The organism is Pseudomonas sp. Q12-87 (assembly GCF_001269755.1).
Classification (GTDB): Bacteria; Pseudomonadota; Gammaproteobacteria; order Pseudomonadales; family Pseudomonadaceae; genus Aquipseudomonas; species Aquipseudomonas fluorescens_S.
In genome coordinates this window covers 1-115,343 of the sequence record NZ_LHVI01000019.1, presented here as the reverse complement: position 1 = coordinate 115,343, position 115,343 = coordinate 1, and the positions used below count along the sequence as shown (strand labels likewise).

Here is a 115,343-nt window from a genome sequence, read left to right as displayed (position 1 = left end):
TCACGTCTTCCAAAGCCGCGCCACTGACCGCATTGATCGCTTCCTACTCCAGCCCGGAAGGTCTGTTCTGGGCCAAGTTGTCCGCCGTCTCGACCCTGGCCTGCGCACCGATCCTGATTTTTGGCTGGATCAGCCAGAAGCAACTGGTGCGCGGTTTGTCTTTCGGCGCCGTGAAATAACGCGCCCTACCTTTATCAGAAGTGGAGGCCCATCATCATGGCCAACCTGAAAATCAGAAATTTGCAAAAAGGTTTCGAAGGTTTCTCCATCATCAAAGGCATCGACCTTGAAGTGAATGACCGCGAGTTCGTGGTCTTCGTTGGTCCGTCGGGCTGCGGCAAGTCGACCCTGCTGCGGCTGATCGCCGGCCTCGAAGAAGTCAGCGACGGCACCATCGAGCTGGACGGGCGGGACATCACCGAAGTCAGCCCGGCCAAGCGCGACCTGGCGATGGTATTCCAGACCTATGCCTTGTACCCGCACATGAGCGTGCGCAAGAACATGTCCTTTGCCCTGGACCTGGCCGGCGTGCCCAAGGCCGAAGTCGAGAAAAAGGTCAACGAAGCAGCGCGCATCCTCGAACTGGGGCCGATGCTCGAGCGCAAGCCCAAGCAGCTGTCTGGGGGCCAGCGCCAACGGGTTGCGATTGGCCGGGCCATCGTGCGCAATCCTAAAATCTTCCTGTTCGACGAGCCCTTGTCCAACCTCGACGCCGCCCTGCGCGTACAGATGCGCCTGGAACTGGCGCGGCTGCACAAGGAACTGCAAGCGACCATGATCTACGTAACCCATGACCAGGTCGAAGCCATGACCCTGGCCGACAAGGTGGTGGTGCTCAATGGCGGACGCATCGAGCAGGTCGGCTCGCCACTGGAGCTGTATCACCAGCCGGCCAACCTGTTCGTCGCCGGCTTCCTCGGCACGCCGAAAATGGGCTTCCTCAAGGGCAAGGTCACGGCGCTCGACAGCCAGGGCTGTGAAGTCCTCCTGGACGCCGGCACCCGCATCAGCCTGCCGCGCAGCGGTGCCAACCTGAGCGTTGGCGGCGCAGTGACCCTGGGGATCCGTCCGGAGCACCTGAACCTGGCACAACCGGGCGATTGCACGCTGCAAGTGACTGCCGATGTCAGCGAACGCCTCGGCAGCGATACGTTCTGCCACGTCGTCACGGCGTCCGGCGAAGCCTTGACCATGCGCGTTCGCGGCGACCTGGCGAGCCGCTTCGGCGAGCAACTGAGCCTGCACCTGGACGCAGAACACTGCCATTTATTCGATGCCGATGGCGTGGCGGTCACCCGTGCGCTACGCGCCGCCGCCTGATTGCCGAGATATTTTCGATGAAACTCAACCGACAGAACCTGCACCGCATGACGCCGGGAATCGCCCTGCCCGCTTACCCTTTGGGCGACATCCGCCAGGGCATCGCCCACATTGGCGTCGGCGGTTTTCACCGCGCCCACCAGGCGTATTACACCGATGCGCTGATGAACACCGGTGAAGGCCTCGACTGGGCCATCTGTGGCGTCGGCCTGCGGGCCGAAGATCGTCGCGCCCGGGATGACCTTGCCGGCCAGGATTACCTCTATACGCTCTATGAACTGGGCGATACCGACGACACCGAAGTCCGTGTGATTGGCGCCATCAACGACATGCTGCTGGCCGAAGACGGGGCCCAGGCGCTGATCGACAAGCTGGCCGACCCACAGATCCGCATCGTCTCCCTGACGATCACCGAGGGCGGCTACTGCATCGACGACAGCAATGGTGAGTTCATGGCCCATCTGCCGCAGATCCAGCACGACCTGGCCCATCCCGACGAACCGAAAACCGTGTTCGGCTTCCTCTGCGCCGCCCTGGCCAAGCGCCGCGCCGCCGGTACGCGGGCCTTCACCTTGATGTCCTGCGATAACCTGCCCCACAACGGCGCCGTGACTCGCAAGGCGCTGTTGGCTTTCGCGGCCTTGCGCGATGCCGAGCTGGAACACTGGATCGCCCACAACGTCAGCTTCCCCAACGCCATGGTCGACCGCATCACGCCCATGACCAGCGTTGCCCATCGCTTGCAGCTGCATGACGATCACGGCATCGACGACGCCTGGCCGGTGGTCTGCGAACCGTTCGTGCAATGGGTCCTGGAGGACAAGTTCGTCAACGGCCGCCCGGCCTGGGAAAAGGTTGGCGTGCAGTTCACCCATGATGTCTCGCCCTATGAAGAGATGAAGATCAAGCTGCTCAACGGCAGCCACCTGGCGTTGACTTACCTGGGTTTCATCAAAGGCTATCGTTTCGTCCACGAAACCATGAACGACCCGTTGTTCGTGCGCTACATGCGCGCCTACATGGATCTGGACGTCACGCCGCAATTGGCGCCGGTGCCGGGCATCGACCTGACCGATTATAAGAACACCCTGGTGGAACGGTTTTCCAACCAGGCGATTGCCGACCAGCTGGAGCGGGTCTGCTCGGATGGCTCGTCGAAATTTCCGAAATTTACCGTGCCGACAATCAACCGTTTGATCGCCGACGGCGCCGAAACCCGCCGCGCCGCGCTGGTTGTAGCGGCCTGGGCCGTGTACCTCAAGGGCGTGGATGAGAATGGCGTGACCTATTCGATTCCGGACCCACGGGCGGCGTTCTGCCAGGCGCTGGTGGCTGACGACGCGCTGGTGACCCAGCGGATGCTGGAAGTGGAAGAAATTTTTGGCACGGCGATCCCCCGCTCGCCTGAGTTCGTGGCAGCATTCGAATGGTGCTGCAACAGCTTGCGCGAACATGGAGTGACGCGAACACTTGAGCGGGTGTTGGCCTAAGGCTTAGCGTCCGTGGTCGTGTACTTGCTGACCGAACAGCTATTTCCGTGGGATTGATCTGACGACCAAGGATTTTTATGGCAAACCAACAACTATTCCTGGGCATCGACTGCGGTACCCAAGGCACCAAGGCCCTGATCCTCGACGCGACCAGCGGCCAGGTCCTGGGCCTGGGTGCCGCCGCCCACGCCATGATCAGCGGCCCAAATGGCCGCCGCGAACAACATACCCATCAGTGGCTCGAAGCGTTCACCCAAGCTACCCATCAGGCCCTGGCTGCCGCCGGGGTCGATGGCCAGGCGATCCTTGGCATCGGCGTCTCCGGCCAGCAACATGGCCTGGTGCTGCTCGATGAGCAAGGCGAAGTCCTGCGCCCGGCCAAGCTGTGGTGCGACACCGAAACCACCCCGGAAAACGATCGACTGCTGGCGCACCTGGGCGGGGAAAGCGGCTCACTGGAGCGTCTTGGCGTGGTCATCGCCCCGGGATATACGGTGTCCAAACTCTTGTGGACCCGTGAACAGCATCCGGACGTGTTCGATCACATCGCCAGCATCCTGTTGCCCCATGACTTTCTCAATCATTGGCTCACCGGCCGCCATTGCACGGAGTACGGCGACGCCTCGGGTACCGGCTACTTCAATGTGCGGACCCGTCAATGGGACGAGCCGTTGCTGCAGCACATCGACCCCAGCGGCCGCCTGGTATCGGCATTGCCGGAACTCATCGACGCGCATCAACCGGTTGGACGGATCCTGCCGGCCATTGCCGCACACTTGGGCATCAACCCCAATGCCGTGGTGGCGAGCGGTGGCGGTGACAACATGATGGGCGCCATTGGCACAGGCAACATCCAGCCCGGCGTGATCACCATGAGCCTCGGTTCGTCCGGCACGGTCTACGCCTATGGCGCCGAACCTGTGGTCAGCCCACAACCGTCAGTGGCGACGTTCTGCTCTTCCAGCGGGGGCTGGCTGCCGCTGATCTGCACCATGAACCTGACCAACGCCACCGGGGCCATACGCGAGTTGTTGGACCTGGATATCGACGCCTTTAACGCCTTGGTGGCCCAGGCCCCGATCGGCGCGGACGGGGTGAGCATGTTGCCGTTCCTCAATGGCGAACGTGTTCCCGCCCTGCCCCATGCCACCGGCAGCCTGTTGGGCCTGACCAGCACCAACCTGACCCGGGCCAATCTGTGCCGCGCGGTGGTCGAAGGCACCACGTTCGGTTTGCGTTATGGCCTGGACCTTCTGCGGGCCAATGGACTGGAAGCCCAGAGCATTCGCTTGATCGGCGGTGGCTCCAAGAGCCCGGTGTGGCGGCAGATCGTCGCCGACACCATGGACACAACCGTCATCTGCACCGAACAGAGCGAAGCGGCGGCGCTGGGAGCGGCGATCCAGGCAGCATGGTGCCATGGCGGCTCGGCGGCTGGCCTGGCCGAACTGTGCGAACGCTGCGTCAAGCTTGACCCGGCCAGCGAAACCCGACCCGTCGCCGAACACGTGACGGCGTCCCAGCTGGCTTATGAACGTTATCGACAACATGTCGCAACCCTTTGAAGAGCGGGCAACTATGTATTTGGTGTGTGGCGAAGCGCTGTTTGATTTTTTCAGTGAAACCGAAGCGGATGGCCCCGCCTCCCGGGTGAACTACAAGGCCATCGCCGGCGGTTCACCCTTCAATGTGGCCGTGGGACTGCGACGCCTGGGTGTCGAGTCGGCACTGTTCGCCGGGTTGTCTACCGATTATCTGGGCCGACGCCTGCAACGGGTACTGCTCGATGAGGGCGTCAGTGGCCAATATCTGCTGGATTTCGACGCACCCACCACCCTGGCAATGGTCGCTGTGGGCGCCAATGGCTCGCCCCACTACAGTTTTCGCGGTGAAGGCTGCGCGGATCGACAGCTAAACGCCCAGCATCTTCCGGTGCTGGGCCCGGACGTGCGTGGCTTGCATTTCGGTTCGTTTTCCCTGGTGGTGCAGCCTATTGCCGATACGCTGCTGGCCCTGGCGCAGCGTGAAAGCGGTCGGCGCCTGATCAGCCTCGATCCGAACGTGCGGCTCAACCCGCAGCCAGACATCGAACTGTGGCGTTCAAGAATCGCAACGCTGGTGAAATATGCGGACCTGATCAAGGTCAGCGATGAAGATTTGAGCCTGCTCTATCCAGAGGCTGAGCCGGCAGCCGTCATCGACGGTTGGCTGCAGCACCGCTGCCAAGTGGTGTTCCTGACCCGAGGCGGCCAGGGCGCGACAGTGTTCAGTAGGCAACACGGCTCATGGTCTTTGCCGGCATGCCCGGTCGATATTGCCGATACCGTCGGTGCAGGCGACACCTTCCAGGCCGCGTTGATCACGTGGCTGACGGAACAACAACTGGATTCGATCGAAGGCTTGCAGACCCTGACCCGGGACCAGACCAGTGCAATGCTTGAATTCGCCATCCGCGCCGCCGCCTTGACCTGCGGTAAAACCGGGCCGGACTTGCCCTACCGGCGACAACTGGGCTGATGACGCCAATGTAAATTGGACGCCGGGTTCGGACATGACCGCACCCGGGCGTCTGGCTTGCGAATATAACGCTGGGATCAGCGACCGGTCATCCGGTGGTGCTGTTGGTAAAAGTGGTTGCCAGCGGCGGGGTTATGGTCGAGCTCGGTACGCAGCTCGGCGATCAAGTCGTTGATGGCCCGGCATCCGGTGAGTTTCCTGGCATCGATATCGGTCTTGATCAGAGCCACACGATCGGTTTCGTGATCGTCGTATATCTTGACTGTCATCGACAGGTCCGGTGATACGGTGCATTGCGAGCGCTTGGGCAGCAGGCTGCTTTCAATGATGTTTCGCATTTCGAGGGCAGATAAAAACATGGCAACTCTCTCCTGTTGAGGCGGCCAAATGATGTTCACGACGGCGGTATTTTCGTCCGTTTCTTCCCTGCGGACTGGGACTACGAATGCCGTGCCGTTCGTTCGTTCTTCTTGGCGTGTTCGATTAACGAGCCCATCAAGGCTCCTGAATCGTCCCGCAAAAAATATGCCTGTATTTACCCCGCCCCGGGTTGATGCAAATCAACCACTTAGCTTCGTCCTGCGCCGGACCGCTCGTGCAAAATGCAAGGAAACGGCGCTTTTTTCATGCAAAGTGCAACTGTTTCGTTCCTCTCGCATTGCAGCGTAGACGCGAACATCCGCCAGGCGTCGAACCATCCGTCGCCTGGTTCCAGAAAAGTATGATCGCAGGCAAATAGGTCACGTCGCGCCTACCGCGGCACGCTCCGCCACATGGCGCAAACTGTCGAAATTGATGTTCGCGCCGGAGTCGATGGCCACCAGGGTCTGGCCTCGCGCGCCGGTACTGTCCACGTACTGCTTGATACCCGCCACCGCAAGGGCTCCAGACGGTTCGGTGATGGAGCGGGAGTCGTCGTAGATGTCCTTGATCGCCGCACACAACTGATCATTGCTGACAGTGATCACCTCATCGACGCAGAAACGGCAGATGTCGAAGCCATGGGCGCCGATCTGCGCCACGGCCACACCATCGGCGAACGTGCCCACGCTCGGCAAGACCACCCGCTCCCCCGCTGCCAGTGCCGCTTGCAGACAGGCCGAGTGCTGCGACTCGACGCCGATGATGCGTATTTCCGGGCGCAGGTATTTGACGTAGGCGGCGATGCCGGCGATCAGCCCGCCGCCGCCCACCGGCACAAAGATCGCGTCCAGCCTGCCTGGATGCTGGCGCAGGATCTCCATCGCGACGGTGCCCTGCCCTGCAATCACGTCCGGGTCGTCAAACGGCGAAACGAATTCCCGCCCCGTCTGCTGGGCCAGCTCCAATGCATGGGCCAGCGCAACCGGAAAGCTCTCGCCGTGCAGCAAGGCCTCGGCACCCCGGTTACGCACACCCAGGACTTTCAACTGCGGGCTGGTCAGCGGCATGACGATGCTCGCCGAGATGCCCAATTCCCGTGCCGCCAGCGCCACGCCTTGGGCGTGGTTACCAGCCGACGCAGTGATGACACCACGGGCACGCTGGTCTGCGGTCAACTGCACGAGCTTGTTGTAAGCACCACGGATCTTGAAGGAAAAGGTCGGTTGCAGGTCTTCGCGCTTGAGCAGGATCTGGTTGCCCAGGGTTTCGGACAGCGCCGGAGCCCATTGCAGAGGCGTGCGCACGGCCAGTTCGTATACCGGCGCCGCCAGAATCTTCTTGACGTAATGCTCCAGCAGGGTTTGCTCGGTGTGGGTAACGGTCATGGCGGTCTCCTGGTGTGGACGGAGCCCAGGAGACAGATAGAAAAAACCCGCCTCGAGGGCGGGTTGGGTGCAGTCGTCAGCTAGCCCGCCAGATAAGGAATGGCGGTAATAATGCTTGGCTGGCTACGCAATACGGTCAAAGTCATGGCTGGACGTTAGCGGTGGGCTGGCGGCAAGTCAATGGCGAACGTTAAAAGCTTCCGACATCGGATTTGCTTTCAGGCCACGCGCACCATTTGTCGGCTTATTTGAGTCCGATTTTGTACAGTCCCCCATCGTCCTCGTCCGTCAGCACATACAGGTAACCGTCCGGACCCTGGCGGACGTCACGGATACGCTCGTCGAGTTCACCGAGCAGACGCTCTTCGTGGACGACCTTGTCACCTTGCAATTGCAGGCGGATCAGTTCCTTGGAAACCAGTGCGCCGATGAACACGTTATGTTGCCAGGCCTTGAAACGATCGTTGTCATAAAAAGCCATGCCGCTGAGCCCCGGCGATACTTGCCAGACGTGGTGTGGCCCCACGGTGCCATCGGCCGTCTTGCCTTGGGCTTCGGGGATAGGCGCACCGGAATAATTGATGCCGTGGGTCGCCAGCGGCCAGCCGTAGTTCTTGCCGCGCTCGACAATGTTCAGCTCATCGCCGCCCTTGGGCCCGTGTTCGTTTTCCCACAGTGTGCCGTTCCAGGGATTGAGGGCTGCGCCCTGGGGATTGCGGATCCCGTAGGACCAGATCTGCGGCCGGACGTTTTTTTGGCCGACGAAGGGGTTGTCGTCCGGTACCTTGCCGTCAGGATAGATCCGCACGATTTTGCCTTGCAGCTTGTCCAGGTCCTGGGCCGTGGGCCGGTCGTTGTTTTCCCCCAGGGTAATGAACAAGTAGCCGTCCCGATCAAAAACCAGACGCGATCCGAAATGGTTGCCGGTGGACAGCTTGGGCTGCTGGCGGAAGATCACATCGAAGCGCTCGATGCGTTTCAGGTCTTCGGATAACTGCCCGCGGCCTACAGCGGTGCCAGCCTTGCCGTCTTCACCGGCCTCGGCGTAAGACAAGTAGACGGTGCGGTCCTGCTTGAAGTCCGGCGACAGCACCACATCCAGCAGCCCGCCCTGGCCCTTGGCCCAGACCTTAGGCACGCCGCTCAATGGCGCGGATAATTTTCCGTCAGGCGCTACCAGGCGCAGATTGCCTGAGCGTTCGGTCACCAGGATGCCTTGCTGGCCTGGCAGGAAGGCGACGGACCAAGGGTGGGCCAAGCCCTTGGCCACGGTAGTCACCTCGAGAGTGCCCTCTTCGCTCTTCAACGTCTGGGTTGGCGCGGCAGAGGCCGGCGTGGCAAGGGACAGGACAGCGCTGGTGCACAGGGCGGCCAGGAGTGTTTTACGCAACATGCACATTTCCTTCTGTGAGGTGGAAAGAGACGACCCGCCTGCGGCACCTAGCGATTGCGGTCTTGAGTGTTGCCAGAGGGCGCAGGCGACCGGATCGTGGGCTGCGGCGAACCCGGCGGTTGGCCGGATCGGGGATAGCCGTTGCCAATTCCGCCGTTTTCCAGGGTCGGCGCACGCGGGGCAGGCACTGTCGGGTTTTGCCGGATCATCGGCACGTTGGGCTGGGTGCCCTGCATGCTGTTGGGATTGGCCCGCCGCGTCGGGCTGTTATAGGGATTGTTGTTGCCCGGCAGGTTCTGGGCCACGAGCATGGCGTCGTGGCCGGGCGTCGAGGCCTGGACAGCGCCAGCCAGTAGTAGCGTCATGATAACGAGCAGCAGCCTGTTCATTCGGGCACCTCCGGGATTCAGGCATATCGAAAGCACGCTACGCCGCAGGTTCGACGTTGTTAAGCAAAATGTCCGCGGGAAGATGTAACGAAGCGTCTCCGGACAACGCGGTAGACGGCATCCGACGGAAACTTTTCCTGAAGCGCGAAGGTCACCAGAGAGACAATCACCGGCAAGGAAAACACACACCATGGCACGGGCAATCTGGAAAGGCGCGATCAGTTTCGGACTGGTTCATATTCCTGTGGCGCTGGTGTCGGCCACCTCATCCCAGGGTGTCGATTTCGACTGGTTGGACAAGCGCAGCATGGACCCCGTGGGCTACAAGCGGGTCAACAAGGTCACCGGCAAGGAAATAACCAAGGACGATATCGTCAAGGGCGTCGAGTACCAGAAAGGCCAATACGTGCTGATCAGCGAAGAGGAAATTCGCTCGGCCCACCCCAAATCCACCCAGACCATCGATATCTTCGCGTTTGTCGACAGTGAGAAGATTCCCCTGCAAAACATCGACACGCCCTATTTCCTGGCCCCTGACAAGCGCGGCGGCAAGGTCTACGCGCTGCTGCGCGAAACCCTGATCAACACCAATAAAGTGGCCTTGTCCCACGTCGTGCTGCATACCCGCCAGCACCTGGCCGCCCTCATGCCCCTTGAAGACGCGCTGGTATTGGTGATGCTGCGCTGGCCCGCCGAAGTGCGCGGCCTGGATATCCTGGAGCTGGGCGATGAGGTCACGAACCCGACGCTGGTCAAGGGCGAACTGGAAATGGCCAAGCGCCTGGTGGAGGACATGAGCGCCGATTGGGAACCGGAGGAGTACCGGGACAGTTTCCAGGACAAGATCATGGCGCTGGTGGAGAAGAAGGCCAACGAAGGCCGGCTCGAAGCGGTGGAGAGCGACCCAGGCGAAGAACAGCGCAAGACCGCCGATGTCATCGACCTCACCGAGCTACTCAAGCGCAGCCTGGGCAGCAAGGGCAAGGCACCGGACAAAACCGCCGACAAGCCCAGCGCAAAATCTGCGAAAACCCGCAAATCCGCTCCTGCTAAGAAAGCCACCAAGGCCTCCCGGGGCTAAAACCCTGGCGTGCTATATACAAGGGAATCTGTCATGGCCAAGGCTAAGAGTGAATCTGCCCGTGTGTCCGACGCCGAGCCGGACAAAATCACAACCCGCGATCCTGGGCAACCGGATACGGCGTTCGTGCAAAGCCGACTCCCCGAACGCCTTGCTCCGCCACTGGCGACGCCGGTGGAAGAGCCGCCCAGCGGGGAATGGCGTTACGAAGTCCAATTCCACGGTTATCGGCTGCTGGCCCGAATCGAGGACGGTGAAGTCCGGTTATTCAACCGTCATTTCCAGGATTGGACTGATCGACTCCAACCGCAGGCCGACGCCCTCGCCGCGTTGAAGCTGGGGGACAGTTGGCTCGACGGCGAACTGGTCCTGCTCGACGACTCCGGCCATTCCAATTTCCCGGCCCTGCGCCAGGCCTTCGAAATCTGCCGAACCGTCGACATGGTGTACTTCTTGTTCGACGCCCCCTTCCTCAACGGGGCCGACCTGCGCCAGGCGCCAGTAGAGGAACGCCGCGCAGCGCTTAAAAAAACCCTCAAGGACAACGCCAGCAAACGCCTGCGATTTTCCGAGTCGTTTGCCGCCAGCCAGCACGACATCTTTGAGAGCGCCAATGCGCTTTCATTGGAAGGCGTGGTCGGCAAGCGCTTGGGCAGCCCCTACCTATCAGGGCGCAACGCTGATTGGGTCAAGCTCAAATGCCGGTTGCGCCAGGCCTTCGTCGTTGTTGGCTTCACCCGCCCCCAGGGCAAGCGCAACGGGTTCGGCGCGCTGCTGCTGGCAGTCAACGGACCGACCGGCCTGGCGTATGCCGGTCGCGTTGGCACGGGCTTTAGCCAGGTACAGATCAAACACCTTCACGAGCAGTTGTGCACACAGCAGCGCGATACCTCGCCACTGGCGGCGCCGCTCAATGGCGCCCAAGGCCGCGGCGTGCAATGGGTCGAGCCGAGCCTGACCTGTGAGGTCGAGTTCAGCGAATGGACCCGCGAAGGCCTGGTGCGCCAGGCCATTTTCGTGGGTCTGCCGACCGGCAAGGCGGCCGACAAAGTGATTCGCGAGCAGCCCATGCCGATCAAGGCCGCCGCGCCAACGCCCAAGCGTCGCAGCAAAGCCAACGCGGCCAAAGTCGACGGCGTGATGATCACCCACCCTGAGCGGGTGATCGACGGCGTCAGCGGTGTGCAAAAGGCCGAACTGGCCCAGTATTACCTGGACATCGCCCCTTGGATCCTGCCGCACCTCAAGCTGCGGCCAGTCGCGCTGCTGCGGGCGCCGGAGGGTGTTGGCGAAGAACAGTTCTTTCAAAAACACGCTGATCGGCTGGAGATTCCCCATATCAAGCAACTGGATCCCCAACTGGACCCGGGCCATGCCGCCCTGATGGAAATCGATGACGTCCACGCGCTGGTCAGCGCGGCGCAGATGGGCACGGTGGAACTGCATACCTGGACGGCGACCCATGACCGGATCGAAACGCCTGACCTGTTTGTCCTGGACCTGGACCCCGACCCATCGCTGCCCTGGAGAGCCATGATCGAAGCGACCCGCATGACCTTGTCGGTGCTCGACGAGCTGGGCTTGCAGGCGTTCCTGAAGACCAGCGGAGGCAAAGGCATGCACGTCATCGTGCCGTTGGCGCGAAGCGAAGGTTGGGAAGCCACCAAGGCATTTGCCAAGGCGATTTCCCAGTTCCTGACCCGGCAAGCGCCGCAACGGATCACCGCGACCATGGGGCCGAAGAATCGCGTCGGGAAGATATTCGTCGATTACCTGCGCAACTCACGAGGTGCCAGTACGGTCGCTGCCTATTCGGTACGGGCCCGCCCCGGCCTGCCGGTCTCGGTGCCGATTGCCCGGGCCGAACTGGACGACCTGCGCAACGCCCAGCAATGGGACATTCATACTGCGCTGGAACGGGCCAAGGGCCTCGGCGCCGATCCTTGGGAAGGCTACAGCCATCGCCAGCGGATCACTGCCAGGATGTGGGAGCAGCTGGAGGCACGCAAACCCGACGAGTGAACAAATGGGGCTTCAGATCCAGACGAATACCGCGAGCAGTCCGCCGAAGAACGCCCACTTCTGCAGGTAATACAGCTTGCGATTGCGTTTCTTCAGCGCTTTGCCTTGCAAGCGGATCGTGTAGAGCCTGGAAAACGCCCGGTTCAGCCCGCCGGTCTTGTCCCCGGCGTCGTTGGGCGCACCGGCGGCGGCCATCACGGTGCGGCTGAACCAGCGGTTGAACGCGGTGGCCCAGCGAAATCTCATCGGCCGCTCGACATCGCAGAACAAGATGATGCGGTTATGGGCCGTGGTGTTCTCGGCGTAGTGTATGAACGTTTCGTCGAACATCACCGCCTCGCCATTACGCCAGTGATAAGGCTCGCCATCGACATTGATGTAGCAACCTGCATCGTTGGGCGTTTCCAGCCCCAGGTGATAGCGATAGGACCCTGCGTACGGGTCACGGTGGCGGACCAGCTTCGAACCCGGTGGAAGCTCAGCGAACATCGCGGCCTTTATCGAGCCAATGCTCTGGACCAGTTCGGTGGTGCGCGGGCACAGCTTCATGGCCGAAGGATGGCTGTCGCCGTACCACTTCAGGTAGAAGCGCTTCCAACCGGTCTTGAAGAACGAGTTGAAGCCAAGGTCATCGTATTGATTGGAGCGCTTGATCTCACCGGCCTGCAATAAGCGCTGGCCTTCGGCGCGAATCTCTTGCCAGTGAGTTTGCAAAGGACTCAGGTCGGGAAAGTCCGCTGGGCTGAGGTACGGCTTGTTAGGTAATTTCGAACACAGGTAGAGCAGGCAATTGATCGGCGCGAGAAACGACGAGTGGTCGCTCAGCTGGCGTCCCAACGTGTGCCGCACATGCCCCCGCAGGTGCACGTAGCCGATGGAGAGAATGTAGATCGCGACGATGATCAGCTTCACGGAATCAGTCACACAACAAGGGATCAGGTAACCTTTCCGGCCGGCCGGCCGAGCGGCAAGGCGAAGGCATTAAGTGAGATGGCAATTTAGCCATATTTTGTAACAGATGGTTATCCTTCAATTGTGAAAAACTGTCTTGCCCGGGCAACACCCTATCGTTAATGCGGCCAGATCAGTACAATCGCCGCCAAACTTCACGCGCCCCCCTTGCCCGACAACGCGAACCCGGTTTCTACGCCGGCTTCGACGCACATCGACACGGGCAAGGCGTTCCGTATGCTGCTGTCCTCTTATGCCGGATGGACCCTTGCGCTTCGACCGCAACGCCTTTGCGCGGTCGGGACCTGCGCAAACAGGTACTGAACAGGTACTGCCGCACCCTTAGCTACTCTGAATGTTCCGCAGGATAAACCTTTGATCTCTACAGCTAACATCACGATGCAGTTCGGCGCCAAGCCGCTGTTCGAAAACGTCTCTGTCAAATTCGGCGCGGGTAACCGCTACGGCCTGATCGGTGCCAACGGTTGCGGCAAGTCGACCTTCATGAAAATCCTTGGCGGCGACCTGGAGCCATCGGGTGGCCAGGTGATGCTCGAGCCAAACGTGCGCCTGGGTAAACTGCGCCAGGATCAGTTCGCCTACGAAGAATTCACCGTGATCGACACCGTGATCATGGGCCATGAAGAGCTGTGGAAGGTCAAGGCCGAGCGCGATCGCATCTATTCGCTGCCGGAAATGACCGAAGAAGACGGCATGGCCGTGGCCGAGCTGGAAACCGAATTCGCCGAGATGGACGGCTACACTGCCGAGTCTCGTGCCGGTGAGCTGCTGTTGGGCCTGGGGATCGGCATCGAACAGCATTTCGGCCCGATGAGCGAAGTGTCGCCCGGCTGGAAACTGCGTGTACTGCTGGCACAGGCACTGTTCTCCGATCCTGAAGTGCTGCTGCTCGACGAACCGACCAACCACCTGGACATCAACACCATCCGCTGGCTGGAAAACGTGCTGACCCAGCGTTCGAGCCTGATGATCATCATCTCTCACGACCGCCACTTCCTGAACAGCGTCTGCACCCACATGGCCGACCTGGACTACGGCGAGCTGCGCCTGTTCCCGGGTAACTACGACGAGTACATGACCGTGGCGACCCAGTCCCGCGAGCAACTGCTGTCGGACAACGCCAAGAAGAAAGCGCAGATCTCGGAACTGCAATCGTTTGTCAGCCGTTTCTCGGCCAACGCCTCGAAAGCCAAGCAAGCCACCTCCCGTGCCAAGCAGATCGACAAGATCCAGCTGGCCGAGGTCAAGCCATCGAGCCGTGTCAGCCCGTTCATTCGTTTCGAGCAGACCAAGAAACTGCATCGCCAGGCGGTCATCGTCGAGCGCATGGCCAAGGGTTTTGACGGCAAGCCGTTGTTCAAGGACTTCAGCTTCACCGTCGAAGCCGGCGAGCGCGTGGCGATCATCGGCCCGAACGGCATCGGCAAGACCACTTTGCTGCGCACCCTGGTCAATGAACTGGAACCCGATGCCGGTACCGTGAAATGGACCGACGCCGCGGAACTGGGCTACTACGCCCAGGACCACGCCCACGATTTCGAGGACGACGTCAACCTGTTCGACTGGATGGGCCAATGGACCCAGGGCGGCGAGCAACTGGTACGTGGAACCTTGGGCCGCATGCTCTTCTCCAACGACGAGATCCTCAAGTCGGTGAAGGTCATTTCCGGTGGTGAACAGGGCCGCATGCTGTTCGGCAAGTTGATCCTGCAAAAGCCCAACGTGCTGGTAATGGACGAACCGACCAACCACTTGGACATGGAATCCATCGAAGCGCTGAACCTGGCGCTGGAAAATTACCCGGGCACGCTGATTTTCGTCAGCCATGACCGGGAGTTCGTATCGTCCCTGGCCACCCGCATCATCGAGCTGAGCGCCGACGGCGTCGTCGACTTCAGCGGCACCTATGACGACTACTTGCGTAGCCAGGGTGTGGTGTTCTAAGGGCAGCTGCCAGTTGCAAGCTTCAAGCGGCAAGTAAAAAGCCCTGTCCACTGTGACAGGGCTTTTTGTATTTCAAGGCGCATATCCCGTGATGCCGTTCATGCAAGAAGAATGAGGAAATCCGACAAACACGTGCGCCATGAACACGCTGGGCTTTAACAGCACAGTGAAGGGATGGCGATGCACGGGTTAGGCTTATAAAGCCATTCTAATATTATTCGCTCTCCATTCCTGGTCACTGTCCCCACTCTGCAGCACGCGCCTATAATTAGGGTCATTGTAATTAGGTGGTGCATCTCCAGGGTTCGGTGGCATGATTCCCGGTTTTCCTGTTGATTTAAAATAACTTGGCGGAGAAGGAGGGGGAGCAGGAGTAGCAGCGAATGAATCGCCAGGCCCTCTCGACGCTGAGGATGCAGAAGGCCGGGGAGCACCGGCACCAGGGTATCGATTGTTAGGCGGTCTCGGCGCTCTAGCGCGCGCAACGGGCATTCTATTCGTTGCTGGGGTCATCCTAAATGCCGCCACGCCTAAACCAATCGACGCCACCCCCGCTACCAAAGCAATGGCGCTGTACACAATGCGAGCCGTGTTGTCGTCGATGAGAGCTGCACCAACACTTGCGGAGGCAGCTATAACGCCTAAAAGCAAGGCGCCCAACGCCGCGTTAACAACGAAGTGCCCCGTAGGGTCTACCTCATCGAGCGGCCTCTGGCTGTATGCATACCCATTGAGCCCCCCCTTGCCGAACGGACTCCAGCTGTCCGGGCTATTGAATCGCATGAGCACCGGGCTATACACCCGGTAACCCTTTCCCAGCATATATCCTCCGGTCTGAGCCTCCCTCAGTTCACCATTGAAACCCAGTTCGGTATTGATAGGTTGTTCGGCGCTACGATAGCCATAAGGGCTGTAAGCAAGAGAATGGGTTGAGTCGGAGCTGACTTCATTCATTACACTGTTGGTGAAATTACCGGCCAGTAACAGCGTGTTGTCGCCCTGACGCTCTGCCAATAAATGGTCATCGCCGCGCATGAAGGTACTGCTCCGCTCCCCGTCCACAAGGTTGGCGATGTGATCGTCCTTGTAAAAATGTTGCTGGGAACCGCCACCGTCATCGTTATTGGATAACCGGTCCAGCGGATCATACTGGAAGTTACCCGCTTTACCCGATCCGGACTCACTCACACTGAGCAGCCGATTAAGCGCGTCATATTCCAGGACTCGGCCTTGCTCGTCTTGAACCAGGTTACCGTTGGCATCATAGGAAAGCACCAGCTCGTCTGGATGCCCCGCATCCCCTGAATTGGTGACTCGACTCAGCTGGGCAGGGTCTTGCGGGTTTTCATAATGATATTCGGCCATGTTGTTTTTTCCATCGACCGTCTCTGTGATAACGATGATCAGATTATCCATCGCATCGAAGATAAAGGTTTGCCCCGAGAGCCTGTTGCCATACGGATCAATTGGCGGTTGGCTGCCCGCACAGGTATACGTCTCCAGGCGTCCACGAAGATCATAGGCATAGGTTTCGTCACGCAGCGTCTGGGGGCCTTCGGTCAAGGTGCGTCGCACGAGACAGTCAAACTCGTCATATACCTGATCCAATACCTGGATAACACCATCAAGGTCGAACGTACGCTTTATTTCACGATGAAACTCATCGTATTCAAGGCTGATACCCAGGGTTCTCGCCGGTGCGCCGTCGACGATGTCCTGCGTGGTGATGGTAGCGACACGCCCCAAGGCGTCGTAAGTGAAGGCCGACGAAGTCGTCCCCAAGGATGTACGCTCCAATCGACCTTTAGGGTCATATTCATACTGCTGTATTTGATCGAGCACATCGGTATAGCTGAGCAAACGACTGCGAAAACTATACTCGTAGGCCATCGCGAAAGTTTGCCCATCCGCTTCAACGGTTTCGCTCTTGGTCTCGCCAAAACTGAAATAAGTACGTGCCAGTGTCCGCCCGCCCACGCTGGCCTTCGTCAATCGCGCGTTGGCCGGGTCATACTCGTAGTTACAGATGTCCCCACCTGAAAGTTGGCGACGCAGAGGTTCATCACTCAATTGTGGCATGTACTGGTATTCGACCGTTTGACCACTGGCGGGGGTCACGGTCTTAGGTCGGGTCTGCTGCGGATCGTATTCATAGCGTTGCAAACGCCCTCCGGTGACCGACTCGGTCATGCGGCCCAGCCCGTCGAACGTTTGCGTTCCCAGTTCCTGTCCATCCACGCTGATGCGTGTAGGCCAATCTTCAGCGCTGTGCTCGGCATATCCGCGCACAATCCTGGCACCTTGAGGCAAGATGGTTTGCGTCATACGGTCGAAAGCATCATAGCTGTACTCGGTAACGCGCAACGGAGTCCTGAGGCCCGACTCTTCCTTCACCGACCGTCCCAACCCGTCATAACTATACTTTTGCCGACTGATTACGCTTTCATCCAAGGCCAGACGCTCTGTCTGGACAGGCTTTTCAAACAGGTTGAGACGCGTTTCAGTGATCCCGCTGAAGTGGACCTTCGTCAAATCCTGCTCCCAGCTTCGTTCAATCGGGCCTGACCAGTTTCGATCGCCAATCGGGTTGACTTGCTTATAGCGCTCCACGCCGTCCGAGCCGATCTCGCAGAAGGGCTGATTCCAGTCGTCGAACAGAAACCGTGTCTTGAAGGGTTTCTCCTGCGCTCCCCACCAATCGTATTCGGTCTGTTCGATCAGGTTCCCGAAAACATCGTACTGGGCGGCGTAGGTTTGGCGCATTGCCGGTTGGCTGCTGTCGGCATCGTTGCGCGCTTCGTAAACCGCCCTGTTAAGCCCATCGAATGCCGTCACGGTCTTCACGCCCTTGACGTCGAACAACCATTGCTCGGCCCGTTGCCCAGTGCTGGCGGAGAGATAATATTCATAATTGCGCGTTGCCTTGTAGCGTGGGTCGTTCGGCGCCACGGTTTCACTGGTGACCCGATTCAGCACATCGTAAGTGCGGCGTATCTCTACGTCATTGTCGTCGCGCTCAAGCAGCGACTCGCCGTTGAGTAGCGAGCTTTCCAATGTAATGATTTTGTGCACCTGATCGAAGTCTGTCGTCAGCGTTTCCACTGTTTGCAGAACCGTCTCGTCGACCTGGGTGCCCATCGTCACCCCGTACGTGTAGTCGGTCATCGTTGCTTTTCCATTCAACGCAACCGACTGGTGCTTCAGGCGTCCATGCACCTCATGCGCCTGCGCGTCGTCCTTGTCGTGGTAATACTCATAGGTCGTGCTACGTAATTCCATGACGGCGCCGGGAGCCGTTTGCGTGAGTGTTTCACGTTCGAGCGCCAGCCACGACGAACGTCCGCTGCCGTCCAGCGATGGATACAGCACGTAGCGATAATCGGTCCGCAGGGTCGGCGCACCGGCCACATAGCCGGGAGCGGGCGTCTGGGTTTGACTTTTGAGATTGCGCACGAAGCCATCGGGGTCTTTCGGGCAGCCATCTTCCCCGTCCTTATCGTAGTAAAAACTGGTTTCGACAACACCTGTGGGATGGGTCTGGACCAACAGATTGCCGTAGCTGTCATAGGTGCTGCTGGACTTTTCGCTACGTAATTGGCTACCCAACCGCCAGCGCTGGGTGACTTCGTGAGGGAGTTGAAACCAGGCTGGCTGGCTATCGAACCCGCCGGGGATCTGACCATACACAGTCTCGACTTCCTGCTGTGCCGTGTTGCGCGTCGTGGTCTCCAGGGTGAGCAAGTGAAACTGGTTGAAGGTACGTTTGATACGCTGGACCTCCACCCCTCCATCCATCAGATGCTCGGTGCAACCGTAGGCGTAATGGCTGCCAGTGAACTGATAGAGGTTATCCAACCCTTCATCGTTCCAACTCAGCGCCAGATTGCGACCCAGGAAATTATTGGTCTCCAGGTAGGTCGAACCGTCGGTGAAACTGTAATGCGTTTCTACCATGGGCTGTCCGCTGCCAGGGAACACCCGGTGTTCTTTCACCCGGGGTATGGGCTGACGACCACTGCCGGTGGGAAACTCATGGCCCTGCGCGTCATAGACCACTTCTTCCCGCCCGCCCAATGGCGTTTCCACCGACACGATGCAGGTGTATTCGCCCACGGGCCTGTAATTCAGACGCCAGGCAACGTTCCGACCCGCTTCGCTCGGCAAAGTAATGACGTTGACGTACTTCTCGGTGCCGGAATCCAGCGTCATCGAATAGCGCGCCAACGGCGTGCCATTGGCGCCGGCAGTGGGGTGCAGGTCCAGGATGACGCTGCCCTCCTGACGCTCTACCTTCAGCAAATCGCCGCGCTCATCACTGATGCTCGCTAGCCGGAAATCATGGGCACCGAAGGGCAAGTGCCCCAGCGTCACCGCATGACCTTCCGGCGCGATCATCCGGACAGGCAAGGCAACCGCATCGTCTCCCCGGCCATGGACCCTGAGTTCTTCGACCAGACCGGACTTATGCACCAGCCGGTAGAGTTGATCGTCGTCTTTATCACGGTAAAAACGGAAGGTGTTGAGCTTTTTCTCCTTCATCAGAAGCTCGACCAGAACCCCTTCCTCCCGTTGCGCCGTAACCTTGTAACGCTCGCCGCTGTTCAAGGTCAGGATTTGCCGCTGAACCCGATATTGCGATTGCTGCAAGTTCCAGCCGGTGCCGTAACCGCTGTCATGACGGTTCATGGGATTGAAGCCCATGGCCAGGGACAGCAACGGACCGTTCAAGAAGTTGGGTTTGAATTCAGGGAAGTTGATGGAAAAAGTGTATTGATTGGTTCGGGGATCAACCCCGCCCGCTACGTAACTCATGAAATTGAAAGCGTTGGAATGTACCGCTGTGGAGTCGGTCATGATTGTCACCTCTGGAAAGAAAAAACTCAGAAAACCATGCGCCAATATTGAGAAACCTTGAACTTCACGACAGCTTGCTTTTAGATTTCACCGCCAAAAGTGAGCGCTAGGCAAGCATGATTAAGTTGCAGGCGTACCGGGCCATATATAAAGACAGGACAGCTTACCTTCGACAGGTTTATTATTTTTGTTTTTCCCCTCTACAAACATCAATCCCGGCTTGAGAAGTTGCCCTGGTATCGCCGATGCCACTGTACCCGGAAGTGAAATCAAGGATGTATTAGTGGGTTGAATATAGGTCTTCACCATATAGTACCAATCGCCGGTATAGCCCGCCCCTGTAACTCGACAGTCCCTTTCCGAACCGAAGGCAATCCTCACGGCAGACTCCACATTGTCGAGGGTAAAAAAGCTGTACACATCATTACTGCAACCATGATAGGCCAGATCATAGTCTTTATATGATGCGGGTATAGCCAGAACGCATGTTTTACCTGGATCCTCTATACTCCCTTTTTGATATAGCTTAATACTTCCCTGAGCCAAAACAACAGTCATCGCCTGAACGGCGACAATCAGCAAGCCGGCGCCTATTTTCGTAAAAATGTTCATTGTCAGTCACCTGCAAAGGTTCGACCAATCATGGACGAAGGGGAAAGATCATAAAGCCGTATTATCCAGATAATTACGATGATAATAGGTTCCCTTGGGCTTGAATGAAATTCTCTGTTTGTGAAGATTGCCGTTCTTGTCTCGCAAGGCAACCTTCAAATCTCGATCCAACTGCGGACGCGGATGGGCGCGAGGCAAAATGAACGGAATGTTATCGTTTCGACACAGTAAAACAGCAAAGGTGAAGGGTTCATACCGAGTGGATTTGGCAACATCCAGAAGTTGGGGATCTTTTACAACATCAGGCATTAAATCATCGAAAGCCACTTTGTTTTTTAAATCATTATTTCCAGTAACATCTTCAAAATAATAGCCCAGCCAACTAAACATAGTCTCCTCCAGCTTTTCGCTTTCCCAGCGAATGGAAGACACATTAATAAATTCCGGAACACCCGGTTCAAATTGATCAGGAAGTAGCCATTCGAGCATGATAAAGTCCTGCCCCCTGCACTTGAACGTCCACCAATCCTGGCTTTTAAGAATCAAATCGAAGTCAGCGTTATCATTGCCAGGTTCGCCTCCGCTGCCACCGGCTATGCGCACCCGAGTGAGATCATATACAAACTCTGCAGGCTTCACGGACCTGACGGTGATTCGTTTACCGATGCCCTCTTCCCCGTCTTTCGCTGTATCGATCCACTCACCACCGCCATCGGCGTTATCTTTCTGAAATCTGGCATGCAGCACCGCGGTGCTATTGACGGGCGCAACGGAATGAAGATAGAAATCCTGCTCGACCAGAGAATCATTTGCTCGCAGAGCGTCGGCATTCGGTACTTGGCCGGGGTTAGATGGAATGGCCAGGTCGAAGTAAGGACTCAAGATTTTATGCACTTGCAACTCTTGTGACGCCCCCGAATCGACTCCCAGATCCTCCACCGGTATAAAAGGCAGCTCATTGTAATTTTTGTAGAGCAGGCGCATGCTTGCCAACTCCGTCAAACTCAGTTTGTAGTACTTGAGCTCTTCGTCTATTGGATCCCACACGCCATTTGTCTGGGTGCTGACTTGAACATGAAGTTGCTGGTAACCATTGGTCAGCACATTACCTTGCGTTTCCAGCTCCGGCCCACCCACCACTTTGATCGTGAACAGGGCCAGGGGGACTTCCCAAGTCGGATCCGGGTCCTGCTGTTTTTCGCCAATCACGCTGTAGCCCCGGAAAAACACCACGCCGTTACGTACGACTTCGCACAACACCACGCTTGTCTGCTCCACCCCTTGCGGTGGGGCGGTGTAAAGCCCTTCGTCCACGCTGCCGACACCACTGACCACTCGCCACCGCCGCGGCACCTGCGGCATCAGAGAAACATCTTGGTTCATTTGCACCGTATTGCCGGCATTGAGACGCTCCACCACAGCCGGCTCGACGCTTAAAAACGACTGGGCATTATCCAGCACCAGGGTAGATTGCGTTGTTTTGACGTCAGCACCGAGCGTCTCGCACAGCACCTTCTGAATCGAGAAGCTCTTGAGCTCAGCCTCGGCGCTGGCCACGAACCGCCACTGCGTGTCGGCAACCCTGGTCAGGCTGCCTTGTAGCGGCGCAAGCAGGCTGCATCGGGCTTCCTGCCTCATCGCGGTTGCGTTCAATGTAACTTCGGCAGGCTCCTTCTTGAGCAAGTGGGTCACCAGTTTCGGCGCGATTTCCACCTCGCTGTAATCCACCCTGAGCAAAGTCGAGGCTGTGTAGGTTTTGCCGTTGTTTTCATAGGTAGCCGTCACCAGCACACGCAACGAGTGGTAGCCAATACGTTGCGACGACACCGCCCTATACAAGCCATTGTCTATGGTGCCGTGCCCGTCCTCGGAGTGACTTTGCATGCTGACGGCTTCCCACGTTTTGGCCGTCAGCGTCCTGCCTTCCCAATCGAGCAGCCGGAATTGCTGTCGCCCCCCGGCCTCGATGGCTGGGAACGCGGGCTCCAGGCGTATGCTGGTCTGTGCCGGGCTGATGCGACCAAACGACACCACGTCATGAGGTGTGTGTTGCGAGACTTCTTCGTAGAAATTCAGTCCGGGGAAGGATAGATGCGCCGGTAACTCCACGTTGTTATTGCTGGCATACCTCAGCATGTCCCGGGATAACACCCACAAGGCGGTGTATTTGCGATCACCACCAGGATTGGTGTCATCGGGCATCAAGTAAGGGAAATCGGCACCGAGTTCTTGCCCCGGGCCACTACCGGCCAGCAGTTCGATCAATGCGAGCACCACACCATCGCCTTCATTTGCCGCACCTCTGACCTTCGCCCCGGGTGCAGCTTGGGTCCGTAGGCGGAAACGCCTTGGGGCAAGCCCGTGATAGCCCTTGAGGCCGATTCGTCCCAGCTGAAACACCGTCTGGTCCGACGACAATTTGTCAAACTGCTCTTCAAAATAGACACCGAGGCGCTCTGCGTGCTCCCCGCCCAAGAGATCGCAGGTAAAGGTACTGGCCCCCTTCAAATCCATCGTGATACGGCCTTGCCGGTCGACTTCAGCCACCACCAAGAACAAGTTGACCTTCATCGTCAGGGTGAAACCCTGCTGTTCGGTGATGTAACCCGTGGACAATAGAACGTCCGAAGCGCCCACTCGAGACTGCCACGTCTTGATTTCCCCGCCCACGATATTCATCGTTACCGTAGCGCTGGAGTCCGCTAAGGTCGCACTCTCGAAAGACACCTTCGGCGCACCGAGAACGATTGATTTAACCTCGACAGACTGACTCTCAGACGCGTTAATGACAGTGCGACCATTCAAATAGGGTAAGAAAGTGAACTCTTCATAACGCGTTACATATTGCTGTTCCAGAAGATAATTAATGCGAAGGCGGTCGCATATGAATAATGCATCCCAACCCCGGGTAGTCAGTCTACCCTGCATAAGCGCAAGAACTTCATTCAACGTAGCCATGATAAATCCTCTTCCAATAAAAGGATGGATTACAAACTCAACGCTCGAATGACCGCACCTGAATCGGCTAACGGTAATGGCACGATGGTGTAACCTTCAAATAGACCAAGCACGGGTTCAACCCATTTTGCGCCAATGACGACGCAAGGTTGTGCTCTGGGTCCGCCTTCACGATACAACCCCGTATCGCTATCGATTTCTCCGGGACCGTCAAAGGGGAGGAACCACTCTGCCTCGATGGGAAAGTGGTTAATCGTGGCGCGTAACTGAAGTTCACCTTCGGCGGAAGATTCAAGATCGGGTTTTATAACCATTATCGTGTTTTTATGTTGTGCCACCACATAACTTGACCATGTATTGCCGCTGTCTTCATCGGTCACGTTGATTTCATCGAAAACAAAGGCGGCCTCACCCGTGATCTCGTCGGCGGCAATATAGTCGTATCCACCGGTGGCAGGATTGGGGACCAAATCTCCACTTTCGCCCGGTACCCGATTCTTTATTTCCCACGTCAATGGTCCGCCACCGATGGAGCCCGCCAAAAACGAAATGCGATCCTGCGGGTTGCACACTTGAATAACGGGATTGACCACAAGGCTTTCCCTGACAACCGTTACTACGACCACACTTCGCTCGTCACTGGCCTCATCATGGGCAATGACCAATACCTGAAGAGGGGCTGCGCCCAGTGTATGGGCCGGCGGTGCCCGGTACTCCCCTTCAGGCGTCATCCTTCCAGGATCCAAAGCACCCGGCGCCTCTACCGTGAAACTGACTCCGGGGGCGGTCGGTTCCACCTCGAACGAAACAATTTCCCCAGGCAATAACAGCGTTTTCGGCGCACGGATCGTGAACGAGGCGCTGGAGGAAAGAACCCGGCCAAAGTCGACATAATCCTGTGGGAGCGCCACGACTTCCGATTGCAACCGGTGGGCACCCGCCAGGTCTACATCCGCCAAAAAACCTTGGGTACCGGTGGCCGTCAGGCATTCGGCGTACTGCTCGATCAACGCGGTTTTAACCGCATGCCCGATAAACGCCACGATCCGGTCGCGCAGGATTTGCGGTGTGTTATCCGGCAGGCCGCTGATGTACGTCACGTCCGGCGTCTGCGTGCGTGGCACAAATAACTCGGCACCGACTTCGTACGGCGCGAACTCATCGACCATCATCCGGAACACCTGCTCAAGGCTGAAGGTGAACGTCACCGTAAAAGAGGTCCATCCCCCCGTGCTGCCCTGGAGTCGATAACGCAGTGGCACATCGGCCCTGGTTTGCCAATGCTGAACGGCCCGAGTCAGTTCAAATTCGGCCGTCAGTGGCTGAGCTCCTTGCACCAGCGAGATACCAAAAGAGTCACAGCCAAAGTCGTACAGATTGTCCTTATAATCGCGAGCTGTAATGGTCAACTCGCCCGAGGTGGCTTTCATGCCTATCACACGTCCATCGTCTTCCATCAGTTCGAAGTGATTGCTGCCAAACATGCTCAACAGTGCCCCACCGAACGCGGCCCGATTGATCAGCCTGGACGAGAACAGCGCGGTGCTGGCGTAGTCCTTATCGGCGTCATTGGCGATCAGGTATCGGTATTCGCTCGGTTTGTTGCCGGGCCTGCCCATCGCCATGGTTTGATAAAACAGCAACGCCCCTTCGCTCGCGATCTCGCCGCTCGATTGAGTGCCCACATCAATGGACTTGATACACAGGAAAGGATTTTCCTGATCCGGGAACCTGGCCAACGGAAATACGGAACGTTCATCGGCCAAGGCTTCAAATTGCGCCTTGAAAAACTCGCCGCCAGCGACCTGTTCCTCCAGCACCGGCGAACTCGTCAGCCTGAGTTCTTCCGCCAACATCAGGTCCAGCACGACCTGCGCATCGCGCCCGGCTGCTGGCTCTTGGAAAGTAACCGGTTGCTCGTCTGTGACCAACTTATAAGCACTAAGTGGACTAAAGAGAAAAACCGACCGGATAAGCTGTTGATCAATTTTTTTTTGCGTGATCACTTCTCGACCGCCGCTCACTTGCAGGGATGAACCCACAGCATTCGATACATACGACGTTGATGGAAAGGAAATCTCGGGATAACTCAATGAGCACCCGATCAAGTGATGGGTAAGCGGAGTATCCGGCACCTCGTAACTTCCGGTGAGGCCATTCAGGCTTATGCCCTGGCTCAATCGGAGTGCATGGTCCTTTTGTAGCGCCTGGTTCACCGAATGACCCGACAAGGCAAACAATGCATCCCACTCGCGCATCTGGCTGGTGCCCTGCATCCAGCCTAACAGTTCGGTTACCGAATAACTGGCCATCGCTACTTTCCTCATTTAATAAATGGGTTGCAAGCAAGTCGTTATACAGATCAATAAGCCAGGCCTGTCTCGCCCTCAATCGCGGCAACACTCAGCGGCACATCGGGAATATCGAGCAAGGGCAGCGCGAGCAGTAGATGACCTTCAAGAACACCTATAACCACCGAGTCCCAGGACGCTCTGATGAACACGAAAGCCTGCGGGGCCATTTCGTCAACCTTATAGACGCCTGGGGTTTCGCTGTGCCACGAGCCGGGGCCGTTGAATTCAATACTCCATTCAACGCGTTCGGTTATATCCCTGTTATTGGCTATGGCTCTTAAAGCGACTTCTGTCAATCCTTCCAAACTGCCAGGGACCTGAATGGTTATCGCGGGAGTTGTCTGTCTAACCACCATGTAAACCGACGCCGTATACCCTTTATAAGTCGCCACGAGTTCATCCATCACATAGGTTTTCTCTTCGACGACGTCTTTATTCGAGACATAGGTGTAAACGCCATTATTGGATTCGATAGAACCGCTCTCCCCCGGAACCGGATTGTTGATGACCACCGTAGGCGCAGGGCTGTCCTCATCGTCCTTCAGATAGCCAAGCTTTAACGGTACACGCTCGTCTTTATTGCACATCTGAATCAGTGGATTGATCGTCAAGCGCGAGCGGACTACCGTCACCAAGGCAGAACTGCTGAACTGGGTAACAGGGTCGGTTGCGGTGACCCGTACACGGGTGAAACGCCCCTGGACTTGGTGCACTGCCGGAGGTGTGTAGACCCCTGTGTCTTCATCGATCGTACCTACGCCAACAGCGAGACGCCGCAAGTGCTCAACAGCCCATTTCAGGCCGGGTCTTTCAGGAAAAACCTCAAAAGCATAGTGCGGCCCGCCGGCGGCAATACGGGGTTCCGGCGTGGTGATGGCAAACGTTGTTTGAGCGGGATTGATGCGACCGAACAGACCGACATCATAAGGGGACTGTAAATTGAGCATCTGGATGGTTTCGCCGTAGTTAAGCTCGAGATTTTCCGCAATAAATCCCGACACAACGCGGCCCGTAGGGAACTGCTCTTTGATTGCACCCGCGATCATTCCCGACGCATCCGTCGCCAACAAATTAAGTAAAATTTCAGCAATCTGTAGCATTAACAGCCCCATTAAAATAAACAGCCTGAGTAGTAAATCCACTATTGGATCTACCGGATCTGCCAGACTCAACTTACGCTTAACGGCATCGACAAACTTAAAAATATCAACACCGGACTCAGGATCTACACTACTTTCAACATCATACCTTATTCTTTTCAACGTGCCACCGGCGCCATCATCAATCAATTGGTAATACGCCGTGACGATTAAATGATAAGTCAAGTTCTTGCTCGGATATATATCTATGAGCTCTTGAAGCCCATTATAATTAGTTGCTACGACATTCATGCTAGCTCTAACAGTCCCGGCACATAGCCACCGGACGCTGATCTGTTGTCCATGCAGCTCAACCTTCAGACGTTCACGGGCCGCCAGAAGAAATTCAGGATGACTAACCTCAAGATCCGCCCATATTGGACCCAACAGGGTGGTCATCTCCAAACGATGATTAAATGTCCCACTAGGAATCTTAATCCCCCCCCTTTTAGCTGTCGCAACAATATCTCCGTTACCGTCATCAAAAACATAATCAAAATCATTGCTCTCAATCATCTCCCCCAGCGATCGAACCAACTCAGCAATAACTACTCGGCCTCGCCCTACCAATACAGTGGCAGAGTAATCTCTTCCGGTGTCATTCGGGATCAAGTAACGAAAACCACTGTTCGCACCAGGAAAGTCTCCCTCATGTCTACCCTCCATGCGCACGAAGGCAAGCATCGCTCCCTCGCCCTCCTGGCTACCCTGCTGCGTGCGCAAGCCGAAAGAACGCGGTTGCAGCATGGGGTTGGTGCCCCGCTTAATCGTGCCCAGGGTCCAGACACGCTGTGCATCATCCAATCGATTAAACAAGGCCTTGAAAACTCTGCCAGCCAGCTCTTGTTCTGTCTGGGTTTCGGCAAACGTCAAGCGAAAGTTATCGCTTTTGCTCAGGTCCAGGCGGATATTCCCATTGTCGGCAATTTCTCCCGACACCTCGGGCAATAACAGGTCCAGGAATAAGCTCGGCCCGTCCAGCGGGTCATAATCCAAGATGCGCGTGACATGCCACACCGTCACGTCTTTTTCGATGGAGACTTGACGCCCGGCCACAACGGCCATCCGCAGATTGGCCTTCGAATTATCAAGACCGGTATCCTCGAAATACAAACGAGGTACATCCATTACAAACTCTTGAATATATTCCCGAAAATTGCCACCGGTGCCACCTGTTGCAATGGTTCCGGTGATGGCCGGGATATAGCTGCCCAAATTGAACTTATCAATGTAGTTTTGAATCAGCAGCAGATTGGTTTTGTTGCGTTCCATGGCCACAATCGCATCCCATTTGCTCATGCGATCCTGATCCTTCATCCAGCTCAGAAGCTCTGCCAACGTATAGGTAGTTACCATTTCCATATCCTCAAATATCAAAATCAACGGTGAGCCGAGCCGTCTCACATATTCACGACTGAGCACTTCCTATCGAGATAAACTTCACAAAACCATCTGATCGCCAGAACAGCAAAAAGCGATTACCGAGCCGTGCTCTTCAACGACAATCAGTCTTTCCATAAAAAAAATCGTGCGTTCAGGGCGCCAGAAGAAACAGCCGTTCATCCACTTTCTTATAAGTGCTGCCCTGGTCGTAACTCAACTGGACCAAGATAGAAAGTTTTTCAGCCATTACCAGCGAATTTAAAAAGCCCTTATCAAGCGCTGGCAATATATATCCAACATTATATTCATCGTCGGTAAGGGGCTGCGTTTCGTCACGCATCGTATGAGTCACTACTTGGCCTGTCGCTGACGATACGCCGCTTGCCTGAATTTTTAGAAGTTGCCCTTCTGCCATGAAATGCCAGCTTTCCAACTTAAAGAGCATGACCGGGTCGGTGATCTCGCTCAACTTGATAGAACCACCGCTAAGTCTCGGCCTTTCCGCCTGGATCCGCGGCCAACCACTGTCGAAGTTTTTTATTTCCAGATCATAAAACGGTGAATTGTGAGGAACGGTTTCATCTGGCGGCAGAACCTCGTAATGAATCACAACATGTTTCCCCACATTCATCGGTACGGCTGTACGGGGAATGTTGAATCGCCTGTCGTTGCCAATCGTGGGTGTCGTCACCACCAGCGGATCGCCAAAGCCGTCCCAGATCATGCTGACCTTGTCATCGTTGCCAATCACGGAGTCCTGCGGGATATCGATGACGGCCCCGGTCAGCACATCAGCGGCATTCACCCACCCCTTGACCACGCCCGACCCGTCGTCATCGTAAAGAGAGGCCTTATCCACATTCGGTGCATACAGCTCAAGGGGGCGCCGAACCATCAGCGTCAACGGGCGCGAGCTGAACGAAACCCCTGCCCGCGCATAGTGATAAAGCAGCTCGACAACCTTGCCGTTGTTCTCCTGTAACCAGCGGTGTTCGAGGACCAGCGTGATGATCCCGCTCTCGACCGCCGACACATCCAGCAACGCGGTAGCGAGCAGGTTGGTGTCGCCTTGCGCATATACCGTCACCACGTCACCCGGCTGCCGGCTGTCATACAGTGGCACCTGCACGGGCAAGCCATCGGGGTGTCGTGCCGGGTCAATCGAGCCACTGTCGGCACCCACGACAATCAGTTCGGGCAAAAACGGTTCAAGGGTGTCCACTGCCGTAATGGTCTGTTCGGCGGAAGTTGATTCGGGCGTGAGCGGATCCTGTGGATCGGCGTACTGCACCTGATAACGCATAACCCCGTGACCACCGTTCTGGATCAATGTGAGTTGTGCCTTGGGCAAAGACCACTCCAGGGTTTTGCCCACGTCATCGGCGCTCAATGTCCGGCGTATCGTATGGGTCGTAGGGGTCCCTCCGGTAGCCCGATGGGCCACCCAGGTGAAAGTAAGCTCATCACCTTCGGCCATCGCCTGATAAGGCGCGGTGGAGATGAGCGCGGGGCCGGCGATGGCGCTTGGGTCCACGCACAATGCGTGAGATTCCTTCATCTGCGCCACAGGCAAGCTCAGAACACCGACGCGCTTGCCCACATAAAAAAACAGACGCCGGGACTCTTCCCCCAGCGGTCCGCCATCCGATTGCCGATAGGAGTAAAACACTTCGCCCTGATCCAGGCTGACGAGTTTGGCGTTCTCAATCACTATCGGCATTCTTGGATGACCATTCTCGTCATGTTCCAAACGGTCATCGACATCCTGGTAGTTGGTTTCATCGATCGCTTCGCCCAACGGGCTGCGCCCTCGCCAGTTGGGTTCGATCCCATGACCTATTGCAAGCCCTGGATACTGCACATAGGTCAACAAGTCGTCTGTTCCCAACACCTCCAGATCGATCACGTTATCGCGACCGAGTAGCGGAATGTGGGGAGCCGGCGGGGCATCTTTTGTATTCATGGATTTGACACCCTCGTTGAGTTTTCATGCAGCGATAAAGACGTTTTACCCCTGACCGATCGCGCCGACCACTATCAGAACTGTTAGGTTACCGGCGCTCTGCAGTCTGTTACCGTATCGACAACTCGCCGTAGCCCTCCCGTTAAAAAGCGCCGTTCATTTATGGCTATCGCGGCAATGTCATGACCGACGATTATGTCGACTACAACGCTATTGCATTGCACCAAGGCGTCGAGCCCATGGGTCGCTTCAATAAATGGGTTGCAAGCAAGTCGTTATACAGATCAATAAGCCAGGCCTGTCTCGCCATCAGTCTCGGCAACACTCAGCGGCACATCGGGAATATCGAGCAAGGGCATCGCGAGCAGTAGATGACCTTCAAGAACACCTATAACCACCGAGTCCCAGGACGCTCTGATGAACACAAAAGCCTGCGGGGCCATTTCGTCAACCTTATAGACGCCTGGGGTTTCGCTGTGCCATGAGCCGGGGCCGTTGAATTCAATACTCCATTCAACGTGTTCGGTAATATCAGTGGTATTGGCCATGGCTCTTAAAGCGACTTCTGTCAATCCTTCCAAACTGTCAGGGGCCTGAATGGTTATCGCGGGAGTTGTCTGTGTAACCACCATGTAAACCGACGCCGTATACCCTTTATAAGTCGCCACGAGTTCATCCATCACATAGGTTTTCTCTTCGACGACGTCTTTATTCGAGACATAGGTGTAAACGCCATTATTGGATTCGATAGAACCGCTCTCCCCCGGAACCGGATTGTTGATGACCACCGTAGGCGCAGGGCTGTCCTCATCGTCCTTCAGATAGCCAAGCTTTAACGGTACACGCTCGTCTTTATTGCACATCTGAATCAGTGGATTGATCGTCAAGCGCGAGCGGACTACCGTCACCAAGGCAGAACTGCTGAACTGGGTAACAGGGTCGGTTGCGGTGACCCGTACACGGGTGAAACGCCCCTCGATCTGACTCGCTGCCGGAGGTGTGTAGACCCCTGTATTTTCATCGATCGTACCTGCGCTGACAGCACGACGCTGCAGGTCTTCAACAGCCCATTTCAGGCCGGTTCTTTCAGGAAAAACCTCAAAAGCATAGTGCGGTGTGCCGGCGGTAATGCGGGGTTCCGGCGTAGTGATGGCGAACGTTGTTTGAGCGGGATTGATGCGACCGAACAGACCGACATCATAAGGGGACTGTAAATTGAGCATCTGAATGGTTTCGCCGTAGTTAAGCTCGAGATTTTCCGCAATAAATCCCGACACAACGCGGCCCGTAGGGAACTGATCTTTGATTGCCCCCTCCATCATCCCCGACGCATCCATCGCCAACAACCGAAGTAAAACTTCAGCAGCCTGCACCATCGCCAGCCCTAGCAAAAAAAACAGTATAAGCGTTATATTTATTGTTTGACCTTCCAAAATCAACTTACGCTTAACGGCATCGTCAAATTCGGAAAAATCATCGCCTGGCTCAGGGACTGCATCGCTTTCAATATCAAATTTTATTCTTTTTAACGCGCCGCCGGCGGCATCATCAATCAATTGATAGGTCGCCGTGACGGTTAAGCCGTAACGCAAAGTAGTGCCCGGATACAAATCTATGAGCGATTGAAGTGGATAATAATTACTTTCTAAAACATTAATTTTAGCGTCAATAGTCCCGCTACACGGCCACTCGACGCTAATCTCTTGCCCCCGCAGCGCAACCTTCAGACTTCCACTGGCTGCCAGAAAAAATTCAGGATGAACAACCTCAAGATCCGCCCATATTGGCCCCCCCACTACGGGATTCATATCCAAACGATGATTAAATATCCCACGAGGAACCGTAATACCCCCGCCTTTAGCTGTCGCAGTAACGTCTCCGCTATCATGATCAAAAACAAAATCAAAATCATCGCTATCAATCATTTCCCCCAGCGACCGTACCAACTCAGCAATAACTACTCGGCCTCGCCCTACCAATACAGTGGCAGAGTAATTCCTTCCGGCGTCATTCGGAATCAAGTAACGAAAACCGCTGTTAGAGCCAGGCGTGTCTCCCTCATGTCTACCCTCCATGCGCACAAAGGCAAGCATCGCTCCCTCGCCCTCCTGAGCACCCCGCTGCGTGCGCAAGGCGAAAGAGCGCGGTTGCATCATGGGGTTGGTGCCCCGCTTAATCGTGCCCAGGGTCCAGACACGCTGTTCATCATTCAATCGATTAAACAAGGCTTTGAGAACTCTGCCGGCCTGCTCTTGTTCTGTCTGGGTTTCGACAAACGTCAAGCGGAAGTTATCGCTTTTGCTCAGGTCCAGGCGGATATTCCCATTGTCGGCAATTTCTTCCGACACCTCGGGCAATAACAGGTCCAGGAATAAGCTCGGCCCGTCCAGCGGGTCATAATCCAAGATGCGCGTGGCATGCCACACCGTCACGTCTTTTTTGATGGAGACTTGACGACCGGCCACAACGGCCATCCGCAGATTGGCCTTCGAATTATCAAGACCGGTATCCTCGTAATGCAAACGAGGTACATCCATTACAAACTCTTGAATATATTCCCGAAAAATGCCCCCGGTACCACCTGTTGCAATGGCTCCGGTAATGTACGGGATATAGCTGCCGTAACTGAACTTATCAATGTAGTTTTGAATCAGCAGCAGATTGGTTTTGTTGCGTTCCATGGCCACAATCGCATCCCATTTGCTCATGCGATCCTGATCCTTCATCCAGCTCAGAAGCTCTGCCAACGTATAGGTAGTTGCCATTGCCATACCCTCAAATATCAAAATCAACGGTGAGCCGAGCCGTCTCGCAAACTCACGACTGAGCGCTTCCTATCGAGATAAACGTCACGAAACCATCTGATCGCCAAAACAGCAAAGAGCAATTCCCGAACCTGGCCTTTCAACGACAATCAGTCTTTCCATCAAAAAAATAGTGCTTTCAAGGCGCCGCAAGCGCTTACCTACATAAAAACAGACGCAGGGACTCTTCCCCCAACGGTTCGCCACCCTCGTTGAGTTTTCATGCAGCGATAAAGACGTTTTACCCCTGACCGATCGCGCCGAACACTATCAGAACTGTTAGGTTACTGGCGCTCTGCAGACTGTTACCGTATCGACAACTCGCCGTAGCCCTGCCGTTAAAAGGCGCCATTCATTATGGCTTTCGATGACTCATTGAGGTGTGCCCCCATGAGTGCCGATACTTCCGTTCCCTCCAACGCATTCAACTTCATGCAGTCGCTGCAAAGTGGCGTTGACCCACGTACCGGGCAATACCGGATATCCCTCGACTTACCCGAACTCAAGGGCAACGATTTGCGCGGCCCGGGCTTTTCGCTGGCATTGGCTTTCAGCGCTCTCAACACAACGGACAGCGGCTATGGCATCGGCTGGAATGTGCAGCTGTCCGAATACGATATGAACAAGCAGGTTTTATCCACGAGCACGGGCGAACGCCACACCGTGACCGCCAATGGCGTGGACGGGGAACTGCTGATGGAGACCAAAAAACTCGACAGTTTCCGATTCTTCGAATACACGCCATTTCAAGATAAGAAACAGTTCATGCTGGTGCACAAGACCGGCACCGTGGAAATTTTGCGAGAGCGCGGCATGGGTAGCGACCACGTCGCCGTTCCGATCGAAATCTATAGCCCCCTGGGCCACAGGCTGGTCCTTGCCTATACCTCATTCAACGGACACACGCTGCTGCAATCGGTCAACGACGACGCGGGGATCCCCTTGTTGAGCGTGCGGCGCGACGCCGGCAAACTGGATCTGGATCTCTACCCCAATGTCGATGAGGCGCTCCCTGCGCGGGCGCGTTATACGATGACTTTCGACTCGGGCGAGCTGAAATATGCCCGCACCATTGCCCTGCCTGCCGATGAATCCGGCCAACGGGGTTACTGGCGATTCGACTACGTGATCAAACATGGGCACACCGTGGTGACCAAGGTGGAAAACCCGTTGGGCGGTAGTGAACTGATCGTCTATGACAGCGAACACAGCTTCCCCGGTCCGTCGGGCCGCTACCTGCCACGTGTCAGCCGTCACGAGATTTATCCAGATGGCGCCCCTGACAACCCGGACAAGGTGCAAGTCGAATACACCTATCCGGATGATAAGAACTTCCTGGGCAACACCTTGCCGATCCAATGGGGCACCGACAACAAGGACCCGCTGATCTATCAGAGCGGTACTTACGACTACAGCACCGTGGAAACCCATTACCTGACAGGAAGACCTGTGCGCAGTGTCAAACGCACGTTCAACCGTTTCCACTCGCTCATACTCCAGACCACGACGCAAGGTGACAACATCCAGGAAACCGAAACCGTTTACCCTTTGCGCAACGGCTCGGTGCTGGATCAACCGAATACCTATCAACTGCCTACGCAGGTGATCAATCGCTGGCGGCTTAAAAGCAACCCGACACGTCAACGCGCAGAAACAGAGACCTACACCTACGACAGCTCCGGCAATGAACTGACTCACGTTGAGGCCAGTGGCATCACCACCACCAACGTCTACTACCGCGCCTCTGGCGAAGCGGACTTCCCCGACAACCCTTATGGGTTTGTCTGCAAAGTCAAGAGCAGCACGGTGACGCCCGCACCGGACCACGAGCCGGCCCCCACCTTGCGGACCCACTACCGCTACATCGAAATACCTCCACTGGCCAGGACCCCGCTCGCGAGGCCCGTCACGCTCGACGAGCAAGTTCTGGTTCAAGTGCATGATGCCGGCACCCCCCAGGAACGAGAGGAGGCGTTGCAGAGCACCACCTACCAATACTGGACTGACCTGAACGACCCTTTACGTCATGGTCAATTGTCGCGACAGGCTGTACGCCTCAATGGCGCCACCACCTACACTGATACTGATTACAAAAGACTCTCCGGCATCGACTTTCCCGAACCCGCCATCCAGCTCACCACGACCTTGAGTACCGATTTCGACGGTGCTAAGAAAGTCAATATCGAGCAAACTTCGGCACTGACCGGAAAGCTATTGTTGTTGCACTCGAGCGACATGGAAATCAGCTATGAGTACGACAAACTAGGACGACTGGTTCGTGAAGCCACGGCGCCCCGAAGTAGCGAATTCAAGGCTGTACGCACCTATCAGTATTACCCTTCTGCCGGCCTGGGGCACTTCAGTGGGCGAGATGCTGTCAACGCACGCGGAATCACCACCCGAACCCAAATTGACGGACTGGGACGCCAGATTTATGAAGAGCGCGATAATGTCAGCGAAACCAACCCCGCGCGCGTCGAACAAACCTGGAAGGCTCGTTACAACGGTTTGGGCGAGCTGATCGAAGAAACCCGTTACGATTATTTTGAAGGACGCTCCTTCGCCTACACCACCACCTATGAGTATGACGACTGGGGCGAACAGTCCTGTGTCACTGGCCCTGACGGTGTGCAGGCCCACACCGAATTCAACCCCATCGGCATCGCCGTCGGTCACCCATCTCCCTGGAACGGTCTGGTGGAAACCCGGTGGCGGCAAAGCCCTGGCCACTCTCCGATGATCAGTGGCAAAAGCGAGACCCGCATCAACTTGCTGGACAAACCGGCGCAGACAGCCAGCCTCGATGCACAGGGCCAGGTACTTGCCACCCGCACTTACCAGTACGATGGCCAGGGTAACTGCATACAAGAGGTCGACGAACTCAAACGCAAGACGCTTTACAGCTATGACCCTTGGTCCCGCATGGTCACCACCACCTTGCCGGACCAGTGTGTGGTATCACGCGAGTATGCCACCCACAGCCGCTCGGAACTGCCCACGGCGCTGTGGGTGAAACCCGCCTCCGGCAGTTCACCCGACCCCGTGTTGATCGGCACCCAGACCTTCGACGGCCTGGAACGCCTGACCGAAACCCAGACCGGCATGCGCAGCGAAACGCTCGGCTACATCGACGATCAGTTGCAACCCAACACGAGAACCACCGCCGCCGGCGCGGTGATCACCTATGAATATAAAAATCTGCAACTGACCGATCAGCCCACCGCCATTCATTCGCCCGATGCACAGAGCGCCTTTGACTACCACCCGGTCTCGGCTCGTCTGGTCAAGGCGCAGAACGAGCAAGGTTCGCGTCACTACGAATACGACATCACCAACCAGGTGCGCAGTGAGCAATGGGTCGATGAGCAGGGATTGTCCTGGGAAACCCAATACATCAGCACATCGGGCGGACAACTGCGCAAGCGCTTGGATATCAACCACCTCAACACCGTCGAAAACGTCTACGAATACGACAGCGCGGGACTCGTTACGCGCAGCGTTCAGGGTGGCCTGGAAGCGACATTTGAATACGATGCTCTCAGCCGCTTGAGCAAAACCACCAGCGTTGATACTGACGCCAACACCACACTCATCACCGAGTTGACGTATGACGATCAGGATCAGGAAATCCTGCGGACGATCACATTGCCGGGGCATTCGACACGGACCATCGAGCAGGTCTGGTATCCCGACGGGCAGCTCAAGTCACGTCATCTGCAAGTCGAGGAGGCAGGCCTACTGAACAGCCTGCTCCTGGAGGCGTTCGACTACGACGACCGTGGCCGCTTGGGCGTCCATACCTGCTCGGGCCGGGATTTGCCCAAGGATGAAGCCGGTCGCGCCATCGAGCAACAAATGTACATTTTCGATGACCTGGACAACATCACCCTACGAGTGAGCCAGTTTTCGGGAGGTGCCAGCGAGGTCAACGAATACTTCTACGCCGACGACGACCCCTGTCGCCTGGTCAGGATGACCCGCAGCCTCGATGGAGGCCCCACGGAGGAACAGACGTTCGACTACGACGATAATGGCAACATGCGTCACGATGAGCAGGGGCAATTGCTGCGCTACGACAGCCAGAGCCGCCTGCTGGAAGTCCGCTCCGTCAGCCAGCAGCCGGTCATGCAATACCAGTACGATGGGCATGATCGCCTGATCAGTTCCCAGGAGGGTACCCAGGCGAAATCCTTGCGCCTCTACCAAGGTGACGAACTGAGCTATACCATCCAGAGCGCCGCACAGACCCACTTCTTCACCGCCACAGACCAGGTCCTGGGCCAACACCAACCGGGTGATCCGTCGAAAAACCTGCTGTTGTTCACCGATGCCAATAGCAGTGTACTGGGCGAATGCCAAGGTGCCGCGTTACGCGCCGCCATCTATAGCGCCTACGGCGAGCGCAGCAGCGAAGAACCTTTATTGAGCGTTCGGGCCTTCAATGGCGAGGTGCGGGAAAGTAGCAGTGGCTGGTACCTGCTGGGCAACGGTTATCGCGCCTACAACCCGGTGCTGATGCGCTTTCACAGCCCGGACTCCTTCAGCCCTTTCGGTGCAGGTGGCGTCAACCCCTACTGCTATTGCCTGGGTAACCCGATTCGCTTCAAGGACCCGACGGGCCATGTGAGTTCGGTCTCGCGCATGAAACACCCGGATGAGGATCGGGTTCCGGGCGCGTACAAACGAAGTAAAAACTGGGTCGCTGTCGCTATTAGCGCCGCCGTGACTGTCGTTGCGGCTGTCTTTGCTGTCATTACCTGGATCCCCACAGGCGGTCTGAGTGGCCTGGCATTGGTTGCCGCCGTGATTGCTAACGTAGCATCAGTGACTGCCGTAGGTTTGGGGGTCATTACTACGGCGATCAAAGCGGCAACAGCCGATGATAATGAGGACGCTTTGCTGGTGGGCCAGATATTGGACTACGCGGGCCTGGGAATTGGCTTGGTTGGCGCGGTCGGTGGTTACGGTGTAGGACGCGCTATAGCATCACAGACAGCAAAACAGGGGCCTAAGTGGTTCAACGGGCTCGTCATGGCCGGGATCAGCAAAACCTCAAGGCACGGTGTGGGCCACTCGACCTTTAAAATACCCCAAGCGAGGCTGACTCCTAACCTGCCTTACTATCGCAGTTCAGCCGTGGTGAGTTCGGCAGTACAGAATGCAGCGCCCCCTGCCCCTCCTCCGATGCCACCAGCACTTTGGGTTGACGACGCGCAAAAAAATTTACTCGAGCAGATTCAAATGGGGAAACAACTCAGGAACACCGGCGGTCCTCAGAACAGGCTCGTTGCAACTGCGCAAGACCAGCTCGCCGTCGCACTGGCAGCAAGAAAAAGAGGAGCCACCGTTGCCGGCGCTGCTTACTGGGGAAATGTGCACGGTGAAAAAACATTCGAAACAATATTGGGGGCCAGCGGAATACCGAAACATCTGAAGGAAACAGCGTTGATCAATAAAAATGTCAGAAATGCGTGACTCCCCCTCACTCACCTGAACACCAACCTGACCGAGAACACCTCGGTCGCGGTTGGTGCCTCCCCCCCCGAAACATCCTGTTCCACCTCCCTGACACCCCACGCTCACAATGAGAACTCTCTCATATCCCGCCCCCCACGCCGTTTCTTAAACTTATCCAGAGAGACCTTATCGACACCGGCCAAATCGCAGTGCGCCCCGTCCGGTCTCACGCCTTGAATGCCGAGCACTGCGTCCACTGGATTCCCCCCATGAAAAAAACTTCCCTCGCCCTGTGCCTTGGCCTGGCAACCAACCTGGCAGGCACCGCGGCGCTTGCCAACACCGGTACCATCCACTTCCAAGGTGAAATCACCGCCAGTACCTGCCCCATCGAAGTCGTCAACCCAGGCGATGGCACCATCGGCAATACCGTTTACATGGGCAGTGTCGATGCCAGTCACTTCACCCAGGTCGGGGATGAACTGCTGGGCAAGGACTTTGTCCTGCGCGTCAAAGGCGGCTCAGGCTGTGTGATCGCCCCTGGCCAAACCGCCACTACGACCTTCAACGGTGCCGCCGACAGCAGCGGCGACTACTTTGCCGTTGCCCCGACACCGGGCCATGCGACGGGCGTGTCCATCGCGATCCGCGACAAGTCGGGCGCCGCCATCGCACCCGGCACAAGCTCCGTCGCGTACAACCTGGTCGCCGGCGGCGAAACCGACATGCTCTTCCATGCCCGTTATCGCTCGACCGCTGCCACGGTAACGCCGGGACCTGCCTCGGCGCACATCATGTTCCTTGTGAACATCATCTGATTTCCGCCCACGCACGCCATGAGTTGCCGGCTTGTACGCCGGGCTCCCCGTGGCGCAAGCGCACTGCACCTCAGGCGCTGCCCCGCGCCTGATCCACCGGTACTTTTCTATGTTCACGTTCATCAAACAGCCTGGGGCCGCGCGGTCAATTCTTGGCGCCTGCGCGGCACTGTCGATCTTGTTTTTCCAGAGTGCCCAGAGTCAGGCGGCGCTGAGCCTGAGCGGCACCCGCGTGGTGTTCGACAGTGATAAACGCAGTGTTTCGCTGATCATCGCCAACCCCAGCGAGAATATATTTGCCGTCCAAACCTGGGTAAACACCGCTGCCGACGACACCACCACCGCCGTCCCCTTCATGCCGTCACCCACGTTGTTCCGGCTCAACCCCGGCAAGGAGCAACAAGTGCAGATCAATGCACTCCCCAACACCTTGCCGACGGACCGTGAATCGCTGTTCTATTTCAACGTCCAGGAAATTCCTCAGGCCGATACCAGCCACACCAACGCCCTGAATATCGCCCTGCGCACACGGATCAAACTGTTCTATCGCCCCAGCCAAATCAAAGACAACCCGCAAGCCCGCCTCAAGGATCTGCAGTGGTCGATCGAGCAGGTCAACGGCTCGGTGCAGTTGGTGGTCTACAACCCAACCCCCTTCCATGTCTCATTCAGCCGGCTTGAAGTCAGCGACCAGCGCCAATCCGAAGAACTGAATAACCCGGCCATGTCGGCGCCGCTGCAACGCCAGACATTTGCCTTGGGCCGGATCAAACCGACAGCCGGCTTGCAGGTCACTTTCGCCACAGTCAATGACTACGGCGCTTTCAGCGCGCCTTTGACCGCCCCCGTGCAGCTCCCTTCAACACTGTGACGCCATGCGCTCTCGGACACTTTTAATGACTCGACTCTTGAAACGCTCGGGTATCGGCGGCGAAGCACGCCTGGCTCGCTGGGTCGCCCTGGGTGCCAGTACGGCACTGCTCGATATCACACCCGCGCTGGCCGATGCGACGGTTGAATTCCAATCCGGTTTCCTGCGCCAGCATCCGGAATACACTCACGATGCCGGGGCATTGGCACTCAGTGCGCTGGGCCAGCGTCAGGACCTTGGGCCGGGGCGCTATCGGGTCGAACTTCAAATCAACCGGCGCTCCTTTGGCCTGCGTGAGCTCGACTTCAGCCTCAGCCCCGAGGGCGACCTGCTGCCCTGCCTATCGTCCGATTTGCTTCAAGAGCTGGGCGTACGTCTCGACGACCTGGCCGACAACCAAGCGCTGAACACCGACTGCATCGACCTGGCCAGCGCAGTCCCCGGGGCCAATATCGAGTTCGAAGGCGCCAAGCTGTGGTTGTCACTCTCGGTTCCCCAGATCGCCATGCGCAGGAATCAGTCAGGTTATGCCGACCCCGAGCGCTGGGATCACGGAATCAACGCGGCCTTTATTAATTACCAGGTGTCGGCGCAGCAGAGCAATCATCAACAAGGCGGCTCCAGCCAGAGTGATGACCTGTACCTCAACAGTGGGCTGAATCTGGGCGCCTGGCGTTTGCGCAGCAACCAGACGTTACGCCGCAACGAACAGAACCAACGCGAGTGGAGCAGCGCCTATACCTATGCCCAGCGCGATCTTCCCGGCTTGCAAGCCAATCTGACCCTGGGTGAAACCTTTACCCGGGGCGATGTGTTCAGGAGCCTGCCCATCAAGGGCGCGATCATTGCCTCGGACCCAGACATGCTGCCCGATGCCCTTCAGGGGTATGCCCCTGTCATACGAGGCGTGGCCCAGACGCGGGCCAAGCTCGAGGTCCTGCAAAACGGTTACCCGATCTACTCCACCTATGTCAGCCCCGGCGCTTATGAAATCGATGATCTCACTACCGTGGGCGGCAGCGGTGAACTGGAAATTGTATTAACCGAAGCCGATGGCCAGGTTCATCGCTACACGCAGCCTTACGCCACACTCAGCAATCTTTTGCGCGAAGGTCTCTGGCGTTACAGCGCGACAGTGGGGCATTACAACGCCATCAGCGAGGGTGACCACCCTCTGCTCTGGCAAGGTACGCTGGCCTGGGGGCTCGGCTGGAGCACGACGTTATATGGCGGCGCGATGGGCAGCGACTTTTATCGGGCCGTCACACTGGGGGCCTCCCGGGACTTGGGTGCGCTGGGCGCCCTGGCCTTGGACCTGAGTCACTCCGATACGCAGGCAAGCCAGGACGTGCAAGGCAAGAGTTACTCGGTCAAATACGGCAAATCATTCCAAAGCGGGACCCAGCTGCGTTTCGCTGGCTATCGCTATTCCACCGAGGGTTACCGCGATTTCGACGAAGCGGTGCGCGACCGCGAGCACGACGTCCGTTTTTTCGGCAGCCGACGCAGCCGTCTCGAAGCGGCAATCAACCAGAAAATCGGGAAACACAGCTCCGTCAACCTGACGTTCTCGCACCAGGATTACTGGCAAACGAATAACACCCAACGCCAGTTCCAGTTCAACTTCAATACCCAACACAAAGGCGTGACCTATAACGTCTATGCCTTGCAATCGCTCAGAGACAGCGACAAACGCAACGTGGGCGAGCAGCGCCAAATGGGGTTGAGCGTATCATTGCCGCTGGACTTCATGCCTTCGAGCACTGCCACGTTCGACGTACAGAACAACGCTGGGCGCCACAGCCAGAGGGCCAGCCTGAGTGGTAACAGTCTTGAGAACCGGCTCAACTATCGAACCAGCATCAGCCACGACTCGCAACAGCGACAGTCAGCCGAGTTGGCTTTAGGTTTTCAAGGAGCCACTGGCAGCGTCGGCGCCGGGATCACTCAAAGCAGCCACTACCGCACGACCTCACTGAACGCCAGCGGCGCATTGCTGCTTCATGCCGATGGTATCGAAGCCGGCCCGTACCTGGGAGAAACGCTGGCGTTGGTTGAGGTACCGGATATCCCCGGTGTGGGAGTCAAGAACGCGACAGGCGTGAAAACCAATGCCCAAGGCTTCGCGCTGGTCCCTTACCTGCGGCCCTATCGAATGAACCAGGTGTCCCTGCAAACGGATGATTTGGGGCCTGAAATCGAGATCGACAATGGCACCGCGCAAGTCGTCCCACGCCGCGGGGCCGTGGTCAAGACCACCTTCACCGCGCGCACCATCAATCGCCTGTTGATCAGCGGGCAAACGGCTCACGGCCAGGCCCTGCCTTTCGGCGCTCAGGTCAGCGATGCCCAGGGCACTGTTCTGGGTACCGTGGGCCAGGCCGGCCAGGTATTGCTCTCTGTAGGGCCCGAGCCACAACAACTTAACGTGCACTGGGCACCGGGCGACGCCCCTCAATGCCGGCTGGACGTCAATCCGCAGACGATGGAGCAGGTGCAGGGCTATCGCATTCAGGCGCTGACATGCCATTGACACGCGCCATCCAGCCACTGGCAAACAGCCTATTGTCATGCCCGACCCCACAGGAAACACCATGAAACAATCGACACGACTGCTGCTGACATCTCTGGTGCTGGTCACCGGCAGCCCGACTTCATCCGCATTCGCCGCCCCCGATACGTGCTGGTGGGAGGCCGGAAGTGGCCCCCTGCATTTCCAGCCTCAATTGGGCACGCTTTATGTCCCTCGGGACGCTGCCGTAGGAAGTGTCATCGGCACCTTGAACAAACACACCTTCACCAGCGGCGGTGGTTCGCAACTGGACTGCAGCGTCGATACCCCCGGCACCATCCTCAACTTCCAGGCCCAGCCAACCGCCCCGCTGTTCGCCGGCCAGTTGCCGCCGGTTGACGGGTTCGATGTGAACGGCAAGGTATTCAACACCAATATTCCAGGCGTGGGCGCCTTGATCCGCCTGGATTTTCCCTTCGATGGCAGCGGCAACAACACCTTCATCCCCATCGGCGGACCGACCTATCGCCCGATCGTGCCCTTCGCTGGCTATCAGGACCAGATCACCACGTTCATACGCTTTACATTGCGCAACCTGCGGACCTACACCACCCTGATCAAAACCGGCCCCATTCCGACCGGTCCCAACCCACTGGATGGCCGCGAACTGTTCAGCGGGACCTTTACCGGCGTCGGCAAAGGGTTCGGCGTAGGCCCCGTGGGCACGGTGATTCAGGCTCATTGCGGCATCTCGGGCAACCCGGTAAGCGTCAATCCAGTGCCACTAGGGACCTGGGACACCTCCGAGTTCACAGGCCCCGGCTTCGGCACCACCCTTGCGCCTTTTACCATCACGCTCAGCGCCTGCGAAGCCGACCCGTCAGATGGCAATATCGCCGTCGCAACGATCAAGCTCGATGGTGTTCTGGGGTCCGTCCCCGTCGATGAAAACAACGGCGTTTTCAGCCTGACCGCAGACTCTGGAGCATCAGGCGTAGGTGTTCAGATCCTCAGGGGCGACGGCCTGACCCCTGTCGCACTGGGTATGGAAGTTCCCCTGGTGCCCATCACATCCGGCACGACGGTGCTGGACTTCAACGCACGCTTCTACCAGATAGCGCCTCACGTCACTCCCGGTGTGGCCAAAGGCGCGTTGACTTTCACCATGACCTACAAATGAGCGCGAGGCGCATCCCTGAAACGGTAATACCTCATGCTCAAGGGTCAGTTGGTTAATTGAGGATCTATGGTTGGAAAGTCGTGCCAGGTCTGCTTATTGTCAAAGCTGACCTTCGCGATGAAAGTGAGCTTTTCACCGATTTGAAATCTGCGAAGCTCCGTCTTGAGTATCTGTCCTGCTTGCATTTCACCCACCGAAGTCACAGGCTGAGCATCGAGAATCGTCACGGTGTGAGCGCCTCCCGCACTCAGCAATCCCCTCATCTCGACCCTGAGGAACTGTGACGTCGCCATGTACTTCCAGCTACCCAGCCTGAGAACAGCCGCCCCGCCCTCGGGAATGCTGGCCAAGCTCAACATCGTCGCATTAAAACTGGTGGACTGAAGGACCGGCAACCCGCCGCTCAGGCTGGAGATCGTCAGGCTGTGCGTCTGAGACTCAAGCGGTGTGGGAATATTGGGACCGGTCACCTCGAAGATTATCGGTATGTTTTTTCGCAGGTTGCGGGCGACATACTCCTTGGGAATGCGGTACTCCCGCCCTCCTGTGACGATGGGTGTGTCAGCGCGATAGAATCCGAAACTACCCTCTTCACCAAACAGTACGGCGGCGGTCTCCGTATCCGAGATGATCGCGTTTTGAGGGATGGCAACAATGACGCCATTATTGACGACAGCCGCAAGGTTTGGATCGAGCCGACTGGCCTGCGGGTTACCAGAGGCTTCCCTCACCCATGGATAGGACAGATCACGCGGTGTCGGTGCAGCCTTCACATCCAGCTCAACCCGCCCCGACAACTCACTGATGTTCCCCGCCCGGTCTTCGACACGATATCGCGCATACCCCACACGATCGCCAAAGTCGCGAAACGCCTTCCCCTCATACACGCCCTCAAGAGCGTTGGGTACCGGGTGCGGAACAGTCAATTCACCGACCTTTAGCTGATCTGGCTCTCCGGTTCCGTTTTTTTCGTTCAAATACAAGGTAATGATATCGCCGACCTTGGGGCCACCCCGCTGCTCATCATAACGGGGGATACCGACCTTCACTTGATCGTTGTTCTGCTCTAGATATTGGGCCGTTACCCCACCTGTCAGGATCGCTTCAGGAAACTGCGCAAGGTCGTCGGTCTGGTTGAGCAGCGGCTTGAGGGTATCGATGGTCAGGGTAAGATCAAAAGAGTCAGCCTCGGCCATGTTGTACAGGTGTAGAAAATAATGAAGTGAATGTTCACCATGGATGAGGAAATGGACCGGAACATAAAATACCCGATCCGCGTCGGGCACCTCGGCGGTCCAGGTCTTTGTTTCCAGATCATCGTCTCCCCAATACAGCGTGACCCACTCCGGCTCATGGGGCTTGGGATTGGAATTCAACCACTTGGGAATAGTGACGGGCAAGGGCACTTCCAGGGCGTTCTTATGCAGCAAATTGGTTTCGCCACCCTCGATATCAGGCAACGCCACGACCTCGGGCGGAGGGTAAATTGGAACCTGGTTTTTGCCGAACGTACTGGAATTTTTCGAATTTGACATCATGGAACCTCCCATCAACACATGAGTAACCACGCCTCCAAAGCCACTACTGTCCGCAGAGGCCCCATTAGATTCCAAAACCAAACCGTTGAGTACTAACAGAACTGCTCAGTTGACAGACTCCAAAAAAGAGTTCATGAAAAATGAAACAAGGACCGTTACGGTCCTTGCTCGTTTGACTAACCCTCATGCCGTCTCGTGAAAACAATCCACGGAGCTGACCTTTTAAACAAAGCTGATCAGAACTTGTATTCCACGCCGAAGTTTACTCCCCATGGCTGATCAATCTTTTTGCCTTGGCTGTAATCGACGTCGGCGTGCACTTGCACTTTATCCGCGACGTTCATGGCAACGCCACCTCCCAACTCCAGGCGAGAACCGGAAAGGTCATTGTTGAAGCTTGTGCTATTGACCTTGACCTGATTGTCTTTGGCGAACTCGTTGACCAGCGCTGCCTTGAGGTAAGGCTGAAGCATCTGCCCATTACCCAGGTCGATATCCCGACCGGCACTTGCACCCACTTTGCCCAGCAGGGAATAACTCCGGTTGCCATCGGCAGCCATGCCATTATCCAATTGGTAACGTTTGCCCTGAACCGCCAGCACCGAGACTTGCCCAAAAGGCTCGATGAAATAGCCTTCGTCCAACTTGATATGCCGACCAAACTCCAGCGTGGTGCCCAATCCATGGGTGTTGTACCGCCCCTTGGCCTGTGCCCCGTCACTGAGACTGACCTTGGACTCATTTTGGAAGCGGTTAAACTTGAGCACGCCGTCGAAGTAGTAACCGCTCTCGGCGTCCAGCCAAGTGGCATAAGAACCGACATAAAAGCTGTTGACCGTGCCCGAGGTCCCATGAATCAGGTCCAGGTCGGACCGGCTATAACCACCCATCAGGCCAAACACCCACTGTCCATCCCCAACTGACGGCACGGGGGTATCCACACCAAAAGCCAATCCCTGCTGGGTCTGCCTATAGGCCATTCCGGAGTCGGCAGAAACATCGAAGCGGTTGCCATACGCCCGCATCCAGCCGCCAGACTGCCCCTGGTTCATCCGCACTTCGCCCATGCGCGAACGCAACGTGCTCAGTTCGCCATACCAGACCGTACGCGAGGCATCGAACAGCGCCAGCACCGACGCCGTACCAGGACTGATGGTTTTGCTCGCACCATCGAGATACCAGTCATTGGCGCCATCCTTGAGCAAATCATAAGAATAAGTACCCAAGTCTACCCGGCCATTGATCAACGAGAACGCAGCATCGCCGCTGGCCGCGTGGACGACATGGATGCGCTGGTTGGTCAGCGTCGGGTCCGCACCGGTACTGGCCACGTCAAGCGTATGAGTACCGGTTGCTGTCCCCGTGATATTCAGAAAATCGGCTTGCCCGTTGGAAAAGTCCGCATGCATGATGAAATTGCCGTTACCGCTGAGATTCTCCACCGACAAGGTATAGAAACTGCCAGGCTGACCAAACTGAACCTCCCCCCCTGCCATCGACAGATTCTTTAGCTGACTGTCTTCGACCATGACCCATTTGCCCAAGCTATTGACCGCCAGGGTATCGACGTTCTCCAGGCGCCCGGTCAAGGTGGCGAAGTTGCTCAAGGCCACCTTCGCGACGCTGCCCGCTTCGGCCACCACATCACCGAGCAGAACGCTGTTATCGACATTCAGCCCCGCCATGCCACCGTTCGTAACTTGCAGCATCACACCATCGCTGCCCTTGAGGGTCGAGCCATTGCTCACGTCGATCACCGCTTCGCGATCAGGGAGTCCGGCAACACTGCTCACGATGATGGCCGCACCATTCAGGCCTTCGACATGGCTGGCATCCAGCGTTAGCTGGTTTTCCTTTACCGAAGAGATGTCATTACGCAAGACAACACCGTTCTGACCGCCCGTGATTCGGGTGTTGTTGCTGGCCTGGACCGTGCCACCGAAACTGACGATACCCGTGCCCGTGGCACCCGTTGCAGTCACCGTGGCGTTGCTCAGCGTCAGCTCACTTGCAGCACTGAGGGAGGCGCCGCGGGCGCCGCCGATGAGCGAGCTGTCCGTGACCGTGGCTTTGGCCCCCAACACATTGCCCGTCAAGGCCAGCGCTATACCGTTGCTGGTCACGGTGCTGTTGGCGGCAATGTTTGCAGTACTATCGACCAACTCCACGCCGTTACTGGATCCAGCTGTGACTGTCGTGCCATTTAGATTGACCGTGCCACCGATAGCCACCTGAATATCCTTGGTGGAGGCACCATTGGCGGTCAGGGTGGAGTTACCAAACAGCTGATAATTGTCGGGACGGCCCCCAGCGCCAATGGTCAGGTCTTCGTCCGTCAATGTACGGGCCTGAGTGAATTGACAGACCATGATAAACGGGGCAACGGAGGCCAGCGCAAGACACCGCGATATGGGGTTTAATGCAAACGTGCAATTGGAAAACATCATGCTCGATTCCCTGGAGAAGGAAAGTTAATTCCAAGTGTCATATCCAGGCTAGCAACTCGCCGGGCGACACTTAATACGGCCGGCGAGTCTATAGATTAGCCCTGTGGGCATATGTAGGACTTTTCTGATTCTTTACCGACAACTCCTTCTTTGGTCACGCAAAAGTAAACAGACCTAACTCCAGCGGCAAAGGGGTCGCACCTTCACCGCCGGATACGTGATGATAATCAGGTGACTGGGCACGAGCCGTTACCTAGGAACATGGTCACTCGCGCCTCGCTCTCCTCGGAAGTAATCGTCTCTCCACCATCTACAACATAGGAGTAGGTGATTCGCCCTCGCCCCTCACTTCCCCCCGGACCAAGTGGGTCATACGTGGGCAGAAGGTGCGTTGCGTAAGGTTGTACCAGCCAGATGAAGCCTGTCACCGGCCAGGTTGTGTCATCCAGGGTGACCGTTTCATCCTTCTCGGCCCCATCGATCGGATTATCTCCAGCGGTACCCGCCAGCGCGACCCAGTGCAGGGTCACCTCATCCCCGATGCCCAAGTTGTAAGGCGGGCCCGATAGATCAGGCACTTGCACACGAATGGCGTAGTCGGGACCATAGAGCGAATCGCAATTCAAGAACTGGCCCTGTTTATCGGGAAAGGTCGGCGCAGCGGGCTTGAAAATGACCGCGTTCACCTCGACCAACCTGTCGTCCGAACGTTGGCGGTTGGGAGAGTTGGGGGAATTGATCCAGTACCACACCGGCACTTCGTCGCCATTGCCGCCCCTGTCGATGTAGGACCACGGAATGATTTGCGTTTTTTCATAGCCCTCTTTATCAGTGGGCAAGACCGTATAATCGGCTTCGACGACATGCTCGCCGTTCCAGTAAATCTTTACGATTTCGTCCGCCTTCACATTCGGGTACAACTCAAATACAAAGTTGGCATCTTTATTATTGTGCGCTTGGGTCAAAACGTTAGGCGTTGTTGAATTCTCGCCAAAGACGTCACCCAATGGGATGTCACCATTGATCGGATCAGGCCAAGGATCGGTGGGCGTGGGCCCCGGTAGCCAAAAATTGGTCACGACCGTAATCCCTGTTTCGATGTCCGAGCCATAAGGCACCGTGCCTCGAAATACGCGATAACTTACTTGAATACTAATCGGCCCGGTCGCAGCGCCGTATTCGCTACGCAGCACGTCGGGGTCGATGCGGATGCTCTTGGTTGGGGCCAAACCCATGGTTTCCAAAGGAAGCACTGTCGTTCCCCAGGTCACCTCAATGAAATCGGTCCCCTTTCGCCCCGTATAGGTTTTGACGACCGCATCCACGCCATCCAGAGCATCTTGAAAATCGAGGAACCCCTTGAATGTCGCTTGCGGCACTTCGATTCTTTGAAGATCAGGGGGCGGCCAAGTGCCCAAGGCCACGCCCAAGTCGGTTACGTCAGACAGCGGAGTGCGATTCTGCGCTTTGTCGCGCAGTGCATACACCGCATAGCAGCCACCATCCCCCACCTCCCGAATGATGTTGACAGGTATCCGTAATGTCAGGTCATTCGGTACAAAATCTGTGACCGTAGGCGGGGTACCGGGCAAGGAGTCCGGCAACGGGAGTTTTCCGTACCACAGAAAATATTCATCGCTTGCCGCGCGGTCGTCATATTCGTCAAGGATCGCCGGAACCCCAAGAGGATTAGCCGCCAAAACAGCATCGGTGATGGGAGACGCAATGGTTAACGGTTTGGGCTCCTTATGGTTATAGGGGGGCGTGCTATCGAAAATACGAGTGGTAGGTAGTGACTTGTCTTTCTGGTGGTTGTAACTATCTAAATACGCTCTGAATGTATAAACGCCATCGATGGCAAAGTGCTTGCGCTCAAGGGTCAGTTCAAACGGAAAAGCGGTTTGCGGGTCGACCGGATAAGGAAAGCTTCTTTCAGCAACGTCTTCATAGTCATCTTCATCAGGCGTCGCACCCGAAGCGAACTGCAAATACATGATCGACTCATCATTCGGAAGTGGCGGCAAGTCAGAGAAACCCAAGAATTTGACTTGCAGATCCCTATCCAGATCTTCGCCATGGAGCGTACCGTCTGTGCTATCAACCACCCTGGCCAGGAGCTCAGGAGGATCCAAAGCCTTGGGCCCTGAATGCTGTTCACGTCGCTGCCCGAGGTAGTCAATACGCGCCTGCGCCGCACTGGTTTTCTTGTCCACGCTTGCCATATCCGATTCTCCTGATATTCAGACCGTCGTGATTGGAGCTACCGCCGTAAAGCTCGGCACACAATGCCCATGGACATCTCGAAGCGTTTCACATCGACCAATAGGGCCTGCGACTGATTGAACGCCCTCTTTCATATCTTGGATACTGTCAGAGTTGACAGGTCGTCCTTTTACAGAGCACAAGCAGCGACTGCCCGCCAGAAAAGCCGGGTGTTCAAACCAAGGGACTATTCGCCAAGCCCGGGCCGCATCCCGTGCCAGCACATTTAGTTAGCCTGCTTTCTTTTATCCTCACCTCGCGCCATGATGAGGCTCTCTTACCGCTGCCCGCGAACGAGCCCTATGCCCACGCCCTCACCTGCCTCCAGCTCCCTGTCGATCACCCTGCAGATCGTCTCCATTGTTTTCTATACCTTCATCGCGTTTCTCTGCATCGGGCTGCCGATTGCCGTACTACCCGGTTATGTCCACGAACAGCTGGGCTTCAGCGCGGTGGTGGCCGGGTTGACTATCGGTTCACAGTACCTGGCGACCCTGCTCAGCCGCCCCATGGCCGGGCGGCTGTCGGACAGCGTCGGCACCAAGCGGGCCATCGTCTACGGGCTGTCGGGGATTGTGCTCAGCGGCGTGCTGACGTTGCTCTCGACCATGCTGCAAAGCTTCCCGCTGCCCAGCCTGCTTATCCTGATTGCCGGCCGCTTGTTGCTCGGCGTGGCCCAGGGCCTGATTGGCGTGGGCACCATCAGTTGGTGCATGGGCCAGGTCGGTGTGGAGCACACGGCACGTTCGATTTCGTGGAATGGCATTGCCTCGTACGGCGCCATAGCCATCGGCGCTCCGCTGGGGGTAGTGATGGTCGGTGAGCTGGGCTTCGCCAGCCTGGGCATCGTCTTGTCGTTGCTGGCCGGGGGCGCGCTGTTGATGATTCGCAACAAACCCTCGGTGCCGGTGCTTCGTGGCGAGCGCCTGCCTTTCTGGGCGGTATTCGGGCGTATTGCGCCCTATGGGGCGAGCTTGAGCCTGGCCTCGATCGGCTACGGCACGCTCACCACTTTCATCACCCTGTTTTATGTCAGCCGCGGCTGGACCGGCGCGGCCTGGTGCCTGACGGTCTTCGGCGTCTGCTTCATCCTCGCGCGGTTATTGTTCATTTCCAGCATCGCCCGCTTCGGAGGGTTCAACTCGGCCATCGCCTGCATGAGCATCGAAACCCTGGGCCTGGCCTTGCTCTGGGTGGCACCCTCCACCGCCTTCGCGCTGGTTGGCGCGGGGCTGGCGGGCTTTGGGCTGTCGTTGGTGTACCCGGCGCTGGGTGTCGAGGCCATCAAGCAGGTGCCGAACACCAGCCGCGGCGCAGGCTTGAGCGCCTACGCGGTATTTTTTGACTTGGCCCTGGCGATTGCCGGACCCTTGATGGGCGCAGTGGCGTTGAACCTGGGCTATTCGTCGATTTTCTTCTGCGCGGCACTGCTCTCTGTCACCGGGCTGGGCCTGACTTTGTTGCTGCGACGCCGAGCCGAAAAAGCCGATTATTGATCAGCGGTTCGCAACCCCGCCCGGCTCGGTTTGCCCAGCGCCTGGCCAAAGAAGCGGCTGGCCTCGGTAATCATCGTGCGATGGATGTCCTTGCGGTCAACGCCATCGGCGTCAGTGCACAGCGCCGGCATTGCCGCGATCTGCTCTTCGGTGCAGGGTGCCAGGAACACAAAGTGCCCTGCCCCGGCCAATGTCTTGAAGTCCGGCGCGATGGGCAGCTTGCGGGCCAGCGCGGCGGCGTTCTTGTCGAAAGCCACCAGCTTGTCGCCATCGCCGCTGTAAAGCAGCACCGGCACATGGACGTCAGCCAGGGTATGACGACCAAACTTGAGGCTCAACGGAGCCATGAGCAACAACGCCCGAACCCTGGGATCGGCCACTGGTTGCAAGTCGTCCCGGTCTGCGATCACTTCGCCCTGGGTGCTGCAAGCGTCACGGTCATCCGGGCGCTCCTGGCAGTAGCGACGCAAGCGGTTGAGATCGGGGGTGGCGCCAGAGAGGATCAACGCCGTCTCGCCGCCTGCTGAATAACCGATCACGCCAACTTGCCCAGCGTTGACGAAAGGCGAGAGCATCGGGTCATTGAGCGTTGCGGTAATGGCTTCGGAAATCTGGATCGGCCGCCCATACAGGTTGCTGAGCGTACCGAGCCGGCTATGGTCCATGGCATTGTCGCCGGGATGAATCACCGCCACCACCACGAACCCCTTGCGTGCCAGCGAAGTGGCGAGGTCATGCAGGGCCAGCGGCGTGCCGGTGTTGCCATGGGACAACATGAGCAGCGGGAATCGGCCGATGGCGATCTGGGCCTCGGGCGCGGCGTCGATCTGGTAGCCACCCAACTGGCTGGACTGTTCCCTGGCGGTGGACGGATAAAAGGCAATGGCGTGCATCGGCTGCTGATCCAATGGATCAAGAAAGCTGAGTTCGTGAAAACCGGCGCTCCAATGAGGATGCGGGGCCGGCGCGGCCTGCACCGACCCCGGGCTGCCCAGCAGGCAAAGCAGTACCGCTGCACCAAGACGTATCATCGTTTTTTTCCACCCTTCGCCACCACACAGCATGCCTGGTAGCGCATAGCCTTGGCTTGCATAACCTGCGCCAGAAGCTCAACGCCAGACGCAAGAAAACCCTGCCCCCTGGCCATCCAATGTTGACCAGAATACAGGGTTTTACCAAGGCTGCCCGAAGGGGCGGGTGTTTTTACACAAGCCTTACGCGGCGGCGAACTGTTCGCTGATTTGAGCCTTGGCTTCGTTCAGGCCCTTGGCACGCATGTCGTCTCCCTTGGCCAGCCCTTCAGCACGGACGAACTCGATGTCGGTGATGCCGAGGAAACCGAACATCACTTTGAGGTATTCCTCATGGCCCACGCTGCTCGGCTGGCCGGCATGCAAGCCGCCTGCGGTGGAGACGATGACCAGTTTTTTGCCGACGCACAGGCCTTCGAAGCCAGCTTCGGTGTAGCGGAACGTCTGCCCTGCGACGGCGATGCGGTCGATCCACGCCTTGAGCTGGGTCGGAATACTGAAGTTGTACATCGGCGCCGCGATGACCACTGCGTCGGCGGCCTGGAATTCGGCCATCGTGGTAGCGCTAAGCTCAGCCTCGTGTTGCAGGGCGGCATCCCGCAATTCAGCGCTGGTGCCTGCGGCAATCAACGTCTGGGCAGAAAAATGGCTGATGGCATCGGCGGCCAGGTCACGGTAGGTCACCACGATGCCAGGCTCGGCGGCCTGCCAGGCCTGGACCAGTTCACGGCTCAATTGGCGGGAAGCGGAATTGTCGCCAAGGATGCTCGAATCGATATGCAACAGTTTCATGAGAGTGCTCTCCAGTGAGGATCGCGACCAGGCGATCAATTGGCAATCATCCTATCGATCAAACCAATAGCCGATAAGGCAGCATAAATGCGATAGTTCGTCCCACTGACAGGACAATCGAGCGCAACATGCAAGACCTCAACGATCTGTACTACTTCGCCAAAGTCGTCGAAGCCGGCGGCTTTGCGGCGGCCGGACGTGTATTGGGCGTCCCCAAGTCGCGGCTGTCCCGGCGTATCGCCGAGCTGGAGGAGCGGCTCGGCGCCCGCCTGCTGCAACGCACCACCCGCCAGCTGAAACTGACAGCAGTGGGCGAACGCTATCTGCGCCATTGCCAGGCCATGCTGCTGGAGGCCGAAATGGCCGATGAAGCGGTCGCGAGCATGTCCAGCGAGCCGCGCGGGCGACTGCGCGTTTCGAGCCCGGTAGGCTTGGCTCACCAGATCCTGCCGCACGTAATCGCGTCGTTCATGGCGAAGTTTCCCCAAGTCCAGCTGGAAATGACCTTGGTGAACCGCCGCGTTGACCTGATAAGCGAAGGCATCGATGTGGCACTGCGGGTCCGTGACCTCGGCGACGAAGACCCGCTGCTAATGACTCGGCGCTTGCGCCAGGCGCGGCTGATCCTGGTCGCCAGCCCGGCGTTCGTCCAAGGGCGACGGATAGACGTTCCGCAGGACCTCAAGCACTTGCCGGTGCTCGGCGCCTTGGATGCTGATCGCCTGGTGCACATGCGTTTGCGCAATGCCGATGGCGCCAGCGTCGATTTGGCCCTGGAAGCGCGCCTGGGCATCGATGATTTCATCGTGCGCCGCGCCTGCGCGCTCGCAGGCCTGGGGTTTACCTTGTTGCCGAGCATGTATTGCGAGGAGGAACTGCGCGACGGCACACTGGTTGAGCTATTGCCCGGGTGGTCGTTGCCAGACGGCTGGCTCCAGGCGGTCTATCCCCACCGACGCGGCATGCTGCCGGCGGTGCGTGCGTGGATCGACCATCTGGTGGAAGCTTTCGAAAAATGCGGAGAAAGATTGATATGAGCTTGAGCGAAGAGGATGTCGCACGATTCTGCCTGGGCTTGCCGGGCGCCAGGGAAGACTACAAATGGGGCGGCGTCAGGGTGTTCTCCATCGCGGGGAACAAGATGTTTGCCCTTCAGGGGTTGCGGGGCGACTCGTTGGCGTTCAAGGTCGACAAGGATCTGTTTCTTGGACACTGCGACCGGCCGGGCATCCATCCGGCACCGTACCTGGCACGGGCCCAGTGGGTAATCATGCAAGTCCCCTACCCGTTGGGCGCCGAAGAACTGCGTGGCTTGCTGCAACGCTCCCACCAATTGGTGGTCAGCAAATTGCCCAAGCGCACGCAGGTTGGCCTGCTGCTCCAGTGAGGTTCAGAACAACGCCAGCAGATGGCCGCCGAGGAACAGCTGGTCAATCCAGAACACCTGGTGCAGCAGGACGATGAACCAGAACACCATTTGAAACGACACCTTGCGGGTCTTGTGACGAAACACCTGCTGGGCCAGCAAGGCGCCAGGCCAACCGCCCGCCAGCTCCACGGCGTGCAGCACGTTCTCCGGGGTGCGCCAGGCGTCGGCGCGGGCCTTGCGTTTGTCATTCCAATACAACACGAACGCCACCACGCTGACGCTGCCATAGGCCACCAGTGGCACCCAGGACGCCTCCTTGAGCCCGAGAACCAAGGAGCCGAACAGCGGCAACGCACACAACAGCGCAAACACCGTCAGCTTGACCCGCAGGTTCTGCACCGCACCGCTGGCATTGCGCACAACGGGCTTGCGGATGGCCGGATCACTCATGGCTTGGCGGCGGTCCAGTCCACCCAACCGAACTGCCACGTGGCCAGGATCAGCAGGCCAAAGGCGATTCGATACCAGGCAAATACGGCATAGCTGTGGCTGGCGATGAAGCGCAGCAGGGCCTTGACCGCAATCATGGCGAAAATGAACGCGGTGACGAAGCCGATGGCGAACACCGGGAAGTCCGCCGGGACGAACAGTTCGCGGTATTTATAGCCCGAATAGACGGCCGCACCGACCATGGTCGGCATCGCCAGGAAGAACGAGAACTCGGTCGCGGTCTTGCGCGACAAGCCGAACAACAGCCCGCCGATGATGGTCGCGCCCGAACGGGAAGTGCCGGGGATCATCGCAATGCATTGGGCCAGGCCGACCTTCAAGGCGTCCTTCCAGGTGATCTGGTCGACGGTTTCGGCGTGCACTTGGTGCTGACGCTTCTCGGCCCAGAGCATTACAAAACCGCCTATCACCAGCGCTGCAGCCACGGTGATCGGGTTGAACAGGTAGTGATGAATCCAGTCGGCGAGCAGCACGCCCAATACCACGGCGGGCAGGAAGGCGATCAGCAGGTTGGCGGTGAACCGACGAGCGCTGGGCTGGGTTGGCAAGCCCAGCACCACGCCGAAGATCTTGCGTCGAAACTCCCAGACCACCGCGAGGATCGCGCCGAGCTGGATGATGATGTTGAACGCCATCGAACGCTCGCCGCCAAATTCGAGCAAGTCAGCGACAACAATCTGGTGCCCCGTGCTGGAAATCGGCAGGAACTCCGTCAAGCCTTCCACTACGCCAAGAATCAGTGCCGAAAAGGCAGTCCACAAATCCATTCATCCCCCAAAAAAGACCCTGCTGGTGCGGGTCTCATCAATATTCAAGTGTCATGCAGGTGCCCGCAGGCGTGCACGATAACGGCGATCATCGAAAAAAAACCAATGAAACATCCGGATCGGCTCAGGTTTTACGCTGCGGGGCCGAAATCCTAACAGACAAGCCCTGATAACGCTGCCGCGTTATGACCCAGGTCAATCACGCGTACCCGGCGGGCGCTAAAGTGCCGCCGTCGTTATGACAAGAATAAGAAACCGGAGTGACAGCGTATGAATAGCTTGCGCAGTGTGTCGATCAGCCGACGCTTGTGGCTCATCCTGGTCGTCGCCATCGTGATGTTGGTGACGCTGGGTGCACTGATGCTGAAACAGATCCATAGCGATCTTTACCAAGCCAAGGTGCAGAAAACCCAGCATGTGGTGCAGACCGCCAGTGGCGTGCTGAGCTATTACTACGGTTTGGAAACGGCGGGCACCCTGACCCGCGATGCCGCGCAGAAACAGGCGCTCAATGCCGTGCGGGGCCTGCGCTATAACCAGACTGATTATTTCTGGATCAACGACCTCACGCCGGTCATGGTCATGCACCCGACCAACCCGAAACTCGAAGGCCAGAACCTCTCGGCGATCCGCGACCCGAACGGCTTTGCGCTGTTCAACGAGATGGTCACCATCGCCAAGTCCAAGGGCGCCGGCATGGTGAACTACCTCTGGCCGAAACCAGGCGCCGAGGCACCGGTGGGCAAGACTTCCTACGTGCAATTGTTCGAACCGTGGGGCTGGGTCATCGGCTCGGGCGTTTATGTGGATGACGTTCAAGCCGAATTCCAGTCCCAAGTGGTCAAGGCCTCGTTGATCGGGCTGGTGATTACCCTGCTCATGGCCCTGCTGCTGACACTGATCGTGCGCAGCATCGTTCGCCCCTTGCAGGAAACGGTCAACGCCATGGCCAACATCGCCAGCGGCGAAAGCGACCTGACCCGTACCCTCGACACCCATGGCCAGGACGAAGTCACCCAGCTGGCCCGGCATTTCAACGCCTTTACCGCCAAGCTGCGGCAAGTGGTGAGCCAGTTGCAGGCCTCGGCCAGCGCCTTGGGGCAGTCTTCCAGCGAGCTGGGCAACGATGCCGCCCAGGCCCAGGAACGCAGCCAGCAACAATCGCAACAGATGGAATTGGTGGCCACCGCAATCAACGAGGTGACTTATGGCGTGCAGGATGTGGCCAAGAACGCCGAGCACGCCGCCAGCGAGATGCGCGACGCCGAGTCCCAGGCCCAGCAAGGCCAGGTCAACATCGACGGCAGCTTGCAGCAGATCGACCGACTGTCCCAGACCATCGATCAGGCGGTGGAAGTGATCCGCACCCTGGCGAGCGAAAGCACGCAGATTGGCAGCGTGCTGGAAGTGATTCGCTCCATTGCCGAGCAAACCAACCTGCTGGCCCTCAACGCCGCGATCGAAGCCGCCCGCGCCGGGGAACAAGGCCGGGGCTTCGCCGTGGTGGCCGATGAGGTGCGCCTGCTGGCCCAGCGCACGCAAAAGTCCACCGCCGAAATCCAGGCGATGATCGAACGCTTGCAGAATCATTCGGAAGCCGCGGTGAAAGTCATCAGCGACAGCAGCCGGGCCTCGCAACTGACCATCGAACAGGCCGGTCTGGCAGGTGCCAGCCTCAATGCAATCGGCCAGGCCCTGCGCAACCTCAACAGCCTGAACGCATCCATCGCCAGCGCCACCTTGCAACAGGCTCACGTGGTGGAAGACATCAACCAGAACGTCACCCAAGCGGCGGGCCTGTCCCACAGCACCGCCATCGCGGCCGAACAGTCCAGCCTGGCGAGCACACGCCTCAAGGCACTGAGCGAAGAGCTGAACGGGTTGCTCAAGCAGTTCCGGGTCTGACGGGCCAATGTTCACTTAAGACTGTTGTGATTCATTGTGGCGAGGGAGCTTGATCCCGCTTGAGTGCGAAGCGCTCACAAAAAAGGGGCCGCTACGCAGCCCAGCGGGAGCAAGCTCCCTCGCCACGGGGCACATTCAGCATTGAGGTTGGAGCTGCCCACGCCATAACGTTTACAATCCCCGCCCTCTCCGACTTCCCCAAGGAACCGCCATGTCCGGGCTTGAACTGTTTGCCGCAGCCCTCGGCGTGATCGCTGTCTGGCTGACCGTCAAGCAGAACCCCTGGTGCTGGCCGATCGGCCTGGTCATGGTGCTGCTGTACAGCTGGATTTTCTTCGAAGTGAAGCTGTACTCGGACATGCTGTTGCAGGTGATCTATGCCGTGTTGCAACTCTACGGCTGGTGGCAATGGACACGCGCAGGGCACGATCATCAGGGACGACAGGTTTCACGCCTGGGCGGGCCGTCGGTGTTGCTTGGCCTGGCCGTCGGGGCTGCAGGCAGCCTGCTGCTGGGCGCCGCCATGGCGCACTGGACCGATGCCGCGCAGCCCTGGCTCGACGCGGCCCTGACCGGTTTCAGCCTCGTGGCCCAGTGGTGGATGGCACAGAAGCGCGTGCAATGCTGGCCGCTGTGGATCGCCCTGGACCTGATCTTTGTCGGCCTGTTCGTCTACAAGGGCTTGTATCTGACCGCCGCGCTGTACGCCCTGTTTACCTTGCTGGCGGTGCAAGGCTGGCGGGAATGGCGCGCCGACCCGGCGCTGCGCACATGAAGGTAGTGGTGCTGACCGGCCCGGAGTCCAGCGGCAAGAGCTGGCTCGCGGCGCAATTGCAGGAGCACTTCGGCGGCTTGCGGGTCGATGAATACGTTCGTGACTTCATGGAGCGCAACCCGCGCGATACCTGCCTGGGCGACATCACCGAAATCGCCAGCGGCCAACTGGCCTGGGAGGACGCCGCTCGCGCTGCTCGGCCGTCGTTGCTGATCCTCGATACGCACCTGCTGAGTAATATCCTCTGGAGCCAGACCTTGTTCGGAGATTGCCCGAGCTGGCTCGAACCGGCCTTGCTGGCGCGCCATTATGACCTGCACTTGCTGCTGAGCCCCGAACAGGTCGAATGGACCGGTGACGGCCTGCGCTGCCAGCCCGAACTTGAGCAACGGCTGAAGTTTTTTCAGGCCATCGAGGGTTGGCTGGTTCATCACCGGCAGCCATTTCAAGTGGTCGGAGGGGATTGGGGTCGTCGGCAGGCCCAGGTGTTCGCGGCCGTGGCCCGGCTGCTCGAAACCTGACTGTCCCCGTGTCAGCTGTTTCATCGCTGAAACAACGCTGCCGAGTGAAACCCGGATCCAAAGCCCCTTCGCCAAAATGCCATCAAGATTGTCACGTTCCTGATACAGGTGCTTAAAAGCCTGGATCCAGAGCGCGGGGATGGCTTGCAGGCGACCGGCGACTCAATGCCCTGTTTCAACAATGAAACAGATTTTGCCCTACAGCCTGTCCATGAATTACAAGCCGCTGATTCCAAAGGCTTTCTAAAAACCGGCACGACATCTGCTCTCTCCCGATTCGCAACGCTGGACCAAAGCCCAGCCCGCAGAAGAAGGAATCGATGCCGTGGGGACTTTCCAGAAAAGTGTGTCCTGTTTGCTGATGGTTGGCTGCGCCGCCAGTGGGGTGCTCAGCCTGCCGGTACACGCCGAAGGCAATGGCGTCATTGTGCTCAACCGTGATGTGCAACCCATTCCCATCGGTCGCAACGGCGGCAAAGACCCCTACCCGACTACCGTCAATGCCAACCCTTCCGAACGAATCCATCAGGCGACCACCAGCACCGAACTGAGCGACGGCGAATTCGCCAGCGTTGCCAGCGGCTCGTCGATCCGCAACACCGTCACCCCGAACACCAGCGTCCAGGGCCTGAACGTCGTCACCAACCCCAACGGCATGCCCGGCATGGGCGCCGGGCATGGCGGCGGCAGCGGTGGCGCGATTTCCGGCACCATCAACCGCTCGTTGAGTTCAGGGCTGGCCCCATTGGGTCGGCTCGCCGGAGGGCAGTGACATGCAGCCAACCCTGTTGCTACTCGCCCTGCTCGGCCCCGCCGTTGCCTTCGCCGATCCAGGTGTGGCGGTGGTCAATAACGCCAATGTGCAGAATTCCGGCGGCCAATACACCGGTAACTTCAACGTCAACCAGGCGGCTGGCGACCAGACCCAGCAGACCAACACCCGGGCTATCGCCATTGGCACCCAGGCCCAGGCCGCCACCCAGGTGCAGCAGCGCCTCGACACCCCGGCCAATCCGGCCATGAACGCGACGGCCCGCATCGGCGGCAATTCATTTTCCAATGGCAACGGGGTCTTGGGCGTCAACCAGTCCGCCGGCGCCAACAATCAAATGGCCAATGTCATGCGGGTGGGCATCAGTGCCCAGCCGCAGAGCATTGACGACAGCGCCTTGTCGCAACAGAACGTGGCGCTGTTACCGAACTCAGGCGCAACTGGCGCCCCAACTGGCAGCCGCCAGGTCGTTACCAGCGACCAGGCTTTCACCGGCAGCCGAGGGGTCATCCAGGTGAACCAGAGTGCAGGGGTGGGGAACCGCATGGCTAACACCCTGAGCATCCGGGTCGCTGACTGACCCGGGCACCGCAAGCATAAGAAAGTACTGACACTTAACCAACGACACGCAAGGAGAAACACCATGAAACCTACAATGGCACTCAAACCATTGGTTTTCGCCCTCGCCGCGGTCATGGCAATGGCTGCACAGGCTGGCGGAAATGACAACGGTCACGGCAACGGTCACGGCCATGGCAACAATGGCCATCAGCAAGGACCGACCCTGGACCAACTGCTTTCAATCAGTGCCGGCGCTGGGGCCACGGTGCTGGATGAGCAGAACAGCGACGGCAACGTGGTGACCAACCAGGCCACCAAAAACACCGCAGAAGCAAAAGACTCGCTCAATAGCAGCAATGGCAACATGGGCGCCAACGTCGCAGGCGGCGACGGTAACCAGCAGGACAACGCCGCCGCCCTGGCCACCGCAGACGAAAGCTTCATCTTCGGCTCGGCTGTCGCGGCTTCCAGCGCTACGCAAGTCAATAACAACAACTACGTTAAAAACAACTCGACGCAAAACAACGCCTCGCTGACCAATGCGGGCAACAGCGGCTCCGGCAACATCGGCATCAACGTGACCGCCGGCAACTTCAACCAACAGAAAAACAACCTGGCCATCGCCGTCTCCGGGGGCCGTGTCGCACAAGCCTCTGCCGCAGCTGACCAGTCCTCCACCGGCCTTCAGGTCGACAACAAAGGCGTGCGGACCTACAAGACCGACACGCTCACCAGCACCTACAGCGCCTCCGGCACCTTCAAGGCCAAAGGCACCGGTACCGCCGAAGACGACAACCATGGCGGCTGGGACAACAAAGGCGGCGGCTACGGTGGTGGTCACGATGACGACAAGTTCAAGTTCTCCGCCGTGGGTACTTTCGAACTGGCCGGCAGCAACACTCAGCAGGTGCTGACCCGCGACGGTTGGAAAAACCCTGTGATCAACAACGCCACCATGAGCAATTCCATGAACGGCTTCTCCGGTAACGGCGGCGCCAACGTGTCGGCAGGCGTGGGTAACCAGCAGAGCAATTCGCTGTCCATCGCTGCCGGTTGCAAGGCTTGCATGTAGGCGCGCTGAAACGAAGCCCCGGAAACGGGTAAATGCTGTTCACTCAAGGCTTGGATGAATCTTGTGGCGAGGGAGCTTGCTCCCGCTGGGCTGCGAAGCAGACCCATTGTTCATGAGTGCTTCGCACTCAAGCGGGAGCAAGCTCCCTCGCCACGGATTCACCTCAACCGTTGACTAACGGACATTGCCTGCAAAAGGGGCTTTTTTCCCGGATGTCCATCAGGCGTTTCGATCATGCGTGCGACTGCCCTTTCCCTGCTGCTCTGCATGGCTTGCGTAGCTGAAGCCGCGCAGATGCCCGTCGCTGCCCTGCCAGGCGGCATGCTGGTCTACAAACCGGTGCAAAGCGTACGTGAGCGCAAGTTCAGCGACATCGTCGAGCAGAAAACCGATTTCAGTTGCGGCGCCGCCGCGCTGGCCACGGTGCTGCGCCAGGCCTATTGGCTGGACGTCGATGAAGAACACGTCATCAAGGGCATGCTGGTCAATGCCGATCAGCACCTGGTCCGCACCCAAGGGTTTTCCATGCTTGATATGAAGCGCTACGTGGAAACCATCGGCATGCGCGCCCGGGGCTACCGGATACCGCCCGAGAAGCTCGAAGCGGTGACGATTCCGGTCGTGGTCCTGATGGAGATACGCGGCTACAAACATTTTGTGGTGTTGCAGCGGGCCGACAAGCAGTGGGTCTACATCGGCGACCCGGTGCTGGGCCACAAGCGCTACACCCATGATGATTTCGTAAAAGGCTGGAATGGCATCGTCTTTGCCATCGTCGGCCCGGGTTATGACAAGACCAATGCGTTGCGCAGCCCGCCTCAACCGCTGACGGCACGCAACAAACTGGACGGGTTCAACCCGGTCAGGGATGCGGAACTGATGGATTTCGGCTTCATACAGAGCGACTTTTTTTAATCGCCGACTCACTGCCAACAATAAGTACAAAAAAGGAGCAGGACGCTCCGGGAGCAGTACATGAGAACTTCATACTGGCTGTCGCTCGCCTGCCTGGCGGCGACTGCCTCGGGCTATGCCCATGCCGGATTCAAACCTATCGAAGTCAAGGACCAGGAGCTTGCCGAGCTGCGCGGTCGTTATGTCATGCCCGGACGCGTCATCAGCTTCGGGATCGTCATGAGCAGCACCTGGCGCAACGCCAGCGGCGACTTGATCGGCGCCACCAGCGCCATGCAGATCCAGGCGGCTACCGTCAAACCCGAGTTCTACGTCTCGACCATCCAGCAGACCGGCAACGGCAGCGTTCCGGAACAGGGCAGCGGCAACATCACCGGCGGTGCAGGCCTGGGTTCGAGCCAAGGCGTAACCCAGAGCGTACGCGCGGCGGGAGACGGCAACAGTGCCTACAACAATGTGGCCATCAATGTGAAGGAAAGCAGCCAGGCCCCGGCGCTGACACCCTCCCAAGGCCAATTGCTGACCCAGGGCCAGACCATCACCGGCAGCAACGCCGCCGGCAGCGTCGCGGTCACCGCCACGGGCAACGGCGTGCAAATGGCCATCCAGGCCAGTCACAACCAGGGCAGCGCCCTCCAACAAGTCGCCCAGGGCGGCCTGCTGCAAAACACCCGCCTGCTGGGCAACAGCAACCTGGTCAGCAACATGACCCAACTCAACGTGGTGCTGAACAATAACGGCCCCAGCGCCGGCGCGCTGGACTGCAACCTTAATCAACTAAGAGGCCTCCGAAACCTCGGTTATTGAACTACGCTGATTTCCGATCATTGGGCAATCCAGGACGACATATTTCATGTATCGATCCGTATCGTTGCGCGCTGTGATGTGTCTAACCACGTTGTTCCCGGCGGCCGTGCTGCAAGCAGCACCGGACGCCGACATCGAGGCCCTGAAACAGGAACTCCTCGAGCTCAAGCAACGATACGAGGTCCAGCAGAAAGCCCTGGCGGTGCTCGAACAGCGAGTTCGCCAGGTCGAGGACCAGCCCGCCAGCCCGCCTCCCAAGCGCCTGGCCAAATCCCCGGCGGACATGAAAGGCAGCCAGACCGTGGCGGGTGCTGGCGCGGCAACGACCGGCGGCAGCGGCTATGGGCAGTCCCTAGCCGATGACTCGCAACCGGCCCAGAGCGTTTCCAACCTCTATGACGAGGCCAGCGGTTTCTTCGGCGGTGGCAAGTTCAGCTTCGAGACCGGCGTGACCTACTCACGCTACGACACGCGACAACTGATTCTCAACGGCTTCCTGGCCCTGGATTCGATTTTCCTGGGCAATATCAATCTTGACCGGATCAAGGCCGATACCTGGACCCTGGACCTCACCGGGCGATATAACTTTGACAATCGCTGGCAGTTCGACCTCAACGTGCCGGTGGTCTACCGCGAGTCCACGTATCAGTCCGGTGGTGCAAATAACGGCGCTGCGGGCGTCACCAGCGAAGAAACCGTCACCCGCGACCCCACCATCGGTGACGTCAACTTCGGCATCGCCTACAAGTTCATGGACGAATCGGTCAACACCCCGGACGCGGTGGTCACCCTGCGCGTCAAGGCGCCAACCGGCAAGGACCCGTTCGGCATCAAGCTGCGCCAATCCCAGGCCAACACCAACCTGTTCGTGCCTGAGGACCTGCCCACCGGCAACGGCGTCTGGTCGATCACGCCCGGGCTCTCACTGGTCAAGACCTTCGATCCGGCCGTGTTGTTCGGCACCCTTTCCTATACCCATAACCTGGAAGAATCGTTCGACGACATCAGTTCGACGGTCAACCAAAAAACCCCGGGCAAGGTGCGGATCGGCGACAGCTTCCAGATCGGCGGCGGGATTGCTTTCGCCTTGAACGAGAAGATGAGCATGTCGTTCTCGGTTTCCGACCTGATCCAAAAAAAGAGCAAGCTCAAACAGGACGGTGGGGATTGGGAATCGGTGGTTTCCAGCGACGCCAACGCCGGTTACTTCAACATCGGCATGACCGTCGCCGCCACCGACAACCTGACCATCGTGCCCAACCTGTCCATCGGCTTGACTGATGATGCGCCGGATTTCACCTTTAGCCTGAAGTTTCCGTATTACTTCTGATGGATCAAGGGATATGCGATGCATGTCTCTAGGACGCTGCAAATATTTGTGGGAGCGGGCTTGCTCGCGAAGGCGGTATGTCAGTCGTATTGATTAACCTGACCCCACGCTTTCGCGAGCAAGCCCGCTCCCACAGCTGAGTTTTGTATTGGCTGGTCTAGCGAATCTGATGTTTATGCAACAGCCGATAGAACGTCGGCCGGGACACGCCCAGCACCCTGGCCGCCACGCTCAGGTTGTCGCTGTGGCGGTTGAGCACGTCGCTCAATGCCTGGCGCTCGGCACGGGTCTTGTAGTCTTCGAGGGTACCCATCGGTGCGACAACGCCCTGGTGGCTGGCCAGGCCAAGGTCCCGGGCTTCGATCTGTCGCCCTTCAGCCAACACCAACCCGCGACGGACACGGTTGGCCAGTTCCCGCACATTGCCCGGCCAATCGTGCATCCCCATCGCCACCAGCGCATCCTCGCTGAAACTGCGGGGCCGACGACCGGTCTCCTGGCTATAGAAGTGGGAGAAGTGGCTGGCAAGCATCGCCAGGTCGCCGTGGCGCTCACGCAAAGGGGCCATGACCACCTGCAGCACGTTCAAGCGGTAGTACAAGTCTTCCCGAAAACGCTTGTTCTCGATGGCTGCTTCCAGGTCGACGTGGGTGGCCGCCAGTATTCGCACATCGACCGCAATCGGCTGGCTGCTTCCGACCCGCTCGATGTGTTTTTCTTGTAAGAAGCGCAGCAGGTTGGCTTGCAACTCCAACGGCAGGTCACCTATTTCGTCCAGGAACAGGGTGCCGCCGTTGGCCGCCTCGATCCGCCCAACCTTGCGCTGGTGAGCCCCGGTGAAGGCGCCCTTCTCATGGCCGAATAATTCGGACTGGATCAGATGCTCCGGGATGGCGCCACAGTTGATCGCAATGAACGGCTTGTTGCGCCGGTGCGACTGGTAATGCAGCGTACGCGCCACCAGTTCCTTGCCGGTGCCGCTCTCGCCGCGAATCAATACCGGCGATTCCGCAGGCGCTAGCTTGCTCAACAGTTTGCGCAGCTCGCGGATCGGCTTGCTGTCGCCCAGCAATTCATGTTCGGGCTGGTCGATATGAATCGAGCCTTGCCCCCTCAGGCGCGCCATGCCGAACGCCCGGCCCAGCGTCACCTGGACCCGAGACACGTCAAAAGGCAGCGTGTGAAAGTCAAAAAACCATTCACAGACGAAATCGCCTACGTTTTGCAGGCGAAGCACCTCCTGGCTGAGCACGGCGATCCATTCGGTTCCGCTGCGGCTGATCAACTCTTTGACGGCCTCCGGGCGCTCCAGATGAAAGGGCTGTAACCGCAGGAGGCCGACGTCGCAGGAGCGGTCGTTGGCATGTTCAAGGGAGCAACTGTCCACATCCCAACCGACAGTGCGCAGACCCGGCAATAGGCGATAACAATCGTCGCAAGGATCTACCACGAGCAGACGACGTGACGTACTGGCTTCGATCATGACTGATCCTTGGCGCCAAAATAAGGAAATATGATTAGAAACAGTCGTTTGGCAGACCTGCATCTAACAGTAGCAAGAAGTTGACACCCTCTTGTATCAATTGATTATTGGAACCGCGTCAAAGCGGTTATAAGCGGCACTTAATGAGACGGTGTTTATTGGAACTCTTTCATGACGCTTTCAAACAAAAGCCCGAGAGGCGGGTCTGAAAGAAAATCGAAATTTATTTAAAGAATGTGTGACCTGCCCCCCTGTTGGGGACATCAGTACAAGTAACCAGCCGCACGGTACGCCCAACCGACGGCACATCATTTGATTGGGCATATTTAAGAGATAACGCCATGAACGCCCCGCTCCGTATCAACGAAGCTCTTTTGATTGCCGACCGCGCATTTCGTCCTTTCCAATGCGTGGCCTGGGCTCCACAAGACGGCAACGGTGAACTCAGCCTGACCGTCATCGACCGCACCAATACGCATATTGGCCGCACTCAGATCCCTAGCAGCGCCTATACCGACCCGGCCCAACTGGCCAACTTGTTGAAACAGGCCCGCGCCGAACTGAGCCAGGAAGGCTACAAGTTGCAATCCTGGTCCATGCCTGAATAACGCATCGCTAACGCCTGCTATTGATTGCAGGCTTGGCAGTGGATCGCAAAGCCATTGTTATGGCACGAATCGTCCCTGATTCTGCATAGCATGACAGTTGTGCGTTTCCATATTCAGGGATTGAATGTTGCCCTCATGCAGTCGTCGCCCCACTGGGCCGGTCGACGCGCAAGGAGAGGCATGCATGCCCGATCAATTCGCGTTTGCGCTCCCACGGGCTGCGGCCCACGCTGGGCAACTCGACCCGGGGTTTGCCGATAAGGGCAAGGCCTGGGTATGTTTCGCCGAGCATTCCTCGAGCCTGACCACCGGGCTGACCGTCGACCGCAGCGGACGAATCCTGCTCGCCGCCCGGGTCGAGACGGTCGACGGCAGCCGATTCGGGCTTGCGCGGCTCAACCTGGACGGTTCGATCGATCCGGACTTCGGAACGTGCGGTTGCGTGATCGGCTCGTTCGAAAACGATTCCGAAGCAACGGCAGCCAAGGTCATTGAATTGCCCGATGGGCATATCCTGCTGTCCGGGCTCCACTATGAGAACAGCGACCACACCTTCCCCGCCCTGGCACTGTTCGATTCTCGGGGCCGTCTCGTCCCGCATTTCGGTCATGGCGGCCGACAGGTCGTCCGACTCTGCGGCAACCTTTCCCGAGGCCTGCGCGATTGCTGGCTACCGCCTGGCATACCCGGCCTTGAAGCCTGCGACATACGCGTACAAGACGATGGCCGAATTCTCTTGCTCGCCAACCATCACTACCAATTTTGCGACCATGTCGGCGTTCTGATCCGGCTCTTGCCCGACGGAACACTGGATGACTCGTTCAACGGTCGCGGGTTCGTGATGGTCCGGCGCCTGCTGAAAAATACCTGGCTGGGCTGCCTGGCGCTCCAGGCCGACGGCAACATTGTCGTAGGTGGCTCCATTGACTTGCCCCAGCAAGGCTTGCTGGCCCGCTATGACCCCTGGGGCAAACTCGATGAGGGCTTCGGTGAGGACGGGTTCGTGTCAATCCAGGCCCAGGGCCACAGCGCCATGATCAACCAGATCGTCCAGCACAGGAACGGTGATTTGCAGGCGTTCGGCAGCAGCCGCGACCCGATGCACGCCCTGTCCCTGAAAGTCCGCCCGGACGGCAAACCCGACCGTCATGACAACGAGGGCCAGTGCCACCTGCTGAAAATCGGCCACTCCTGCAGCCAGTGGACCGCGGCCCTCGCCCAACCGGACGGTAAGCTCCTGAGCGCCGGGGCCACCATCGGCGGCATCGAGGCCGATTTCGTACTTGCCCGGCATCTGCCGGACGCCAGCCTCGACGTGAAATTCGGCCAGGGTGCCGGCTGGGTCCGTACTCGGCTCGGCTACAGCCTGGACACCGCGACCGCCTTGGCCGTGCAGGCCGACGGAAAAATCCTGGTGGGGGGTTACTCGCTTCATGGCCATTACCGTGCAGTGGTCACGCGATACTGGGCCTGAGCCGGATTGCCAGGGAAACCGGTATTCATTCCTACGCTTGATATTCCCCATTTCTTACGGCAACTTGCGCGCTTCTAATTAAAAGGAGCAGCCAATGCCCGGTTCAATGGCTCAAGCGTTCGCGCACAACTTTCTGGGGCATTCCCCGCGCTGGTACAAGGCGTGCATCATCAGTTTCCTGATTCTCAATGCCGTGGTGCTATGGGCTGTGGGGCCCGTCGCTGCCGGCTGGCTATTGGTCGTGGAGTTTATTTTCACCCTGGCCATGGCCCTCAAGTGCTACCCCTTGATGCCCGGCGGGCTGCTGCTGATCGAGGCCCTGGTGTTGGGCATGACCACGCCCAAGGCGCTGTACGACGAACTGCTGCACAACTTCCCAGTCATCCTGCTGCTGATGTTCATGGTGGCAGGGATCTACTTCATGAAGGACCTGCTGCTGTTCCTGTTCTCGCGTCTGCTGTTGGGCGTGCGCTCCAAGGCATTGCTGGCCTTGATGTTCTGCTTCCTGTCGGCGTTCCTGTCGGCGTTCCTCGATGCCCTGACCGTCACAGCGGTGATTATCAGCGCTGCGGTGGGATTTTATGCGGTGTATCACCGCGTAGCGTCGGGCAACGACCCACGTCTGGACAGCAGCGTCGATGAAGATCATGAATTACCATCGTTGCACCATGCCGACCTGGATCAGTTCCGGGCATTCCTGCGCAGCCTGCTGATGCACGGCGCCGTAGGTACGGCCCTGGGCGGCGTATGCACCCTGGTAGGCGAACCGCAGAACCTGCTGATCGGCCATGAGATGGGTTGGCATTTCGCGGATTTCTTCCTGAAAGTCGCACCCGTCTCGCTACCGGTGCTGGTGGCTGGGCTGGCGACCTGTGTGATTCTGGAAAAATTGCGTTGGTTCGGCTATGGCACGCTGTTGCCGGACAATGTCCGCGCCGTGCTGGCTGATTATGCCGAGCAAGATAATCGCGAACGCACCTCACGCCAACGCGCGGCCCTGATCGTACAGGGCATCGCCGCGCTGATTCTGATCGTTGGCCTGGCCCTGCACATTGCTGAAGTCGGCCTGATCGGCCTGATGGTCATTGTGTTGATCACCGCGTTCACCGGAATCACCGACGAGCACCGGCTCGGCACTGCGTTCAAGGACGCCATGCCATTCACTGCGTTGCTGGTGGTGTTTTTTGCCGTGGTCGCGGTCATTCATGATCAGCAGCTGTTCACACCGCTTATCCAATGGGTCCTGGCCCTGCCCGCCGATCAGCAACCGGGCATGTTGTTCATCGCCAACGGCCTGCTGTCGGCCATCAGCGACAACGTCTTCGTGGCAACCATCTACATCACCGAAGTCAAGCAAGCCTTTGTTTCCGGACACATGAGCCGCGAACAGTTCGAGACCTTGGCGGTGGCCATCAACACAGGCACCAACCTGCCCAGCGTCGCCACGCCCAACGGCCAGGCCGCTTTCCTGTTCTTGCTGACTTCGGCAATCGCCCCGCTGATTCGCCTGTCCTATGGCCGGATGGTCTGGATGGCGGTGCCCTACACCGTGGTGATGGGCGGCTTGGGGTGGTATGCGGTGACGTACTGGCTGTAGAAATGCTGGGCTGAGCGAAACCCTGTGGCGAGGGAGCTTGCTCCCGCTGGGGCGCGAAGCGCCCCTCAAGACAGCCTGTGATATCTCATTGCTGATTCAGATCGAAGGGCCAGGGCTGCTGCGCAGCCCAGCGGGAGCAAGCTCCCTCGCCACAAGAGCCAGGGTCAGCGTGGCAGGATGTATCGCTCGATCGCCAGGGCCGCACCATCTTCGGTGTTGGCTGCGGTAATCACGTCGGCCTGACGCTTGATCGCCTCCTCCGCCTGCCCCATGGCAATCGACAAGCCCGCGCGATGGAACATCGCCGGGTCGTTACCGCCGTCGCCCATGGCGGCCGTCTGTTCCAGCGGCACCTCCAGGAATGCCGCCAGGGTCGACAGCGCTTCGCCCTTGTTGGCTTTCATCGCCGTGACGTCCAGGTAGATCGGCTGCGAACGTGACACTTGAGCCTGGCCCTTGAGCAGCGGATGCAACCGAGCCTCCAGCTCCACCAACAAATCCGTGTTGGCGCTGGTGGCGACGATCTTGTCGATACGGTCCAGGTAAGGCTCGAAACTCTCCACCTGCACAGGCGGATAGCCCAAGCCACGGGTTTCCACCGGCACCATGGGACCGTTGGCGTCATGGACCAGCCAATCGTCATCGGCAAAGACCCACACCTCGATGCCTGGCTGGTCGGCGTACAGCGCCAGCGTGGCCAGGGCCGCCTCGGGCGGCAGGTAATGAACCGCCAGGAAGCTGCCGTCCGGGTGTACCAGCGTGCCACCATTGAACGCGGCCGTAGGCAGGTCGACGCCCAAGGCCTCGATCTGCTGCAGCATCGCCCGAGGCGGGCGCCCGGTGGCGAGGCTGAACAACACGCCGGCCTCGCGCAGCGAACGCACGGCTTCGATGGTGCGCTGGTTCAGGCTGTGATCGGGCAGCAGCAGGGTGCCGTCCATGTCACTGAGCAAAAAGCGGATGGGCTGTTTCAACGGATCGCTCATCCCAGGCCATGCCAGACGCGACCGTCGCGTGTCAGCAAATCATTGGCGCTCGACGGGCCGTCTTCTCCGGCGCTATACGGCTGGACCGTGGCGTCCTGCTGCCAGGCATCGAGAAACGGCTGCACCGCACGCCAGCCGTTTTCAATGTTGTCGGCGCGCTGGAACAGCGTCTGATCACCGGTCAGGCAATCGTAGATAAGGGTTTCGTAACCGGTGGACGGCTGCATTTCGAAGAAGTCCTTGTAGGCAAAACCCAATTCGATATTGGCCATGTCCAGGGCCGGCCCCGGCCGCTTGGCCAGTAAGTCGAACCACATGCCTTCATTGGGCTGAATCTGGATTCTCAAGTAGGTCGGTTGCAATTCGTCGACTTCGGTGTCGCGAAACTGCGCGTAAGGTGCCGGCTTGAAGCAGATGACGATTTCCGTATCCCGCACGCTCATGCGCTTGCCGGTGCGCAGGTAGAACGGCACGCCCACCCAACGCCAGTTGTCGATCATGACCTTCAGGGCCACGTAGGTTTCGGTGCTGCTGTCGGCGGCCACGTTGGCTTCCTCGCGATAGCCGCAGACCGGTTTACCCGCGACTTCGCCGGCGGTGTACTGGCCGCGTATCGAATTGGCACGAGCCTGTTCCACCGACCAGGGCCGAATGGCCCCCACCACCTTGGCTTTTTCCCCGCGTACCGCGTCTGCGCCAAATGCGGCCGGCGGCTCCATGGCCACCATCGCCAACAATTGGAAGAGATGGTTGGGCACCATGTCCCGCAGGGCGCCGGTGTGCTCATAAAAACTGCCACGGGTCTCTACACCGACGGTTTCGGCGGCGGTGATTTGTACGTGGTCGATGTAGTGATTGTTCCAGAATGCCTCGAACAGGCTGTTGGAGAAACGGCTGACGAGAATGTTCTGCACCGTCTCCTTGCCCAGGTAATGGTCGATCCGATAGATCTGTTTTTCGCTCATTACTTTGAGCAAGCAGGTATTCAATGCTTCGGCAGTGTGCAGGTCGGAGCCGAACGGCTTCTCGATCACTACCCGCCGGAAAGCATCCTCCTGCTCTTGAAGCAGCCCGGCCGCGCCGAGGCGGCTGACCACTTCACTGAAAAAGCGCGGCGCGGTGGCCAGGTAGAACACCGCGTTGCCGGTGCCGCTGGCGGCGATTTTAGCCGCCAGCGCCTGGTAGGTGCTGTCATCGAGAAAGTCACCCTGGACGTAGCTGATGCCCCGGGCCAATTTGGCCCACAGCACCGGATCGAGCGCGCGGTCGGCATCGCCGCCCTTGCTCGCCGCTTCGTTGCGGATGAAGTCCTCGAGTTTCCTGGCAAAGTCCACGTCGCTGATGGCGTTGTGGTCGACACCGATGATCTGCAGCCCATCGCCCAACAGACCGTCACGACTGAGGTGGTAGAGCGCCGGCATCAGCAGGCGCTTGACCAGATCGCCATGGGCGCCGAACAGGAACAACGTGGTCGGCGGCGCGGGTTCTGCCTTGGATTTGCTGGCGATCGAGGTCATTTTTTCGGCGTCTCCACATGGCCGCCGAAGCCAAAGCGCATCGCCGAGAGCATTTTGTCGCCATAGGTGCTTTGCTGGCGGGAACGGAAACGGGCGAAGAGCGAGCTGGAAAGTACCGGGACCGGCACCGCTTGTTCGATGGCGGCCTCGATGGTCCAGCGCCCTTCACCGCTGTCGGCGACTTCGCCGGAAAAACCGTCCAGTTTCGGATCGCTGGCCAGCGCGTCGGCGGTCAAGTCCAGCAACCAGGACGAAACCACGCTGCCACGGCGCCAGACTTCGGCGATGTCGGCCACGTTCAGGTCGAAACGCTGTTCCGGCGGCAGGCTTTCGCTGGATTTGGTCTTGAGGATGTCAAAACCCTCGGCAAAGGCCTGCATCATCCCGTATTCGATACCGTTGTGGATCATCTTCACGAAATGCCCGGAGCCTGCCGGCCCGGCGTGAATATAACCACGTTCGGCACGGTCATCGTCCGATTTGCGGTCGCGGGTGCGCGGAATGTCGCCCATGCCCGGCGCCAGGCTGTCGAACAGCGGATCCAGGCGTTTCACCACGTCGGTGTCGCCACCGATCATCATGCAATAGCCACGCTCCAGGCCCCAAACGCCGCCGGAAGTGCCAACGTCGATGTAGCTCAGGCCTTTTTCCGACAGGGCCTGGGCGCGTCGGATGTCGTCCTTGTAATACGTATTACCGCCATCAATGATCACATCCCCCGGCTCAAGCAGATCGCTGAGGACATTGATGGTGTCTTCGGTGGGTGCGCCGGCCGGCAGCATCACCCAGACCGCCCGCGGTTTCTCCAGGCCGGCGACCAGCGCCGGCAGGTCCGCGACGCCTGTCGCGCCCTCCTGGCTCAGGTTTTCGACGAAAGCGGCATTGCGGTCATAGACGACGGTGGTGTGCCCATTGAGCATCAGGCGCCGCGCAATATTGCCGCCCATGCGGCCCAGTCCGATGATCCCGAGTTGCATGTGCTGATGCTCCCTACTACAAATAAAGGTAAGTCAAAGGTTTAGCTCAAACGACAGTTGGAGGTTAGTCCAGAGCATTGCGACATAGTTTCCGGGTAATTCGAGCGATCACAAGGGATAACGCTCAAGATCCGGCCGAAGACACAGCGACCATGAAAAATAAAAAAGTTCCAATCACAAGCAAAAGAAATCAGAATCGGCGCCGATAGTAGAGGTGTCGACCAAAACCTGGCGGCATCTCTATAGTTGATGTAGCCATTTGCGAGGTGAGCAATGGGCCCTGTCGTTACCGCACGTCCTCCCCAAACCCTTTATGTAACCATTCGTCGCGACGAATTGCGCCTTCTCAAGGAGGAACGTGATCTGCTGCTCGATGAAGTGATGCAGTTGCGCATGCAATTGCAACACGCACAACTCCCCCACCAAGGCCAGGCTGTGGCGCGGTAAACGCGCCCGCGGCATGGCAGGCAATATCTGTGCCGAGGGGGCTTGCTCCCACTCGGTTGCGCAGCAACCGCAAAAACCTGGGGCCGCTACTCGCCCCCGCAGGAGCAAACTCCCTGGCCTCAGGTGCTTTCGCACTCAAGCCAGCGTTTTATAACCGAAAAACTCACAAAGTTTTCACACCCCAATCGTGATACTCGCAACCTTTAAGGTTGCTCGGCGCGGGCCTGCGGTCACCAATCCGGTGCCGGCTGCTGCGTCGATTGAGGCTGGAGCGCTTGATGAGTTTGTTCAAACGCAGCAAAACGACTGCGAAAGGTTTCGACTGGGCCGGACTTTGCTGGCTTTTTCTGTTTTTCTGGTATTTCTCGGGCATCACCCAACTGCTCATCCTGCTGAGTGACACGTCCGGCTTCACGGGGTTTCGCCAAGCGTTCGTGATGAGTGCGGTGTGGCTCGCGCCCCTGCTGCTCTTCCCCGCCCGCACCCGCCTGCTCGCCGCCCTGATCGGCATCGTGCTGTGGGCTTGCTCCATGGCCAGCCTGGGCTACTTCTTCATTTACCAGCAGGAATTTTCCCAGAGCGTCATCTTCATCATGTTCGAATCGAACGTGTCTGAAGCGGGCGAGTACCTGACGCAATATTTTGCCTGGTGGATGGTCGCCGCGTTCCTGGCCCATACCGTTGTCGGCTATTTGCTGTGGACTCGGGTTCGCCCGGTTTACTTGCCACGTGGCCAGGCCCTGGTAGCGGCAGCCGCCATTGTGCTGGCGGTGGTCGGTTATCCGCTGATCAAGCAGACCCAGCGTACCGGCAGCTTCGCCGGAGGCCTCGAGAAGTTCGAAGATCGCATCGAGCCGGCGGTGCCATGGCAGATGCTGGTGGCCTATCGTCGCTACGGTGAGCAGTTGGAAAACATGCAGGGCATGCTCCATAGCGCCAGCAACATCGCGCCGCTGCGCAATCTCAAGGACACCATGGCTGACCAGCCAGCCACTTTGGTACTGGTCATCGGCGAATCCACCAACCGCCAGCGCATGAGCCTTTATGGGTACCCGAGGGAAACCACGCCGGAACTGGACAAGCTCAAGGACCAACTGTCGGTTTTTGACAATGTCATCACACCGCGCCCCTACACCATCGAAGCGTTGCAGCAAGTGCTGACGTTCGCTGACGAAGAGAACCCAGACCTGTACTTGAGCACGCCATCGCTGGTCAGCATGATGAAACAGGCGGGCTACAAGACCTTCTGGATCACCAACCAGCAGACCATGACCAAGCGCAACACCATGCTCACGACCTTCTCCCAGCAGGCCGATGAACAGGTGTACCTGAACAACAACCGCAACCAGAACGCCGCCCAGTACGATGGCGATGTGATCGAGCCGTTCAACAAGGCCTTGGCCGACAGCGCACCGCGCAAACTGATCGTGGTGCACCTGCTCGGTACCCACATGAGCTATCAGTACCGGTATCCGCCGACCTTCGACAAGTTCACCGACCGCCAGGGCGTACCGGCGGGCCTGCGCGACGATCAGGTCCCGACCTACAACAGCTACGATAACGCCGTGCTGTACAACGACTTCGTGGTCTCCAGCCTGATCAAGGATTACGCCAAGAGCGACCCCAATGGTTTCCTGCTGTACCTGTCGGACCATGGGGAGGATGTCTTCGACTCGGTGGGCCACAGCACCCTGGGCCGCAACGAAGCCAAGCCGACCGCGCCGATGTACACCATCCCGTTCATGGCCTGGGCTTCGCCCAAGTGGCGCGAAACCCACGACTGGAGCTTTGCCGGCGATCTGTCACGGCCCTACAGCAGCTCCCAACTGATCCATACCTGGGCAGACTTGGCGGGCCTGAGTTTCGATGAGTTGGATCGCAGCAAGAGCCTGGTCAGCAAAGACTTCAAGGCACGGCCGCTGTTGATCGGCAACCCGTACGAAAGCCAGCACAAAGGGCTGATCGATTTCAGCCTGATGAAGCCCAAGGCGCCGGTGGCTGAAGTCGTACAGAAGTAACGAAATCGATAGGCGCCCCGCTTCTACAGGCAATGCTGAGCGGCTAGGGATCTAGGGAATTTATGGCGAGGGAGCTTGCTCCCGCGCCAGTCATTCCAACAACACCCGATTGAACAGCATCACGCCTGAAGGGGCTTGATCCAGAACTGCATACGCCCGTGGGCGGGGTCAAACATGCCGGCGGCAAAGCCGAACTTGGCATAGCTGGCCTGGGCCACGGCATTGCCTTCGAGCACCTCGAGAGTGATCTTGCAGCAACCGCGCTGGCGGGCAATGTCCTCAACCTTCTGCAGCATCTTCTGGCTCAACCCGAGCCCACGAAATTCCTTTATTACCGCCACGTCGTGGATATTGACCAGCGGCCGGCAGGCGAACGTTGAAAATCCTTCGAAACAATTGACCAGCCCGGCCGGTTCGCCGTTGACGAACGCCAGTACGCTGAATGCATGGGGGCGCTTGGCCAATTCCTCGGGCAGGTGCAGCAGCACCTCAGCGGGCAGCGAATGACCGCCCCCCATCGGATCCTCGGCATAGGCGTTGAGCACATGACAGATCGCTTCAGCGTGGACCGGATTGCTGTAGCTGGCTTGCAGTACCAGGACATCCCTGGCTTCTTCCATGACCATTACCATCTCTCTTGAGTAAAACCGGCGGCCTGGCCGTCGGCGGGTGGCTGGTCAGGCGGGCTGACCGAAACGTTGCAATTGCATTTCCTGCAAGCGGCTGAGCGTACGGCGAAACGGGAATTGCAGATAGCCCTCGGTGTACAACTCATCCATGGGCACCTGGGCCGAAAGGTAGAGCGGAACCTTGCGGTCATAGCACTCGTCGACCAAGGCAATGAAGCGCCGAACGCCATCGTCATGGACCGACAACTGCGGCAGCTCGCGATCACCGGCCTCGACCCGCTCGACGCCATCTTCCGTACCGCGGGCGATGCGTCCTTCGCGTTGCACGGCGCTGAGGCTGGGCACATCACTGAGCAGGATGACGCTGAAGCGGTCGCACAGGGCCATGAAATCCACGGCCGAGAACGGTTGCTCGCATACATCGAAGTAGCGGCTCCAGAGCACCGTATCGCTGGCCTGGATCGGCTCCAGCAATCGATGCCCGACTTCCACCGGCCCGTTGCCCAACGCCTGTCCTGCGGCCAATTGGCCGAAGACTTCGGCCAGCGGGTCGGGCTGCCCGCCCTCGCGCACCCAATAGCGCTGCTGCAGCGTGCCCGGATGCTGGCGGTGATCCTGCCAGCCATTCACCGGCACCACTTGCATGTGCTGCTTGATGGCGGTGATGGTCGGCAGGAATCGCTCCCGGTTGTGGCCGTTGGCATAGAGTTCCTCCGGCGGCAGGTTAGACGTGCTGACCATGACCATTCCCAACTCGAACATCACCTGAAACAGGCGCCCGAGGATGATGGCATCGCCGATGTCGTTGACAAACAGCTCGTCGAAACACAGCACCCGGACTTCTTGGCTCAGTTCCCGGGCGAGAGCCTGCAATGGGTCTGGGGTACCGGTGAGCTGGAACGAACGCTGATGCACCCAGGCCATGAAATGGTGGAAATGCTGGCGGCGGGCCGGGACCCTGAGGCTTTCGTAGAAACGGTCCATCAACCAGGTCTTGCCACGCCCCACCGGCCCCCAGAGGTAGACACCCTTGATTGACTTGCGCCCTTCATGCAAGGCCTGATGGCATTGTTCCAAGGCCATGATGGCCAATTCCTGGGCCTCGTCCTGGACGAAGCCGTGCTGTTCGATGGCTTGCTGCCAGGCGCTCAGGGGGGAGTCGAAAGTCATACGGCCCAGGTCCGGTAAACGAAGGTGAGGAGTATGCCATGCCCCTTGAGCGAGTGATTACACCTGCACCATGAAACTACCCGAACAGCTTCCAGGTTGCGCCTTCAGGTCGAGATATCCAGGCGGGTGATCTTGCCCTGTCCATCGAGGCGGAAGGTGTAGCGCAACTCCAGCGGGCTGCCCGGGAATGTCCCGGAAATCAGGTTGTGTACCAGCACCTTGCCGGTGCGCTGCTGGACATCGAGCACTTCAACCCGGGGCCGGAAGCGCCGGGCGGTGTCCTCCATCCATTGGGCGATGGCCTGGGTACCGACGCGGTGCTGGCCCTCATCGAACACGTTGGCATCCTCGGCAAAAAAACGCGTCACAGCAGAACTGTCGCAGGCATTGGCGGCGGCGATGTAACCGGCGATGGCCGGGGCCAGGGAAGCGACTGGATTGGACATGATACGGCTCCTTGTTTAATCGATCTGGCTCCATGCTAGACCAGCGCTGTGTCAGTTTTTGTCAGGAGTAAAACGCCCTGACTCATCGACTTTCATCAGCGCGAACCAGGCCCGCAGCAGATCGCTGCGTCGGCCGGGGTATCGCTCGCCCTGTTCGGTGGCGGCGGCAATCCGATCGGTGCGAAAGGTCCGGTAGGCGCCGCGCAGTTCACACCAGGCCACCACCACCCGCGCCTCATTGAAAAAGCCCAGGGCCAGGGGCCAGATCAAGCGCTGGCTCGGGGTTTTGTTCACATCGGCATAATCGATGTGCAGCTTGGCTTGGGCGCGAATGGCCTGGCGGTACACGTTCAGCTCCACCGTGTTCTGCGGATAGCCATAACCCGCTGGCCCGGGCAGGACCGTGGGATTGCGCAAGGCATCACGCACGTCTGGCGACAATACTGCGGCAACCTTCGCCAACGCATCGGCAGCGGCCTTGCCCAGCACCTCGTCGGCACGCTGGTCGACGTAGCGCAAGCCCAGGACAATGGCCTCGATTTCATCGGCGGTGAACATCAGCGGCGGCAGGAACAGCCCACTGCGCAACACATAGCCAATACCCGCCTCGCCCTGGATCGGCGCGCCGAGGGCTGTCAGTTCGGCGATATCGCGGTATACCGTGCGCTCCGAGACCTTCAGTTCGCTAGCCAGACTCGCGGCGGTGGCCGGGCAACGCTTGCCTCGCAGGACTTGCAGCAGAGTGAGCAGTCGACTGGTTCGCGACACGATGGATTGTCCGGGAAAAAGATGATGCAGATTAGCAGAGGCTGGTGTCAGAAACTGTCAGGAGCCTACCCGCTTGCCTCCGGCGTTGGAGATTGTGAGTTATGGTGAGCGATAGCTCTGCCTTTTTATTATGAGAACCACTACCCATGCGCAGAATCTTCGGCTTGTCCCTCTTACTGATCTTGCTCAACCTGAGCGCCTGCGCCCTCTTCCCCCACCGTGATCCGCTGAATATCAATGTAGTCGGCATCGAACCCTTGGCCAGCCAGGACTTGGAGGTGCGCTTTGCCGTGAAGCTGCGCCTGCAGAACCCCAACGAAACCACCATCGACTACAACGGCGTGGCCCTGGACCTGGAGGTCAACGGCCGTACGCTCGCGACCGGGGTCAGTGACCAGACCGGCTCCATCCCCCGTTTTTCCGAAGCAATACTGACGGTCCCCGTGAGCATCTCGGCGTTTACTGTCCTGCGCCAGACCCTGGGCCTGAGCCAGACCCAACGCCTGGACAACCTGCCCTATGTACTCAAGGGCAAGCTCGCCGGTGGTTTGTTCGGCACGATGCGTTTCGTCGATCGCGGCACCCTCGACTTGCGGGGCTCCACGGCCACATGGTGATCAGCCGGTAAAACGCACGCCGGGCCGGGCGCGCTCATCCACCACCAGCTCGAAGATGTCGGGCCGGGCATAGTGCCCGACCACGTCGTAGTCGTAGCGTGCCCGCACCAGTTCATCGGTATCGATTTCAGCCGTCAACAACCCGGCCGTGTCTTTCAGCGGCCCCGCCAGCACCTCGCCCATCGGGTCGATGATTACGCTGCCACCGGCGATCAGCGCACGCTCGGCCGGCCAATTCGGTACGTCGATGCCCAACGCCTGCGGCGAGGCCTGGACCTGGCAGGCGCTGACCACGAAACAGCGACCTTCGTGGGCGATGTGGCGCATGGTCACCTGCCACATTTCCCGCTCATCCACCGTCGGCGCACACCAGACTTGCACGCCTTTGGCATACATCGCGGTGCGCAGCAGCGGCATCATGTTTTCCCAGCACACCGCCGCGCCGACACGACCGACCTGGCTGTCGACCACCGGCAAGGTCGAACCGTCGCCCATGCCCCAGATCAGCCGCTCGGTGCCGGTGGGCATCAGCTTGCGGTGCCTGGCCACCAGGCCGGCATCGGGTTCGAAGTACAGCGCGGTGCAGTACAACGTGCTACCGGCTCGCTCTATGACCCCCAGCACCAGGCTCGCTCCGGTGCGTGCCGAAAGGCCGGCCAGTGCTTCGATCTCGACACCGGGCACGTCAATGGCGTTGGCAAAATAGCGGGCAAATGCCTCGCGCCCCTCCGGCAGACGATAACCCAGCTGAGTGCCGAACCCCTCACCCTTCGGATATCCGCCCAGCAGGGCTTCGGGCATCACCACCAGACGGGCACCGGCCTGGCGTATGGCATCTTCATAGGAAAGAATCTGCGCCAGGGTCTGCTCTTTGCCCCCAGGCATCGAACCTATCTGCAGGGCGGCGACAATGGATTTGGGCATGGTTTGCAACTCCTCAGGTCATCAGGTGTTGCTGATTTTCAGACGCCAGCCGATCATGAATAAAGCCCCAATCGCTGCTAAATGATATGAGCCATATGAATATCGCCGACGTCGACCTCAACCTGCTCAAGATCTTCGAAGCCCTGCACGACGAATCCAGCGCCAGTCGTGCGGCTTTGCGCGTGGGCGTGACCCAGTCAGCCATCAGCGCGGCCCTGCGCCGACTTCGAGATTTGTATGGCGACCCATTGTTCGTGCGCACCGGTCGAGGCCTGGCGCCCACCCTGCGGGCCAATCAGCTGAAGCCGGTGATCAGCGACGCATTGGACAAATGCCGCCAGAGCCTGGCGATGGTCGACCCGCACGCCAGCCATTACGAAGGCCGTTCGGTGATCGTTGGCTTATCTGATGATTTCGAGATTGCCCACGGGCGACAGCTGATCGAGGAAGTGGCCCGCCGGGCCCCGGGCCTGCGCTTGATTTTCCGGCAGACCCACAGCCAGATCGTCGGACGGGCCCTGATGGAGCGCAACCTTGATCTGGCGATCACGGCGGGCGGATTTGCGCAGCGGTTGCTAAGCCGTCACGTCCTGGGCGAAGGCGATTACGCCTGCCTGGTGGACCCGGCCAGCCTGACGGAGGGCCAGCAGGTGCTCAGCCTCGACGCATTCGTGGCTCGTGAGCATTTGCTGGTGTCGTCGGGCGGTTTTATCGGCATTACCGATGAAGGGTTGGCCGGGCTTGGCCTGAGCCGGCGGGTATGCGCCTCGACCACGCACTTCGCCGCGCTACCGTTCCTGCTCAGGGGCAGCCAGGCCGTGGCGACCATTCCGGCCCACGCCGCCCGGGCCATCGCATCCCTCAGCGGCCTGGCCTTGCTGCCCTGCCCCTTGGCTCTGCCCCGCTACCCTATCGAATTGGGCTGGCGAACCCCCACGCAGATGGACCCGGCGGTGGTCAGGGTTCGTGAGTCCATCGTCGCGACCTTCTCATAAGGCTTACTTGTTGGCGGCCATCAGGCGATTGACTTCACTGCGCACCATGTTGGCGTATTCGGGCGGCGACATGCCATCCAGCTCGGCACGCACCCACTCGGCCCATTTACCCTTGCGTTTGGAACGCTCACCGAACAGGCGGGCGGCATCGCCCTTGGCCTTGCCCAGGTTGTTTTGCCACAGTTCAAAGAGTCGGGATTTTTCGTCTTCCAGCGCGGCACGCTCGGCCAAGGGCTTGTCAGCCAGATTGAAACTCATGGGAATTACCTGTTGCGTAAATAGGCGCCATCTTACACCTTGCAGGGAAACGTCTTAACCCATTTGTGATGGGCTGCGCTGCGAAGGCCGGTCACTGCAACTTTTGCCCAGGCGCCGCACTCCATTGTTCACTGCACCATCACCAAGGAGTACCTCAATGGCCCGTAAAAGCACTGTCCAAGCCAACGGAGAGCAAATCAAGGATCAAGCGTTCAGCGAATTGCAGGCACTGATCGAAGAATCAGAAAAGCTGCTCAAAAGCAGTGTGTCGCTGGTTGGCGAAGACGCGGAAAACCTGCGCGGCCAGATCTCCCAGAAACTGCAACAGGCCCTGGATTCGCTGAACAGCGCACGCGAACGCACCCGTCCGATGGTCGATGCCACTGAGGTCTATATTGGCGGACATCCATGGCAAACCGTGGCGATTTCCGCCGGTTTTGGTTTGGTGGTGGGCCTGCTGCTCGGACGGCGTTAAGTACCACGAACTGTGGAAGCGGGCTTGCTCGCTCCCACAGGGGGTTCTATCTAGCCTTGCGATCCCGCACGCAGGATCGATGTGTCTTCACCGCGGTACAACGCCTCGATTTTTTCCGCCCGCCATTGCAGCACTGCCCTTTGGTTGATCGAGCCCTTGTCGGTGATTTCGCCGCGGTCGATGGACGCCGGTTCATCGAGCAAGGCAATCCACTCCACGCGGCTGGCGTTGCCGCTGGCTTCGCGATTCAGGCGTTGCAACCAGTCGGCGAACCACTGGCGGACCGCTGCGCTGGCGAGCACTTGGGCATCACTGGCGTCCGGGCCCAGGCCTGAGAGACGTCGGCATTCCGCCAGCCGTGGCAATACCAGCGCGCCCAGGCATTCGCGATCAGGCGCGGTAATCACCAAGTCCAGAACGTAAGGCGTGCCTTCCAGCACCGCGCGGTTGCGCAGCGGCCCGACGCTGACGAACACACCGGACGACAATTTGAAATCCTCGGCGATCCGCCCATCGAACATCAATCCCAACTGCGGATTGCTCGAATCGGCCAGCTTGATCGCATCTCCCGAGCAGTAGAAACCGTCCTCGTCGAACACCTCGGCCGTCTGCTGCGGTGAGCGCCAGTAGCCAGGCATGATGTGCGGCCCGCGAAAGCGTCCTTCCAGCTTGCCGTCCACCGGCACCAGGCGCACTTCACAACCAGGGGCCGGCAGGCCGATGTAACCGGCCATGGACAATGGCCCGGTGGTGAACGTGCAGGACGGCGAAGCCTCAGTCATGCCCAGGCCCGCCATCATGCGGATGCGCTCCCCGCAGTGCTGCTCGGCGACCCTGTCGAGGCGATCCCAAGTGCTTTGTGACAGGCCGGCCGCAGCAAAGAAGAACAGGCTGATGCGCTTGAAGAAGCGCTCGCGCAATTGAGCGTCCTGCTCCAGGGCAGTGACCAATTCCTCCCAGCCCTTGGGGACGGTCAGGTAGGCGGTGGGCGAGATTTCCTTGAGGTTGCGCAGGGTTTCGGCAAAGCCCTGGGCCGTGGGCTTACCGTCGTCCAGGTAAAATGTGCCGCCGTTGTACAGCACGATACCGACGTTGTGGCTGCCGCCGAAGGTGTGATTCCACGGCAGCCAGTCCACCAGTACCGGCGGCTCTTCACCAAACACCGGAAAGGTCTGCAACAGCATCTGTTGATTGGCACAGAGCATCCGTTGAGTGGTGATCACCGCCTTGGGCAGCCGGGTGGAGCCCGAGGTGAACAGGAACTTGGCGATGCTGTCCGGGCCGGTGGCCGCGAAAGCGCTCTCGGCCTCGACGCCGCCGGGTTGTGCCAGCAAGCTGGCAAAACCGGTCCTGGCTCGCCCCGGTACCTCGCCGCGCACCGTAACCAAGGGAATATCCGCCGGCAATACCGCATTTATCGCTCGTTCGAACGGTGCGGCCTCGCTGACGAACACCAACCCTGGCTGCAGCAGGTCGCAGACGTGACGCAGCTTGGCGAAATCCTGGGAGAGCAATGAATAGGCCGGCGACACCGGGCAGTACGGAATCCCGGCGTACATCGCGCCGAGGGCCATTTGCAAATGCTCGATGTCATTGCCCGAGAGCAACACCAAGGGCCTTTCGGCCGACAAACCGAAGCTCAGCAGGCCTTGGGCGATGGCCCGGACACGCTCGAGCATCTCGGCATAACCGACCCTGCGCCAGTCGCCGCCAGCCTCGCGAGCCGCGATGAAAGTCTGTTGCGGACGCACCTCGGCCCAATGCACCAGGCGATCGAGCAGACGCGCCGGCATCGGGGCCAAGGGCTCGAGGGAGCGCATGTGCAAGATGCCGTGCTCTTGCGTGACTTCGACGGCGGGATGACCAATCGACACCTGGCGATAACGCCCTGGGCCGGGTTGGGAGGACGATCTGAATAGGGAACTCACGTACATTTCCTCCACCAAGGCAGACTCGGTTCGCACAAAGCGAGCGCAGCCCCGCAGCGTCTGGCTGCGGCCTTGTCATTGTTATTCTGGCCTGCACCGGTCGACGGATTCGAAGCGCGTCGCCTGCGGTGCGGCGGGTTTCAGATCGGGTAATGCCGTGGACCGTTCTGCAGGGTCACCCAACGCAACTGGGTGAAATGCTCGATCGACGCCTTGCCGCCAAAGCTGCCGTAACCACTGGACTTGACCCCGCCGAAGGGCATTTGCGCCTCGTCGTGCACGGTCGGACCATTGATGTGGCAAATGCCCGATTCGATTCGTTGGGCCAGGGCCAGTGCACGCGCGGTGTCGCGGCTGAAAATGGCCGCCGAGAGGCCAAATTCGGAGTCGTTGGCCAGGCGCAGCAGTTCTTCATCGCCGTCACCGCGCAGCAGCACCGCCACGGGGCCGAAGGATTCTTCGCGGTACAGGCGCATGTGTTCGGTGACGCCATCAAGCAGGGTCGGCTGCAGGATGCTGCCGTCCAATTGTCCGCCCGCCAGCAGCGTTGCCCCTTTGCCCAAGGCATCGTCAATCAGCCCTTTGATGCGCAGGCCGGCGCCGGCATCCACCAGCGAACCGAGCACCGAATCACCGGCTGCGGGATCGCCGGCGCGCAGCGTGGCGACCTTGGCGGTCAGCCGAGCGATAAAGGCGTCGGCCACGCTGGCGTCGACGATCAGGCGCTCGGTGGACATGCAAATCTGCCCCTGGTTGAAGTACGCGCCGAAGGCTGCGGCCTCGACTGCTGCGTCCAGGTCGGCGTCGTCCAGCACCAGCAACGGTGCCTTGCCGCCCAATTCCAGCAAGGCCGGCTTGAGGTGGCGCGCCGACAGCTCACCGACGATACGGCCGACATGGGTCGAGCCGGTGAAATTCACTCGGCGTACCGCCGGGTTGGCGATCAAGCGCTCGACAATCGCCGGCGCATCGGCCGGGGCGTTGCAAATGACATTGACCACACCGTCGCCCAAACCGGCGTCCTGGAGCACCTGGCCAATCAACCGATGCACGGCCGGGCTTATCTCGGAAGCCTTGAGCACCACCGTGTTGCCACAGGCCAGCGGCATGGCGATGGCGCGGGTGGCGAGAATCACCGGCGCGTTCCACGGTGCGATACCCAGTACCACGCCGCAGGGTTGACGCAAGGCCATGGCAAAACTGCCGGGCACATCCGAAGGAATGATTTCGCCATTGATCTGGGTGGTCATGGCAGCGGCTTCGCGCAGCATGTTTGCCGCCAGGTGCACGTTGAAACCGTACCAGTTGGCCATGGCACCGGTCTCGCCGGCAGCCGCAATGAATTCGCCGCTACGAGCCTGCAATTGCTCGGCCGCGCGCAGCAGGCGGGTGCGGCGTTCGTTGGGGGCCAGCGCGGCCCAGGCGGGAAACGCGGCTTGCGCGGCGGCCACGGCGGCATCGGCATCTTCCAGGGTGGCGGCGGCAACGCGCGAGACCACCTCACCGGTTACCGGATTGCAGCGCTCGAAGGTCCGGCCGTCACGGGCGGGACACGACAGGCCGCCGATCAACAGGGGCACGTCCAGCATGGTGATTCCTCTTTATTGTCTTTATCGGGAATGCATCAAAGCGGTGTAACAGTAGCGCCAGGGCGACACGGCGAACAGCGGGATGCGCCCGCTGTTCGCCTTGGCGCTTCAGCGCTTGTAGGTTTGCAGGCCGGGCTTGATGCTCTTGTCGTCGAGGAACTGTTTCATGCCCTGCTCGCGGCCGCCTTCGGTATCGAGCAGACGGGACTGGTCGAGCTTGGCGTACAGGTAATCCTCGTTCTGCTCCCAGGTCAGTTCGCGGCAGCGCTTGAAGCCATGCTTGGCGGCCCGCAGCACCACCGGGTTTTTCTCCAGGAGGTTGCGCGCCAGTTCAACGGTGACTTCACGCAGTTGCGCCAAGGGGACGCTTTCGTTGACCAGGCCCATCTCGGCAGCTTTCTGCCCGCCGAAGGTCTTGCCGGTCATGATGTAGTACAGCGATTGGCGATGGCCCACGGTATCGGCCATGGCCTTGCTGACGAGGTTGCCAGGCGGAATGCCCCAATTGATTTCCGACAGGCCGAAAGTCGCTTCGTCGGCGCAGATCGCCAGGTCGCAGGCCACCAGAGGGCTGAAACCACCACCGAAGCACCAGCCATTGACCATCGCAATGGTGGGCTTGGCGTACATGCGCAGCAATTTCCACTGCCATTGCGAGGCTTCGCGACGGATTTTTTCCTGGAGGATTTCCGGCCCGGCATCCACTTCGCGGAAATATTCCTTGAGGTCCATGCCCGCAGTCCAGGCATCGCCGGCCCCGGTCAGCACCAGTACACCGGCGGCGGGATCCTGTTCCAGAGTTTCGAGCACGTCGATCATCTCGCGGTTGAGGGTCGGGCTCATGGCGTTGCGTTTTTCCGGGCGATTGAGGGTGACCCAGGCGATGCCTTCCTCAATGTCGACCTTGACCGTTTTCCAGCGACCGTCGTAATTGCTCATGATGCGCGCTCTCTTGTTCTTGGCTGAAGATGAGTAAAAGCTAAACCGCAAATTTAGTTATGTCAATTAACTATTAATTCGTTTATCTGTATTTTCTGAGTACTTGCTGGGATTGGCGGGATCTTGAATTTCGCGCTCGGCCGTAGCCACGGCGGCGCAACCCCGGCAAACTGGATAGCCTTGTTAACCACTCACCTTGAGGATGTTCACTTCGATGACCAAGTCTTCCAAGCTTGCCGAACCCGTTGAGCCACTGGCCACCGGTACCGACGCGCAGGCGCCGCTGGACGCCGCGCTGGATGACCTGATCGGTTATGCCCTGCGCCGCGCCCAGTTGAAATTGTTCCAGAACCTTATCAACCGGCTCGCCGTGCACGATTTACGGCCCGCCCAATTTTCGGCCCTGGCGATCATCGACCAGAATCCTGGCCTGATGCAGGCCGACCTGGCCAAGGCCCTGGCGATAGAGCCGCCACAGGTTGTGCCGCTGTTGAACAAACTGGAGAGCCGGGCCCTGGCCGTGCGCGTGCGCTGCAAGCCGGATAAGCGTTCGTACGGGATTTTCCTGAGCAAGACCGGAGAGACCCTGCTCAAAGAACTCCAGCAGATTGCCGTGCAGAGCGATCTGGATTCCACGGCGGCGCTTTCGGACGGCGAGCGGACGCAATTGTTGCGGCTGTTGAAGAAGGTTTATCAGCAGTAACTGACAGGCACACCGTTCGCTACCAGATCGGTACGCTGTAGGTCACCAGGAACCGGGTCTGGTTTTCATCGCGAAACGCCGCCGTGCCTGGAAAATCGTTACGGTAGATCGACTTGCGCGCCAGCAGCCCGACGTTTTTCAGCGGGCCGCCCTGGATCACGTAGCCCAGTTCCATCTGGAATTCACGCTCCTTGCGATCCTCGGCGTTGAGGGCCGCCAGGTCGATGTGATCGCCGCGCACATAACGCAGTCGTGTCCTCAGGCCCGGTACGCCCACGGCCGCAAAGTCATAATCATGGATCGCCTGCCAGGTGCGTTCCCGGGCGTTGAGAAAATCCGAACTCATGGTCATTTCGCTCAAGCCCATCAACTCGGTGCCGGACACATAAGGCGTGGCCGTATCGCCGCTGGAATGCATGTAACCCAGGCTCACGCGATGCCCACCCAAGCGATAGCCGATCAGCGCCGAGACATTGCGGTTATCCACTTTCCCCGCCTTGGCAGCACCGTTGTCATCGCTGAAAAAGCTGCGCAAGTCGGTGGTCAACACACCGTTGCCCAACGGCAGGTTGTGCAGCAATGCCAGGGTGTCCTGCTGGTACAGGTCCGCCACTTCGGCGTGGTAGGCCCGCACGCTGAGGTCTTTATTGATTTGGTAATCACCGCCCAGATACGCCATGTGGGACGAGGTTGCCGCGCCATTGAAACGGCGATTGGGCGAAGCGATGGTCATCGGCTGGTAGTCGGTGGAGTCGCGGCGGTTGATCCGGTCGATGTAGCCCGTGTTCAACGTCAGTCCGTCGATATCCTTGGAGCTGAGCGTCGTGCCGCGAAAGGTTTGCGGCAGCAGGCGCGACGGACTGGCAAAGGCAAACGGCAGGAAGATCGAGACATCGCCGGTCTTTACCAAAGTCTGGCCGACCCTCAGCTTGCCGGTCAGCGCCAAGCGCGAATATTCGTCGGCTGCACGTTTGTCGCTGCTGGAGACCGGCAGCAGTTCAGTGCCGCTGCGATCCGGCGACGAATCGAGCTTGATGCCCACCAATCCCCGGGCGTCCATGCCGAAACCGACGGTGCCCGGCGTGAACCCGGACTCCACGTTCATCATCAGGCCCTGGGCCCATTCCCGCGCTGCAGTCTTGGTGCCGTCGTCCTTGTAGTCGCGGTCCAGGTAGTAATTGCGCAGGGTCAAGGTGCCGTGGCTGTCGTCGAGCAATCCCTCGGCCAGTACGGCACTGGAACCCAGGCTCAAGCCGAGGCTGGCCAGCAGGGGGACGAAGGGTGAAACAGGACGCAGCGCAACAGCGCCCCGGGCAATTTTCGGCATGTTCGAGTCCACTTATTGTTGTTGTTTTTGATCGGCCGGCCTTGGGTGTCGGCGGGCCATGCGCACCAAGAATGGAAACGGTGATGGCGCTTCGTCAATCTGCAGTGACCGATAATCGAACATTAATATCATTAACCAATTTACTGTTTTGTTCGGTCTTTATGCTTAAGCCTCTGATTCTTCGGCCGAATCCTTCCACTTACAGCCCTCCACTGCATGTCATTCATTTTTTAGTTAGCTTTGTTAATCTTAAATCCAGCGACCGGACTGCTTCCCAGGCCGGTGTCCGGACAAAAACAATAAGAGGATTTGCCATGAACCAGCCGGCGCGTCGTGCGACGCTGACCATTGCCTTGTGTTTTATCGTTGCGTTGATCGAAGGTTTCGATTTGCAATCGGCCGGCACTGCCGCCGCCGGCTTGCGGCAGACGTTTGCCCTGGACCCGAAAATGATGGGTTGGGTTTTCAGCGCCGGGATCATCGGCCTTTTGCCTGGGGCGTTCTTCGGCGGTTGGATCGCCGATCGCATCGGTCGCAAGAAGATCCTCATCGCCGCCGTCCTGCTGTTCGGTGTGTTTTCCCTCAGCACTGCGCATGTCGAGCATTTTTCCAGCCTGCTGTTGGTGCGCTTCATGACCGGCCTGGGCCTGGGCGCCGCCCTGCCCAACCTCATTGCGTTGTGTGCCGAAGCCGTGGGAGAAGAACGCCGTGGCACGGCCATCAGCGTGATGTATGCGGGGGTGCCGTTGGGCGGTGCCTTGGCCGCGGTGGTCGCCATGGTTTTTGGCGAGCACTGGCAGATGACCTTTTTCATCGGTGGCTTGGCTCCCTTGTTGGTGGTTCCGCTGATGCTGTTGTGGCTGCCTGAATCCAGCGCTTTTCGCCAGGCGCAGGATGGCGGCCAACGGCGCGGCACAACCGCCCAGGCGCTGTTCGCTGAAGGTCGCAGCCGTACTACCGTGGCGCTATGGCTGAGCTATTTTTTCACCCTGACGGTCATGTACATGCTGCTGAACTGGCTGCCATCGTTATTGGTGGAACAGGGCTTCAGCAAACCTCAGGCCGGCTTGGTGCAGATGCTGTTCAACATCGGTGGTGCACTTGGCTCGTTACTGGGTGGCCTGTTGCTGGACCGCTGCAATGGCGTGAAGGTGGTGCTGTTTGTCTATGCCGGTCTGCTGAGCGCCCTGGCCGGGGTCGGCTTGTCCGTCGGCATCGTGCCGATGGCGATGGCAGGGTTCGCCGCGGGGTTGTTTGTCATGGCTGCGCAGTTGGTGCTTTATGCCCTGGCACCGCCCTCCTACCCCACTGCTGTGCGCGCGACTGGCGTAGGTGCGGCGGTCGCTATCGGACGGTTGGGTTCGGTTGCAGGTCCTTTGGCGGCTGGACAGATCCTGGCGGCTGGGGGTGGGACTGCTGCCGTATTGTTGGCGACTTCACCGGGGTTGGTGGTCGCGACGCTGGCTGTTCTTGGGGTGATGCGCCGTTCGGCTGGGCTGGGGCTCGGGGCGGCAAGGCCGGTTGTGAAACATTCCTGATTCGGCGTACATATCCGTTGTTGTCGTGATGGCGGCTTATGGTTCCGCTCCTACAGCGGCTCACTTTTGAAAAACGCAAAAGTAAGCAAAACGTTACATGCCCCACCACTTGGTGCCTCGCTAATGCTCGGCATGCCCTCTCTCCGGCATTGATCCGTGGGCCGCCGCGAAGGGCCATCCATGGCCCAGCGCGGCTACCTCGGCATCCATGCCGAGGTGTCCACTGCGCAATGCCTGCGTTCGGCCATCGTGGTTAACGGGGCGCCTTGAGATCAACGTCCGCGACGAGGCGGCCTAACGGCCGACCTGTTTCTTTGCGAACGTGTTCCCCTGTGGGAGCGGGCTTGCTCGCGAAGGCGGCGGCGCATTCAACGGCATCACAAGCTGGCCCACCGCTTTCGCGAGCTCGCTCCCACATGGAATTGCTGACTGTTGAAGATCCATTGTGGGAGCGAGCCTGCTCGCGATGATATCGGCGAATTCAACTAACTGCCGCTGACCCACCGCCTTCACTAGCAGATTCCTATGTTAGGTACATCAGAAAGAAGTAGGTAGTTTGTTGGACCGCCTTCGCGAGCAAGCCCGCTCCCACAGTTGGATGGGGTACATCAGAAAGAAACAGGCCGGCTATAAAGCCGCCTCGCCAGCTTTTGATCTGAGGGCCCCATTAACCACGCTGGCCGAACGCAGGCATTGCGCAGTGGGCATCCCGGCATGGATGCCGGGATAGCCGCGCTGGGCCATGGATGGCCCTTCGCGGCGGGTCCACGGAGCAATGCCGGAGTGAGGGCACACCGAGCCTAGGCGAGGTGCCGAGTGGTGGGGCAAAGCCTTTTGGGTTACTTTTTTGGCGTCTGAAAAAAGTGACCCGCCGTAAGGGCGGAACCCTAAGTCGCCGTTACCGCAGCAATGGATATGTACACCAACGACACAATCCACGCGAGCCGCAAGACAGCCTTCGCGAGCAAGCTCGCTCCCACAGATTCGATGTTCACCTGAATGAACGCAGTCACCCCCTAACCCACCGCTCCTGCCGGGTCAGTTCAGGCTTTTTTGCGAAGACCTTCTGTGGCAGCAGCAGCCAGGCCAAGGCCGGCAGCAGGATCAAGGCACCGAGCATATTCACCAGGAACATGAAGGCCAGCAAGATCCCCATGTCGGCCTGGAACTTGATCGGTGAAAAGGCCCAGGTCGACACAGCCACAGCCAGCGTCATACCTGTCAGCAACACCACCTTGCCGGTGAACAGCAGCGCCTGGTAATACGCCTGGGCCAGGGTGTCACCGGCACGCATTCGAGCCAGGATCACGCTCAGCACATAAAGCGCATAGTCGACGCCGATGCCCACGCCCAGGGCAATGACGGGCAGCGTCGCAACTTTCACCCCCATGCCTAGCCCCACCATCAGTGCCTCGCACAGGATCGAGGTGAGCATCAGCGGCAGCATCGCGCACAGGGTTGCGCGCCAGCTGCGGAAGGTCAGCAGACACAGCAGGCTGACCGCACCGTAGACCCAGAACAGCATCTCGCGCATGGACTTCTTCACCACGATATTAGTCGCCGCTTCGATACCCGCGCTGCCGGCCGCCAGCATGAACTTGACCTCTGGCACGTGATGTCCAGCGATAAACTGCTCACTGGCCTCCACCACCCGGTTCAAGGTGTCAGCTTTGTGATCGGCAAGATAGACGTATAACGACAGCATTGAACAACCCTGGTTGAACAGCTCCCGCGGTGCACGGGTTTGCACGGCGCCCAACGCGCCGTCGTTGGGGATCAGTTCATACCATTTGAAGTTGCCTTCGTTATAACCGGCCGTGGCGATCTTGCTCAGTGCCGCCATCGAAGTGGTCGACTCCACGCCTGGCAACTGCTCCAGTTGCCAGGCCAGCGCGTCCACCGCCGACAAACTGGCGTAACGGGTGCATTGGTCCTCCGGGGTCTTGATCATGACCACGAAAATATCCGAGCTGGCCGCATAGTTTTGCGTCATGAACAGCGCATCGCGGTTGTAGCGCGAGTCGGCGCGCAATTCCGGAGCGCCGGGGTCCAGATCGCCGATCTTCAAATGCAAGCTCACGGCAAAACCACACGCGGCCAACAGCAAGCCAACCACCATGGCGCCAATGGCCCAGCGCCGCTGGGTGAACAGGTCGAGTGCACGCCACAGCGGATGCTTGATCTGCGCCTGCTGCTCGGTGGTTTCCGAACTCAGGCTGCGTTGTGCCGCCGCCGGGCTCACGCCGATATAGCTGAGCAGGATCGGGAGCAGGATCAGGTTGGTGAAAATCAGCACCGCCACACCGAGGCTGGCGGTGATTGCCAAGTCCTGGATCACCCGAATATTGATCAACAGCAGAACGGCAAAGCCCACCGCATCACAGAGCAAAGCGGTGATGCCCGCCGCAAACAGTCGGCGGAAGGTATAGCGCGCGGCGACCACCCTGTGAGTACCACGGCCGATGTCCTGCATGATGCCGTTCATCTTCTGCGCGCCATGGCTCATGCCAATCGCGAACACCAGGAACGGCACCAATGCAGAGTAAGGATCCAGTTCATAACCGAGCAGGGCCAGCAGCCCCAGTTGCCAGAGCACCGCCGCCAGCGAACAGATCACCACCACCAGGGTGCTGCGCGCGCAACGGGTGTAGCCAAACAGCACCAATACCGTCACCAGCACCGCCACGACAAAGAACAGAAGTACCTGGGTCATCCCCTCGATCAGATCACCGACGATCTTGGTAAAACCAGTGATATGAATCTGCAGGTCGTCCGTCTGGTACTTGTCTCGCAACGCCTCCAATTGACGGGAAAACTCGCCATAGTCCAACGCCTTACCCGTCTGTGGATTGATTTCCAGCAACGGCACGAAAATCACACTGGACTTGAAGTTGCCCGCGACCAGTTGACCGACTTCTCCGGAGCGGGACACGTTGGTCCGCACCTGCTCGAGGCTGGTCGCTGATCCATCGTAGTCGTCAGGAATCACCGTGCCGCCGTCGAGTCCTTCTTCGGTGACGGCAGTCCAGCGGGTGGTCGGCGTCCAGAGCGACTTCATATAAGGCCGGTCGACGCCCGGCAACAGATAGAGTTCATCGTTGAGCTTGGCCAGGGTGTTGAGGTAGTCCTTGGTGAAAATACTCCCCTGCTTGACCTCCACGGCGATGCGCAACGAGTTGCCCAAGCCGCTCAACTCACTGCGATTGTCGAGGAAGTTGGCGACGTAGGGATGCCCCGTGGGAATGGTTTTCTCATAGCTGGCATTGATGCCGATGCGCGTGGCTTGCCAACCGAGCACCAACGTCACTAACAGGCACAGCAGGATCACCAGCGGTCGATGGTTGAAGATCGCGCGTTCGGCGAAGTTGCCTGACGCCCGGTCGAAGTCTTCCTGGCGGCTGATCACGGTCTGGATTTTGTCGTCTTTCAAGTTTGACTCCCTGTTGCACGAGCCGTGGCCCGATAGCGCTACACCGTGAAGTTTCAAGGTTTACCGGAGGCACGCGGATCCTGGTCAGCGGCCACGCCGCTCAAACCGACGCTAGCCAGGCTGCCATCGACCGCCTGTTGCATGGCGGCGACGGTCCGGCCGCTGCGGCTCTGACGCTTGTCAAAGCTTCGACCCTGGTCGTGACTGAATAGAAGCTCACCACTTTGGCTGGCCAACAGCAGGCTGCCGTCGCGCAGCTCAAGCGCAGTCGCCAATGTTGATTCGACACCGGTATCAAGGCGTCGCCAACTGCCGCCACGGTCATCGGACCACCACGCGTTTCCGCGCAAACCATAGGCAATCAACGCCCCATCGCGGGTACTGAGCAGGCCGAAAAAGCTGCCCTCATAAGGCGATTTCAACGCCTGGAATGACTGGCCGGCATCGGTCGAACGCAACAGCAGGCCGCGCTCTCCCACCAGCAGCAGATCGTTGCCCAAGGCGCGGATGCCATACAGGTTCAAGCCCTGCGGATTGTCCACATGCCGCATCCACGGCTGCCAGCTTCGCCCGCCGTCGTCGGTGCGGAATATCTGGTTGTAGGCGCCCACGACGTAGCCGTGCAGGCGGTCACTGAAATACAGGTCGAGAAACGGTTTGTCCGGTCCGTCATCGAGCATGTGTCGTGCTTGCGCCAGGTGGCTGGCCCCACCGGGTTGCTGGGCGTCGCGCTCGGCGATTTGCATCGCCAATGCGTTGGCCCGCTCACCGTCGAGTTGTTTTTGCCAGGTTTCCCCGCCGTCCTGGGTGTGCAGCACTACGCCCAGATGACCGACCGCCCAGCCCTGCTCGGCATCGACGAATTGCACCGCCGTCAGGCTGACGCTGACCGGCACCTTGGCCTGGCGCCAATTCACTCCTGCATCATCGCAAAGCAACACGATCCCGCGCTCGCCGACCGCCACCAGTCGGTCGCCGGCCCGGGCCAGCCCGAGCAATACCGTGCGCGGGGCTTTGGAAGTTGGCAATGCCGGCTGCTGCAGCACTGCAAACGTCGAGGCCTGTGCCCCCAGGGACACGCTCGCCAACAGGCATAACGCCAAGGCACAAACACCCCACAGCGGACCGCGTCTCGCAACGATTTTTTCAACATTCATATCGTTATCCCGCCAGAACAATCGTAAGCGACCGCGGCAAAGCTCTTTCTCGCCACGGCCGCCACCGGATCAGCGCATGTTTTCGTTGGCCATGGCATCCGGCGTGAAATAGGACGCCGAAGGCTTCGCGACTTTCTGGTACTGGACCGCCAAGTCGTTACTCGATGAGTTGAGGAAGTAGGCGCCGGTGTCGAGGTTGTAGCTGCCCCACATGACCTGTGCGGTGAGGGCCGGAAGGTCCGGGGCCAGTAGCGTCAACGAATACATCTGGCGGCCGAGCTTGCCTTGGGCGTCATAGCCGTCAGCCATGAGGATCTGCCAGGAATCTTCGTCGATGTAGTAAGTCCGACGCGGGACGACATGGCGCTTGCCGGACTTGAGCGTGGCCTCGACCACCCAGACCCGATGTTTCTCCCAACGCACCAGATCGGGGTTCAGAAAATTCACCTTGACCAGGTCGTCGCTCTTGGCCAGCGCGGCACGGTTATTGTTGTAGGCGACGATCAGTTCTTTTTTGCCCACCAGCTTGAGGTCATAACGATCGGTAGGCCCGAACAGCATGAACGCTTCGTCGAACAGGCCGACACCCGAGGTCACGAAGTCCGGCGTGTCATAGGCAATGTTCGGTGCCCGGCGAACCCGGCGCTGGCCGACCAGATATTGCCAGGCCGCGCGATTGGCCGGGTCCAGGTCCCAATGGGTCATCAGGCCTTCGCCGGCCTTGGACGACGGCAGCTCGGTCAAGAGTTTGCCCAGCAGGTATTTGCCCGAATAGTTTTCCAGGCTGCCGCCTTCGACGTAATAAGGAAATTGGTAGGTGTATTGGGCCCGGGTCGCTTGGACTTTCTTGCCGCCTGCGGTCATCAGCCAGGTATCGAAAGGCGAGCTGATGGTGTCGCCGCCCTGCCAGGACAACCGGTAATTCCACAGCGCTTGCGCACCGTTTTCCGGGATCGGGAACGGGATGCCGCCATAAGCGTTGGAGACCTTCTCGCTGTCCACCTCCAACGTAGCGCGGGTGGCGTTCTTGCTGGTGTTGTCATACACCCACTGCGGGGCGGCGGCCGAGCGATGGGTCGGGTACACGTCCAGGCGATAGTCCGGGTACTTCTTCAACAGCAGTTTGGTGCCTTCGGCCAACTCGCTGGCGTACTGCTCCATGTTCGAGGCCTTGATCGTATACAGCGGTTTTTCGCTGGCGAACGGATCGGGGCGCTTGTCGCCCGCTTTATAGCCGGGTGAGACCTGGGTGTAGCCGCCCTGCCAGGCCGGGACACTGCCATCGGCATTGCCGGCGCGCTCGCCGCCCAGGGGAGTCAGATCGGTTTTCAAACGTGCGGCCTGTTCAGGCGACACCGCCGCCTGGGCCAGGCTCATGCCGGCAAGGGCAAGGGCCAGGACGCAAATGTTCAGGAATCCTTTGTTCTGCATGGCGAATCCACCTTATTAGAATGAGGTTTTTACGTAGAGCGAGACGAAGTCGCGGTCGGCCAGCGATTGTCCGTAGCTGAAATTGCCGTCCTCGCGCAGCCCGGCTTTCGGTGCGCCGAAGAAATTCACGTAGTTGAGGCCGACGTCCCAGCGCTGCAAATAGGTGGCTTTGAGCCCGACACTCCAGTCGCCGGAATGGGTATTGCCGAAGCCGGACTTGTTGACGGCCGAGGACCGCCCATCGAGCACCACGCCCATGCCGATCGGCACGGTCAGGTCGATTCCGTCGACGATCTGAAAGTACGCCGGCTCCATCAACACTCGCAGCGCGGTGGCATCGCGGGTGGTGTTGGAATCCAGCGCGGCGGCGTTTTCAGTGACGCTCAGGGTGCGGTTCCAAGCCAGTTCGGCCAGGGCCGATCCGCCATCCCAGAATGCTGTGGGCGACAGCAGGTAAATCGCCGACAGGTTGGCGTGAGCGGTCTTGCCCCGGGCGAACAACGAATGGTCGTCGCCGTCGGCTTCCATCCCGGGCGTCACCACTTGCAGGTTGCTCACCAAGGGCGCATTCCAGCGCACCGACGTTTCACCGGCAAAATTGAACGGACCGTAGGCAGTGGAGAAACTGACACCGGCAGTCTTGATGTCTTCGGCGTAGACCTGACGATAGGAACCCAGGATGGGCAACCCAGTGGCCGCTGCGGCGGGACCGTCCAGGTACGCGTACAACCCGATCGGCGCCTTATCGTGATACTGGGCCGCGTAGAAACCCAGCTCCAGCTCGGTGCCGGTCGGCTTGAAGCGGATCTGCATGCCGCCCTGCCCCGAATTGCGCGGTTTCAGATCGCCGCCATTCACCGTGTCGTTGCCGAACACTTCCCGCAGGGGGCCGCTGCCATGACCGATGGCATCGGCATCGCTCAGGTAGCTGCCGGCGCCCGGCAGATTGGAACGCTCCCACTCAAACTGATAGTACGCACCCACCGACAACTGCGGGTTGATCTGCAATTGGCCGGAGATCTGGTTGACCGGGCGCAGGATCTCCTTGAACTGGGTCCCCGGCACGCTGAGCAACTTGACCACATCGGTTGGGCCTTGGGCATTGGCGATGCCGTTGCCGCCGTAGAACAGGCTTTCGCCGTAGATCAGGCTGTGGCGGCCCAGACGCGCCACGCCCTGGGAGTCTTCGCCCAAATCACCGCGCAAGAACACGAAGGCGTCGAGAATTTCCGCGTCGCGGCCATGAAGCTTGCGGGTTTCGCTGAGAAAGTGCGTCTGCTCGCTGCTGTCGGTGTCCTTGTTATAGATGTCGTCGTACCAAGCCGCGCCGCTCACGCGCAGCCCATAGTTTTGCCGGCTTAGGTCCATTTCGGAAAACAGGTCCAGGCGGTTGGAGACCAGGCCACTGCTGAAATTCTTGTCGCCCTGGCTCTGGATCGACGGGTAGAGGCCGTTGGCGGTAGGCGCGTTGACCACGTGACTGTCCTGGCCCTGCAGACGCCAGGCCTGGCTGTACTTGATGGTGTTGTCCCAACGCAGTTTCCAGTCGGAGTCGCCCAGGTCCATTTGCATGGCCTCGACCCTTTCGATCATCGCACCGGTGCTGCACAACGCCAGGAACAAGGCGCAATGCTTGAAACGAAGGCAATCTTTGACGTTATCCATGGACGCTTCTCGTTATTGTTATTTTCAGGCATGGCTTTGCAGCCACCACGCTCGGGTAAGCGGCGTGCGCCGCTTTCTACGGGTGTGCATTCAGATGTAAGTGGAGGCCAATCCGCCATCGACGGGCAGGTTGATGCCGTTGACCCATCGCGACTCATCGGCGCACAGGAAAGCAATCACCACCGCCACCTCATCGGCATACGCGGGACGTTTCATGCGATGGGCATCGGCCTGGGTCCGAGCCTCGCCGAGCATGCTCACGAAGTCGTCGAGGATCGGTGTGAAAACCGGACCTGGCGCGACACTGTTCATGCGCACCGAGTGCTCCAGGAACCAGGGTTGGGCCTGTAGGTAGGTCCAGACGATCAGCGCTTCCTTGAAGTACTGGTAACAGGTCTGGTCCGGCACCGGGTGGTCGGCGAGCCAGGCTTGCCCGGCGGCAAACCCTTCGATACGCGCCAGCGCCTTGTGCTGCTCCAGGCGTAACGGCCACTCGGCGCCGAGGATCGAGGCGATGTTGACGATGCTGCCGCCAGCGCTGATGCGCGGTAACAGCGAACCGGTCAGGTGGCGCAGCCCAAGGTAGTTGACCCGCGCCAGCAGTTGCGGGTTTGCGGTGCCCGGCACACCGGCGATATTGCACAGGCTGTCGAACCGTGCGGGTAGCTGAGGCAGCAAGCGTTCGATGTTCTCGGCACTACTCAAATCGCCCTGCACAAAACCGTCCAGGGTCATGTTCGGAGCCTTGAGGTCCACGCCAATCACATGGGCGCCGTGAGCGCGCAACACGCTTGCCGTGGCAGCACCGATACCCGACGAGACACCGGTGACCAGCACAATCTTGTTGTCGAGTTTCATGTTGAGTCCTCTTATTATTTTTGTCTGCTCGCAGGGGCCTCAGCTCATTGGCCCCTGTTTAAAAAACAAGCCTCAGAACGGGTAGATCGGCGCCTTATCCTTCACCGTCACCCATTGCCACTGCGTGTATTCGTCCCAGTCCGCCGGCCCGCCGACGCTGCCGCCGTTGCCCGAGGCACCGCGTCCGCCGAACGGGTTGATGCACTCATCGGCGACGGTCTGGTCATTGATGTGCAACATGCCGCACTCGAGCCGCTCGCCGATGGCCATGGCCCGTCCCACCGAGGGCGAGATGATCGCCGCCGACAAGCCGTACTCAGTGCGATTCGCCAGTTCGATGGCTTCATCGTCGGTGGCGAAACTGACCACCGTTGCCACAGGACCAAAGACTTCGTCCTCGAACGCGCGCATGCCCGGTTTCACACCGCTGAGCACGGTGGGTTGGTAAAACAACCGGTCGTATTCACCGCCAGTTTCCAGCGTGGCGCCGGCCCGGACGCTGTCGCTGACGATGTCATGCACCCGTTGCAGCTGCCGCTGATTGATCAACGGGCCCAACGCCGCTTCTTCGCGGGCGGCGTCGCCCACGGTCAATGCCCGAGCTTTCTCGACCAATCTGCGCGTGAAGTCCTGGGCAATGGATTCATGGACCAGGATCAACCCGGTCGCCATGCAAATCTGCCCCTGGTGCATCCAGGCGCCCCATGCTGCATTGCGGGCGGCCAGATCCAGATCGGCGTCTTCGAGGATGATCAGCGGGTTTTTGCCGCCCAATTCCAGCGCGACTTTCTTCAAGTTGCGCCCGGCCACTTCGGCCACTTTGCGACCGGCACCGGTAGAGCCGGTAAAAGCAATCATTTTCACGTTGGGGTCGCGGCACAGCGCCTCCCCCGCATCCGCCGCACCGGGCAATACTTGCAACAGCCCCTTGGGCAACCCGGCGGCTTCAAACAGCCGGGCAATCAGGAAACCGCCACTGACCGGCGTTTGCGGATCAGGCTTGAGCACGACCGCGTTTCCCGCTGCCAGGGCCGGCGCTACGGAACGCATCGACAGCACCAACGGAAAATTGAACGGCGAGATCACCCCAATCACGCCGTGGGGCAAGCGGCGCGCATAGGACAAGCGCCCCGCCTCGCTGGGCAGCACCACCCCGTGGGCCTGGGACAGCATGCCCGCCGCCTGGTGCAGCAGCACGATTGCCTCACGGACCTCGTGCTGGCCCTTGAATAAGGCCGCGCCAGTTTCCCGGGCGACGTACAGCGCCAGTTCCGCAAAAGACCGTTCGGCCACATCGGCCGCCTTGCGAAAGATCGCCGCGCGTTGCCGTGGCCCCAGCGCTGCCCATGCCGGTTGGGCCAGGGCTGCATCGCGACTGGCCTTGGCGATGTCGGCGGCGTCAGCCGTGGCACTGCGCATCAGTCGCTCGCCGGTGGCCGGCTCAATAATCGATTGCAGCGGGCCCGAGGCAGGCACCCAGTCACCGTTGAAAACGCATTCCGACTCGATCACCTCAGACAGCAGGTGGCTTTTGGCTGCAGACATGTATAACTCCCGGCTCTTTGTTGTTGTCATCGTTTGCCGCACCTGGAAGGTCGCGCCGCAAACGCCGTGAAAGTGCTTGAGCAAGCGCTGTGCCGGTTTTGCCTGCGTACCGCGATAAAGCTGACGCAGGGCTCTGGTTCAAGGCTCTTGGTCTGGCACCGTGCCCGCTTAACCATCACCGACCTGGCCGTTGGCCAGCTGCCGCTTGTTCATTTGATAAAGTTATGCTTAATAACTATCTCGCCAGGTGATCATTTGGATCATCACTATCCAGGGGCATAACAATGAATAATCCCCACTGCCAATTGCCCGACCTGCGGGTCGCCACCGAGCATTACCACCCCCGCGGAGACAGCAACGAGCTGAGCGACAGCAGTTCGCCCACGCCGGCAGAGCTCACCGATTGCCTGTTCTTTTCCCCCGACGATGGGCGTATCTGGCTCAACGACCAACGCATGTTGTTGCTGCACAGCTCGTCCTTTGGGGCGTTGCGCCGGGAAATCATCGAACGCCAAGGACTGGAGCAGGCACGGGGCATGCTCACCCGCACCGGCTATTCCTCGGGCGCCCGGGACGCGCGGCTGATTCGCGAACGCTGGCCCCACGCCAATGCCGCGGCGGTGTTTCGCGCAGGCACGCATCTGCATACCCTTGAAGGCATGACCAAAGTCGAACCGCTGCATTTCAAGTTCGACTCCGACTCGGGATTCTATGAGGGGGAGTTCCTCTGGCATCACTCCTGCGAGGCTGACGAGCATGTCGCGGCCTATGGCACCGGGCAGGATCCGGTGTGCTGGACTGAGCTGGGCTATGCCATCGGCTTCGTCAGTGGGCTGTTCGGGCAACTGGTGATATTCCGCGAAGTGGAATGCCGAGGCATGGGCCACGAGCGTTGCCGCGTCGTCGGCAAGACCGCAGAGCAATGGGGGGACGTCGAGCAAGACCTGAATTACCTCAACGCCTCACAACCTGCGATTGTCGCGCGCGCCGACACTCGGTCCGACAACGTTGCCGGCACCGCCCCGCTGGCTGACAGCGAACAACCACTGATCGGTGCCAGCGCAGCCTTCAACGCCGCGACCCAAGCCCTGCAACGGGTGGCCTTGACGCCCGCTACCGTGCTGGTCAGCGGCGAATCCGGCGTGGGCAAGGAGATGTTCGCCCGCCAGTTGCATCAACTGAGTCGCCGCCGTGATGGGCCGTTCATAGCCCTCAACTGCGCGGCGATTCCCGACAACCTGATCGAGGCCGAACTGTTCGGCGTCGAGCGTGGTGCCTACACCGGCGCCACCCATTCGCGCCCAGGTCGTTTCGAGCGCGCCCACGGCGGCACGTTGTTCCTGGACGAGATCACCTGCCTGAGCCTGGCCGGGCAAAGCAAGTTGCTGCGCGCCTTGCAGGAGCGGGAAATCGAACGGATCGGCGGCGACCACGGCATCAAGGTCGATGTGCGGGTCGTGGCGGCCACCAACATCGACCTGCGCAAAGCCGTGGCGGACGGCGCGTTTCGTGAAGACCTGTTTTACCGGCTCAATGTCTACCCCATCGCCCTGCCGCCCCTGCGTGAACGCCGCGATGACATACCGTTGCTGATCAATGCCTTCCTCAAGCGCTTTTGCCAGGAATACGGGCGCGTCCCGATGGGCTTGACCATGCGCGCCTTGAAGGTCCTGCTGCGCTATGACTTTCCGGGAAACGTCCGGGAACTTCAAAACCTCATCGAGCGCGGCCTGATCGCCAGCGAAGAAGGCCAGGCGATCGACCTGATGCACCTGTTTCGCAATGAGCAACTGCCGGTGGATGCGTATTCCGTGGACCATCACGGCGGCCTCTCGCCGATGGGCCTGGCCGCCAACGATGCCGCAGAAAAACCGCCGTTGCTCCAGTCCCTCAGCCAACTGGACTCGGACTTCTCGATTGACGGCCTGGAATCACGACTGATCAGCGAAGCCCTGCAACTGAGCAGCGGCAACCTGGCGGCGGCGGCGCGCTCGTTGGGGCTGAGCCGGGCACAGTTCGCCTATCGGTTGAAAAAACATCAAAAAAGTATCCCGGACTAAATGCCGGACCTGCCTTAGTTGTGTGGCTCAGTTCGCATCGATGGTGGCGGTGCTGCCGTCTTCGCGAGCAAGCTCGCTCCCACAGCTCGCTCCTGGGGAAGCTCCCTCAACCAGGGCGAACGCGCCCCGCCGATACTCACTGGGCGTCTGGTTCATCTCGATGCGAAAGTGTCGGTTGAAGTTGGACAGGTTGTTGTAGCCCACCTCAAAACAGATGTCGGTCACCGGCATTTCACTTTGTAGCAGCAACCGGCAGGCGCGCTGGACCCGCAGCTTGCGCATCAGGTCGATGAAGCCATGCCCGGTGATGCGCTTGAAGAAACGCGAGAAACCCGGTTCGCTCATGTCCAGCTGGCGAGCGATGACCGACAGCCGCACATCGCCGGTGAGTTCAGCTTGCAGATATTCGAAGGCTTTATGGATGCGCTCGGAACTGCGGGCGTCAAGGCTGGGTGCGTAGAACGGGCTCGCCAGGACTTGCGCTTCGTCCTCGGGGGCCCGGCTCAACGTATCGAGCAGTTCCAGGAACAGCGCCAGGCGCGCCAACCCCTGGGCCGGGCCGATGGTTTCAAGCAGGTAGCCGGCGTGTTGCGCGGTGCTGCCGCGGAACGCCAGTCCACGGCGAGCGCGCTCGAACAACCCGTGCAGATCGCCCAGTTCGGGCAGGGTCCGGCGCAAGCTCAGCAGCGTCGCGCCGTCGAATTGCAGCACCACGTCGCGCCCGGCCAAGTGCTCATCGGGCGCCAGGTCGCCCATCCAGTCGTGGGGCAGGTTCGGGCCGATCATTGCGACGTGGCCGGGGCCAAACGGGCCGATATAGTCACCGGCCAACAGCTTTCCGCTGCCCTGGCGGATCAGATGGATTTCAAATTCGGGATGATGGTTCCAGCGCGCCAACGGGTACGGGTAATCGTGCTCGTACCAGCGAAAACTGTGTTCGGGCTCGGGCAGGATGACTTCCAGTTCGGCCGGTCGCTGCTCGAACAGGGGCGTTCGGTGATCAGGCATGTCGCGCCTCTTAGTCGTTATGACGAGCACCTTACGCCGCGCCTGCGGTGTTTCGCCAGTCTCGACACGCCCCCTCACCGATACTTTTTTAACCCGAGGGTGCCCTGCGGTTACGCGTTAAAAAAGTATCAGCGGGCGATCATCCCTGCGTTTGCCGGCCTCCATGGGCGCTGCTGTAATCGGCCGGCCGTTGGAGACGGCAGGTCCGCCCTACCCCCGTGGCTCCACCCATTTGACGCAACTTGAGGCAGGAAAACCTTATGAAACGACTGGAAGGAAAAAGCGCCCTGGTAACCGGCGCCGCCCGTGGTATCGGCAGGACGTTTGCCCAGGCCTACATCAACGAGGGGGCCACGGTGGCGATTGCCGATATCGACCTTGAACGAGCCACGGCCACCGCTGCCGAGCTGGGCGAGAGCGCCTACGCGGTGAAAATGGACGTCACCGACCAGGCTTCCATTGACCAGGCGATCGACGCAGTGGTGGCCCAGGCCGGCAAGCTTGATATCTTGATCAATAACGCCGCGCTATTCGACCTGGCGCCCATCGTCGACATTACCCGCCAGAGCTACGAGCGACTGTTTTCCATCAACGTCGCCGGCACCCTGTTCACGCTGCAAGCTGCGGCCCGGCAGATGATCCGCCAGGGGCATGGCGGCAAGATCATCAACATGGCGAGCCAGGCCGGCCGGCGTGGCGAGGCGCTGGTGGGCGTGTATTGTGCCAGCAAGGCGGCGGTGATCAGCCTGACCCAGTCCGCCGGGCTGGATCTGATCAAGCACCGCATCAACGTCAACGCCATCGCGCCCGGCGTGGTGGACGGCGAGCATTGGGACGGCGTGGATGCGCTGTTCGCCCGCCATGAAAACCTGCCGCTGGGGGAAAAGAAACGCCAAGTCGGGCAGCAGGTGCCTTATGGCCGGATGGGCACTGCCGAAGACCTCGTCGGCATGGCGATTTTCCTGGCGTCGGCGGAAAGCGAGTATGTAGTGGCCCAGACCTACAATGTCGACGGAGGCAATTGGATGAGCTGATGGTCGATGTTTTCAGGCCTTGGAACGACGGAAATGGACTTATTCGCTCGAAAACTGATCCCACTACTTGAGGATTGTCCCGAACGGTACCCAACGGTGCCGTTCCAAGGGATTTCAAGAGAGCGTGAATACCGTTGCCCCAGCGGGGCAAAAATTGCGCATCATAGGCGCCGTCCGCTCAAGGGAGATTTACATGCGTGCCATTTCATCCGCCATGCGTCTTGTCGTGCTTTCGCTCGGCCTGGCATTCGCCGCCAGTGCCGCCGCCACCGAAGAGACGCAACTGGTCGAGTCCATCAACCTTTACCGCAGCCAATCCCAAAGCTGCGCCGGCCAGGCCTCGCTGGAGTTACCGCCCCTGGCGATGGACACCCGGCTGATCCTGTCGGCCAATGGCATCGGCGACCTGCAGCAGGCGCTGGCGCGAGCGGCCTATCCGATGGTCAACGTGCAAGCCATCAGCCTGTCCGGGCCACGGGATGCACAATCGGCCATGAAGGCCGTGCAGGAAAGCTTCTGCCAGGTGGTCCTGGACCCGCAATTCGTCGACATCGGTGTCAGCCGCCTGGATCGCGAATGGCGCATCGTACTGGCCCGTCCGCTGCTGTCCGCGCGCCTGGGTGACTGGCAGGCCGAAGGCCAGAAGCTGCTGAAGCTGATCAACAGCGCCCGGGCACAGCCTCGCCGCTGCGGCACCGAAGCCTTTGCCGCCACCACCCCACTGGCCTGGAACGCTACGCTGGCCCTGGCCGCCGTGAACCATACCCGCGCCATGGCCAACAACAACTTCTTCGACCACAAGGACCGCGACAACCGCATGCCCGGCGACCGCGCCGAACTGGCCGGTTACCTGGGACAGTTGATCGGCGAGAACATCGCCGCCGGACAAGACACGGCCCTCAAGGTCGTCGACGGCTGGCTGGCGAGCCCGGGGCACTGCGCCAACCTGATGAATCCGCAGTTTCGCGAACTCGGGGCTGGGTACGCGACTGATCCGAAAAGCGATGCCGGTATTTATTGGACGGCGATGTTTGGCACTCAATAATGCGGTGGCTGGGCTCGCGATAGCGGTTCAGGTGTAGAGGAAGCAGTCCCTAAAACGGGGTTGGTGAGTGCTGCCTTCAGTGAGCCGCGAAGATCAACGACCGGTGCACGCCTGATCCCGCCCGTACGCCATCCCCCACCGACAGCGCGATCGATCCGAACGGCATGGCCGCGTCGCCCGTGGCAAACACCCCGGGAACGCTGGTTTGGCCGGTCATGTCGGTCTGGATGAAAGACCCAAGCGGTCCGTCTTCAAATTCGCAACCCAGCGAGGCGGCCAATGGACTGGCCGCCCGCGTATGGGGAAGCACAAACAAGCCGTCGACAGCCACCACGCGGCCATTGGCCAACACGACATCGGCCCGGGAACCTTCGATGCGATCGACGCGCTCTGGCACGATTGTCACTCCGCGCTGTTCCAGGCTGGCGCGCTGCAATGGGTCAGGTTCGAACACGCCGCGGGTAAAGAATGTCGTGGGTCCCCAGTCCGGAAGCATCAATGCGTGGTGCAAGGACATTTCGGAAGTGGCCAGCACGCCTATCGGCCCTTGTTCCAATTCGTAGCCGTGGCAATACGGGCAGTGAAATATGCTTTTGCCCCAGCGCTGCGCCAGCCCTTCGACGTCTGGCAAGTCATCGATAACCCCGGTGGCCAACAACAGGCGCTGAGCGCTGTAGCGTTTCCCGCCGAGGGTTTCCAAAGTGAAGCCCGCCGTTTCCTGGCTGGCCTTGGTCGCGGTATCCGCTAGCCATTCCACCGTCGGGTAAGCCAATAGCTGAAATCGGGCGTCCTCAATGATCTCACCCGGGGCCCGGCCGTCCTGCCCGAGAAAGCCATGGGCGCTGGCCGCGAACCGGTTGCGCCGCTGGCCGGCATCGATCACCAACACGTTGCGCCGCGCTCGGGCGAGTTGCAGGGCTGCGGACATACCGGCATAGCTGCCGCCTACGATGATGACGTCGTAGCGCATGATCAATCTCCTGGAATGGTTTCGACGAAACTCGAAACTCTCGATACATCGTAAGTTCCTTGAAAAGCGACTGTCAACGATCTCGTAACCTTTGCAATTACAGGCGATACTCACGGCCGTCTCCGCCACAGAACGCTGCAACGCTCATGAGAACCGACACTCGCCTGTCCCGCATGCTTCACGTGCTGATCCACATGGACCGCCACCAACAATCGGCCACGTCCGACACCCTCGCGCAAATGCTTGGCACCAACCCGGTGGTGGTGCGCCGGACCATGGCGCTGCTCAAGGAACAGGGTTATGTCACCTCGGAGAAAGGCCATCGCGGCGGCTGGACCTTGAGCAAGCCGCTGTCGGACATGACGTTGCTCGACATCCACCAGGCCTTGGGCAGCACGTCGATTTTTGCCATCGGCCTTTCCACCGATCATCCGCAATGCCTGGTGGAGCAAGCGGTGAATGCGGCGCTGACGGATGCGTTCGACGAAGCCCAGGCCTTGCTGCTCCAGCGCCTGGGGGCGATTACCCTGGCGCAGTTGGCGGAGGATTTTGAGGCGAGGTTCAGGGAAATCGGTGGAACGGGTGTTCATGACCTTACGCATCGGGGGCCGATCAAGGATTGATGCGGCTTTCAGGCCGCCATCGCGAGCAAGCTCGCTCACATTGGGTTTATCGATCACCCAAAAAAACGCCGCTCAATGAGCGGCGTTTTTTTGTATTTCACCAGACAGCGTCCGGTTACAGCGCCATGTCAGCCGCTGGATTGGCTTCGCGCGCAGTTGCCGGCGTGGCCGGTGCAGCGGTGGCGCCTGTCTTGCCGATTACCGGTGGTGGGGCCAGTTGCAGGACATCGCTGGTGTAGGCCCATTCCTGGGCGACACGTTCAGGGCTCTCGTTGAGCTTGGTGCCGTAGCTTGGCACGATCTGGTGCAGTTTTTCCTGCCAGGCCGGGCTGGCAACCTTGTCCTTGAAGACCTTCTCAAGCACGGTCAGCATGATCGGCGCGGCGGTCGAGGCGCCTGGAGAGGCACCCAGCAGGCCAGCGATGCTGCCATCCTGGGAAGCGACCACTTCGGTGCCGAGCTTCAGGACGCCGCCCTTCTCCTCGTCACGCTTGATGATCTGCACGCGCTGGCCGGCCTGCCACAGGCGCCAGTCTTCTTGCTTGGCGTCCGGGAAGTATTCCTTCAGGGCGTTGAAACGGTCTTCATCCGACAACATCAGTTGGCCGGCCAGGTATTCAACCAGTGGGTACTGTTCAATACCAACCTTGGTCATCGGCCACATGTTGTGCGTGGTGGTGCTGGTCAGCAGGTCGAAGTACGAACCGTTCTTCAGGAACTTGGTGGAGAACGTTGCGAACGGGCCAAACAGAATCACACGCTTACCATCGAGCACACGGGTGTCCAGGTGCGGGACCGACATCGGCGGTGCGCCAACCGAAGCCTTGCCATAGGCCTTGGCCAAGTGCAGTTGGGCAACGGTTGGGTTATCGGTGACCAGGAACGAGCCGCCGACCGGGAAGCCAGCGTATTCACGCGCTTCGGGGATGTCGGACTTCTGCAGCAGGTGCAAGGCACCACCGCCGGCGCCGATGAATACGAACTTGGCATCGGTCTCGGTTTCGGTACCGTCTTTCAGGTTCTTGTACGAAACGCGCCAGCTACCGTCTGCATTGCGAGTGATGTCTTCCACTTCGCTGGAGAGCTTCAGGGAGAAGTTTGGCTTGGTTTGCAGGTATGCGGCGAATTGGCGGGTGATTTCGCCGAAGTTCACGTCAGTACCCAACGGACTCCAGGTGGCCGCGACCTTCTGGCTCGGGTCACGCCCTTGCATCATCAGGGGAACCCACTTGCTGATCTGCTCGCGATCTTCGGAGTACTGCATACCGGCGAACAACGGGCTGGCCTGGAGGGCGTCGTAGCGCTTCTTCAGGAACGCGATGTTCTCGTCGCCCCACAGGAAACTCATGTGCGGCGTGGAGTTGATGAACGAGCGCGGGTTCTTCAGCACTCCGTTCTTGACCTGCCAGGACCAGAACTGACGGGAAATCTGGAAGGCCTCGTTGATTTCGATGGCCTTGGAGATATCAACCCTGCCGTTCTTGTCTTCCGGCGTGTAGTTCAGCTCGGCCAGCGCGGAGTGACCGGTACCGGCATTGTTCCAGCCGTTGGAGCTCTCTTCGGCAACACCGTCCAGGCGCTCGACCATTTCCATGGTCCAGCCCGGCTCCAGCTCATTGAGCCAGACGCCGAGAGTCGAGCTCATGATGCCCCCACCAATGAGCAAGACATCCACTTTTTTTGGCTCGGCGGCGTGCGTGGTCGCAAGACCCATCGCCATCGCCAGGCCCAGAAGCGCCGTGTGTGTTTTCTTCAACATGTGTGTATCCCTAGGATGAACGCCATTCCGTCCACCTGTCCGAATCAACGACACAGCACATCCTAAGCCCGGCAACGCCAGCAGGATGGGTATCGAGACGGACTGGAGGATGGACCTACAGGGCCGAACAATGCGTCGGCCTCTCGTTTATATCTCTCCGGCGCTGACTTCTTGTAGGTCTTGGCTTCAGCTGGGTGAGGGACGCTGCGAACCGTGTTCATCGGGCCTGGCATGGCCGTGCCCGATTGTCGCAGCGGGGGGAGTTTACATAAGGAAATAAACAGACCGAAGCGTCTTTTTACATTCTTGGCAAAAACGCCGACCAAATGACGGCATTTTAATGGCTCTGGCCAGCGCGATCCGTGGGATTGGTACGCTTCGGCTCAAAAGTACTTGAGGATCGCGATATCACGACGACGCTGCTTGAACCCGGCAAACCAGCGCGTCGGGAAAAACAGCACGGTGCCCAATAGCACGCTCCACAGCCACACCCAAGGCAAATGGTCGAAGCCGAAATAGGCGCCCTGGTTGGCGCCCCAGATGGCCATCGCCAGCAGGTACAGCGCCTTGAGCACATAAAGGTGCAGAAGGTAGAAGAACATCGGCGCGCCGCCATAGATGCCCAAGAGCGCAATGGCTCCGCGCTCCTGGGCCTTTTCAAAGCACGCCAGCAGGATCAAACCCACACCGAGGGTCGGCATCAGGAACATCAGCGAAGGCGGATACTTGGTCGCGCTCAGGAAACTCATGACGGTGCGCAGCGCATCGCCTGTCTGTATCCAGGGCTTGTCGCCATAAACGTTCAGGTAACGAATGAGCACGAAGGCCAGCAGCATACCGATGCCCACCTTGAACAAGCGCCGCAGCCGCACGGCCGACTCTACCTCTTTGCCAAACCACGGGCCGATGGCCCAGCCCAGCAGGATCACGCCGATCCATGGCAACACCGGATACGTGGTGCGGGCGCGAGTGAGCTCGGTGATGTCGATGAACGCTCGCTGATGCAGGATCGACCACGGCACGAAAAACGGCGAATCCGGCCCCAGTACCACGCCGTCGAAAAGGTTGTGCCCGGCGACAATGACGATTGCGAACACAATCAACCAACTGCGCTTGAGGTGCAGCAGCGCGGCCAAGGCAATCATGCACAGGCCGATGCACCAAATCACCTGCAGCCACAACGTCTTGGGCGGGAACTCGGCGTTCCAGGCGAAACACACGAAGGTCAGTTCCAGGAAGATCAGGAACAGACCGCGCTTGAGCAGAAATAGCGAGGTTTCGCCGGCGCTGTGTTTCTGGCTGTAGAGCCAGGCCGACAGGCCAGTGAGGAAGATGAACACCGGAGCGCAAAGCGTGCTGAGCAGCCGAGTGAAATACAGGTCCGGAGTGACACTCAGGGCGTCGATCGGATCGCTGACCTGGTGGTGCAGGAAAAACGTTTCGCGCACATGGTCCACCAGCATCAGCAACATGACAAACCCTCGCAGGGCGTCGATGGCAAGCATACGCATAGAGGTTTTGGTGGTAAGGGTCGCAAGGGCGGGCGTGATGACGCCGGGTGGACTCATCACGCTATGGGACAGGCTCATGGTGGTACTCGGAATGAAGGTCGTTGGTCCATGCAAGGCCAGGATGAGAACTCCTGCCAAACGAGATCGGATAACATAACATAAATTTTCTAGCTCTCCCCCACAAAACACACCGGCCCAGCTTTTGTGGCGAGGGAGCTTGCTCCCGCTGGGGCGCGAAGCGGCCCCAACTTAGTTTGCCGTGTCGCTACCCGAGCAACTGACTCAGCACCGCTCGCAACTTGCCGGGCTTGACCGGTTTGTTGAGCAGTGGCGCGTTCAGTTTGCGCAGGGCGCGGCGGCACTGGTCGCTGCGGTCGGCGGTGATGATCACGGCCGGGATCGATTGCCGGAAATGCTCGCGCAGGCGCTTGACCACTTCACAGCCCACCACCCCATGATCCAGATGAAAATCCGCCAGAATCAGTTCCGGCGCCCGCCCTTGCAACACATCCAGGGCGCCCGCTTCGTCGGTGGCGGTCAGCACTTCACAGCCCCACTGCCCCAGCAACGCGGCCATGCTTTGCAAAATGCTCAGTTCATTGTCGATCACCAGCAGCCGGCGCCCTGGCAGGGGATTTCCGGTCACTGCCTGCACGGGTGCCAGCGACGCAGGCAAAGGTTTTTCAGCGGACAGCGGCACCTCGATACTGAACACCGAGCCGCGTCCCGGCCGGGAACGCACCTGCACCCGATAACCGAGGATATGGGCGATGCGCTCGACGATCGCCAGCCCCAGGCCCACGCCTTTGCGATCTGCCGCACGCCCGACGTCCAACTGGTTGAACTCGAGGAAGATCGACTCCAGGCAATCGGCAGCAATGCCGCGCCCGGTATCCCAGACTTCCAGGCTCAACCGCTCTCCCCGGCGCCGGGCGGCCAGGAGAATGCCACCGCGCTCGGTGTAGCGGCAGGCATTGCTGAGAAAGTTGCGCAGGATGCGGGTCATCAATCGCAGGTCGGTCATGACCGCTTCATCGGCGAAACGCACGCGCAGCTCCAACCCTGCGGCACCGGCCACCGACTGGAATTCCGAAACCAGCGGCCCAAGCAATTCATCCAGGCGATACGGGGCCACGTCGGGCCTGACCGCGGCCTGGTCCAGCCGGGAAATATCCAGCAGATCGGTGAGCAGGTCTTCCGCCCCCTCCAGGGCCTGGTGGGTCCGCTCGACCAGCACCCGTTCGGTTGCCGGCAATTCCCGCTCGCGCAGGGTGGCAATCAACAGCCGCGCAGCGTTGAGCGGTTGCAGCAGGTCATGGCTGGCAGCGGCGAGGTATTTGTCCTTGCTGCGATTGGCGGCCTGGGCCGCGTCCCGGGCGTCGCGCAACTGTTGCTCGACCAGCTCGCGCTGGGCGATCTGCCGTTGCAGGTTATGGTTGGCCTCCAACAACGCGTCGGTGCGTTCGGCTACCCGTTGCTCCAACTGGTCATTGAGCCGCTGCAAATGCTGCCGGGCCTGTTCCAGTTCGTCGAGGCGCGCCGCCAGCTCAGGATAGTGGCTCTTGCGCGTCGAGTGATTGCCCAGCCCCAGCAGCCCGGCCAGGGCTTTTTGCTGTTCGTCAGAGGGCTTCGCCATAGACGACCTCGACATCCCGCTGGCTCGACTCCCGAGGGTTGGTGAGGATGCACGGGTCGTGCATCGCATGTTGCGACAGGAACGGAATGTCCGAGGTGCTCACGCCATGCAGCCCCAGGGTCTCGTGGAACCCGATGGTGCGCTTGAGGGCGATCAGGTGTTCCACCAGGCGCGTGCGGATCTGCCGGTGGTTGAGCCCCCGGCAGTCGATGCCCAGCGTCTCGGCAATCACCTTGAAGCGATCCGGCGCCGAGTTGTAGTTGAACGCCACCACGTGTTCCACCAGCACCGCGTTGCACAAGCCGTGGGGCAAATCCAGGAACCCGCCCAGACTGTGGGACATCGCATGCACCGCACCGAGGATCGCGTTGGAAAACGCCAGGCCGGCCTGCATGCTGCCGAGCATGATTTTTTCCCGCAGGGCGATGTCAGCCGGGTTGGCGATCATCTGCACCAGGTTGTTGTTGATCAGGCGCATCGCTTCCAGCGCATGGGGATCGGTCAACGGACCGTGACCGGTGGACACGAATGCCTCGATGGCATGTACCAACGCGTCAATGCCGGTACAGGCCGACAGGAACGGGTCCATGCTCAAGGTGGTTTCCGGGTCGATCAGCGACACGTCCGGCACCGCCGCCTTGCTGACGATGGAAAACTTCATGCGCTCTTGCTGGTTGGAGATGATCACGAATTGCGACACATCCGCCGAAGTGCCCGCGGTGGTGGGGATCAGGATCAGTGGCGGACTGGGCACGTGCAGCGTGTCGACGCCTTCGAACTCGAGGATGTTGCGACCATGGGCAACGACGATGCCGATGCCTTTGCCGCAATCCATGGGGCTGCCGCCGCCGACCGCGACAATGACGTCGCAATGGTTTTCCCGGTACAGCTCGGCGCCGAGCATCACTTCCTCGACCCGTGGATTGGGCGATACGGCACTGTAGATGCAGTAGTCGATGGCCTGGGCCTGCAGGCTGGCTTCGACGTCGGCCACCCATCCGGCGGCGATCACTCCGGGGTCGGTGACGATCAGCACCTTGCGTGCGCCGAACGTCTTGGCGTAATTGCCGACGTTGTGGCGGCAACCTGCACCGAACATGATTTCAGGGGAAACGAACTTGCGCAGCGGGCTGAGGCTCATCTTTTCAGGTGCGTGGCTCATCGGTAAGCCTGTTGTTATTGTCTGGGGATCCCCTGAGCCTAAAGCATCCCGCCGTGATTGCAATCAGACCAATGGGTAGCCCGACCTGGAAACCACCAGGCCGGGCCGATACTCATCGGTTGGCGAAGTACATCGTCACTTCAAAGCCAATACGCAGGTCGGTGTACGCGGGTTTAGTCCACATGGGTCTTTCCTCTTCTTGTACCGGGCGATTCCGGCAAGGTCATTAATGCACGCGGCGCCCAGGGCTCGAATGCTACTTTCGAAGCGGTGGGTGGGGTGCGTTGGTAGCAATTGAAGCATCACCTAACCGCCCATGTGGGAGCGGGCTTGCTCGCGAAGGCGTCAACACATTCACCATCGTGGTGACTGACAGACCGCTTTCGCGAGCAAGCCCGCTCCCACAGGGTTTTATGGGGCATTGGGATCAGAAGAACCCCAACGGATTGATGTCGTAGCTCACCAGCAGGTTCTTGGTCTGCTGGTAATGATCGAGCATCATCTTGTGGGTTTCACGGCCGACACCGGACTTCTTGTAGCCACCAAACGCAGCGTGAGCCGGGTACAGGTGGTAGCAGTTGGTCCACACGCGACCGGCCTTGATCGCCCGGCCCATGCGGTAGGCGCGGTTGATGTCGCGGGTCCACAGGCCGGCGCCGAGGCCGAACTCGGTGTCGTTGGCGATTGCCAGGGCTTCGGCTTCGTCCTTGAAGGTGGTCACACCCACCACCGGGCCGAAGATTTCTTCCTGGAACACACGCATCTTGTTGTGGCCCTTGAGCAGGGTCGGCTGGATGTAGTAACCGCTCGACAAGTCCCCGTCCAAGTGCTCGGCCGCGCCGCCGGTCAGCAGTTCAGCGCCCTCTTCCCGGGCGATTTCCAGATACGAAAGAATCTTGTCGTATTGCTGCTGCGAAGCCTGGGCACCGACCATGGTCTCGGTGTCCAGCGGGTTGCCGCGCTTGATCTTGGCGATCTTCTTCATGACCTCGGCCATGAACGGCACGTAGATCGACTCCTGTACCAGGGCCCGCGATGGGCAGGTGCAGACTTCGCCCTGGTTGAAAAACGCCAGCACCAGGCCTTCGGCGGCCTTTTCGATGAAGGCCGGCTCGGCCTGCATGATGTCTTCGAAGAAGATGTTCGGCGACTTGCCGCCCAGCTCCACGGTGGACGGGATGATGTTCTCGGCGGCGCATTTCATGATGTGCGAACCGACTGGGGTCGAACCAGTGAAAGCGATCTTGGCGATGCGCTTGCTGGTAGCCAGGGCTTCACCGGCTTCGCGACCGAAACCATGGACGATGTTCAACACACCGGGCGGCAGCAGGTCGGCGATCAGTTCGATGAACACGGTGATCGACAGCGGCGTCTGCTCCGCCGGCTTGAGCACAATGCAGTTACCGGCGGCCAGGGCCGGGGCGAGTTTCCAGGCGGCCATCAACAGCGGGAAGTTCCACGGAATGATCTGCCCTACTACGCCAAGTGGCTCGTGGAAGTGATAGGCCGTGGTCAGCTCGTTGATCTCTGCAGCCCCGCCTTCTTGGGCGCGGATGCAGCCGGCGAAATAACGGAAATGGTCGGCCGCCAGCGGCACGTCGGCATTGAGGGTTTCGCGTACGGCCTTGCCATTGTCCCAGGTCTCGCTGACAGCGAGGATTTCCAGGTTCTGCTCGATACGGTCGGCGATTTTCAACAGCACCAGGGAACGGTCCTGCACCGAGGTCTTGCCCCAGGCATCGGCGGCGGCATGGGCGGCATCCAGGGCCTTGTCGATGTCGGCGGCGCTGGAACGCGGGAATTCGGCAATGACTTCGCCATTGACCGGGGACGTGTTGGTGAAGTATTCGCCGTTGACCGGCGCGACGAAGTCGCCGCCGATGAAGTTGCCATAGCGCGGCTTGAAGGAAACGACGGCGCCTGGAGTTCCGGGTTGTGCGTAGATCATGATGGGCCTCTGCCTGGTCGATGCCTGTCGCGGGACAGGCGATAGACCGATGGTAGAGAGCCCCGCCTGCCTGACGAATGCGTCGTTGGCAGGGGGCCTCTCGTTATTTGGTCGTAGGTTTTCGGGTAAGAAGCGCCAGCTCAAGTCTGTCGCACATGCGGTTGTGGCGAGGGAGATCCCGCCGCGTCTTCGACGCTGCGCTGTCGCGCAGCAAACAGTTCATCGTAAATTGGAAGAACGCGCGCGGGGCAAAGGCCGTAACCAGCACTGGTGTGTCAGCACCCGAGAGGGAGAGTGACCTGCACGGTATCGGCGTGGAGTCGTTGATGGCACGGCCAGGCCGTGACCTCGTATAAGAGAGTGAATCCTTTCGCCACCGTGTACCCCGCGCGCGTCATTCAATCCTGCGAGGAATTGCCATGGCGCGCAAGAACCAA

General features: G+C 59.3%; 85 protein-coding genes and 1 pseudogene (1 of these 86 running past the window's edge). 39 read left to right on the top strand and 47 right to left on the bottom strand.

The window, feature by feature from the left end:
• From AD663_RS12415 to AD663_RS12395, 5 genes are all read left to right on the top strand, one after another.
• Positions 1 to 179 carry the end of a carbohydrate ABC transporter permease gene (locus tag AD663_RS12415; RefSeq protein ID WP_053213829.1) on the top strand. Its footprint begins 652 nt before the window's first position, so the window shows 179 of its 831 coding nt (coding positions 653-831); its start codon lies off the left edge, out of view; its stop codon occupies positions 177 to 179.
• A 37-nt stretch (positions 180 to 216) separates the two neighbouring features.
• Positions 217 to 1,320, top strand: coding sequence for an ABC transporter ATP-binding protein (locus AD663_RS12410; protein WP_003181304.1), 1,104 nt, complete (start codon positions 217 to 219; stop codon positions 1,318 to 1,320).
• 17 nt (positions 1,321 to 1,337) lie between these two features.
• On the top strand, positions 1,338 to 2,810 hold the full coding sequence (locus tag AD663_RS12405; protein ID WP_053213828.1) for a mannitol dehydrogenase family protein: 1,473 nt from the start codon (positions 1,338 to 1,340) through the stop codon (positions 2,808 to 2,810).
• Between the two features lie 77 nt (positions 2,811 to 2,887).
• Positions 2,888 to 4,375, top strand: coding sequence for a xylulokinase (gene xylB, locus AD663_RS12400; RefSeq protein WP_053213827.1), 1,488 nt, complete (start codon positions 2,888 to 2,890; stop codon positions 4,373 to 4,375).
• A 13-nt stretch (positions 4,376 to 4,388) separates the two neighbouring features.
• The gene (locus AD663_RS12395; RefSeq protein ID WP_053213826.1) at positions 4,389 to 5,327 is read left to right on the top strand and encodes a carbohydrate kinase; all 939 of its coding nucleotides are present in this window, start codon (positions 4,389 to 4,391) and stop codon (positions 5,325 to 5,327) included.
• Positions 5,328 to 5,404: 77 nt separating this feature from the next.
• On the opposite strand, the gene AD663_RS12390 is transcribed toward AD663_RS12395, so the two are convergent.
• The 4 genes and pseudogenes from AD663_RS12390 to AD663_RS12375 form a co-directional block, all read right to left on the bottom strand.
• Positions 5,405 to 5,686 (bottom strand): DUF1652 domain-containing protein, encoded by a 282-nt coding sequence (locus AD663_RS12390; RefSeq protein WP_003181294.1) that lies wholly within the window; start codon positions 5,684 to 5,686, stop codon positions 5,405 to 5,407.
• 390 nt (positions 5,687 to 6,076) lie between these two features.
• Positions 6,077 to 7,048: pseudogene (gene ilvA, locus AD663_RS12385) on the bottom strand (threonine ammonia-lyase, biosynthetic); the annotation flags it as partial.
• Between the two features lie 271 nt (positions 7,049 to 7,319).
• A complete protein-coding gene (locus AD663_RS12380) occupies positions 7,320 to 8,468 on the bottom strand; it encodes a PQQ-dependent sugar dehydrogenase (RefSeq protein ID WP_053213825.1) in 1,149 nt (382 codons plus the stop codon).
• A 47-nt stretch (positions 8,469 to 8,515) separates the two neighbouring features.
• Entirely contained in the window at positions 8,516 to 8,857 is a 342-nt protein-coding gene (locus AD663_RS12375) for a hypothetical protein (RefSeq protein ID WP_053213824.1), read from the bottom strand.
• Positions 8,858 to 9,047: 190 nt separating this feature from the next.
• Between AD663_RS12375 and AD663_RS12370 the strand changes: the two genes are divergently transcribed.
• Positions 9,048 to 9,938 (top strand): Ku protein, encoded by an 891-nt coding sequence (locus AD663_RS12370; RefSeq protein ID WP_003181286.1) that lies wholly within the window; start codon positions 9,048 to 9,050, stop codon positions 9,936 to 9,938.
• A 33-nt stretch (positions 9,939 to 9,971) separates the two neighbouring features.
• The gene (gene ligD / locus AD663_RS12365) at positions 9,972 to 11,960 is read left to right on the top strand and encodes a DNA ligase D (protein ID WP_053213823.1); all 1,989 of its coding nucleotides are present in this window, start codon (positions 9,972 to 9,974) and stop codon (positions 11,958 to 11,960) included.
• A 12-nt stretch (positions 11,961 to 11,972) separates the two neighbouring features.
• Here the strand turns inward: ligD and lpxO are convergent, their stop codons facing one another.
• Positions 11,973 to 12,872 (bottom strand): lipid A hydroxylase LpxO, encoded by a 900-nt coding sequence (lpxO, locus tag AD663_RS12360; protein ID WP_003181281.1) that lies wholly within the window; start codon positions 12,870 to 12,872, stop codon positions 11,973 to 11,975.
• Between the two features lie 414 nt (positions 12,873 to 13,286).
• Between lpxO and AD663_RS12355 the strand changes: the two genes are divergently transcribed.
• On the top strand, positions 13,287 to 14,876 hold the full coding sequence (locus AD663_RS12355) for an ABC-F family ATPase (protein ID WP_003181279.1): 1,590 nt from the start codon (positions 13,287 to 13,289) through the stop codon (positions 14,874 to 14,876).
• 195 nt (positions 14,877 to 15,071) lie between these two features.
• On the opposite strand, the gene AD663_RS12350 is transcribed toward AD663_RS12355, so the two are convergent.
• From AD663_RS12350 to AD663_RS12320, 7 genes are all read right to left on the bottom strand, one after another.
• Positions 15,072 to 19,730 carry an RHS repeat domain-containing protein gene (locus AD663_RS12350; protein WP_053213822.1) on the bottom strand — a complete coding sequence of 1,553 codons (4,659 nt, stop codon included), beginning with the start codon at positions 19,728 to 19,730 and terminating at the stop codon, positions 15,072 to 15,074.
• 120 nt (positions 19,731 to 19,850) lie between these two features.
• Positions 19,851 to 20,342 (bottom strand): hypothetical protein, encoded by a 492-nt coding sequence (locus AD663_RS12345; protein ID WP_050551570.1) that lies wholly within the window; start codon positions 20,340 to 20,342, stop codon positions 19,851 to 19,853.
• Positions 20,343 to 20,390: 48 nt separating this feature from the next.
• Positions 20,391 to 23,300, bottom strand: a complete 2,910-nt coding sequence (locus AD663_RS12340) for a hypothetical protein (RefSeq protein ID WP_033045994.1) — start codon at positions 23,298 to 23,300, stop codon at positions 20,391 to 20,393.
• 29 nt (positions 23,301 to 23,329) lie between these two features.
• Positions 23,330 to 25,612 (bottom strand): hypothetical protein, encoded by a 2,283-nt coding sequence (locus AD663_RS12335; protein WP_003181273.1) that lies wholly within the window; start codon positions 25,610 to 25,612, stop codon positions 23,330 to 23,332.
• 50 nt (positions 25,613 to 25,662) lie between these two features.
• Positions 25,663 to 28,149, bottom strand: coding sequence for a hypothetical protein (locus AD663_RS12330; RefSeq protein ID WP_053213821.1), 2,487 nt, complete (start codon positions 28,147 to 28,149; stop codon positions 25,663 to 25,665).
• A 178-nt stretch (positions 28,150 to 28,327) separates the two neighbouring features.
• Positions 28,328 to 30,139 (bottom strand): hypothetical protein, encoded by a 1,812-nt coding sequence (locus tag AD663_RS12325; RefSeq protein WP_003181270.1) that lies wholly within the window; start codon positions 30,137 to 30,139, stop codon positions 28,328 to 28,330.
• Positions 30,140 to 30,423: 284 nt separating this feature from the next.
• Positions 30,424 to 32,904 (bottom strand): hypothetical protein, encoded by a 2,481-nt coding sequence (locus AD663_RS12320; RefSeq protein WP_053213820.1) that lies wholly within the window; start codon positions 32,902 to 32,904, stop codon positions 30,424 to 30,426.
• Between the two features lie 429 nt (positions 32,905 to 33,333).
• On the opposite strand from AD663_RS12320, the gene AD663_RS12315 reads away from it, so the two are divergent.
• The 5 genes from AD663_RS12315 to AD663_RS12295 all read left to right on the top strand — a co-directional run bounded on the left by AD663_RS12315 (position 33,334) and on the right by AD663_RS12295 (position 43,781).
• Positions 33,334 to 38,418, top strand: a complete 5,085-nt coding sequence (locus AD663_RS12315; protein WP_053213819.1) for an RHS repeat-associated core domain-containing protein — start codon at positions 33,334 to 33,336, stop codon at positions 38,416 to 38,418.
• A gap of 251 nt (positions 38,419 to 38,669) precedes the next feature.
• Entirely contained in the window at positions 38,670 to 39,218 is a 549-nt protein-coding gene (locus AD663_RS12310; protein ID WP_003181265.1) for a fimbrial protein, read from the top strand.
• A 109-nt stretch (positions 39,219 to 39,327) separates the two neighbouring features.
• Complete coding sequence (locus AD663_RS12305; RefSeq protein WP_003181264.1) at positions 39,328 to 40,089, top strand: molecular chaperone; 762 nt, start codon at positions 39,328 to 39,330, stop codon at positions 40,087 to 40,089.
• Between the two features lie 25 nt (positions 40,090 to 40,114).
• Positions 40,115 to 42,622, top strand: coding sequence for a fimbria/pilus outer membrane usher protein (locus AD663_RS12300; RefSeq protein ID WP_003181263.1), 2,508 nt, complete (start codon positions 40,115 to 40,117; stop codon positions 42,620 to 42,622).
• 61 nt (positions 42,623 to 42,683) lie between these two features.
• Complete coding sequence (locus AD663_RS12295; RefSeq protein ID WP_003181262.1) at positions 42,684 to 43,781, top strand: fimbrial protein; 1,098 nt, start codon at positions 42,684 to 42,686, stop codon at positions 43,779 to 43,781.
• 44 nt (positions 43,782 to 43,825) lie between these two features.
• Here AD663_RS12295 and AD663_RS12290 read toward each other — a convergent pair whose 3' ends face one another.
• The 3 genes from AD663_RS12290 to AD663_RS12280 form a co-directional block, all read right to left on the bottom strand.
• Positions 43,826 to 45,319, bottom strand: coding sequence for a hypothetical protein (locus AD663_RS12290; protein ID WP_053213818.1), 1,494 nt, complete (start codon positions 45,317 to 45,319; stop codon positions 43,826 to 43,828).
• 236 nt (positions 45,320 to 45,555) lie between these two features.
• Entirely contained in the window at positions 45,556 to 47,688 is a 2,133-nt protein-coding gene (locus AD663_RS12285) for an autotransporter outer membrane beta-barrel domain-containing protein (protein ID WP_083455138.1), read from the bottom strand.
• A 305-nt stretch (positions 47,689 to 47,993) separates the two neighbouring features.
• Positions 47,994 to 49,988, bottom strand: a complete 1,995-nt coding sequence (locus AD663_RS12280; protein ID WP_053213817.1) for a hypothetical protein — start codon at positions 49,986 to 49,988, stop codon at positions 47,994 to 47,996.
• A 342-nt stretch (positions 49,989 to 50,330) separates the two neighbouring features.
• Here AD663_RS12280 and AD663_RS12275 point away from each other — a divergent pair, with 342 nt between their 5' ends.
• Positions 50,331 to 51,524 (top strand): MFS transporter, encoded by a 1,194-nt coding sequence (locus AD663_RS12275; RefSeq protein WP_053213816.1) that lies wholly within the window; start codon positions 50,331 to 50,333, stop codon positions 51,522 to 51,524.
• On the opposite strand, the gene AD663_RS12270 is transcribed toward AD663_RS12275, so the two are convergent.
• A complete protein-coding gene (locus tag AD663_RS12270; RefSeq protein ID WP_053213815.1) occupies positions 51,518 to 52,555 on the bottom strand; it encodes a dienelactone hydrolase in 1,038 nt (345 codons plus the stop codon). The genes AD663_RS12275 and AD663_RS12270 overlap by 7 nt on opposite strands.
• A gap of 183 nt (positions 52,556 to 52,738) precedes the next feature.
• The gene (locus tag AD663_RS12265; RefSeq protein ID WP_003181248.1) at positions 52,739 to 53,347 is read right to left on the bottom strand and encodes an FMN-dependent NADH-azoreductase; all 609 of its coding nucleotides are present in this window, start codon (positions 53,345 to 53,347) and stop codon (positions 52,739 to 52,741) included.
• A gap of 128 nt (positions 53,348 to 53,475) precedes the next feature.
• Between AD663_RS12265 and AD663_RS12260 the strand changes: the two genes are divergently transcribed.
• Both AD663_RS12260 and AD663_RS12255 read left to right on the top strand, forming a co-directional pair.
• Complete coding sequence (locus tag AD663_RS12260; protein WP_053213814.1) at positions 53,476 to 54,384, top strand: LysR substrate-binding domain-containing protein; 909 nt, start codon at positions 53,476 to 53,478, stop codon at positions 54,382 to 54,384.
• A complete protein-coding gene (locus AD663_RS12255; protein WP_003181244.1) occupies positions 54,381 to 54,734 on the top strand; it encodes an MmcQ/YjbR family DNA-binding protein in 354 nt (117 codons plus the stop codon). Before AD663_RS12260 ends, AD663_RS12255 begins: the two co-directional genes overlap by 4 nt.
• 3 nt (positions 54,735 to 54,737) lie before the next feature.
• Here AD663_RS12255 and AD663_RS12250 read toward each other — a convergent pair whose 3' ends face one another.
• Together AD663_RS12250 and AD663_RS12245 are read right to left on the bottom strand one after the other, a co-directional pair.
• Positions 54,738 to 55,166, bottom strand: coding sequence for a DUF1294 domain-containing protein (locus AD663_RS12250; RefSeq protein ID WP_053213813.1), 429 nt, complete (start codon positions 55,164 to 55,166; stop codon positions 54,738 to 54,740).
• Complete coding sequence (locus tag AD663_RS12245) at positions 55,163 to 55,993, bottom strand: undecaprenyl-diphosphate phosphatase (protein WP_053213812.1); 831 nt, start codon at positions 55,991 to 55,993, stop codon at positions 55,163 to 55,165. Before AD663_RS12245 ends, AD663_RS12250 begins: the two co-directional genes overlap by 4 nt.
• 270 nt (positions 55,994 to 56,263) lie before the next feature.
• Here AD663_RS12245 and AD663_RS12240 point away from each other — a divergent pair, with 270 nt between their 5' ends.
• The 9 genes from AD663_RS12240 (at position 56,264) to AD663_RS12200 (ending at position 64,651) form a co-directional block, all read left to right on the top strand.
• On the top strand, positions 56,264 to 57,898 hold the full coding sequence (locus AD663_RS12240; protein ID WP_053213811.1) for a methyl-accepting chemotaxis protein: 1,635 nt from the start codon (positions 56,264 to 56,266) through the stop codon (positions 57,896 to 57,898).
• A gap of 211 nt (positions 57,899 to 58,109) precedes the next feature.
• Positions 58,110 to 58,673, top strand: a complete 564-nt coding sequence (gene pnuC / locus AD663_RS12235) for a nicotinamide riboside transporter PnuC (protein ID WP_003181236.1) — start codon at positions 58,110 to 58,112, stop codon at positions 58,671 to 58,673.
• Entirely contained in the window at positions 58,670 to 59,194 is a 525-nt protein-coding gene (locus AD663_RS12230; protein ID WP_053213928.1) for an AAA family ATPase, read from the top strand. Before pnuC ends, AD663_RS12230 begins: the two co-directional genes overlap by 4 nt.
• Positions 59,195 to 59,519: 325 nt before the next feature.
• Positions 59,520 to 59,966: a hypothetical protein gene (locus AD663_RS12225; protein WP_003181232.1), complete on the top strand. Its 447-nt coding sequence runs from the start codon at positions 59,520 to 59,522 to the stop codon at positions 59,964 to 59,966.
• 1 nt (position 59,967) lies between these two features.
• Positions 59,968 to 60,546, top strand: coding sequence for a hypothetical protein (locus AD663_RS12220; protein WP_053213810.1), 579 nt, complete (start codon positions 59,968 to 59,970; stop codon positions 60,544 to 60,546).
• 63 nt (positions 60,547 to 60,609) lie between these two features.
• A complete protein-coding gene (locus AD663_RS12215; RefSeq protein ID WP_003181228.1) occupies positions 60,610 to 61,599 on the top strand; it encodes a hypothetical protein in 990 nt (329 codons plus the stop codon).
• Between the two features lie 234 nt (positions 61,600 to 61,833).
• A complete protein-coding gene (locus AD663_RS12210; protein WP_003181223.1) occupies positions 61,834 to 62,514 on the top strand; it encodes a C39 family peptidase in 681 nt (226 codons plus the stop codon).
• 60 nt (positions 62,515 to 62,574) lie between these two features.
• The gene (locus AD663_RS12205; RefSeq protein ID WP_003181222.1) at positions 62,575 to 63,321 is read left to right on the top strand and encodes a hypothetical protein; all 747 of its coding nucleotides are present in this window, start codon (positions 62,575 to 62,577) and stop codon (positions 63,319 to 63,321) included.
• 46 nt (positions 63,322 to 63,367) lie between these two features.
• Positions 63,368 to 64,651 (top strand): transporter, encoded by a 1,284-nt coding sequence (locus AD663_RS12200; protein WP_053213809.1) that lies wholly within the window; start codon positions 63,368 to 63,370, stop codon positions 64,649 to 64,651.
• A 157-nt stretch (positions 64,652 to 64,808) separates the two neighbouring features.
• Here AD663_RS12200 and AD663_RS12195 read toward each other — a convergent pair whose 3' ends face one another.
• A complete protein-coding gene (locus tag AD663_RS12195; protein ID WP_003181218.1) occupies positions 64,809 to 66,134 on the bottom strand; it encodes a sigma-54 dependent transcriptional regulator in 1,326 nt (441 codons plus the stop codon).
• Positions 66,135 to 66,475: 341 nt separating this feature from the next.
• Here AD663_RS12195 and AD663_RS12190 point away from each other — a divergent pair, with 341 nt between their 5' ends.
• From AD663_RS12190 to nhaB, 3 genes are all read left to right on the top strand, one after another.
• Positions 66,476 to 66,742: a hypothetical protein gene (locus AD663_RS12190; protein ID WP_003181216.1), complete on the top strand. Its 267-nt coding sequence runs from the start codon at positions 66,476 to 66,478 to the stop codon at positions 66,740 to 66,742.
• Between the two features lie 184 nt (positions 66,743 to 66,926).
• Positions 66,927 to 68,216 carry a delta-60 repeat domain-containing protein gene (locus AD663_RS12185; RefSeq protein WP_003181213.1) on the top strand — a complete coding sequence of 430 codons (1,290 nt, stop codon included), beginning with the start codon at positions 66,927 to 66,929 and terminating at the stop codon, positions 68,214 to 68,216.
• Between the two features lie 94 nt (positions 68,217 to 68,310).
• Positions 68,311 to 69,813 (top strand): sodium/proton antiporter NhaB, encoded by a 1,503-nt coding sequence (nhaB, locus tag AD663_RS12180; RefSeq protein ID WP_003181212.1) that lies wholly within the window; start codon positions 68,311 to 68,313, stop codon positions 69,811 to 69,813.
• Positions 69,814 to 69,977: 164 nt separating this feature from the next.
• Here nhaB and AD663_RS12175 read toward each other — a convergent pair whose 3' ends face one another.
• Genes AD663_RS12175 through gnd form a run of 3 tightly spaced genes read right to left on the bottom strand, consistent with a single transcriptional unit; the run spans position 69,978 to position 73,317 of the window.
• Positions 69,978 to 70,799, bottom strand: a complete 822-nt coding sequence (locus tag AD663_RS12175) for a Cof-type HAD-IIB family hydrolase (RefSeq protein ID WP_053213808.1) — start codon at positions 70,797 to 70,799, stop codon at positions 69,978 to 69,980.
• The gene (zwf, locus tag AD663_RS12170) at positions 70,796 to 72,316 is read right to left on the bottom strand and encodes a glucose-6-phosphate dehydrogenase (protein ID WP_053213807.1); all 1,521 of its coding nucleotides are present in this window, start codon (positions 72,314 to 72,316) and stop codon (positions 70,796 to 70,798) included. The genes AD663_RS12175 and zwf overlap by 4 nt, the downstream gene beginning before the upstream one ends.
• Entirely contained in the window at positions 72,313 to 73,317 is a 1,005-nt protein-coding gene (gene gnd, locus AD663_RS12165; protein WP_225970875.1) for a phosphogluconate dehydrogenase (NAD(+)-dependent, decarboxylating), read from the bottom strand. Before gnd ends, zwf begins: the two co-directional genes overlap by 4 nt.
• A 249-nt stretch (positions 73,318 to 73,566) precedes the next feature.
• On the opposite strand from gnd, the gene AD663_RS29080 reads away from it, so the two are divergent.
• Together AD663_RS29080 and AD663_RS12160 are read left to right on the top strand one after the other, a co-directional pair.
• Positions 73,567 to 73,740: a DUF6026 family protein gene (locus tag AD663_RS29080; RefSeq protein ID WP_172680601.1), complete on the top strand. Its 174-nt coding sequence runs from the start codon at positions 73,567 to 73,569 to the stop codon at positions 73,738 to 73,740.
• A 278-nt stretch (positions 73,741 to 74,018) separates the two neighbouring features.
• Positions 74,019 to 75,758 (top strand): phosphoethanolamine transferase CptA, encoded by a 1,740-nt coding sequence (locus tag AD663_RS12160; RefSeq protein ID WP_003181202.1) that lies wholly within the window; start codon positions 74,019 to 74,021, stop codon positions 75,756 to 75,758.
• Positions 75,759 to 75,877: 119 nt separating this feature from the next.
• Here the strand turns inward: AD663_RS12160 and AD663_RS12155 are convergent, their stop codons facing one another.
• From AD663_RS12155 to AD663_RS12140, 4 genes are all read right to left on the bottom strand, one after another.
• Positions 75,878 to 76,378, bottom strand: a complete 501-nt coding sequence (locus AD663_RS12155; protein ID WP_003181200.1) for a GNAT family N-acetyltransferase — start codon at positions 76,376 to 76,378, stop codon at positions 75,878 to 75,880.
• Between the two features lie 57 nt (positions 76,379 to 76,435).
• Positions 76,436 to 77,557, bottom strand: a complete 1,122-nt coding sequence (gene zapE, locus AD663_RS12150; protein ID WP_003181198.1) for a cell division protein ZapE — start codon at positions 77,555 to 77,557, stop codon at positions 76,436 to 76,438.
• A 104-nt stretch (positions 77,558 to 77,661) separates the two neighbouring features.
• Positions 77,662 to 78,003: a nuclear transport factor 2 family protein gene (locus AD663_RS12145; protein WP_003181197.1), complete on the bottom strand. Its 342-nt coding sequence runs from the start codon at positions 78,001 to 78,003 to the stop codon at positions 77,662 to 77,664.
• Positions 78,004 to 78,054: 51 nt separating this feature from the next.
• Positions 78,055 to 78,771 carry a YafY family protein gene (locus AD663_RS12140; protein ID WP_003181195.1) on the bottom strand — a complete coding sequence of 239 codons (717 nt, stop codon included), beginning with the start codon at positions 78,769 to 78,771 and terminating at the stop codon, positions 78,055 to 78,057.
• A gap of 146 nt (positions 78,772 to 78,917) precedes the next feature.
• Between AD663_RS12140 and AD663_RS12135 the strand changes: the two genes are divergently transcribed.
• Positions 78,918 to 79,388, top strand: a complete 471-nt coding sequence (locus AD663_RS12135) for an LEA type 2 family protein (protein ID WP_003181193.1) — start codon at positions 78,918 to 78,920, stop codon at positions 79,386 to 79,388.
• On the opposite strand, the gene AD663_RS12130 is transcribed toward AD663_RS12135, so the two are convergent.
• Positions 79,389 to 80,312 carry a carbon-nitrogen hydrolase family protein gene (locus AD663_RS12130; protein WP_003181191.1) on the bottom strand — a complete coding sequence of 308 codons (924 nt, stop codon included), beginning with the start codon at positions 80,310 to 80,312 and terminating at the stop codon, positions 79,389 to 79,391.
• Between the two features lie 86 nt (positions 80,313 to 80,398).
• Between AD663_RS12130 and AD663_RS12125 the strand changes: the two genes are divergently transcribed.
• On the top strand, positions 80,399 to 81,307 hold the full coding sequence (locus AD663_RS12125; RefSeq protein ID WP_053213806.1) for a LysR family transcriptional regulator: 909 nt from the start codon (positions 80,399 to 80,401) through the stop codon (positions 81,305 to 81,307).
• A 3-nt stretch (positions 81,308 to 81,310) separates the two neighbouring features.
• Here the strand turns inward: AD663_RS12125 and AD663_RS12120 are convergent, their stop codons facing one another.
• Positions 81,311 to 81,565, bottom strand: coding sequence for a hypothetical protein (locus AD663_RS12120; protein ID WP_003181187.1), 255 nt, complete (start codon positions 81,563 to 81,565; stop codon positions 81,311 to 81,313).
• Between the two features lie 157 nt (positions 81,566 to 81,722).
• Between AD663_RS12120 and AD663_RS12115 the strand changes: the two genes are divergently transcribed.
• Positions 81,723 to 82,040: a YqjD family protein gene (locus tag AD663_RS12115; protein ID WP_003181181.1), complete on the top strand. Its 318-nt coding sequence runs from the start codon at positions 81,723 to 81,725 to the stop codon at positions 82,038 to 82,040.
• 50 nt (positions 82,041 to 82,090) lie between these two features.
• Here the strand turns inward: AD663_RS12115 and AD663_RS12110 are convergent, their stop codons facing one another.
• The 3 genes from AD663_RS12110 to AD663_RS12100 form a co-directional block, all read right to left on the bottom strand.
• Positions 82,091 to 83,968, bottom strand: a complete 1,878-nt coding sequence (locus AD663_RS12110; RefSeq protein WP_053213927.1) for a feruloyl-CoA synthase — start codon at positions 83,966 to 83,968, stop codon at positions 82,091 to 82,093.
• Positions 83,969 to 84,108: 140 nt separating this feature from the next.
• Positions 84,109 to 85,557 carry an aldehyde dehydrogenase gene (locus tag AD663_RS12105; protein ID WP_053213805.1) on the bottom strand — a complete coding sequence of 483 codons (1,449 nt, stop codon included), beginning with the start codon at positions 85,555 to 85,557 and terminating at the stop codon, positions 84,109 to 84,111.
• A 108-nt stretch (positions 85,558 to 85,665) separates the two neighbouring features.
• Entirely contained in the window at positions 85,666 to 86,496 is an 831-nt protein-coding gene (locus AD663_RS12100; RefSeq protein ID WP_003181176.1) for a p-hydroxycinnamoyl CoA hydratase/lyase, read from the bottom strand.
• Positions 86,497 to 86,710: 214 nt separating this feature from the next.
• Between AD663_RS12100 and AD663_RS12095 the strand changes: the two genes are divergently transcribed.
• Complete coding sequence (locus AD663_RS12095) at positions 86,711 to 87,199, top strand: MarR family winged helix-turn-helix transcriptional regulator (RefSeq protein WP_003181174.1); 489 nt, start codon at positions 86,711 to 86,713, stop codon at positions 87,197 to 87,199.
• A gap of 19 nt (positions 87,200 to 87,218) precedes the next feature.
• On the opposite strand, the gene AD663_RS12090 is transcribed toward AD663_RS12095, so the two are convergent.
• Positions 87,219 to 88,526, bottom strand: a complete 1,308-nt coding sequence (locus AD663_RS12090) for an OprD family porin (RefSeq protein WP_053213804.1) — start codon at positions 88,524 to 88,526, stop codon at positions 87,219 to 87,221.
• A 314-nt stretch (positions 88,527 to 88,840) separates the two neighbouring features.
• On the opposite strand from AD663_RS12090, the gene mhpT reads away from it, so the two are divergent.
• Entirely contained in the window at positions 88,841 to 90,064 is a 1,224-nt protein-coding gene (mhpT, locus tag AD663_RS12085; protein ID WP_053213803.1) for a 3-(3-hydroxy-phenyl)propionate transporter MhpT, read from the top strand.
• Positions 90,065 to 91,073: 1,009 nt separating this feature from the next.
• Here the strand turns inward: mhpT and AD663_RS12075 are convergent.
• The 6 genes from AD663_RS12075 to AD663_RS12050 form a co-directional block, all read right to left on the bottom strand.
• Positions 91,074 to 93,494 carry an RND family transporter gene (locus AD663_RS12075; protein ID WP_053213801.1) on the bottom strand — a complete coding sequence of 807 codons (2,421 nt, stop codon included), beginning with the start codon at positions 93,492 to 93,494 and terminating at the stop codon, positions 91,074 to 91,076.
• Positions 93,495 to 93,547: 53 nt separating this feature from the next.
• The gene (locus AD663_RS12070) at positions 93,548 to 94,651 is read right to left on the bottom strand and encodes a YCF48-related protein (protein WP_053213800.1); all 1,104 of its coding nucleotides are present in this window, start codon (positions 94,649 to 94,651) and stop codon (positions 93,548 to 93,550) included.
• Positions 94,652 to 94,720: 69 nt separating this feature from the next.
• On the bottom strand, positions 94,721 to 96,082 hold the full coding sequence (locus AD663_RS12065) for a DUF1329 domain-containing protein (protein ID WP_003181163.1): 1,362 nt from the start codon (positions 96,080 to 96,082) through the stop codon (positions 94,721 to 94,723).
• A gap of 15 nt (positions 96,083 to 96,097) precedes the next feature.
• Complete coding sequence (locus AD663_RS12060; protein ID WP_053213799.1) at positions 96,098 to 97,747, bottom strand: DUF1302 domain-containing protein; 1,650 nt, start codon at positions 97,745 to 97,747, stop codon at positions 96,098 to 96,100.
• A 90-nt stretch (positions 97,748 to 97,837) separates the two neighbouring features.
• A complete protein-coding gene (locus AD663_RS12055; protein ID WP_053213798.1) occupies positions 97,838 to 98,605 on the bottom strand; it encodes a coniferyl-alcohol dehydrogenase in 768 nt (255 codons plus the stop codon).
• 72 nt (positions 98,606 to 98,677) lie between these two features.
• Positions 98,678 to 100,150: a benzaldehyde dehydrogenase gene (locus AD663_RS12050; protein ID WP_053213797.1), complete on the bottom strand. Its 1,473-nt coding sequence runs from the start codon at positions 100,148 to 100,150 to the stop codon at positions 98,678 to 98,680.
• A 284-nt stretch (positions 100,151 to 100,434) separates the two neighbouring features.
• On the opposite strand from AD663_RS12050, the gene AD663_RS12045 reads away from it, so the two are divergent.
• The gene (locus tag AD663_RS12045; protein WP_053213796.1) at positions 100,435 to 102,210 is read left to right on the top strand and encodes a sigma-54-dependent Fis family transcriptional regulator; all 1,776 of its coding nucleotides are present in this window, start codon (positions 100,435 to 100,437) and stop codon (positions 102,208 to 102,210) included.
• 27 nt (positions 102,211 to 102,237) lie between these two features.
• Here AD663_RS12045 and AD663_RS12040 read toward each other — a convergent pair whose 3' ends face one another.
• Positions 102,238 to 103,218, bottom strand: coding sequence for an AraC family transcriptional regulator (locus tag AD663_RS12040; protein WP_033045989.1), 981 nt, complete (start codon positions 103,216 to 103,218; stop codon positions 102,238 to 102,240).
• A 260-nt stretch (positions 103,219 to 103,478) separates the two neighbouring features.
• On the opposite strand from AD663_RS12040, the gene AD663_RS12035 reads away from it, so the two are divergent.
• Positions 103,479 to 104,252 (top strand): L-iditol 2-dehydrogenase, encoded by a 774-nt coding sequence (locus AD663_RS12035; protein ID WP_003181153.1) that lies wholly within the window; start codon positions 103,479 to 103,481, stop codon positions 104,250 to 104,252.
• Positions 104,253 to 104,445: 193 nt separating this feature from the next.
• Positions 104,446 to 105,297 carry a CAP domain-containing protein gene (locus AD663_RS12030; protein ID WP_003181151.1) on the top strand — a complete coding sequence of 284 codons (852 nt, stop codon included), beginning with the start codon at positions 104,446 to 104,448 and terminating at the stop codon, positions 105,295 to 105,297.
• 76 nt (positions 105,298 to 105,373) lie between these two features.
• On the opposite strand, the gene AD663_RS12025 is transcribed toward AD663_RS12030, so the two are convergent.
• Positions 105,374 to 106,267, bottom strand: coding sequence for an NAD(P)/FAD-dependent oxidoreductase (locus AD663_RS12025; protein ID WP_053213795.1), 894 nt, complete (start codon positions 106,265 to 106,267; stop codon positions 105,374 to 105,376).
• 146 nt (positions 106,268 to 106,413) lie between these two features.
• Between AD663_RS12025 and AD663_RS12020 the strand changes: the two genes are divergently transcribed.
• Positions 106,414 to 106,890: an Rrf2 family transcriptional regulator gene (locus AD663_RS12020; RefSeq protein WP_053213794.1), complete on the top strand. Its 477-nt coding sequence runs from the start codon at positions 106,414 to 106,416 to the stop codon at positions 106,888 to 106,890.
• 115 nt (positions 106,891 to 107,005) lie between these two features.
• On the opposite strand, the gene mqo is transcribed toward AD663_RS12020, so the two are convergent.
• From mqo to AD663_RS11995, 6 genes are all read right to left on the bottom strand, one after another.
• The gene (gene mqo, locus AD663_RS12015; protein WP_053213793.1) at positions 107,006 to 108,649 is read right to left on the bottom strand and encodes a malate dehydrogenase (quinone); all 1,644 of its coding nucleotides are present in this window, start codon (positions 108,647 to 108,649) and stop codon (positions 107,006 to 107,008) included.
• Between the two features lie 383 nt (positions 108,650 to 109,032).
• Positions 109,033 to 110,217, bottom strand: a complete 1,185-nt coding sequence (locus AD663_RS12010) for a DUF1624 domain-containing protein (protein ID WP_371261180.1) — start codon at positions 110,215 to 110,217, stop codon at positions 109,033 to 109,035.
• Between the two features lie 208 nt (positions 110,218 to 110,425).
• Positions 110,426 to 111,796 (bottom strand): hybrid sensor histidine kinase/response regulator, encoded by a 1,371-nt coding sequence (locus tag AD663_RS12005; RefSeq protein ID WP_003181140.1) that lies wholly within the window; start codon positions 111,794 to 111,796, stop codon positions 110,426 to 110,428.
• Positions 111,780 to 112,937, bottom strand: a complete 1,158-nt coding sequence (gene ercA, locus AD663_RS12000; RefSeq protein WP_157062716.1) for an alcohol dehydrogenase-like regulatory protein ErcA — start codon at positions 112,935 to 112,937, stop codon at positions 111,780 to 111,782. Before ercA ends, AD663_RS12005 begins: the two co-directional genes overlap by 17 nt.
• Before the next feature lie 133 nt (positions 112,938 to 113,070).
• Complete coding sequence (gene pqqA / locus AD663_RS28365) at positions 113,071 to 113,142, bottom strand: pyrroloquinoline quinone precursor peptide PqqA (RefSeq protein WP_003243383.1); 72 nt, start codon at positions 113,140 to 113,142, stop codon at positions 113,071 to 113,073.
• Positions 113,143 to 113,385: 243 nt separating this feature from the next.
• The gene (locus tag AD663_RS11995) at positions 113,386 to 114,906 is read right to left on the bottom strand and encodes an aldehyde dehydrogenase family protein (RefSeq protein WP_053213790.1); all 1,521 of its coding nucleotides are present in this window, start codon (positions 114,904 to 114,906) and stop codon (positions 113,386 to 113,388) included.
• Positions 114,907 to 115,343: the final 437 nt, after the last annotated feature.

What these genes read in the sequence shown, in the direction of transcription:
- AD663_RS12410 (WP_003181304.1), top strand. Translation starts at nt 217, where the DNA reads ATGGCCAACCTGAAAATCAGAAATTTGCAAAAAGGTTTCGAAGGTTTC.
- AD663_RS12405 (WP_053213828.1), top strand. Translation starts at nt 1,338, where the DNA reads ATGAAACTCAACCGACAGAACCTGCACCGCATGACGCCGGGAATCGCC.
- xylB (WP_053213827.1), top strand. Translation starts at nt 2,888, where the DNA reads ATGGCAAACCAACAACTATTCCTGGGCATCGACTGCGGTACCCAAGGC.
- AD663_RS12395 (WP_053213826.1), top strand. Translation starts at nt 4,389, where the DNA reads ATGTATTTGGTGTGTGGCGAAGCGCTGTTTGATTTTTTCAGTGAAACC.
- AD663_RS12390 (WP_003181294.1), bottom strand. Translation starts at nt 5,686, where the DNA reads ATGTTTTTATCTGCCCTCGAAATGCGAAACATCATTGAAAGCAGCCTG.
- AD663_RS12380 (WP_053213825.1), bottom strand. Translation starts at nt 8,468, where the DNA reads ATGTTGCGTAAAACACTCCTGGCCGCCCTGTGCACCAGCGCTGTCCTG.
- AD663_RS12375 (WP_053213824.1), bottom strand. Translation starts at nt 8,857, where the DNA reads ATGAACAGGCTGCTGCTCGTTATCATGACGCTACTACTGGCTGGCGCT.
- AD663_RS12370 (WP_003181286.1), top strand. Translation starts at nt 9,048, where the DNA reads ATGGCACGGGCAATCTGGAAAGGCGCGATCAGTTTCGGACTGGTTCAT.
- ligD (WP_053213823.1), top strand. Translation starts at nt 9,972, where the DNA reads ATGGCCAAGGCTAAGAGTGAATCTGCCCGTGTGTCCGACGCCGAGCCG.
- AD663_RS12350 (WP_053213822.1), bottom strand. Translation starts at nt 19,730, where the DNA reads ATGACCGACTCCACAGCGGTACATTCCAACGCTTTCAATTTCATGAGT.
- AD663_RS12345 (WP_050551570.1), bottom strand. Translation starts at nt 20,342, where the DNA reads ATGAACATTTTTACGAAAATAGGCGCCGGCTTGCTGATTGTCGCCGTT.
- AD663_RS12340 (WP_033045994.1), bottom strand. Translation starts at nt 23,300, where the DNA reads ATGGCTACGTTGAATGAAGTTCTTGCGCTTATGCAGGGTAGACTGACT.
- AD663_RS12335 (WP_003181273.1), bottom strand. Translation starts at nt 25,612, where the DNA reads ATGGCCAGTTATTCGGTAACCGAACTGTTAGGCTGGATGCAGGGCACC.
- AD663_RS12330 (WP_053213821.1), bottom strand. Translation starts at nt 28,149, where the DNA reads ATGGTAACTACCTATACGTTGGCAGAGCTTCTGAGCTGGATGAAGGAT.
- AD663_RS12325 (WP_003181270.1), bottom strand. Translation starts at nt 30,139, where the DNA reads ATGAATACAAAAGATGCCCCGCCGGCTCCCCACATTCCGCTACTCGGT.
- AD663_RS12320 (WP_053213820.1), bottom strand. Translation starts at nt 32,904, where the DNA reads ATGGCAACTACCTATACGTTGGCAGAGCTTCTGAGCTGGATGAAGGAT.
- AD663_RS12315 (WP_053213819.1), top strand. Translation starts at nt 33,334, where the DNA reads ATGAGTGCCGATACTTCCGTTCCCTCCAACGCATTCAACTTCATGCAG.
- AD663_RS12310 (WP_003181265.1), top strand. Translation starts at nt 38,670, where the DNA reads ATGAAAAAAACTTCCCTCGCCCTGTGCCTTGGCCTGGCAACCAACCTG.
- AD663_RS12305 (WP_003181264.1), top strand. Translation starts at nt 39,328, where the DNA reads ATGTTCACGTTCATCAAACAGCCTGGGGCCGCGCGGTCAATTCTTGGC.
- AD663_RS12300 (WP_003181263.1), top strand. Translation starts at nt 40,115, where the DNA reads ATGACTCGACTCTTGAAACGCTCGGGTATCGGCGGCGAAGCACGCCTG.
- AD663_RS12295 (WP_003181262.1), top strand. Translation starts at nt 42,684, where the DNA reads ATGAAACAATCGACACGACTGCTGCTGACATCTCTGGTGCTGGTCACC.
- AD663_RS12290 (WP_053213818.1), bottom strand. Translation starts at nt 45,319, where the DNA reads ATGATGTCAAATTCGAAAAATTCCAGTACGTTCGGCAAAAACCAGGTT.
- AD663_RS12285 (WP_083455138.1), bottom strand. Translation starts at nt 47,688, where the DNA reads ATGGTCTGTCAATTCACTCAGGCCCGTACATTGACGGACGAAGACCTG.
- AD663_RS12280 (WP_053213817.1), bottom strand. Translation starts at nt 49,988, where the DNA reads ATGGCAAGCGTGGACAAGAAAACCAGTGCGGCGCAGGCGCGTATTGAC.
- AD663_RS12275 (WP_053213816.1), top strand. Translation starts at nt 50,331, where the DNA reads ATGCCCACGCCCTCACCTGCCTCCAGCTCCCTGTCGATCACCCTGCAG.
- AD663_RS12270 (WP_053213815.1), bottom strand. Translation starts at nt 52,555, where the DNA reads ATGATACGTCTTGGTGCAGCGGTACTGCTTTGCCTGCTGGGCAGCCCG.
- AD663_RS12265 (WP_003181248.1), bottom strand. Translation starts at nt 53,347, where the DNA reads ATGAAACTGTTGCATATCGATTCGAGCATCCTTGGCGACAATTCCGCT.
- AD663_RS12260 (WP_053213814.1), top strand. Translation starts at nt 53,476, where the DNA reads ATGCAAGACCTCAACGATCTGTACTACTTCGCCAAAGTCGTCGAAGCC.
- AD663_RS12255 (WP_003181244.1), top strand. Translation starts at nt 54,381, where the DNA reads ATGAGCTTGAGCGAAGAGGATGTCGCACGATTCTGCCTGGGCTTGCCG.
- AD663_RS12250 (WP_053213813.1), bottom strand. Translation starts at nt 55,166, where the DNA reads ATGAGTGATCCGGCCATCCGCAAGCCCGTTGTGCGCAATGCCAGCGGT.
- AD663_RS12245 (WP_053213812.1), bottom strand. Translation starts at nt 55,993, where the DNA reads ATGGATTTGTGGACTGCCTTTTCGGCACTGATTCTTGGCGTAGTGGAA.
- AD663_RS12240 (WP_053213811.1), top strand. Translation starts at nt 56,264, where the DNA reads ATGAATAGCTTGCGCAGTGTGTCGATCAGCCGACGCTTGTGGCTCATC.
- pnuC (WP_003181236.1), top strand. Translation starts at nt 58,110, where the DNA reads ATGTCCGGGCTTGAACTGTTTGCCGCAGCCCTCGGCGTGATCGCTGTC.
- AD663_RS12230 (WP_053213928.1), top strand. Translation starts at nt 58,670, where the DNA reads ATGAAGGTAGTGGTGCTGACCGGCCCGGAGTCCAGCGGCAAGAGCTGG.
- AD663_RS12220 (WP_053213810.1), top strand. Translation starts at nt 59,968, where the DNA reads ATGCAGCCAACCCTGTTGCTACTCGCCCTGCTCGGCCCCGCCGTTGCC.
- AD663_RS12215 (WP_003181228.1), top strand. Translation starts at nt 60,610, where the DNA reads ATGAAACCTACAATGGCACTCAAACCATTGGTTTTCGCCCTCGCCGCG.
- AD663_RS12210 (WP_003181223.1), top strand. Translation starts at nt 61,834, where the DNA reads ATGCGTGCGACTGCCCTTTCCCTGCTGCTCTGCATGGCTTGCGTAGCT.
- AD663_RS12205 (WP_003181222.1), top strand. Translation starts at nt 62,575, where the DNA reads ATGAGAACTTCATACTGGCTGTCGCTCGCCTGCCTGGCGGCGACTGCC.
- AD663_RS12200 (WP_053213809.1), top strand. Translation starts at nt 63,368, where the DNA reads ATGTATCGATCCGTATCGTTGCGCGCTGTGATGTGTCTAACCACGTTG.
- AD663_RS12195 (WP_003181218.1), bottom strand. Translation starts at nt 66,134, where the DNA reads ATGATCGAAGCCAGTACGTCACGTCGTCTGCTCGTGGTAGATCCTTGC.
- AD663_RS12190 (WP_003181216.1), top strand. Translation starts at nt 66,476, where the DNA reads ATGAACGCCCCGCTCCGTATCAACGAAGCTCTTTTGATTGCCGACCGC.
- AD663_RS12185 (WP_003181213.1), top strand. Translation starts at nt 66,927, where the DNA reads ATGCCCGATCAATTCGCGTTTGCGCTCCCACGGGCTGCGGCCCACGCT.
- nhaB (WP_003181212.1), top strand. Translation starts at nt 68,311, where the DNA reads ATGCCCGGTTCAATGGCTCAAGCGTTCGCGCACAACTTTCTGGGGCAT.
- AD663_RS12175 (WP_053213808.1), bottom strand. Translation starts at nt 70,799, where the DNA reads ATGAGCGATCCGTTGAAACAGCCCATCCGCTTTTTGCTCAGTGACATG.
- zwf (WP_053213807.1), bottom strand. Translation starts at nt 72,316, where the DNA reads ATGACCTCGATCGCCAGCAAATCCAAGGCAGAACCCGCGCCGCCGACC.
- AD663_RS29080 (WP_172680601.1), top strand. Translation starts at nt 73,567, where the DNA reads ATGGGCCCTGTCGTTACCGCACGTCCTCCCCAAACCCTTTATGTAACC.
- AD663_RS12160 (WP_003181202.1), top strand. Translation starts at nt 74,019, where the DNA reads ATGAGTTTGTTCAAACGCAGCAAAACGACTGCGAAAGGTTTCGACTGG.
- AD663_RS12155 (WP_003181200.1), bottom strand. Translation starts at nt 76,378, where the DNA reads ATGGAAGAAGCCAGGGATGTCCTGGTACTGCAAGCCAGCTACAGCAAT.
- zapE (WP_003181198.1), bottom strand. Translation starts at nt 77,557, where the DNA reads ATGACTTTCGACTCCCCCCTGAGCGCCTGGCAGCAAGCCATCGAACAG.
- AD663_RS12145 (WP_003181197.1), bottom strand. Translation starts at nt 78,003, where the DNA reads ATGTCCAATCCAGTCGCTTCCCTGGCCCCGGCCATCGCCGGTTACATC.
- AD663_RS12135 (WP_003181193.1), top strand. Translation starts at nt 78,918, where the DNA reads ATGCGCAGAATCTTCGGCTTGTCCCTCTTACTGATCTTGCTCAACCTG.
- AD663_RS12130 (WP_003181191.1), bottom strand. Translation starts at nt 80,312, where the DNA reads ATGCCCAAATCCATTGTCGCCGCCCTGCAGATAGGTTCGATGCCTGGG.
- AD663_RS12125 (WP_053213806.1), top strand. Translation starts at nt 80,399, where the DNA reads ATGAGCCATATGAATATCGCCGACGTCGACCTCAACCTGCTCAAGATC.
- AD663_RS12120 (WP_003181187.1), bottom strand. Translation starts at nt 81,565, where the DNA reads ATGAGTTTCAATCTGGCTGACAAGCCCTTGGCCGAGCGTGCCGCGCTG.
- AD663_RS12115 (WP_003181181.1), top strand. Translation starts at nt 81,723, where the DNA reads ATGGCCCGTAAAAGCACTGTCCAAGCCAACGGAGAGCAAATCAAGGAT.
- AD663_RS12105 (WP_053213805.1), bottom strand. Translation starts at nt 85,557, where the DNA reads ATGCTGGACGTGCCCCTGTTGATCGGCGGCCTGTCGTGTCCCGCCCGT.
- AD663_RS12100 (WP_003181176.1), bottom strand. Translation starts at nt 86,496, where the DNA reads ATGAGCAATTACGACGGTCGCTGGAAAACGGTCAAGGTCGACATTGAG.
- AD663_RS12095 (WP_003181174.1), top strand. Translation starts at nt 86,711, where the DNA reads ATGACCAAGTCTTCCAAGCTTGCCGAACCCGTTGAGCCACTGGCCACC.
- AD663_RS12090 (WP_053213804.1), bottom strand. Translation starts at nt 88,526, where the DNA reads ATGCCGAAAATTGCCCGGGGCGCTGTTGCGCTGCGTCCTGTTTCACCC.
- mhpT (WP_053213803.1), top strand. Translation starts at nt 88,841, where the DNA reads ATGAACCAGCCGGCGCGTCGTGCGACGCTGACCATTGCCTTGTGTTTT.
- AD663_RS12070 (WP_053213800.1), bottom strand. Translation starts at nt 94,651, where the DNA reads ATGAATGTTGAAAAAATCGTTGCGAGACGCGGTCCGCTGTGGGGTGTT.
- AD663_RS12065 (WP_003181163.1), bottom strand. Translation starts at nt 96,082, where the DNA reads ATGCAGAACAAAGGATTCCTGAACATTTGCGTCCTGGCCCTTGCCCTT.
- AD663_RS12060 (WP_053213799.1), bottom strand. Translation starts at nt 97,747, where the DNA reads ATGGATAACGTCAAAGATTGCCTTCGTTTCAAGCATTGCGCCTTGTTC.
- AD663_RS12055 (WP_053213798.1), bottom strand. Translation starts at nt 98,605, where the DNA reads ATGAAACTCGACAACAAGATTGTGCTGGTCACCGGTGTCTCGTCGGGT.
- AD663_RS12050 (WP_053213797.1), bottom strand. Translation starts at nt 100,150, where the DNA reads ATGTCTGCAGCCAAAAGCCACCTGCTGTCTGAGGTGATCGAGTCGGAA.
- AD663_RS12045 (WP_053213796.1), top strand. Translation starts at nt 100,435, where the DNA reads ATGAATAATCCCCACTGCCAATTGCCCGACCTGCGGGTCGCCACCGAG.
- AD663_RS12040 (WP_033045989.1), bottom strand. Translation starts at nt 103,218, where the DNA reads ATGCCTGATCACCGAACGCCCCTGTTCGAGCAGCGACCGGCCGAACTG.
- AD663_RS12035 (WP_003181153.1), top strand. Translation starts at nt 103,479, where the DNA reads ATGAAACGACTGGAAGGAAAAAGCGCCCTGGTAACCGGCGCCGCCCGT.
- AD663_RS12030 (WP_003181151.1), top strand. Translation starts at nt 104,446, where the DNA reads ATGCGTGCCATTTCATCCGCCATGCGTCTTGTCGTGCTTTCGCTCGGC.
- AD663_RS12025 (WP_053213795.1), bottom strand. Translation starts at nt 106,267, where the DNA reads ATGCGCTACGACGTCATCATCGTAGGCGGCAGCTATGCCGGTATGTCC.
- AD663_RS12020 (WP_053213794.1), top strand. Translation starts at nt 106,414, where the DNA reads ATGAGAACCGACACTCGCCTGTCCCGCATGCTTCACGTGCTGATCCAC.
- mqo (WP_053213793.1), bottom strand. Translation starts at nt 108,649, where the DNA reads ATGTTGAAGAAAACACACACGGCGCTTCTGGGCCTGGCGATGGCGATG.
- AD663_RS12010 (WP_371261180.1), bottom strand. Translation starts at nt 110,217, where the DNA reads ATGAGTCCACCCGGCGTCATCACGCCCGCCCTTGCGACCCTTACCACC.
- AD663_RS12005 (WP_003181140.1), bottom strand. Translation starts at nt 111,796, where the DNA reads ATGGCGAAGCCCTCTGACGAACAGCAAAAAGCCCTGGCCGGGCTGCTG.
- ercA (WP_157062716.1), bottom strand. Translation starts at nt 112,937, where the DNA reads ATGAGCCTCAGCCCGCTGCGCAAGTTCGTTTCCCCTGAAATCATGTTC.
- AD663_RS11995 (WP_053213790.1), bottom strand. Translation starts at nt 114,906, where the DNA reads ATGATCTACGCACAACCCGGAACTCCAGGCGCCGTCGTTTCCTTCAAG.